We start from the raw sequence: 115,343 nt of genomic DNA, 5'->3' as shown, positions 1-115,343 counted from the left end.
GAAAAAAGTGATATGGATGCTAAGAATATTGATTGCAATGTTATAGCTGTTACAACTACGCCTTTTGATAAGTTCCCAGTACCCTCAAGAGCCAATAGGCTTCGTTGGATTGAAGAGTCGGAAAATTATAAATACATTGGTCTTAAGGTATCAAAGAATTCATTAAATGAATCGAATTTAGTTGATTTGCTGGCAAAATCCATGATGACTAGTTCGAAGATATTTGAAAACAAGAAGTTATTTTCTCTTTTAGGTTTGACTCCAGAGTGTATTGTCAACTTTAAAAGTAAAATGTCTCTTTTCTGTGGTTTCGATTCTTATTCTGAATTTTGCAAAGAGTTTAAGCAGAAGAATGTAAGCTTATATCATTACTCTGATGGCGATAATAATTTTTTAAGAGAGGTTTATAGTGCTTATCAAGATTACAGTGATTTGATTAAAGATACATATTATAGACCTAATGGTGCGGAATTTATTGGTTTTAGTCTTTCATCACACAACCTTCCTGTGAGTAGTTTAATTTATTTGATTGATCTAGGGGTTGTAAGTGTACAAAAAGTTTCATTTTTAGATTCAGATTCTAAACTTATCAGCTTATCTGATCTGAGTTCTGGCCAGAAATGTATGATTTTAACCCTTCTTAATATATCTGGCGCGATTCGAGATGGGTCGATTATTTGTATTGATGAGCCCGAGCTTAGCTTGCATCCTAAGTGGCAAATGAGATACATGAAGGTCTTAATTGAATTCTTTAAAGACTTTAAGAAGTGTCATTTTATTATTGCTACCCATTCACCATTGATAATTTCAGAGCTATCAAGCGAAAATTGTTTTGTTTTGAATATTGATGAGGGCGTCTCTAAAAAATCTACTGATTATCAACATATGTCTTCAGATTTCCAACTTGTTGAGGTGTTTGGGATGGCTGGAAACAATAATGAATACCTAAATAGAATTGTAGTTACTCTTTTGTCAAAATTGAGTAGGTACGGAAGTCTTGATAAAGATGATCAAAAAAAACTAAAGAAATTGAGGGATGTCTCTGAACAGTTAGATGAACAGGATGATGTTAAGGTATTAATAAATCTTCTTTTTGAATCATGGAAGAAGGTGTCGAAATAATGCTTGAGAAAGTAACTTATACAGATGAAGAAGATCTTTTTATAAAACAGAAAATATTATCCGATGACTTTTCATCTAATTCTTGGTCTGACTTAGATATCAGTGGTTTAAAAAATAAAATTAAAAAACACTACATTAAAAAGCAAAAATATATATGTCCATTTTGTAGGCGTGAGAATAGGTCAAATCATGGAAGGAGTTGGGACATAGAGCATATTATACCTAGGGCTAAAGTTCCTAATTTTATGTTTGAACCACTGAATTTATGTGTAACATGTATTGAATGTAATGGTTCAAAATCTGATAAAATTGTAACAAATAGTAATGCAAAAATACATTATCCTATTGAGAGTAGATTTTACCATATAATTCATCCTCATTTTGATACTTATGAAGATAAAATATTGGTGATAAAAGAAGGATTCTATTATATAGCTCTTACTGAAAAAGGAGAGAAAACAATAGATTTATATAGGTTGAATAGGTTTTATATATTTAGTGATCTTGATGATAGAGATACTTATGATTATAAAATTCACTCTTTGTCTAGTGCTTTACTTGGAACTGAAGATATATCCGAGAAGGCTGCAATACTTCGGGAATTGGCTTTTTTGGCAACTAAGGGGGCACAGAATTTAAATTATGAAATTGTAGGTGAATAAAGTAAAAAATAATCCCTGTAATAGAAAAATTAGGGTTAGATTTAAATGAAAATTAATAATTTAGAGTCAGATAAAAAAATAGGACAGCTTTTAATCTGACCCAAACACCCCCAAGAATCCCAACATTCCACATCAAACCGGAGACAAAATGGATTTAGTCTTACCATCCTCAAAATATATCCCAAGCTATAACGAGTACATCAAAGAGTTGGGTGATGAAGTTCGTTATCCTTTTCTTATGGGTTTTGATCATCAAGATTTTGATGCACTTTTAGCGAAGTTGTCTGATTTTTCCTTGGGTATAAATCTGCCTGACGGTTTTGTGCCAAGTACAACCTTGTGGCTTGTTGAAGGCGATCAGTTACTTGGTGTGACGAATTTACGTCATTACCTTAATAGCGATATAGAAGAATGTGGTGGCCATATTGGATTAGGTATTCGTCCGTCTTATCGAGGCAAAGGTTTGGGTAAGTTGTTAATGAAGCTGTCGATAGAAAAGCTTAATGCTATGGACGTAAGTGTTGTTCATATTCACTGCTATAAAGATAACTCCGCATCGGCCAATACGATTATTGCTAATGGCGGCGAGTTAAGTTCTGAGCTGATTTTGGATGGTAAAGTGGTTCAACGGTATCGAGTCAGTTAAATGGAATCAGGTGCAAATAAGACCTAATTTTCATCTGGTCCAAACGGCACTTCAACTCAAGCTTTTCACATTAAACCAAAGACAAAAACAGCGTTAGGCTTACATCCTCAAAACATATCTCAAGCTATAACGAGTCCATCAAAGCGTTAGCTGATGAACTCGTTTCCTCCCTCTAGTCCCTCTCCATTTTATATAATCTCATTGACTTTCTTCTGTTCTTTATATAGAACGTTCTTTATATAGAACAAATTTGAGAGGTATGATGAATAAACCCATTCTCGGCTCCTTGGGTCGAAATATACAAAAGTTACGTATGGCAAAGGCGCTGTCTTTGTCTCAGCTGGCGTTAGATGCGGGACTGGCGAAGTCGAACTTGTCTCGTATTGAGCAGGGCGATGGCAATCCGACTTTAGAAACGATTTGGCGGTTGGCGGTGCAGCTGGATGTGCCGTTTGGAGATTTGGTTGCCAGTGTGGAATCCCCTTTGGGAGAAAACGGTGTGCAGGTTAGGCTGATTGATCAAGGCGACGACAACCCGAGGGTGGATGTGTATTGGATGTCTTGTGCGCCCAATACCATTAAGCAATCTGAGCCGCATATTGCTGGCACGACAGAAGCCATCACCTTAATCAGTGGGAAATTGCTGGCGGGTGAAAATGATGACTTGCGCTATTTAGACATTGGTAAAACGCATACGTTTGCCGCCGATGTGCCGCATCGTTATCAAACAGACGATTCATGGGCGACCTTAATGATGGTCATTACCTACGCTAAACAGGAATACGCTAAACAGGAGTTGCAACCATGAATACAACAACTCAAACCCTTGCAGGAGCGCCTTGGAAACAAGGCGTTAAAGACGCGATTCCGCTGCTTGGCGGTTACATTCCGGTGGCGATTTCATTTGGTCTTATTTCGGTTCAGTCTGGTTTTAGCGTACTAGAGACCATTCTGATTTCTACGTTTATTTACGCTGGCGCATCACAGTTTTTGTTTGTTGCCATGGCGGCTTCTGGCGCACCGCTCTGGTTAGTGGTCATCATGACCTTGTTGATTAATGCAAGGCACGTCGTTTATGGTCCAAATCTCTCACCCTTTTTAAATCAAGATAAGAAGTGGTTGCCATTGATGCATGGTTTAACGGATCAAATTTTTGCGCTTGCCCATGCCCGTTTGCCTCAGTTGCCTGGGCAAGCAAGGCTAGGCTGGTACACGGGGGCGGCGGTGTTAGCTTGGTTAAGCTGGATCGCGGGGACCGCACTGGGTGCTATTGCGGGTGGAGAGTTAACGCAACGTTGGCCGTTGATTAATGATGTTCTGCCTTTTGCACTGCCGGCGCTTTTTTTCGTTTTGATTATTCCGCGTTGTAATAATCGCTTATGGTCTCTGACCATTGCGTTATCGGCTGTTACCGCTGTTATTTTGAAAATGTCAGGGTACCCAAATGTTGCCATTCCATTAGCGGCGATGAGCGGTGCAGTGCTATTTTTCGCGCTAAAAAACCAACCTATTGTGGGAGAACATTAAGGTATGGATACATCTATGTGGCTGGCACTTGTCAGCATTGCCATTGGTACGTATTTGATTCGTTTGTTGCCGTATATGTGGATGAAGCGAAGCTTGGCAAAAAGACAAACGGAAGACGGAGTTGGCTCAATGCCGACTTGGTTAACCATATTGGGGCCCACCATGATCGCTGCTATGTTTGGTACTTCTTTGGTTCCGGCTCATTCTGATGTTGTGTCTTGGTTTGCCACTGGGGTCGGGATATTGGTCACCTTCGGCGTTTGGACTCGCACCCGATCGATGGGGTTGCCCATTTTATGTGGGGTCGTGGCATTTGGTGTTATAAGGTTGCTTTTGCCAGTGAGTCTAGTTTGATGTGGCTATATGACGTGCCCAAATCATTTCCCGCTCTGGATATGAATAGTAACTTGCTTCTACACCCTGTACATTAGGTACTCGACCTATTCATTTTTTAAGGTCCTTATTGGCTATTCATAAAGCCTACTGTGTTTTCCCTGCAATGTTGGCGTTCAAATAGGAGTGCTCAATGCAAGCTAAGTTTACCGTTCAAATTGATTCCTTTCAAAAAATTAGCAAGATTCCAAATGCGTGGTCTGTTAACGATTACAAAGCGCTTCTGACGCTGATGGATTTCGATGATGATGTCGACGCCATGGATGCGGCAGAGTTAAGAGAGATGTGCGTGATGTCGCTCAATGATCTTGAACCTGCGGATGCGGCAAAGGCTGTGTTAACGCATTTATTCCCTGAGTTAGCAACAGGCAAAATAGATCAAATCAGCCACGATATGCTGGATGATCGTTCGTGGGAAGAGTACCCGGATTGCTTGTTTCATGAGCGTTTCTTTAGTGCTTATGCCTTGTTGCGCGAAGCCTTTAATGGCACCTTCGCGAAGCCTACGGGTGTTGAGTTGGCCATTACGGTTGCTGCAGACCATGATGAAGATATGGCGATTTTTGATGAGTCGTTACATTCTTCTATTGTACGTTTATTGGCGAATGGGCAGGGCGATGATGCGTTAATCAATCGTTTATACGAAGATCAAATCAAAGGCACGCACTTCCCAGAAGCACCGGGCCTTGTATGGCAGTTAAAGCAAGTGGCGGACGAAGGCACAACTCGCCAGTTTAGCTTGGTTAGCTCCTATTTTTGGATGGAGAACTTCGAGCAGGTGGAAAGTTTTGAAGCTGAATCTCATGCGGATGAAGAAGAATAGCTTAGTGGTGTGACTTTAATCAGGCTACTAAGCCAGCAAAAAGCGGATCAAATGATTCGCTTTTTTCGTTTTCGAGGTTGGCAAACATGCCGTATTTCGATTTAATCCCGTTCTGTTTATGAATGAAAGCACTTAATCACGAGGCTCAAAATGACCAATTCACCGATACAAATAGTTTGTCAAAGCTGCACGACCAAAAACCGTGTACCGAAAGACAAGCTGGGCAATAAGCCTCTTTGTGGCAAGTGTAAGAATCCTGTTCTTTCTACCAGTCCTGTCAAAGGCAGTGATCAAAATTTTAGACGTTATATTACAGACAATGATTTACCTGTGATTGTCGATTTTTGGGCGTCATGGTGTGGACCGTGTCAGCAATTCGCGCCTGTTTTTGAACAGGTAGCCAGTGAGATGTCGACAAAAGCGTGTTTTGTGAAGCTAGATACAGAGCAGAACCAAACGACGGCAAGCGGCTTTAATATTCGTTCCATTCCGACTCTGATGATATTTCATCATGGCAAAGAAGTGGCTCGTTTATCCGGTGCGCTACCGAAAGTACAATTCAAACAGTGGTTAGAGCAAAATTTGCCTGCTGTTTGAGTAGGGAGATTCTTGCTTTGCATTAAGTAATCCATTGGATTACAATTTTCTTTATGCAGAATACTATTACCGAATTACCAGAATACATCAAACGGGCGGATTCTTTGCTTTCTGAATCTGAACGTAAGGCTGTAATAGATTACCTTTCTGAACATCCAAAAGCTGGGGATGTTATGGATGGAACTGGTGGCATTCGTAAGCTTAGATGGAGTCGTGGCAATACAGGGAAGAGTGGTGGTGTTAGGGTGATTTATTATTACCACGACGAGAGAATTCCCCTTTATCTTTTAACTATGTTTGGGAAAAGTGAAAGGGCAAATTTATCTAAAACGGATAGAAATTCTCTTGCTAAATTAGTTGGCATACTTGTTTCAACTGCTTTGGAGAAAAATTATGACTAACGCGTATGAAAGTATTGCTCAAGGGCTTCAAGAAGCAATTGACCTAAACAACGGCAAAGATATTGCGGCTAAAACACACCGTTTAGAATCTGTTGATGTTGCAGAGTTACGTCGCAACCTTGGCTTAACTCAGATGGAATTTGCTTCGAAGTTCTGTATTAGTGTATCGACTTTACGGCATTGGGAAAGAGGCGATCGTACACCGCATGGGCCAGCATTAGCGTTATTGAATGTAGTGGCAAAAGAGCCACAAGCTGTGATGCGGGCGCTTGCTTAACACAGCATTCTGTTTATCTTTTTTTGCCTATCTATTTTGATAGTATTTTTTGATACCCTCAGTTTCAAGCATGAACTTCAAATCTCAAAATACATTTCTACAAACTTCTCGTATAACGCTTCTTCGGTTTCGCGTCTGTCTGGGTCGGGTTTAACACAATCGATCGGGCAAACGGCGACGCAAGTGGGTTGGTCGTAGTGACCAACACACTCTGTGCATTTGTCTGGATCGATGACATAAATTTTGGCGCCCATGGTGATGGCCTCGTTCGGGCATTCTGGCTCACACATGTCGCAGTTTATGCATCGGTCGTTGATGAGTAATGCCATGTCGTCGCCTTTATGCAGTTGCGCTAGTGTGCGGTTGGCGAGTGGTTTGTCCTTCCGCTAGATTTCTTAGCAAGATGCCCATAGACGCATCGATGTCTTGTGGACAGGGTAGTAACACTACGTGACCGCTGCCTTTGGCCACGTCGATAGGGTGGCCGTGTTTATCGTTCAGCTCGCTTAATTGAAAGGTGATATTGCCTTTGGGTGTCATCAATTCCAAAGAGTCGCCCACACTGAAGCGGTTCTTCACCTCGATGGTGAGTGAGTCCTTGTTGGTGGCGATGACTTCACCAACAAACTGTTGTTGTTCACTAATGGAGTTGCCTGTTTCGTAGTTTTGCAAATCCACATGACGGTGGCGTTGTAAGAAGCCGTCTGTATAGCCTCGGTTGGCGAGGTTTTCTAAGCTGCTCATCAAGCCTTTATCAAAGTGCTTCCCTGCCACGGCGTCATTAATGGCTTGGCGGTAGATTTGTGCGGTTCTGGCGCAATAGTAAAACGATTTAGTGCGGCCTTCGATTTTTAATGAATGTATGCCCATTTTGACCAGACGTTCGACGTGCTGAATAGCGCGCAAGTCTTTCGAGTTCATGATGTAGGTGCCGTGTTCGTCTTCAAACGCGGGCATGTATTCGTCTGGACGGCCGCGTTCTTGCAGTAAAAAGAGCTGATCGCTTGGCTCTTGAATTTGCACCGAAGCGCTACTGTTGGCGATGATCTGACCTGTTTCGTCTTGTGTTGCTTGGTGAGCATTGTATTCCCAGCGGCACGCATTGGTGCAAGCGCCTTGGTTTGGGTCGCGTTTGTTCATGTAGCCCGATAACAGGCAGCGACCAGAGTAAGCCATGCACAACGCGCCATGAACGAAGACTTCCAACTCCATATCTGGGACTTTTAAGCGAATTTCTTCAATTTCATCTAGCGATAATTCGCGCGATAAAATCACGCGGGAAATGCCTTGTTGTTGCCAAAATTTCACGGTCGCCCAATTGACTGCATTGGCTTGTACCGAGAGGTGAATGGGTTGATCGGGGAAGGCTTCTCGCACCATCATAATGAGCCCTGGATCGGACATAATGAGGGCGTCTGGTTTGAGGTCAATCACTGGTGCCAAGTCTTGCAAATAGGTTTTCAGTTTTGCGTTGTGGGGTGCGATATTGCTGACCACATAGAGCTTTTTGCCCAGCTCATGTGCTTCATTAATGCCAATGCCAAGCTTTTCCAAATCAAACTCGTTATTGCGTACTCTTAATGAGTAGCGTGGCTGTCCTGCGTAGACCGCATCTGCGCCATAGGCGAAGGCATAACGCAGGTTTTTTAATGACCCCGCTGGAGACAATAATTCTGGTTTAGCGTTTTTTTCTTGAGACATGTGGTTCACCGATTGATCAAAACGGGCGGAGTTTACCTGCGTGTTGATTGAACTCAAGCGATCACATTAAGATTGGTTGGCTAAGTGAGCTGCGTTTGATTTAGGTCAAATATCGCGACAAATACAAAAAAAAAGCAGAGCCAATGCTGGCCCTGCTTTTAAGCGATTTTTCATTGGTCGCTATACGGACATAGTCGATTATGCGTCCGCTGATGCTACGCTATGAGATTTAATGTAACTTAAAATGGTGTCTTTTAACTGTAAACGGTGTTTTTTGAGCTGCTCTTCTTCCAGTGTCGTAGACGGAACAATTTCTTGCTCCATCTTTTCTACGTTGTGAGTAAGCTCATGATATTCTTCATAGAGTTTTTTAAAATGAGTATCGTGCAGTTTAAGATCTTGAATGGCGCTTTTGTGTTCTGGAAATTCGTTGATCAAGCTGTGGTTTTCAATTGGCATAAAATGCCTCCTTTCTATGATTGGCTTACTTTGGATTCAGCGTACCTTAGTTTGATCTAGTGTCTCTTGATGTTGGTCAGGTATTGTTTCTTTTACACTTATATTAGTGGAGGGGATTGCTGAGAATTCAATGGTAAAGGGGCGAGGTTTCTATTCTCAGACCAAAAAGCCACGAATTCGTGGCTTTTGTTCTTTTATAGGACCGTCTATTTGTGGGCTAAGGTTAAAATGCTAAAAGTTTAATTCCACTCTTGGTTGACTGTTGCGGGATAGATCTACCTCGGGTGAGCACAGGAAGACACGAGAAGAATCTATCCCTTCACTGACCAAAAAGTCTTTTAGGTTCTCTGCCCTTTGTTGGGCGAGACGAATGGCGAAAGCTCGGGTGTCGTCGTCTAGTACAGAGGAAGGTTCCTCTTGTCCCACGTCTTGGTAGCTGGCCACACCACATGCCTTAAGTTGGCTGTCTTTTTTGTCCATCATAAGTGCCGTAAGTTGGGATAAAAAATCCGTGTTTGCGTCGCTAAGCTCACTTTGTGTGGCATCGAACATGAGTGGCTCGACACGGATTCTAAGCAGCTGTTCACCCGCAAATTGCGCGATACTGATTACATTGGCGTAGGGCACGAACGTTTGCATAAGATAGCTTGTTGAGGCGCTGTATAGGGCTTTTTTAAGGGGCAAGAATAAGAAGTCCTGCCAGCCAAACGATGGATTATCAATATCGCCACTGAGCGGAATATCTAGGTCAATGTTGTTGTTGCTGTCTTTTAAAATGCCTACGGCAATGTTTAGTGGTACCGCGCCCGCTTTGACCACGGAATTGCTTTCTTGACGTCCACCTAAGTCGAGCTCCCTTAATAAAATGCGCGATTGACCGTTCAAAATACCGTCGTCAATGTCCAATGTAAGGTCTAAATCCAGTTGCCCTGAGTCTATTTGGTAACCTAATACATTAGATATATAAGGCGAATAGGGCGGTAATTCCGCTTCGCGCAAAATGATATTCGTGTTTAATGTGAGTTTTTCTGCCAGCGGCCATATCATGGTATCGGCTTTTAATTTGGTGTACTTACCATGACTTGCCATCACAGTAAAAAGAGTCTCTTGATCTTTATCCTGAGTATTCAGGTCCCGAATAGAGAGGGCTTCAATATTAAGAGTGCGTTGCAGTGTGGCTGGAATACTTTCATCTTGGAGGTAAATACTGGAATCGCCAGTGGTGTCCAGTGCCTTCAAAATCACATAATAGGGCACTTCTAAAGATGACTCAGCAGCGAGTGGTTGTTCAGAACGGGTGGATTGCTCGGCATCAACTTGTTCCGCTGAGGCGTCGGCCTCTTGGAGTATGAGGTTGTCCAGCTGTTGGTTTTCGTTTAGCAGCAGGTTGGCTTTGAGTGTATCTAAAGTGATTTGCTCGATCTTGGCACCTTCCTGAGTCGCGTTCAGTTGTCCTATCGTTATGTGACCTATGTGGCCAAGTGGAGGCAATGATGAGCCATCAACTAGGGTAAGTACTTCAGAGAAGATTAAGTTCTCCATATCAAACTGCGCCAATGACACAGTAAAGTCTTGCGCCTGTTGACGGAAAGACAGGTCATTAATGCTCGCCTTATTCCATGAGGCTAAGCGTTTTTCTTCTGACAGCTTGATGTCGAATCGTTCAGTGGAGACTTCAACCTCTGACCCATTAACGAGAAGGGGCTGCTGTGCATTTTGATCAATATTAAGGGCGCTTGCGGTGACATGGATGTCTTTAAACGACAGGGCTTTCTCATCGCTTAATACCGCTTCAAAATCGTCCAATCGCAAGACAAATTGCGAGTTTTGCACTGAAACAGTATCGATATTTTGCTGTACGGCCAGGTTACTGGATAGGGTGAAATCTTGGTAACGGACGCGATTTCCGGCTTGATTTAAACGTAATGCTTGGCTTTGCAAGTGTGTTGTTGCTGACGCGGCTAAAGAATTGTCCTGATTTACGCTCACAGTAAGATCATCAAGAGACAGATTACCCCGCTGATTTTCTAGGTCAAACTCAGCAGAGGACACTGCTAAGGCATCGACATTAAGTTGCGTCTCTTGCGTGTTGACGTTTAGCCCTAAATCTCCCTGCTCTAGGGTAACAGGAGAGGAAAAGACCAGCTTATCAAAAGCAGCCGTGGTTGGGGTATCATGGCTTGCGTTTTCTGCGGCGGGTTGAGTAAACGTAAAACCTTGAGTGTCTACCTGGCTAAGAAACGCTGCGCTTATGGTGCCATCTGAATCTAATGACGCAGAAAGGTTTTCCAATGCCGCATCGAACCTTGTATTTTCAATAGTAGCATCATTGAAATCTGCCACCATGTTGGTTAGCAGTAGCTGAGTTTTGCTGACATCTAATTCCGTAAAGCTTTCATCGCGCTGCAAGACAACGGGCAAACTAAAGGTCAGTAGTTCAAACGCCAACTGATTGTCGCCTCGGGATATTTGTGTTTGCTGTGCGTCCAGCGTCACCTCGCCACCAACGGATGTGGTTTCTTCTTTGTTGAGTTCAAGAGTTGTCGTTGAGTTAAGTGCTTTGCTGTCAACTCGTATATCGTCAAATATAACCAAAAGATCATTCAAACTCAGCTGTGTGCTGCGGACATTGATGGCAGATTGCTCTTTACTGTGCTGTGACTTGAACGGCAATGACAGGGAAAATTGGTCAAATGTTACCTGATTATTTTGTTGAACAAGGTTTGTTTGCGCGGACTCAAGACTGATATCGCCCTCAGCAGAGAAGGTATTGTCAGTGCGGTAGTTAAGCTGACTACTATTCATTTGCACTTTAGTGTCTGCTGTTGCAATACGAATGTTGTCATCAAGGCTTACGTCGAGCTGTGTCGTTTGCATTGAGAGTTCAAGATCAGTTAATGAAAACTGCATCAGGTCGCTGGCTAAATGTGATTGGGCTAAATTCGTACGACCTGATATAGAAAACATCCCGTCACCGGCATTAAATGGCGCGGGTAAAAAGTGGCGCACGCTGTCGATTGAGACTTGCGCTTCCTCTAACTCAAAACGACCATTGGCTTGAGTGGGGGAATAATCAAACTGGCTGTTAAATGCCAGTGTTGCCTCGTTGATTCCGCCAGAAAAAGCCATCTGCCCTTGCCAATCAAGGCCTTGCCCTACTATTTTTTCAAGTGAGATTTGATCGATCTTTAAGATGTCAGTTTTTGCCGGACGTGATAAATCCGTTTGACGAGACAAATCCATTTGGCTGTCTGACAAAGAAAAAGAGGGCAGTTTAATAGACCACGCTGTGGGCTGGTTTTGTGATTTCGCTTCGTCAGGTTCGCTTTCTTGAGGGCGGTCTTGAATGTCTTGATTGACGTAGTTCGATGTATTGATGCCTGCAATAATCCACTCATTTTCGCGTTGAGTCGCATCGATTCTAAGACCTTCAATATTGGCTTCAGTAACATGAAGGCGTTTGCTGAATAAAGGCCAAAATGCTATCTCAACGGTCGCCTTCTGGAGAGAAAAAGTCTGTTGTTCGGTATCACGAAAAACGAGGTTGCTTACCTCTATCCTCGGGGGAAAAAAATCCACAGATAAGCGGCCGATCTTAGCTTCGTTGCCCTGTTGCTCAACAAACTGCTTTAATGCATATTTGGCAACAAAGGGCGTTGCGATCCACAGCATGACAATGAGTGCCGTGATGATGGCAAAGGGGTAAAAAACAAAAAAACGAAAATGTCGTCGAGTCATCATACTGTGCTTTTAATAAACCTTTTGTGAGGTGATTTTTCATTTTGTCAATTATCGTGGTGTACTGTCGTCTTCAGATCGTATCGGCATACGCATCAAATAGGTACTGACGCATAGCCCAATGACCACAAGCCCAATGGTCGCCCAAAAGCGAGAAACAATCAAAATTGAGATGGCCATTCCGAGCCACATAAAAATGATAGCGCGATTTCTGGCACGTCGTGGAATACCATCTGCGGATTGCCAGTCGCGTACAATAGGGCCAAAGTATTTGTGTTCGATCAGCCAAGTATGGAATCGCTCAGAGGATTTGGAGAAGCACCAAGCGGCTAATAGCACCAAGGGAGTAGTCGGTAAAAGAGGTAGAAAAGCGCCAATAATGCCGGTAATTAGAGACAACCAGCCTAGTATTAACAGTAAAAGTCGCTTTCCTTGCATTGGCACACTCTCATAAGTTGTCGCTAGCGAAGAATCAATTGAAATCTATTAATAACGCAAAATGAGCCGAGAAACAGCTCATTTTAGTCATCAAATGCTACATGGCATCAAAAACGGATGCCATGCTGTCTTCTTCTTTGTTTGCCGCGAGAGGCCAGCCTCCTAAACGTCTCCAGCGATTCACCATATCGCAAAACAATTCAGCGGTTTTTTCTGTATCGTATTTGGCTGAATGCGCTTCAGAATTACTAAACGGGATAGATGCTGCTTCACAGGCCTTCGCAAGAACGGTTTGTCCATATACCAGACCCGCTAAGCTGGCGGTATCAAAACTGGAAAAAGGGTGAAACGGGTTGCGTTTAATCCCAGCTCGTTCAATAGCCGCATTTAAGAAGCCATGATCGAATGCCGCATTATGACCCACCAAAATAGCTCGCTTACACCCCACGGATTTCAATTCCTTTCTCACCTTAGAAAACATTTGAGCCAAGGCTTCGCTTTCAGCAATGTCTTGTCTACCCGGTGCAAATGGGTTGATTCCAGTAAACTCAAGCGCCGATTTTTCAAGGTTTGCCCCTTCAAACGGCTTAATTAAAAATGCCAGTGTTTCGTGTATATACAGCTCACCATTTTCATCCATTCGCAGGATGCTGGCGGCGACTTCTAACAATGCATCGGTTTTTTGATTAAAGCCTGCGGTTTCTACGTCGATAACAACGGGTAAGTAGCCGCGGAATCGATCTTTGATTTCATGGTTTGACAAAAGAAGGTCCTTAATTCTGCCGATTGATCAACAGTGATGGTATACAATAGGATCAGATGATAACACAATTGATAATGTCTGAACGAGATGTCTAAATGGGAAAGCCCCAACTACTTCTAATTCGTGCTGCACTCTTGCTAACGGCTTGTTCGCCTTTCATGCATGCAAACGCAATACTTCATTACCAATCCGGTATTACGGATTCTGAATGGCTGTTGTCTGGCGACATTTTTTCCTGCAGTTTAACGCACCCTGTTCCCCATTACGGTGAAGGTCATTTCATTAAAGAAGCGGGCGAGCCGATGAAGTTTATTTTGCAGCCGCAAAATGAAAAACTCGGTCCTGGGCAGGTTTATATCATCTCTCAAGCGCCAAGTTGGTCGCCGGGTGTAAAGCCTGAAACCTTGGAGATTTTGACTTACCCTGGATACGGTTTGACCGTTGAAGTTGGCGGGATGGTCGCAGAGCGCATGTTGTCAAGCCTTGATCGAGGACGTCATCCTATTGTAGCTGGCACCGCATGGGAAAACAGCCGTGAAACCGTCGAAGTGGGTTTGTCTAATATTAATTTTGCCCCTGCTTACAATGAGTTTCGCCGCTGTCTTTCAAGTTTATTGCCGGTAAATTACGATCAAATTGCCAGAACCGCAGCCTTATTTCCTACCAATGGGGTGGATTTAACAGATCGAATTAAATCTCGTTTGGATCTTGTTGCTTTGTATGTGTCCTCGGATCCCAGCGTTGGTTACATTTATATCGATGGACACACAGATATCATTGGCTCGCGTCGAGATAACCGCGAATTATCCAAACTGCGTGCTGAAAGAGTCACTACCTATCTACTACAAAAAGGGGTGCCTGCAGATAAGATTATTTCTCGCTATCACGGTGAGCGTTACCCCACTGTGAGTAATAATTCCGTGGCAGGTAGAGAGCGCAACCGTAGGGTGACCATTCGATTAGAACGATCAGAAGGTAACTAGGTGAGAGGGACGTAAACTGACCAAAGCACCTGAGAGTAATTTATGGTTTTTTGTGCTGTTTTCCGCTGAGTTATCAAGCAAAGATGGGCATTTTACTTGCTAAGCAAGAATCGAGATCTTACACTAATGGCCCCTTTTTAAATTTTTTGCGCCGCCATGTACTGGTTTGAAAGCACTGGTGAGGGAGCGCGAGCCCGTTGAGGAGAATAGATATAATGTCGGACGTGAAGAAGGTAGTGTTAGCCTATTCTGGTGGCCTGGATACTTCCGTAATCGCGAAGTGGCTTCAAGAAGAATACAACTGTGAAGTCGTCACTTTCACCGCAGACTTAGGTCAAGGTGAAGAAGTTGAACCCGCTCGTGCTAAAGCCAAAGCGTTAGGTATCAAGGAAATCTACATTGAAGATTTGCGTGAAGAGTTTGTCCGCGACTTCGTTTTCCCTATGTTCCGCGCCAATACTATTTATGAAGGCGAGTACTTGCTAGGTACGTCGATTGCACGTCCTTTGATCGCGAAACGTTTGATCGAGATTGCTAACGAAACGGGTGCTGATGCGATTTCCCATGGCGCGACCGGTAAAGGTAACGACCAAGTTCGTTTTGAATTGGGCGCTTATGCGTTGAAACCAGGCGTGAAAGTGATTGCCCCTTGGCGTGAATGGGACCTAACGTCCCGCGAAACGCTAATGGCCTACTGTGAAAAACACCAAATCCCGGTAGACTTTTCAACCAAGAAGAAAAAGTCTCCCTATTCAATGGACGCTAACTTATTGCACATCTCTTTCGAAGGTGACCAGTTAGAAAATCCATGGACAGAGCCAGAAGATGACATGTGGCGTTGGTCTGTGTCTCCTGAAGACGCGCCAAATGAAGCAACTTACATCGAAATTGGCTACGAAAAAGGCGACCCAGTGTCTATTAATGGCGAAGCCATGTCGCCTGCTACTATCTTGGAAACCTTGAACAAGATTGGTGGTGCTAACGGTATTGGTCGTGTCGACATCGTTGAAAACCGTTTTGTAGGCATGAAAGCACGTGGTTGTTATGAAACACCTGGCGGCACCATCATGATGCGAGCGCACCGTGCTATCGAGTCTATTACCCTAGACCGTGAAGCCATGCATTTGAAAGATGAAATGATGCCTCGCTACGCTAAGTTGATTTACAACGGCTTCTGGTGGTCAGAAGAGCGCCGTATGATGCAGGCGCTTATCGACACATCACAAAAATACGTGAGCGGTACTGTACGTTTGAAACTGTACAAAGGCAACGTGACAGTGGTCGGACGTCAGTCTGAAAACAGCTTGTTCGATAGCTCTATTGCGACATTCGAAGACGATGCTGGTGCTTACGATCAAAAAGACGCGGCTGGTTTTATCAAGCTGAACGCGCTTCGTATGCGTATTGCGGCGCAAAAAGGCCGTGGTTTTCTAGACAACAACAAGTAATGGCTTGTTGATCTAGAAAAATAGCATTATAGAAAAATAAGCTTTCAAAAAACGCTCCGTTCTTGCAGAATTGGAGCGTTTTTTATTTTTGTACACTTGGTCAGTATTTTTAAGCCAACCTTTGCTGAAGGTGCTGATCCTGAAGGAAGAAAATTATGACAATTTATAATGTGGGCTCCATCAACCTTGACCATTTGTATCAGTTGGCACATTTTGTTCGACCTGGTGAGACCATGTCATCAGACAGTTACCAATGTTTGCTGGGTGGCAAAGGCGCAAATCAATCTGTCGCGCTGGCTAAAGCCGGTGCCGATGTTAAGCATGTGGGGGCGATTCATCATTCAGACCAAGCGATTTTGGATCAATTGGAAGCACTGGGTGTGGACACAGGCTTAATTTCCCGTACAGAAGTACCGACGGGTCATGCGATTATTCAGCTGACCAGAGCGGCTGAAAATTCGATTATCTTGTACCAAGGGGCTAATCACGCGTTAACCGAAGAGCAAGTTGATCAAGCTTTGTCGCAAGCCAATGCTGGGGATTGGGTGTTATTGCAAAATGAAACCAACCTAATTGAATACACCATGCGTAAAGCGCAACAAAACAAGTTGAAAGTCGCGTTTAATCCTGCGCCAATGGACGCGGAATTAACCAAAAAAGTGCTCGGTTTTGTGGACTTATTGATCGTCAATGAAGTGGAAGCCATGGATCTTATCGGTACCACAGACATCGACAGTACCACAGCTGCATTGCCTAACGCCTATCCTGGGCTTGCCGTGCTGATGACACTGGGTAAAGAGGGGGTTCGTTATTTTGACGGCGATCTACGCCCCGGCACAGAGAGTTTATTCGTTAAAGCCTTCTCTGTTGAAGCGGTGGATACCACAGCAGCAGGGGATACCTTTATTGGTTTTTGTCTCTCTTCACTCATGAAGGGGGAGGACATGGTTCAGGCTATTACCCGTGCTTGTGCGGCATCGGCTATTTGTGTTACTCGATTGGGGGCGGCATCGGCCATTCCAACACAACAAGAAGTCAGCGAATTTCTTGCAAAACATGCATAGAAACCTTTGTGAAGGTTTCCTAAGTCACAAAAGGAAAAATGATATGGCTCGTAAAATTATTATTGATACGGATCCTGGCATAGACGATGCTATGGCGATCTTTTTTGCCTTTCAAGCACCGCAGCTTGAGGTATTAGGTTTAACTACGACCTTTGGTAATGTCAGCGTAGATTTGGCCACACAGAACGCCATTACTCTGACTGAAATTGCTAAAGTTAATGTGCCTGTAGCCAAAGGGGTTGCGGTGCCGAGCAAGATAGCGCCGCGTCCACATCCAGATTTTGTCCACGGCAAAGACGGTTTTGGCAACATTGATTGGCCAGCACCACAAGGTAAAGCGATCGACAAAAGTGCAGCGCAGTTTATCGTCGACACTGTGCGTGAATTTCCCGGTGAAGTGACTATTATTGCGCTGGGGCCACTAGGGAACTTGGCAAAAGCCCTTGAGCTTGATCCAGAAGTGGCCAGCCTAGTAGACGAAGTGGTTTTGATGGGTGGCACAGCGATTGAATACGGTAACGTGTCCCCTGTCGCAGAAGCCAATATCATGAACGATCCACACGCAGCGGACATTGTCTTCACTGCACCTTGGCAAGTGACCATGATAGGTTTGGACGTAACCCATCAGGTGTTGTTGGACAATACTGTGTTGGAACGTATTAAAAAAGCCAATCCAGTTGAGGGCAGTTTCTTATACGATTGCGCTCAGCACTACATTCATTTCTACAGCAGCCGTTTCGATATGGATGGCTGTTATTTCCATGATGCATCCACCATTGCCTATGTGATGGATCCTAGTATTTTTGGTGTAGAGCTTGGCGCTGTGCGTGTTGCCTGTGAAGGCATTGGTATCGGTCAAACGATTTTTGCGCCACAAGGCATGACTTTTCCCGAGCCGCATTGGAACGATGTGCCCATGACACAAGTTTGTATGGAAGTGGACAGCGAAAAATTATTAGCCTTGTTTGAGACAACTCTGTCTTAAATCGTTAGAATGGCGTAATCAAACTTGAAGGCATGGCAAGTAACGTCCATGCCTTTTTTATTTATAAAGAGAAACCTATGAAAATATTAGTCAGAAACCTTGCTCGCCATACCACGGAAGACAAATTGAGAAGCTTGTTTGCCGTACACGGAACATTACAGTCTTGTACTATCGTAATGGACAAAGAAACCGGCGAATCAAAAGGTTTTGCCTTTGTTGAAATGCCCAAAGTTGGCGAAGCCAAAGCGGCTATGAAAACCCTGAATGGGTCTGAAGTAGACGGAATGAAAATTCGCGTTAAGAAAGCTGAAGAAGCCGCAGCAAAAGCAGACTCTGGTTCTGCCGTTGACACCGACAGCGAATAACAGCGCTCTGCCGCATCCCTAGCGAGCACTTAGAAGCTAGGAATGGGCTTCAGCAAAGGCCTTAATTAAGTTACGGTCTTTGTCCGAAATAGAGTGGTAGGTGAGCTTAATATAATGGTTGTTATGTTCATTAAAAATATCAGATTGCGGGTCGCACAATACTTTTATCGTGGCTGGTACACCATCGTGCATGGCTTTTAATTCTAACTTTACCAGTTTAGAGCCTTGTATGCCGTTAGGCGCTTCCACTTCAATCATTTGCGTTGATATGTGGGTGCAATGAATGGGCATAGACACACCATTCGTCAAATACAAGGTGCCTGTCCAAAAACAACGGACGTAGGGAGAATGTGAAATAGACACGTTAATTACCCTTAGAATGAAAAATTCAGATAGTGAATAACACGTTTGCTACTTCATTATAGTGCAATTGAGTAGGTAAGGGATAGCGAGAAGCCGGTGACCTAAATCAAGATGTTGCTGTGATCTCAGCAACACCTTGATGGCACTTGTAGATTTAGCCTTGTTGCCTAATAGTGTCTCCTAATGCGTTAATTAAGCTGTCTATCTCGGCGTGTTCTGTCGTAAACGGCGGTGCCAACTGAATGGTATCTGCGCCGTAGCGAACGTAATATCCCTTTTCCCACATGGCCATGGCAATTTGGAACGGCCGTTTTGCTGGTTCGCCATCAATCGGGGCTATGGTGATGCCCGCCGCGAAACCGTAATTGCGAATATCCGTAATGATTGGACTGGCGTCTTTTAGTTGATGCACGCTGTTTTCCCACGCTGAGCTCATATGGCTGACGCGCTCAATCAAACCTTGCTTTTTGATTTCATCCAGAGACGCCAGTGCGGCCGCACAGGCAATCGGATGCGCAGAATAGGTATAACCATGTGGCACCTCTAACATATAGTCAGGGCCGCCATTGTCCATAAATGTCTCGTAGATTTCCTGTTTAAAGGCCACCGCCCCCATTGGAATCACCCCGTTGGTAACCTGCTTTGCCATGGTAATCACGTCAGGCGTTACGCCAAAGGCTTCTGCCCCGGTTTTGGCGCCCATACGGCCAAACGCGGTAATCACTTCATCAAAGATGAGTAAGATATTGTGTTGATCACAAATCTCACGCAAACGCTTCAAATACCCTTTAGGTGGCACTATCACCCCCGCTGAGCCTGACATGGGCTCCACAATGACAGCCGCAATATTGGAGGCATCGTGCATCATAATCAGATTCAGTAGATCTTCAGCGCGTTCTTTACCGTGTTCTGCCATACCCTTAGAAAACTCACTTCCTGGCACTTGGGTGTGAGGTAAGTGGTAAGACTCTAAGCCTTGGCCATAAAGTGTGCGGTTGGCGGGAATCCCCCCCACGCTGAAACCGGAAATCCCTGCGCCATGATAGCCTTTAGCGCGACCAATAAACTTAGTCTTGGTGCCCATGCCTTTTTTTCGCCAATAAGCGCGAGCAATTTTTAACGCCGTATCAACCGACTCTGAGCCTGAACCCGTGAAGAAAATACGATTTAAACCTGCAGGCATAAATTCGGTAATTTGCTCTGCCAACAAGAAGGATTTCTCATGACCAAACTGAAAAGCAGGCGAATAGTCCAGCGTTTTAACTTGCTGCGCTACCGCTTCGTTAATGGCGGGAACACTGTGACCCAAACCGCACGTCCACAGGCCAGACAAACCATCAAAAATCTTCCGGCCGTCAGAGTCCGTGTAATAATGACCCGCCGCCGACGTAATGATACGAGGGTCCTGCTTAAACTGGCGATTGCCCGTATACGCCATCCAGTGAGCATCAAGTTGGGCTTGGGTTAAATGGTGACTCATGGCATCCTCTCTACAAAATGAAATTCAATAGAGCAAGCATGCCGAGTGGTAAAGGTTTAATAAATTCGAGGTTCTTTAAACTTAGTTTAGTGATTGGTTAACTATTTTAGATCAGTCTGAGGTTTTGTCTTTGAATTCACATAAATCTTCAATAATGCAGGCGTTGCACTTGGGTTTACGAGCAACACAGATATAGCGGCCATGAAGTATCATCCAGTGATGGGCGTCTAGCAGAAACTCTTTTGGGACGAATTTAAGCAGTTTCATTTCCACTTCTAAGACGTTTTTTCCAGGGGCGACCTTGGTGCGGTTACTGAAACGAAAAATGTGGGTGTCGACGGCCATGGCGACTTGACGAAAAGCGGTGTTCAGTACCACATTGGCGGTTTTTCGACCAACACCCGGAAGGGCTTCGAGTTCTTCACGAGTCTCAGGGACAATGCTGTTGTGTTTTTCGATGAGGATTTGGCAGGTTTTTATCGCATTTTCGGCTTTCGCGTTAAACAAGCCAATGGTTTTGATGTAACTTTTTAAACCATCGACCCCCAGTGCCAGCATTTTTTCCGGTGTGTTTGCCACAGGAAATAACTTGCGCGTGGCTTTGTTCACACTCACGTCCGTGGCTTGAGCGGAAAATAAGACGGCAATCAAAAGTTCAAAGGGCGAGCTGTATTCCAATTCTGTGACGGGATGTGGGTTTTCAGCACGTAGGCGGGAAAAAATCTCGTAGCGTTTGTCTTTGTTCACGTTTGACTGCCTTTATGCCTGTTAACATTCTCTCCCCCTTAGCAGGGGGAGGAGCTTATAACTTGTAGCGTTAACTAACTTGCCCAGTAACACGAACCCGTTTTGACGCACTTGGGCCGTCTTGGATTTTTTGCTTAGCGACGCGTTTTTTCTCAGCTTCATCGAAGTAGTTTTTACCCGCAATCAAGAGCCCCAGGCCAATAAAGGCCCCAGGCGGCAATACAGCAAATAACACGTTGGGGTAATTGTCAAACACCACCCATTTCCAGTTAACCGCCATGTCACCGAACAACAATTGCATATCCGTAAAGAGCGTGCCTTGGCCGACCAGTTCACGCATGGCACCGAGTGCCACCAAAATCACCATGAATCCCAACCCCATCATAAAGGCATCAACCGCAGAAGGCAGCACAGGGTTACGGCTGGCAAACGCATCCGCACGACCTAAGATCGCGCAGTTGGTTACGATCAACGGAATAAAGATTCCCAGAATCTGATACAGCTCATAGGTGAAAGCCTGCATTACGAGCTCGATACAGGTGGTAAATGAGGCGATAATCATCACAAAAGCGGGTAAACGGACCGCATCGGCCACGTAATTGCGGATCAAAGAGACCGCAATGTTAGAGCCCATCAACACCACCATGGTCGCTAAGCCGAGCCCTAGCGCATTCACCACAGTGCTGGTGACCGCGAGTAGTGGGCATAAGCCAAGTAGCTGAACAAGGGCAGGGTTATTTTTCCACAGGCCGTTATAAATAATATCTGTGTATTGCGCGCTTGGCGTATTGTCTTTTGTGGCGTCGATGACGTCTGTGTCTGTATTGGTATTCATTGACGAGTCCTAATAGGCTAACAGCGTGTCTTTGTGTTGTTCAAAATACAGTAAGGTATTTTTTACGGCATTAACGACCGCGCGAGGTGTGATGGTGGCTCCCGTAAATTGATCAAACTCTCCACCATCCTTCTTTACGCCCCAGCCTTTAATGTCCGGATTTGACAGAGAGGTATTGGCAAAGCTTAAAATCCAATCGCCTTTTTTCAGATCAACCTTATCACCTAGCCCTGGTGTTTCTTTGTGGCTAATCACTCGGCTACCCGTGACCACACCGTTTTTATCAATGGCAACCAGCATATCCAAATTACCGTTATAGCCACGTGGTGCTATGGTCTCAAAAATAATTCCTGTGACTTCTCCGTTTTTGCGTGCGATATGTATCTTAATATCGTCGTTGCTGCCCAGTAGGGGATCGGCCGCGAGCATAGCGGAGTCACTGGTTAAGTCATTGTCGTATAAATCGGCCGGTAAGATTTCGTTAAATGCCGCAATTTGTGCCGCCAAGATATTTTCTTGAATTTTATTCCCTGTTAATTGCTGAGTGACTGCAATCAGCCCGGCAGTAAGTACCGCAAAAAGCGCCAAGCCAACACTGTTTCGACGAATAGAGGCGAGCAATTCCATCAGTTATCCTCCCCTATTTTTAAGCCTGTTTTAGCTTTTTGGTGGCCGTAGGTTCTAGGTTGTGAGTAGTAATCAATCAAGGGGGCGGCAAAATTCATTAATAAAACCGCAAACGCCACACCGTCAGGGTAACCGCCCCACGCTCTGATAATGTAAATCAAGATACCAATACCGGCCCCGTAAATCAGCTTGCCACGGTTACTGGTACAAGACGACACAGGATCGGTTGCGATGAAGAAAGCACCAAACATAGCGGCACCTGTAGTCAGGTGAAAGAATGGGCTGGCCGCGTTGGCTGAGTCTACGCCATAAAAGAAACCAGACATCACCAGTAATGCGCCTAACAAGGCGACCGGAGTGTGCCAAGTGATGATGCGCAACCAAAGTAAACCTAAGCCACCCACGAGATAGGCTAAGTTTACCCACAGCCAACTGTTTAGATTAGCGGCGTGCAAAGCGGGAACCGTGTTAAATGCTTCCTCTGCGGTTAAGAGATCTTTAGTTTTAAAGCCGTCCAACGGGGTGGCCATCGTATAAGCATCGATTAAGGCGTGGCTTTCGACGACCGGTAAAAATTGAAAAATAGCCTGTAGGCTTTGAGTAAACGTCAAGGTGTCTTGTGCAGACACCAGAGACTGAACCCCTAACCATTGGCTCATAGGAACAGGGAAGGACACCAGAACGATGGCATAACCGACCATGGCAGGGTTAAAGGGATTATTGCCCAGCCCGCCATAAATTTGCTTAGCAAAAATGATCGCAAAAGCGACCGCCGTGACAGTGACCCACCAAGGAACGATCGGAGGTAATGCCACGCCGAGCAATACCGCGGTGAGGAGGGCGCTATAATCTTTTAGAAAAAATGCCACCGCTCGGCGACGTAAAGACAATATAGCCGCTTCACACAATAACGCCGTGATGCAGGCAATCATTACATTGATTAACGTGCCCCAACCAAATAACCAAGTCTGTACCACTATGCCAGGAATGGTCGCTAAAATGACCATCTGCATCACCCAAGCTGTGCGGCGTCCTGCACGTTGTGTGTGGGGGGAGGTGATCCTCAATAATGCCATTTAACGATTCTCTTGCGTGTTGGTTTGCGAATGAATAAGCGTTGCTAACAAAGCTTCGGCTCTCTGTAAACGTTGTTCTGTTGCGGCAATGTCTTGATTAATCTTGTCCGCGTCTTCTGGCGCGCTTTCTAAACGCTTATTCAGTTTGTTTATTTGCGCTTTAGCCAAAGCCACAGCGATTTTTTCCTTTTTGATCTGATTGGCTAAATCCATTTCTGGCTCCGCTTTGGCTTGGCTTTTGGCAACCGTATCCGTAGTGTCTTCTGCTTCTAGAACGGCCAATTTTTCTTGTGCTTCTATCAGTTTTTTAGGCCATTCGGATGCTTCTATTTCGCTTTCATTTTTGCCTTGTTCTTTCAAAAGCTGGATGTTTTTCTCGGCTTTTTTCACTCCAGCTTTGGCGATGGCAAGGTCAATCTTACGTTTCTTAGTCATATCAGCATCAACACTACTTGGCGCCGCCTGGGCTGTTGTTTCTGTCTTTGGTATCGTGGTTGCTGGATTGACTAAGGCGTTTTCCAGTTCGTCTGCTCGCTGTTGCGCTTCTTTTAGCTGTTGGCGAATCGCCTCGATCTCAGGTGCTTGAATCTCTTCTGCTTTCTTCAAGGCTTTTTCGACCTTTTTCACCGCCGCTTTGGCAATGGCAAGGTCTATCTTTGCTTTTTTAATGTCGTCATTCACGGGCGCAGGAGCAGGCTTAGGCACCTTTGCTTCAGCCGCAGTTGGCGCCGCTTCAGCTGTTTTGGCGAGCTGCTCTTCAAGTAAGGCGACGGCTTTTTCTTGTTCAGTCACTTGCAGCTGTAGATTGCTGATTTCCTCAAGATGCTCGTTTTCTTGCGCTTCAAGCAGCTGTTTTTGTAGCTTTTTTAATTTGGATTTACCAATGGCAAGATCCACTTTGAGTTTTTTCGATTCATCAGTCGCTGCTGGTGCAGCGGCAACCGTTGGAGCGGCTTTAGCCGGTGCCGCTTTTTTCTTTTCCGCGGCTTTGCTTGGCGTCGCTTTTTGGCGAGCAAGGCGCTTGGCTTCTTTTTCAGCGGCTTCGGCATCTTGTCGGGCTTTACGCGCTTCAAAGCGTTGCTTAGCCAAATCAGATTTCACGGTCGCTTCACGGGCTTCGCGGATGCTGCTCTTGGAATGACGGTAATACTGCACTAAGGGAATACTACTTGGGCACACATAAGAACAGGCGCCACATTCGATGCAGTCAAACAGATTATGGTGTTCGGCTTTTTCGAACTCCTGGCTTTTACTGAACCACAACAATTGTTGTGGTAATAAGCTCGCAGGACAGGCTTGTTCGCACATGCCACAGCGAATGCAGGCTTGCTCAGGTGCCGGTGGCGGAAGTTCTTTTTTGCTGGCGGCCAAGATACAATTACTGGTTTTGACAATAGGAACCGCAGCGGAATTTAAAGTGAAACCCATCATGGGGCCGCCCATGATTAAGCGGCTGAGTTTTTTGGGTTCAGAATCTGCGTACTCCAACAAATGCGAAACCGGTGTGCCAAGTAACACTTCGACGTTCTGAGGGGCTTTTAAGGCATCGCCTGTTAATGTGGTAAAACGCGAAATTAAGGGTTTACCAAAAGTAATGGCGTCGTAAACCGCCACACAGGTGCCGACGTTATGGCATAAAATACCAATGTCTGCTGGGTGCTGACCGCTTGGAACTTCTTTGCCTGTGAGCAGTTGAATAAGTTGTTTTTCACCGCCAGAGGGGTATTTGGTTGGCACTACAGCCACTTGAACTTTACTGTCACGTTGCTTGATCATTGATGTTAAGGCATCAATTGCAGCTGGCTTGTTATCTTCTATGCCAATAACGACTTTATCTGCTTCAACAAGATGTTGAAGTATTTCAATGCCCAAAATTAATTCTAGGGCTTTTTCTCGCATCAGCATGTCATCAGCGGTGATGTAGGGTTCGCATTCGGCCGCGTTAATAATGAAATGAGACAAGGGCTTTTTATGGGCTCCCTGTAGCTTAACTTGCGTGGGAAAGCCCGCACCGCCCATGCCGACAATGCCCATTTCAGACAAATACGCTAATACATCCGTTTTGCTGAGTGTTTGCCAGTCGTTTAATGGCTCAAGTGTCGTCCACGTATCCTGTCCATCGGGGGCTAATATAATACAGAGATCACTCAACCCTGAAGGATGGGCAATAAGGCGTTCTTCAATAGCCGAAATGGTGCCAGAGGTAGAAGCGTGTAAAAAACTGCTCAAAAAACCATTGTTAATGGCGATGGTTTCACCTTTCAATACTTTGTCGCCTACTTTGACTAAAGGGCGAGAGCTTTGGCCTATGTGTTGCCCAAGCGGTAAAATAAGCTCACTAGGCAGGCTGGGTCGACCCAAAGGTAAGCGCAATGACTGTGCTTTGTTTTCTTCTGGATGGATACCACCATGGAAAGAATAAATCTTGGTTGCTTGCATTAGTGTGCAACCTCCGTTTGACGGTCTGTGGCAATAATATTTAAAGAGGTAGCGGCAATACCTTGAGGTTTGTCCCAAGACCAAGTTTTCGCTGTCACACCGATTTCCACCATATCAATACAATCTACAGGACAAGGATCAACACAAAGGTCACACCCAGTGCACTCGTCGGCAATGACGGTATGCATTTGTTTGGCGGCACCTAAAATCGCATCAACAGGGCACGCTTGGATACATTTAGTACAACCTATGCACTCGTCTTCACGAATGACCGCAACGCGTTTTGCCGTTTCAGTGCCGTGATCGCCATCTAAAGGAATGGCTTCGACATCGAGCAAGTCAGCTAATGCTTGAATCGTGGCTTGTCCACCTGGTGGGCAGTGGTTAATGGCTTCACCGTTCGCAATGGCTTCTGCGTAAGGGCGACAGCCTGGGTGACCACATTGACCGCATTGGGTTTGTGGCAACAGCGCATCGATTTGATCGACAATCGGGTCACCTTCCACACGGAAGCGTACATTGGCGTAACCCAAAAGCGCACCAAACACGAGTGATAAGGCGACTAAGATGCCAATGGCAAGTAACACCGTGAACATATTGCCTCCTAAATTTGCACTAGGGCAGTGAAGCCCATAAAGGCGAGAGCCATTAGACCTGCGGTGATCATGCCAATAGCCGACCCTTTAAATACAACGGGGACGTCAGCCACGTTAATGCGCTCGCGCATGGCTGAAAACAGCACCAGAACAAAAGAAAAACCGACGGCCGCACCAAAGCCATAAAGAATGGATTCAACAAAACCGTTTTGTTTGCTGATGTTTTGCAGTGCTACGCCCAATACTGCACAGTTTGTTGTGATCAGTGGTAAAAATATCCCCAACACTCGGTACAGCAGCGGACTGGTTTTACGCACCACCATTTCAGTAAACTGGACCACAACGGCGATCACCAAAATGAAAGAAATAGTTTGCAAGTACTCCAGCCCAAAAGGCTGCAATATGAAGTTATAAGTGAGATAACTGCACAGGCTAGATAGGGTCAAAACAAAGGTCGTGGCCATGGCCATACCAATAGAGGTTTCTAGCTTTCCAGACACGCCCATAAAAGGGCAAAGGCCTAAAAACTGTACCAAAACGAAGTTATTCACCAAGATGGTACTGACCAGTATCAAGAGATATTCAGTCATTCTATGTCCAAAAAATAAGTGTAAAAAGCGCTCCCTCGCCATATTGGAATGAAGGGCTTCTTGGATTAAACAGGTTGTTTTGCAATCATTTGCTCAGAAGTATCTTTGTGCGTAACTATACCAATCTGCTTATAACTAACAAGACTAAAGATTGTGTATATTTAGTCTTATTTAGTATATAGATAATAGGTTATTCTTATATAGACTTGGATTATGTATTTGCAAAATTACCAATGCTTAACTTATCAATAATATCATTCGTGACGAGGCTGGTTACTGTCAGTAAAGGCAGTAACCAGTCGTTGTCGTAGAAGATATTGGTCAAGTTTCACGTTTGTAGCGCGGTTTTAGATTACCCGTTGCCCAGGTTTCGCCCCTGCATGAGGTTCTAGTAGGTAAATTTCTTCACCACCAGGGCCAGCCGCTAGTACCATGCCTTCTGACATACCAAACTTCATTTTGCGTGGTGCAAGGTTAGCAACCATCACCGTGTGTTTGCCTTCTAAGTCTTCTGGCTTATAAGCGGACTTAATACCAGAGAACACAGTACGAGTTTCGCCGCCGATATCTAAGGTCAATTTTAATAGCTTATTGGCTTTTTCAACGTGCTCGGCTTTGACGATCAAGGCGATACGCAAATCTACTTTCGCGAAGTCATCAAAATTGATTTCCGCTTCGATTGGCTCTTTGCTTAGTTCGGTTTCTGCTTGAGTCGGTTGCGCCGCTTCTTTAGCAGCTGCTTCCGCTGCGGCTTCTATTTTGCCTTCTTCGATAATGGCATCAATTTGCGTTTGCTCGATACGACCCATCAGCGGTTTGAAGGTATTCACCGTGCCACCAAACAGCAATTCGCTGCGGTTGTCCCAAGTTAGCTCTTTGCCAAGGAAAGCTTCAGCGTCGGCCACCATATTTGGCATAACTGGCTTCAAGTATGTCGCCAAAATAGCGAACATGTTTAAGGCTACAGTACAAACGTCTTGGACTTTCGATAACGTCGCTTCGTCTTTTGCCAACACCCAAGGTGCTTGCACGGCAATGTATTCGTTTGCCACATCAGCAAGACGCATCACTTCGCGAATCGCTTTACCGTATTCACGGCTTTCAAAGTGCTCAGCAATCACTTCACCGGCATCGATGAAAGATTGAATCATTTCCGCTTCGCTCACTTCGCTGGCTAATTGACCGTCGAATTTCTTGCTGATGAAGCTCGCTGTGCGGCTAGCAATGTTAACCACTTTACCAACCACGTCAGAGTTTACGCGCTGCAAGAAATCACCTAGATTAAGGTCGATATCGTCAACACGAGAGTTCAGTTTTGCAGCGTAGTAGTAACGCAAGTATTGTGGGTCCAAATGCTTCAAGTATGTACGGGCTTTAATAAAGGTACCGCGTGATTTAGACATTTTTTCACCATCAACCGTAACGTAACCGTGTGCGTTGACCGCTGTCGGTGTGCGGTAGCCAGCACAGTCCAGCATCGCAGGCCAGAACAAAGCGTGGAAATTGATAATGTCTTTACCGATGAAATGGTATAGCTCAGCATCAGAATCTTTACCCCAGTAATCGTCAAACTCTAAACCTTCCGTACGATCACACAGGTTTTTAAAGCTCGCCATGTAACCAATTGGTGCGTCTAGCCAAACGTAAAAATATTTGCCTGGTGCATCTGGAATTTCAAAACCGAAGTAAGGCGCATCGCGGCTGATGTCCCATTCTTTAAGGCCAGAATCCAACCATTCAGATAGTTTGTTAGCCACTTGGTCTTGCAAAGTTCCGCTGCGCGTCCATTTTGCTAGGAAGTCTTGGAAGTCTGGCAATTTGAAGAAATAATGCTCAGAGTCTTTTTCAATTGGTGTCGCACCAGAGTAAACAGAGCGAGGATTGATCATTTCCATTGGCGTGTAAGTCGCAGAACAGACTTCACAGTTGTCGCCGTATTGGTCTTCTGCTTTACACTTAGGGCAGGTTCCCTTGATGAAACGATCCGCAAGGAACATTTCTTTCTCTGGGTCATAGGCTTGCACGATAGAGCGAACAGCGATTTTGCCATTGTCACGAAGGGCCGTGTAAATGCTGTTTGAGAATTCACGGTTTTCGTCAGAATGCGTAGAGTAGTAGTTGTCGTAACCAATCAGGAAGTCATTAAAGTCAGCCATGTGTTCTTGGCGAACACCCTCGATCAACTCTTCTGAGGTGATGCCATTTTGCGCGGCTTTGATCATAATCGCCGTGCCGTGTGCGTCATCTGCACATACCGCTGTACAAAGATGGCCGCGCATTTTTTGAAAACGCACCCAGATGTCGGTTTGGATGTGTTCCAGCATATGCCCTAAATGGATAGAGCCATTAGCATAAGGAAGGGCGCTGGTGACTAAAATTTTGCGTTGCGTTTGTGCCATTTTTGATAAGCCTGCTGGATTAAAAAAGGTCGGGTATTCTAGCAATAAATAGGCGCCGATGACGAATAATTAACGGGCTATAAATGCGGATACAATAAAGAAAGCGCCATTATAAGACCCCGTTTGTGCCGTGCAAGTCCTAGACTTGCTTTTCGAGCGTTTGCCCCCACACTAAGGGCATAAAACAAATGTACTGAATACCCCCTTACACTTTGCCCTCATTTAGGAGCGTTACATGCTAAGCGATGTCCAATTACAGGCGACATTAGAAACCCTTATCGATGACAATACCGACCAAGCATTTGGCCCTGTCTGGCAAGTTGTTGCCGATGACAATCGTGTCCACGTCACCTTGACCCTAGGTTATCCAGCTCAGCAACAACAAACGTTACTAGAAACCAAAATAAAAGCGCTTATGGCAGATGAGCGCAGCTTGGTCTTAGACATTGAATGCCAAGTAACAAGTCACGCCACGCAGGGCAACATTGCTGGGCTAAAAGGCGTGAAAAATATCATCGCCGTGGCGTCTGGTAAAGGTGGCGTAGGCAAATCCACCACCACGGTAAACTTAGCGTTAGCCATGGCGAAAGAGGGCGCGCGCGTTGGCATTTTGGATGCCGACATCTACGGCCCAAGCCAAGGTATGTTGCTCGGCTTCGCCGAAGGCACTCGTCCTCAAGTACGTGAAGACAAATTCTTTGTGCCACCAAGTGCGTTTGGCGTGCAAGTCATGTCTATGGCGTTTTTGACTACCAAAGACACGCCTGTCGCTTGGCGTGGCCCAATGGTGACTGGCGCCTTGATGCAGATCTTGACGCAAACCGATTGGAACGATCTCGATTACTTATTCATCGACATGCCGCCGGGCACTGGCGACATTCAACTTACCCTAGCGCAAAAAGTGCCAGTGGCAGGTTCCGTCATAGTGACCACGCCGCAAGACATCGCCTTACTGGATGCTCGTCGCGGAATCGAAATGTTCAACAAGGTGAAAATCCCTGTATTGGGTGTGGTTGAAAACATGTCGACGCACATTTGCTCCAACTGCGGTCACCACGAAGCCATCTTTGGCGACGAAGGCGGCGCGAGCCTAGCGAAAGAATATAACGTCAATGTATTGGGCAAACTGCCATTAAGCCTAGCGATCCGTGAACAGAGCGATGCTGGCAGACCAATCGTGGTAAATGCACCAGAAAGTGATACTGCAGGCATTTATCAGTCGATTGCACGCAAGCTTGGTGCTACCCTTGCATCCCAACAAGGCTCTGAACAAGGTGAGCAATTTGCCATGCCGACCATCAGCATGAGCGACGACTAAAAAACACCGGCATCAGAGCGATTAAATAGAAAATTGAGGAAAAGTAATGCGTTTGTGTGACCGAGATATCATTAAAGCCCTAGACGAAGGTTCTATCGTTATCGAACCTCGCCCCGACAACAGCGTCATCAGCGGCGTATCTGTTGATTTGCGATTGGGCAATTCGTTTCGCGTCTTTCAAGGTCATCCAGCGCCTTACCTTGATCTAAGTAGCTCTAAAGCCGACTTAAGTAAAGTCATCGAATCCGTCATGAGCGAAGAAATCATCGTCGAAGACGGCAAACCCTTCTTCATTCATCCGGGTGAATTAGTACTTGGCGTGACCAAAGAATCTGTCACTCTTCCTGACAACCTAGTCGGCTGGCTCGATGGGCGTTCTTCCTTAGCACGTCTTGGCTTAATGGTTCACGTAACTGCACACCGCATCGACCCAGGTTGGAGCGGCGGCATAGTGTTAGAATTCCTTAACGGTGGCAAACTGCCCATCGCCCTAAGCCCAGGTATGACCATCGGCGCCATCAACTTCGAAACCATGTCGGGCTCGGCGGATCGTCCTTATAACAAACGGGATAACGCTAAGTATAAAGACCAAACCTCCGCGGTTGGCAGCCGGATCTCCGGCGAGAATTAGTTTTTAATTGCAAATTGGTTCTTCTTACGTTCAATAGGAAAGAGGCCTCGGCCTCTTTTTTTGTGTCTAATTTGCCTCTCTCACTTCAAGTGGAAGACAGGCTGTTCTTTATTCCTTCCCTTTGGAAGATAAAAGAAGAAGGGACTAATCCCACGGCCAGCGGGTCGGAATAAAGCTCAGGAATAAAAAGTGTTTGACTGGAACCCAATTTGCTCACTTCCCCACCAATGGTTATTATCCACCCCATCCAAAATCACGAAGTGTCCCAAATCTATGCGTTTGTTAAAGTCGTCTACTCACCCAAGCATCGAATCCCTAGATCAATCTTCCTTTTTACGTCTTGCTGCCCGTGGGATTATTTTGAAAGGTGAAGATATTTTGATGTTGTATACCCAGCGTTACGACGATTACACCTTGCCGGGTGGTGGCATTGATGAAGGGGAAAATCAGGTGGAAGGTTTGATCCGTGAGTTGACGGAGGAGACGGGGGCGCGGAATATTCGTAATGTCGAGGCGTTCGGTTTGTATGAGGAGTTTCGACCTTGGAACAGAGATGGTTTCGAGGTCATGCAGATGAAGTCTTACTGTTATACCTGCGAAATTAATGATCAGTTAGGCGAGACGAGTTTAGAAGATTATGAAGTTAGAAACGGTATGAAGCCGGTGTGGATTAATGTTCACGATGCGATTAAGCATAATCTAAATACTATTAAAAATAGCGATAAAAAAGGTATGTCGATTGAGCGAGAAACCTTTTTATTATGCATGATTCGAGATGAGCTTCTGGTAATGTCGGACTGATTGCCGTTGTGGCTAAGATGTTTGTTTACTTCGGAGTTGGGTGTGTTTATGAAAAAGTTTCTATACTTGTTGGTGTTTATTTTATTACAGGGGTGCTCAAGTATTATGCCGAATTTAGGTGTTTCTAATGGGAAGTTAGCGGCTTGTCCTAGCTCGCCAAATTGCGTGAGCAGTCAGGCACCGGTCAGTGATAAGTATTACATTGAGCCTATTGTGTTGAAAGGTTCCAATGTGTTTGCCCATGATAAAGTGTTGGCGGTACTGGAGTCTTCGAAACGCACTAAGGTTGTGGTGAATGAAGAGAATTATATCCACGCTGAATTTACGTCTTTGGTGTTTCGTTTTGTGGACGATGTGGAGTTTTTGTTTTCGCAAGAGCGAGATGGAGAAGTGAGCATCGACATTCGTTCTGCCTCTCGTGTTGGGCATTCCGACTTTGGCGTGAATCGAAAACGTATGGCAGACATTCGCGGCAAACTTAATAAGTAGTCTTGTTGGTTATTGATTTGAAGACGCTCTATATTTTATAGAGCGTCTTTTTGATTGGGTTGCTTGGTTTTTACGGTTACTGAGTTTGTGCATGTTTGACTTCGTATTCGATGTTTTGTCGTAAATCGGTTGGCAAGTGCAATGCATCTCCTAGTCGGTCTAGGTAGCGGCGTTCTTCGTCAGTATCGATATCAACTGCGAGTAAGGACACGAGATAGATTTCTGTGGCCTGTTCTTCATTCTCAGATAGACGTGCGATGGAGATTGGGTCACTGGTTGCTTGCAATTGTTCCACTAGGAACTGTTGTTCTTCAGTACCAATGCCAAGGTCTTTGATTTGCTGTTCGATTCGAGTACGTTCGGCCGCATCAATATGACCATCCGCCTTGGCTGCACTGATCATGGCTCGGATCAGAATAAGGCGCATATCTTCACCTTGTGCGGTTGTTTTTTCCTCGGCTAAGTCGAAAATGCTCCCTGTTGGGACGGGCGGTAGGACGTTTGAACGATCTGCATGAATGCCCTGATTTGGTATTCCTGTGCCGTTTTGTGCTGAGGTTTGATTATCTTTATGGGCACGCCAGGCTTTGTAAGCGATTCCGCCTACTGCGGCCATTCCACCATATTTAATAGCTTTACCCCCCATTTTTCGGGCTTTTTTGTTAGTTAATAACATAGCAGCTAATCCGCCAGCGGCAGCACCACCTAATAGTCCACCGGGCATGAAGCCTGATTTGGCCGTGTTGACGGCTTTATCAATTCCTGTGCCAGCACTGCCCATAATACTGTTCAGTAGTGAGTTAATATTCACAATCCGGAACCTCTCATTAATGTGTCAATTAATCATTAAGACCCAAGAAACACTGTAGAGTTCACTAAGCTTAAGTGTCAGTTATGACGTTGGACCAATTAAGTAAAAATAACTGGATTATGATCTGCGCAAAAAAATGCTGGTTACCACTTTTTATAGTGCTGCGCTCTGATGTGGATCGCTTTTGCAGTGTTTAATGCTGACTTTTCGCATTTTTTGCAATTTTTTGATCATTAAGAAAGAAAAAAGATTCCAATCTAGGCCTTCAGACATTAAGGTATTAAGTTAGGGTCTATTGAGGCTCGATAATTCAAATACCAATCCCCCCAAAAAGGATAGAACAATGTCAAATACCTTAGTTGTTGGTCTTGATGGCAGCCCAGCCGGAGAAAGAGCGCTTGCTTATACTAAGCGCTTAGCTGGTTTAATTGGCGATTGTAAAATCGAAGTTGTTTTTGTGATTGAGTGGTCTCCTTACTCATTCCAAACTCCAGAAGAAAACGCAAGCAGACAGAAGGCCCGTAGTGCTGCTATTAAAGCGGCTAACGAGCGTATTATTGATCCTGCTATCAATGCATTGACCAGTGAAGGTTTTCAAGCGGAAGGTCGAGTATTACACGGTAAAGTGGCTCATCTTTTAAATTCCGTTGCGCTGGAAACAAATGCAGAGCAAATCATTGTGGCGCGCTCTACAGAAAGCGGCTTAAGTGCTCGTGTTTTTGGCAGTGTGACAGCGAATCTGGTTATGTCCTCTACTGTTCCTGTGACGGTCGTTAATTAAGGAGAAATTTCATGAATCGACTACGATATTGGGCAGCGATGCCAGCAATGCTGCTGATGTTATTACAGACAAGTTTGGCTCATGCTGAGAGCCTAGATCAAAAGGTTAATGCGATTTTTGCTTCTTCTACAGGCTGGTTCGTTAACCTTATTTTCGCCCCTTTGCCAGGGACTAGTTTTCCTTGGATTGTTCTTTGGTTAGTAGTGGGTGCGAGTGTTTTTACTTTGTATTTTGGTTTTGTTCAGTTCCGTGCGGTGAGACATTCGATTTCTTTGGTTAAGGGTGATTACTCTGATCCGAAAGATGCGGGTGAAGTTAGTCACTTTCAGGCGTTAACAACCGCGCTATCTGGTACCGTCGGTCTGGGTAATATTGCCGGTGTTGCTGTTGCTGTGGGTATTGGTGGTGCAGGCGCGACTTTTTGGATGATCCTTGCGGGTTTGCTGGGTATGGCGTCTAAATTCACCGAATGTACACTAGGTGTTAAATACCGTAACGAATACAAAGATGGTACGGTCTCTGGTGGCCCTATGTATTACATTTCCAAAGGTTTTGCTGAACGTGGCTTGCCAGGCGGAAAGTTTCTAGCGGCTCTTTTTGCAGTGTTTTGTATTTTGGGTGCATTTGGTGGCGGTAACATGTTCCAGTCTAACCAAGCACACGCGCAAATCAGTAGCGTTATGGGAAGTTACCCTGGTTGGATAACAGGAGTTATTTTCGCACTGATCGTATTCATGGTGATCGTTGGTGGTATCAAATCCATTGCGCGAGTGACTGAAAAGGTAGTGCCTTTAATGGCGTTCCTTTACGTTGGTGCGGCGCTGGTGATTTTGATAATAAATGCCGATAAAATTTTCTGGGCATTTGGGCAAATTTTTGAAGGTGCTTTTACAGGTCTTGGTGTCGCTGGCGGTTTAGTTGGTGCCTTGATTCAAGGTTTCAAACGCGCCGCTTTTTCTAACGAAGCGGGTGTGGGTTCTGCGGCCATTGCTCACTCAGCGGTAAAAACCAATGAGCCTGTTACAGAAGGTTTGGTGTCTTTGCTTGAGCCCTTTATTGATACAGTTGTTATCTGTACGATGACAGCGCTTGTTATCATTATCACTGGCCAGTTATTGGTTGATGCGAACACGGGTCTTTATGTTATTGAAGCGGGACGTATCGTAACAGCAGACGGCAGTTCTGGCGTAGCATTAACATCAGCAGCTTTTGGCTCAGCGATTAGTTGGTTCCCGTACCTGTTGGTAGTTGCGGTTATTTTGTTTGCTTTCTCAACGATGATCAGTTGGTCTTACTATGGTTTAAAAGCGTGGACTTACTTATTTGGTGAAGGAAAAAATGCCGAATTAGCGTTTAAGCTTTTGTTTTGTGGATTTGTTGTGGTTGGTGCCGCTGCAGATTTAGGTCCTGTTATCGACTTCTCTGACGCGGCAATTTTTGCCATGGCGGTTGTGAACATTACTGGTCTGTACTTCCTAATGCCAATTGTAAAACGTGAAATGAATTCTTACTTTAAGCGCTTAAAAAGCGGTGAGATTAAGAAGTTTAAATAATCGTTGTTAAGCGATGGTGGCCCTTAGATTTTCTGAGGGCCACTTTTTTTGTTATCCTATTATGTCTTTTTTATTTTCCTACAAAAGTCTTATTTTCTTTGTTCACGAAACCTTCTTTTTCCTTATCTTCTAATGCTCCTTAGTAAATTTTCGAACTCTTGAGTTATCTTTAATTTTCATATCTCATCTTCGTTGCTCAAACTCTTTGGTTTAAGTATATGCGACCATTAACGTGATGCTTATGTCTGTTTCTTGTTTCCAGTTCAGTGGTTCGTGGATCGGTTTGCAGAAGGGAATTGGTGAACAAGTTGTGGGTCCATTTTGATCGTCTTCACCTAATACACAGGCGTTTTGAGTTGATTCCGTGAGAGGCAAATAAACTTGTGGAGTGGACTGCACTGCATGGCGTCTATTGGTGAAAGAAGTTGTTTTATTAAGAAGGGAGTTGGCTGTGCGTATTTTGTTATGAGGAGGGTGCCGCCTACTGATGATATTCAGTAAGCGGCAGTATGTCTAAATAAGGATTGGAAGCCTTACTTTTGAGCTGCAGTTAGTGTTTTGCCTTTTGATTCCCAGAATTCGATAGCGCCTGGGTGTACTTTGTTAACAATACCATTTAAAGCGCTGTCTACAGTCATAGCACGAGCAGCACTAGATACAGATCTCATGAAAGTTAGGCCAGCGTCAGAGTAAACTTCGCCTATCATTTGTGAAATCATTTCTGTTTTCATGTGACGGCCAGTAACCCAAAGTGCTGAATCTTGTACCGTTACTACGTCGTAATCAACATTCGGATAAGTTCCCGCTGGAATGGTGACTTGTGCGTAGTATGGGTGATCGGTAAATAAAGTACCTTTTTTTGCCGCTTCGTATACTTGTAGAAGTCTTACTTTGTTGCTGGTTGCAGCTTGAATAACCGAGGCATTTGGGAATCCAGCAAAGACCCACAAAGCGTCAATCTGACGGTCACCTAAAGCAGATGCGCCTTGGTTATAACCGATGTATTGTGGTTTGATTTGATCCCAAAGTCCTACGCCTTCAAAAAAGCGTTGAGCAGAGGCGGCCGCGCCAGAGCCAGCAGGCCCTACAGCAATATTTTTACCAGCTAGTTGGCTAACATCAGTTATTCCACCACCATCAAGCACAATTAGATGTGCTGGTGCACCATATAGATAAGAGATTGGTTGAACGTTGCGGTAACGACGAGTGTCATTCGTAAGCTTGCCTTCAGAACCTAAGAAAAGGTCGCCTGAGTAGACAATACCGAAGTCGGCATCACGAGAATTTACGCGACGAAGGTTTTCAACTGACCCAGCAGAAGCCATGTTTGATACATCTACGCCTTCTATTGAGCGTGACAACAAAGTTGAGATGCCGTTAGAGAAAAACTGAAATGTCCCGCCATCTGGCCCACCAGAAAAAGCAAGGCGCTCTACTGATGCGCTAGCAACGGATGAAAAAGTAAGAGTCATTGCTGCTACTGTTGCGGCAGCGAATGTGGCTGTTTTTTTCAAGTTTAATGTTATTGACATTGATATTTCCTCATTATTGTAATTATCTTATTTTGGTTGTATCAAGTTTTGCTTCAGCAAAACATTTCAATCATTCAGGTTCTTATAATAAGAACCTGAACTTTTTCACCGCGAAAGTCGCGTTGTTCAGTGAGAGCCAACAAGGTTAGTGCAACACCTGAAGGCTCTGTAATACGTTCTTAATCTGGTTGCGTGACGCCTACCGACTGGTCTGCTAGTTTCGCTGCGTCGCGCTGCATCCAGTACACCAAGCCTGCTAATGCTAAGCCTACGACGTCAGTCATTATGCCTGGCCAGTACAGCAATAAAGATGCAATACCCAGAATGCCCCACTCTAACCATGTCGTTTTGCGACGAGCATAGCCTATAGCGAACGAACAGAACACAATCGTTCCCATAATAGCGGAGAAGTAGGCTACAAGAATGTCAGTGAGTGACCCATCCAGCAGCATGGCAGGAACGAAAGCGAAAAGTAGCGGCATTATGTACAGCATTTTGGCAAATTTAAACGCTGTCCAACCCGTTTTCCACGGATCTGATCCTGCGATAGCGGCTCCCGCGTAGGCGGCAACACAGACAGGCGGGGTAATGTTTGAATCTTGCGATAACCAGTACACAATCATGTGTGCCGCGATTACAGTCACTCCCAAATCGCCTAATGCTGGGACAGCTAGAACGGCAACAATTAAGTAAGCCGCGGTCACAGGTACGCCCATGCCCAATACTAACGATGCGATCGCCACTAGAACAAGCGCAATGAATAGGTTTCCGCCTGCCATAGAGATGATGAGATCTGAGAATTTAAGCCCCATTCCTGTTAAAGAAATAGTCCCAACGATAACGCCGATAACCCCCATCGTTGCACCAACAATGAGTGTGTTTCGTGCGCCTATTTGGATTGCATCCCATATCTCACGTGGTCCCATGCGGGTTTCTTTTTTGACCCAGCTTACAGCCACACACGACAGCGTTGCCCAGAAAGCCGCGTTTCCTGCAGAGCGGCCACTTAGGAGTAACACTGTGATGATGACCAATGGTAGGGCGAAGTACCAACCTGATTTAAATACCTCCTTCCAATGGGGAAGAACTTCACCAGGAGTGCCAATCAGGTTGTGTTTTTTGGCTTCAAAGTGAACCATCATAAAGATGGATAGAAAATAAATGAAAGCCGGCCCGATGGAAAGAATCATGATAGTGGAATAAGGAGTGCCCGTTAACTCCGCCATTAAGAAGCCGCCTGCACCCATGATAGGAGGTAAGAACATGCCGCCAATGGACGCAGCAGGTTCAATGGCACCCGCAACATGAGGTTTGAAACCAGCTCGTTTCATCATAGGGATTGTAAAGGCCCCAGAAGATACTGTATTCGCGATGGCACTTCCAGAAACAGAACCGAAAAGAGCTGAAGAGATAACCGCTACTTTTGCTGGGCCGCCAGCCGAGTGGCCTGCTAATGCAAGGGGGAGTTCTATAAAGAACTTACCCGCACCAGATTTTTGTAAAAAAGCGCCAAAGAAAATAAACAAAATAACATAGGTGGCCAGAACGCTGGCCATGACACCGAACACCCCATTGGTAGTGAGGAATAGAGAGGTCGCTAAGCGCTCAATGGTAAAACCGCGATGGGCGAACAGATCAGGTAAGTAAGGTCCAAACAAGCCAAACGCTATCATCGCAATGCCGATAAAGGTAATGGACCAGCCGAGTACGCGACGACACACTTCAAGAGAAAGAATAAGGCCGACGATACTAACCAGATAATCCAACTCATGTTCTGCACCCGCACGGTAATTTAACTGCTCAAACTGACTTAACCAATACACAATCGAAGCTGTAACCATTAAGCAAAGTAGTATGTCACTGGCTGTTGGGTTGTTAGTGAATGTTTTTTGCATCCACTGATCCAAAAAGACCAACACAGCCGCAAAAGGTAGGGTCAAAAGTAAGATCCAGCCGAGCGATCCAAAATCTTCTTGGTAAGCAACGCCGATACCATCATAGCCCGCGGTTTCTTTGAACATCATGACCTGTTGATACAAGGCGTAGGGTGATTCAAAAACATAAAAGGAGCTGACTAAAATAGACAGGAAAAAGCCCGTTAAGATCGAAAGAGCAATGGATATTCGACGTGATCCTGCTGGATAAAGCAAAAAGACAAGGGCAAACGTAATCAGTACGTAGACACCTAGATGGTACTGAGTGCTTAAGGCTTGAAAACCGGCACCATAGAAATAAATTAAAACCATAGCGGTGGATAGGGAGGCGACAATCCATTTCCAAATGCCTTTGAGATTGCGTACGGATTTTTCGTCCTTTTCCATCAGTTCTTTTAACTTAGCCCGCTCTTCAGGGCTGAGCGAGTCAAGTGACTTATCTGTATCAGACATTTTATTATTATCCTCTGGTGTGAGTTAACACTGTCGTATTTTATGATTATTGTGACAACACAGTTTCGTTCGCTTTATCCAGATAGACTGATTACCGCATTTACAACTGCGCCATTTATCTCTGAGTGTAGCAGACTTCATGCCAACGCAAGTTTTAATTTAAAAAGTCTTTTAAATCAGTGTTTTAATATTAATCGATATAGTTTGATAGAGAATTCCTCTACATAAAAAGCGGAAACGCACCCATCATTTTCATGATATGGGTGTGTTTCCGCCTATTTTTGTTAACTGTATAAGTTTCGTCATTATGCTGGAATAATACAAAATTATTACGCGTCTATTTGAAATCCCTTGGGTAGAAAACCTTCTAACAAGGTAATGCCCTGAAAGTTTTGTGACAGTCTTTGCTTCTGTTGCTCTAGTTTAATGACAGGAGCTCGGCTTTCATCGACAGAGCCGTTATGTTCACTAATGAGCTTTTTACCAGTGGCATTGATTTGGTTGTCATCAATGAGGCGTGTATTAATAGAAAATTCACCGATTGATTGTATGCAATTGTTGCGACTGAAGCGGGCGAAGCCATTAAAAGTAAAGTGTTCTTCTACATAATTATTGCTGAGTTCAATGAGGGCATCCATCACTTTAAAAATAAGTTCATTAACGTTATTTTTCTTAAGGATCAGCGTAGATTCTATGCCGTGAAGTTCAGTGAAATCGGGTGATTGATGTTCATCAGGGCAAGTAAAAAGGATATCAACTAGGATTTGCCCATTGTGCCTATGGGTCACATCCACACATTCAATTCTGGTTTGATCAAATCTCAATAAATCAAAAATGGCTTGTACGCTTTGGGCGCAAAATACATCGGTATCTTTGTCGTTTGAAGAATCAAACATGCCATAACATTGAGCCATAAGAGGTAAGTCATGGTGGCAATTGAAGGGGGTGCTGATTTTTTTCGACTTGGCTGAACGGAAAGTTAATAACTCACGAATTTCATGTTCACGGGCTTTTTGAATCGCTAAAAACACGGTTTGGATAATTTCTGAGGTGGGAAGATTGGGTTCCACACGCCATTTACGGCCATATACAATTTTACTAGCTCGATCTGGAATGTTCTTTTGGTAGTTCTCTCGACCGATAATCCCGACTTGAATGAAAATGCCTTGACCATCTTCTGCGCAAAAAATAGGGTAATGTTTAGAGAAACAGATATTTTTTAAAATAGATTCCACGCTTTCAAGGGAGTGGTTATAACCAAAAAAATGTTGTGGAACACACGATTGGCCATTGGGTAGACTGACTTTAGGTGCCGAAATAAGGCAGTATTCGCCAAGCGTCTCGTGAGCGGACATGTTCATTTCTGTTAGTAGGTTCAAAGCGCTTTGTTTCATAGTGGCATCTAACTCAAAATAAAAAAACGTCATCAATCGTTGAAAGGCTCAGTGACTAATTGTAGAACTAGTCTCAAGGGGCCAACTAACCAATTACGTCAAGCTATAGTAAGTGGATCACTTTAAGGAATGATGACGTTAATTCGCTTTTTCACTAATGAGTGCTGTTTGGTTTAATGCCTCTCGTGAATGTCGTTATTTTGCTTCTTCTCCTATAATATTAGCTAACATGGATTTTATGAATAGGCCTGCGGATATATGAAAAATAAACAGTTGCCCATTGACCTTGCGGATGTTTTGGAACTCATGCTGGATGCAGTGTGCGTGGTCGATCGTGCCGGGGATTTTGTCTTTGTCAGTGCGGCATTTGAAGACATGTTTGGTTATGCACCGGATGAGGTGGTGGGCACTCCAATGGTTAATATGGTTCACCCAGAAGACCGTTATCCGACTCTTAGTGTGGTGGAAAGTATGATAAGCGGTCAAATGTTACCGCGCTTTGAAAACCGCTGGATTAGAAAAGATGGTGAAGTCGTGCATGTGCTTTGGTCTGCACGCTGGTCAGAGTCGCATCAAGTGAGGATTGCCGTTGCCCATGACATCACTGAGCGCAAAGTAATGGAGGCGGCTTTGTTGTATGCCGCCGGTCACGATGATTTGACTGGGCTGCCAAACCGAACACTGTTATTGGATCGTCTACAGACTTCAATGACCTTGGCAGAGCGGGAACAGGAAGCGCTCTCGGTGTTATTTATCGATATTGATGGCTTCAAAGAAATTAATGATATTTATGGTCACGCCGTTGGTGACGAGATGTTGCAAAAAATTGCCAGCCGCCTAGATGCCAGCGTACGAAAATCAGATACCGTAGGGCGCTTAGGTGGCGATGAGTTTCTCATTGTTCTCAACAAAACTCGATCTGTCGGTGGTGCTTTATCCGTTGCAGAAAAAATACGCTCTAAGCTCGCCTTGCCTTTTGTGATTAATGATACATCAATGCAGGTTTACGTAAGTATTGGTATTGCCTGTTTTCCAAGCAATGCTAAAGATGTACTGGATTTGGTGCAGGTTGCAGATCATGCTATGTATCAGGCTAAGAACACTGGGGGGAATAAAGTGGTGGTGGCTAATGCTTCGAATACAGTTATTACCTAAACCTTGATAAGCCTATTTTTATTGCAGTATTTTTTTTCGTTGTCTCATGCGTTAATTTCTTGGTAACAAGCCTTCTATTAGACCCGTGATTTATGATTTACTCTCTTCTATCGGTACTCCGTTTTTACTATTAAACTATTGGGTAACCATCGACAAGGTCAGTGTGACCTTGGTGTTGCTCGTAATCATGTATATATAAGGAACAATAATGGCGGCTTTTGGTAGCGTGTTCATGCCTAAGATGGCATTGGCAACATTTGAAAACGGTAATTGGAGTGAAGCGAACATGGTTGCTTCAGACAGTATCCAATTACACCCAGGTGCTCATGTTTTGCATTATTCCAGTACCTGTTTTGAGGGCTTAAAAGCTTTCCGCCACGCTGACGGTAGTATTCACGTGTTCCGCATGGATCAAAATATTAAACGCCTTGCGCAAAGCAGTCGTTTGTTGTCTTTGCCTGCTATCGATGAGGCGAATGTGGCTAAGATGATTATTGAGGCGGTCGCAGAGTTCGCTTCTGATGTGCCTGAGCCACCAGGGTCAATGTACATTCGTCCTACTCATGTCGGTACTGAGGCGGCTATTGGTAAAGCGGCAGCGCCTACATCGTCATCTATGTTGTACGTATTATTGTCCCCAGTGGGCGACTATTTTACGGGTGGTGCAAAGGCATTACGTTTATTGCTTGATGAAACCGGCATGCGTTGTGCACCTCATATGGGGATGATCAAGAGTGGAGGCAATTACGCGAGTGCGTTAGGCCCCATTTCTAGAGCAAGAGACGATGTGCAAGCCGACCAAATTTTGTTTTGCCCAAATGGCGACGTTCAAGAAACTGGGGCGGCAAACTTTTTGCTAATCGATGGTAATGAGATCATTACTAAGGGCCTAGATACGACCTTTTTACACGGCGTAACTCGCTCTTCCATTTTGACCTTAGCGGCTGATTTAGGCATGACAGTGACCGAGCGCGATCTAACGGTTGCTGAGTTGCTAGAACGTGCGGCGAAGCCCGAAGTTGAAGCTGTGTTGTCTGGAACCGCTGCGGTTCTAACTTCAGTGGGGACTTTTATCCATAACGGCAAAGAGTACAAAGTGGGCACTGGTGAACCTGGTCCCGCTGCGCTGAAGTTACGCCAAGCCTTGAATGACATTCAATGGGGCAGAGCTGAAGACAAATACAACTGGCTAACGAAAGTCGTGTAATCGCTGAATACACCACATAAATAATAAAAACGGGCTAACCCATTTGGAGGAGCCCGTTTTTTTGTACTTGATAAATTACTGTTAAGGTTTTTTTAATTAAAAGCTAAGTCGTAAAGAAGCAAACATGGCGTTTTGATTGTTGCCTGCGATTTCAGCAGTGTCGTAGTTCGCTGCAATCGAAAAGTTCCTTGTTGCATAATATCTTAAAGTGGCGGCAAAACTGGTATCGGTATCACTGAAAACATCGTCGTATTTCACTTTACCTTCCAATTCAACACGGTCGGTTAACGTACTTCTGATCCCTAATGTTACTCGAAAGCCGGTTTCATCGGTTCTACCAAAATCCACTTTGACGAATTGCAAAGCGCCATACAGCGTTGATTGACTACCTGCAGGAGTAAAGACCCCAGCACCCACGGCCATCACATCGGTGCCACCGTACTCTGTTGATTCAAAGGCGACAAAAGGGCCTCCAGAGGTTTCAAAAGCACCTGAAAGAGAGGTGTAATCATCGTTGTTGGGGTTTGAATTGTCTGGGTCTATGCTGCCAAAGCCGTAATCTATATAGGTAAAGGTATCAGCTTGAGCCGCTATTGGTAGGGAAACAGCCGCAGCGACTAAGCCGGAAATCAATAACTTTTTCATCGTTCTATCCTTTCATAAGGTGGTTGAAAATCCATTGAAGACAAAGTTTTTTACGCTAATCTATTGGTACTATTTTCTGCCTTTCTATCGGCTTGCTCTGATAAAAGTTGAGCTTTTATGATGTCTGTTTTTTCATCTGATCTTTCCACATAGTGGGCTACATAGGTTCGAAAACAGATCCTAGGCTGGGGACGAACAGTTTGTTGTACATGCGGCTGGCGTAATCGTCCGTCATAGAGGCCATGTAATCACAGATAATCCTTTGTCCCGTTTCGCCTTTGTCTTGGCTTTTTTTCCATTCAATGGCGATTTCTTTTGGTAATAGGCGAGCTGGGTCAGCACTGAAGGCTTCAAACATTTCCAGCAGCATTTGTTGGCCTTTATAGACCAGCATTTGTACTTCTGGACGTTGGATGATGTGTTGCATTTCAAATTGTTTTAGCAATGCTAGGGCTTGGCGTTGGCCTTCGGGGAGTCCGACTTGAAAGCGCAGTAAAGGGTGTTCGAAGGCGTTATTTTCGACGACTTGGCAAGAGGTGATGAACCAGCTCACGAGGTTGCCGATGGCTTCTTTACGCAAGTGGCTCTGGCGGCTGAAAAGTTGTGTACGAATGCTGTTTAGATTTTCTGCTAAAAAAGGAGATGCTAACGCCGCCAGTTTTGGCTCCAGGTGTTCTAACCACATATCCTTGGTGACCATACCCAGTACGATAGCGTCTTCTAGATCATGAACCCCATAGGCAATGTCGTCTGCTAAATCCATGATGCTGGTATCAAAACTGGCATGCTTGGATTTTGCATGATGGCCTTTTTCCACCGGTCCTACCGCTTGCAACAGCGCTTTGTCTGTCTCGCTAAAGGGTTCGATGATCCAGTCTAATAAGTCTTGTTCTTCTTGATAAACACACTTTGGCGGTGACCAGTCAGACGCCTTAAATTGACGGAAGTTGGTTGGTTTTTTAGGGTAGCTTCCCACCACGTCTGCATGTAACACGGGGTATTTTAAAATCCCAAGCAGCGTGCGTCGGGTAACATCCATGCCGTAGATAGGCGAGTAAGAGCCTCGTTTACCCAGTATCCGCAGCGATTGAGCGTTTCCCTCAAATCCTCCATAGTCTTGCATCATGTAATTTAGCGCAACTTCCCCCCCGTGGCCAAAAGGTGGGTGACCAATGTCATGACTCAAACAAATGGTCTCTATTAACGCATCGTCCGCTAACCAAGATTGAAAACTGGCATCAGGGGCTGAGCTGTGTCTTAGCTGATGAACAATGCCATCACCAATTTGTGCCACTTCTAAAGAATGAGTCAGACGAGTTCGGCTGTAGTCATTTTGTCGAATGGACAGTATTTGAGTTTTGGACTGTAAACGCCGGAACGCCGCGCTGTGAATGATTCTAGCGCGGTCGCGTTGATAGGGTGTCCGATAATCATTTTGTCGGGGAGCCTGATGGCCAGATTGTCTCTCATGCCATGAAACCATTTCTTCTTGTGCGTTTTTCATGCGATCAGTCCATAAAACGAATAAATTTGAGTCTTTCACGAAAACACGATGTAGGTCAATGTTCATGCAAAAGGGCTTCGGCATAATGCGATTTACTATAAGGAAACTTTATGCTGAATACACAACATCTCATCACGTTTAAAGCGTTAGTTGAAACGGGCAGCTTTACCAAAACAGCCAAACTGTTAGGACTGACTCAGCCAGCCGTTAGCCAGCACATCCAAAAATTGGAGCGATGCTTGGGGGAGTCCTTGCTGGTAAGGCATGGGCGTATAACCGATATGACACCAGCAGGGGAGGTCTTGTGGCAACATATCAGAGAATTGGAACTCTGTTACGAGCACTTTATTGATTCTTGGGAAGCGTACTTGGCCGCTCGTTCTGCGAAAGTGTTAGACACTGTTTTACCAGAGCGGCAAGAGCATTCTTAAAGCTAGGCTTGAGCGGCTGGTATCAGGTTGCCAATGTGTAAACCACATTCTTTGTTGTCAGACTCTTCCCACCACCAGCGACCTTCACGTTCATGCTGGTTTGGTAAAATTGGACGAGTGCAGGGTTCGCAGCCAATGCTGGTAAATCCTTTTAGGTGCAGTTCATTGTAGGGAACATCAAACATTTTGATGTAATTCCAAACGTCTTCAGAAGACCAGTTAGCCAGCGGGTTGAATTTAAACAAATCTTTTGTCTCTGTGCTGAAGGCGCTGTCTTTTTCAGCAAAGGCCAATACGTTACGGGTGCCAGGGCTTTGGTCTTTACGTTGTCCTGTTACCCAAGCATCAAGGGTGTCCAATTTGCGTTTTAGAGGTTGCACTTTACGGATGCCACAGCATTCCTTATGGCCGTCTTCGAAAAAGCTAAATAAGCCTTTTTCGCGGGTGAAGTTCTCTAGTGTTTCTCTATCAGGGGAAAGAATATCGATGTTGATCTTATAATGTTTGCGTACTTGTTCAATGAAACGATAAGTCTCCGCATGCAAACGCCCAGTGTCTAACGAAAACACCTTTAGGTCTTTTTTGGCTTTGATGGCCATATCAATCAGCACCACGTCTTCGGCACCACTGAAGGAGATGGCGATGTTGTCGAATTCTTTCATCGCGCTATGGAGGATTTTTTGCGCTTCGTCTTCTTTGTTGTTGGCAATAAAAGAGGCTAAATCAAAAGCAGGCATAAGTTCAATTACCGTGTTTGAGGTTAAATTAGCTGTACCATAACAATTTGCAGCAACGAAAGAAAAGAAGAAACAACACTAACCTTATAATATGAAAAACGGTTTAGCGTAAGTGTCTGGCTAATGTCTGATAAAGGCCATACAAGATACCTGCCGTGACTCCCCAGATACGAATATCCTGATAATCAATTTCAAAGAATCCAAGGGACAAGGGGTTGAGTTTATTCTTTTTGAAACGGTAGTTTTGTGGTGTCAATAAGAAGCGCAAAGGCACCCAATGCACGGATTTGACCTCTTCTTCACACAAACTCAGCTCACTACGGCGAGTCATCTCTGCGACGATGGGCTTGATACAGTAGCCCGATGTTGTGCAGTATTCTCCTAGTTCTCCCAACAAGTCAAAACAGTCAGGCGATAACCCAACTTCTTCTAAGGTTTCTCGCAGTGCAGTGTATTGGATGCTCGAATCTTCAGGATCATGCTTACCACCAGGGAAAGCAATTTGCCCTGGGTGGTTACGCATGTGTAACGCTCGCTGGGTAAGCAGAACGTAAAGCTCCCCATTTTCTGGTTGTCGCCAAATGGGAATTAACACCGCCGCCGATCGATATTTCAGATTACAGCTGCTTGGCAAGGAAATCTCATCGGGGTTATGTATTTGTTGCGCATAGGGTTCACTATCTAATGCCGCCCGTATTTCATCCAGGCTCAAGTCAATAGGGGGAGCATTTAAAAACGCCTCTATGTCAGACATAATTCGGCCTACTTCAAAAAGACTTGCTCTAGAGTATGGGTTAATTTGCCCACTTTGGTAAAGGTTTCTTGGTATTCTTGCTCACATTGTGAGTCAGCCACCAAGCCACCGCCCGCCCAACAATGCAGTTTTCCATGATCAGCTACTAGGGTGCGAATGGTAATGCTGGAATCCATTTGACCATTAGCGCTGAAGTAAACAATAGCACCGCAGTACACTGAACGCTCGTGGGGTTCCAGTTCATCAATGATTTGCATGGCGCGTATTTTCGGTGCCCCAGTGATAGAGCCACCAGGAAAGCTATGATGAAACACACGAATGGCCTGATCGGCTTGGTCAATTCTGCCCTCTACCGTAGAGACAAGATGGTGTACGTTAGCAAAGCTTTCCAGGGCAAACAGTTTGGGAACCTTAATGCTTCCGGTTAAACAGGTGCGGCCCAGATCGTTACGCAATAGATCAACTATCATGAGATTTTCGGCACGATCTTTTGTTGATGACACCAGCCAGTCGGCGTTGGCTTGGTCTTCTTCAGGCGTTTTCCCGCGTGCGACTGTGCCTTTTATGGGTTTGGACTCGACTCGACCTTGATCGCACAATAAAAAACGTTCTGGTGAGTGGCTGAGTACGCTTTGATTATCGGACAATTCCATATAAGCGGCGAAGGGGGTAGGGCAAGCCTCTCGCAGTGTTTGATAGGCACTAAAAGTGTCGCCTTGATAGGTACTAGTAAAGCGCTGCGCTAAATTGACTTGATAGCAGTCACCCGATTGAATGTACTCTTGAACTTGAGCAAACTTATTGGCGTAATCTTCGGCCGTCATGTTTGATAGAAAGGGGGTTTGTAACGAAAACGTGTTGACCTGGTTTAATTCTTGTTTGACCAATACGTCGTCACAGGCGCTGGTAAAACGATTGATCAGATCCGCCACACAGTCTGAGTCGCACCAAGGTGAAAGCACCAACTGGGTGGTTTTTTGTTGATGAGAGGTCACCACCGCCCAAGCGTATAAACCGACATTGAGACTGTCTAAAAGAATATCATGCTCGACTGTGTCAGGCAGTTGCTCCACAAAATGGCCGCTTTCATAGCCGTAGTAGCCTAATAGACCACCGACAAAAGGTACGTTTTTTGGCGCAGACTTTGCCCAAGGTTCTTGGCAAATAGCGCTCATCAGTTCATTCAGAAGAGTCAAAGGGTTGTCGGTATGGCTTAGTTCATAAAGTGGCTTTGTATACCAAGTTATCGGCTCTTTTTGTTGGTCCGGATGAACGCATGCCAGCGGGTTAGCCACTAAGATATCATACTGTGTATCAGGAAAATGTTGATGATTGCTGTCCAGTAACGCTGGAAAAGGCAAGTCTCTTACCGCAGAAAAAAAAGACAGCAATGACGCCTGATAAGGGAGAGAGATCTGTTTGATTTCTGACATTTTTCGATTAATACCTAGTAATATACAGTCGTGTTATGAAGTACCATGTCGTCAAGCATGCTGCTGTTTCTGCTGAATGCTGGCGGTTTGCTAAGCGTGATTGAGCGCAATATTGTATGCTTTTAATAAGGGTCCTCACAGGTTAATTACAAGTGTCTGACATTTTTTTTCTTTCTTTACCTAGTGCGCGTATCGCGTATCGTCTCTATGAAAACCCCTCTGTACAGAGTGACAGAGCCTGTTTGCTCTTGCATGGCGCGGGTGTCGCGGGGGAAATAACCTATTCGTCTATGTTACCGTACTTTACTCAGTGGCGATGGATGTTGGTGCCCGATCTTAAGGGGATGGGAGAGTCGTTTCACCATCACGGTGAAGAAGCGGCTTTATCTATTGATGAATTAACCGAAGAGATGATGGCGCTTCTTGCCCACTTAGCATGGGACGATTTTGATCTTGTGGCCTATTCGTTGGGCGGTCTAGTGGCTCTCAATATGAATTATCAACGTCGCTTACAAGCTCAATGTCCTGTGAAAATGGCGTTGTTGGAGCCCGCATCCTTGGATCGTGAAGACTTATCGACCTTAATGGAGGTCCGCCAACGATATCGTCACGCGTCTCAATTGATTCGTGAAACAGGCGATGTGGAGCTTGGCGTCGCGAGCTTTATGGATGGAGTGTCGCCTAATCGGCGTAAGCATCCCGTCGCAGAAGCCACCACGCAATCTCGGCTTGCCCATCGACCCTTTGGGTTTGCTTACGCACTCGATGCGGTGACCGATCATGTAGCGAAAATGGCCAGTCAGTCTGATCTGCGTCAGAGGGTGATAGAGGCCAGCGACCAGGTACTTTTGTTTTCAGGGGAGTTGAGTCATGACGGCTTAACGCAGCACTATGAGGTGTTAAGCGAGAAAAACGCGGGTTGGCAGCATAAAATCATGAAAGCCTGCGATCATTCTTTGCCTTTTCAAAAGCCCAGACAAATCGCGATACATATTAACAAATGGTTCGATACGGTTTAACCTAACTTCCGTTCAACCAGTTAGACATCATGGGCAGGATGCCCATTTTCTGAACACACGAAACAAGGAGGTTTTCAATGAGTCATCAAGGTGGCTTTTCTTTACTGGAGCTATTATGCGCGCTTGCGGTACTGAGTATTCTTGCTCACGCTGGTGGTGCGCATTTTTTGCGCGTGAGCCAAGACACTCAAGTTAAAAATGCGCTTCAGCAGCAAGTAAAACACTTAACCGATGCACTGGCACAAGCTCGTCAATTGGCTGTATTAAGCGGTCGACCAAGTTTTTTATGTGGGGGTGATGAGTGCAATGGGCGTTGGTCGGAGGGTTTTTGGCTTTATCAAATCGATTCCGCAACAGGCGTAGAGAAAACCTTCTATCGTCGAACCTTCGAAAAGAATATTGAAGTGTCTTGGCGCGGCTTTCCAACGCAAAAAAGCCACATAGAGTTTCAGTCTAATGGTTTATCTGGCTATCAAAATGGCACCTTCATTTTTTGTTCTAATGCGTGGCAGGCGAACATTGTTCTGAATCAGAGCGGCCGTTTTTACGTTACCGACCCTCAACGAAAAGGGGAGGTGTCATGCCAATAAAGCGAGATACCGTTTCGATTACGCTAAGTCGAGAACAGTCACAACGGGGCTGGATTATGCTTGAAGTAATAGTGTGTCTCGCTTTGTTTGCAGTCGTGTTAAAGGTGGTACAACACCAAAGTGAAACGCAATGGCGTACAATTCAACACGCTGAAACCTACCGTAAAAATCAGGAAAACAGACAGAAACAAGACGCCATGAAGCAATTAGTGGGCCCTGTGTCTTGGTTAACAGATCCCCACTCTGCCACACCTAGCGAATATCCTGACTGTCAACTGTGCACGGGTGACCAACTTAGACAATGGTTTTACGCCGCCCAGCAAAAGGAAACGAGTGACCACAAGGGTGTGGGGGAAGAGCCATGATGATAAGACGACAGGCAAAAGGCAGTCTCTTGGTCGAGCTGCTGGTGGTGTGTGCCTTAATTGCATTGTTTTTACCTTTCGTCGTCAGTACTTTAGCGCGAATGCAAGAACGTCATTTATTGGGTCAAACTTATCAAGATCATCAGGCGATCAGAGCCGCAATAGACGCGCATTTTCGTGCGCAATGGGGACGTTTGGTACCCGCCAATTGCCGTATTGAGGACAGTCTGTTTTTGACGATTGAATCAGGAGGTTCGCCACCGCCGAGACTCGCTTCACGCGTGTTAGATGATCGATCAGATTGGATAAGGGGTACCGATTATGGTTTGTGTCGTGGCACCGTGTCAGTGCAGGAAAACCCATTTGAAACATCCTTTTCTTGCCATTGGAAAGCCGGTGATAGCGTGCGTTTTTCATCTTGTGACGCGACTTTTCAGGGACAGATAATAAGTGCATCAACCCAAAAAAGTACGGTTCAGTTATCCACTGGCAGCGAGGTAGAGAAGGCCATTGGACAGTCCGGCATAATAGAAAGCCAAGATGGGTTTTATTGGTATGTATCCAAAGGAAAAGAGGGAAGGAATGCGTTTTGGCGAACGCCTGAAGAAAGTGGCAACGCGTTAGAATTATGGGATGGCATCGAGCGCCTGTCGGTTTTTCCTTTATTAGACACAAACCAAGATGGCAAAGCGGAGGCGTTAGATACTCGTTATGGAAGCTTTGCTTTACATGTTCTGCGCGGGGTGTGGGTAGAATATCAATATCAACTGAATGATTGTAAGTCTCAACGTCATACGCAATTTCAGAGAGAATATCTGTCGATGCGAGGCGATGTGTGGCGTTATGCGTCACCTTGTCAGGGGGTTGGCAATCACATCATTGTTTTAAAATAGTGTCACCAAAAGGGATGTGGTGAAAATGATCAGTATGAAATTTTTTGATCAAAAGGGTTGGGTGTCTTTGCCGATTATTGCACTTTTACTGGCGCTTTCTACCTTATCAGTGAATTATCAGCAAAGATGGCAAGCCGCTTTTCAATGGCGAGCTCAGTTAGACGAGGTGGCGCAGGAGCAAAAAATTCGGATAGACTTTTTTAATAGCATGGCGGTCAATCCCGATTTCTCCTCAGCTAAGAACAGCGATTGCTTGGGCTTCTGTGATCTAATGTCCCATCACCCGCAAAAAGAATGGCAAAAAAATGGCCAAGCAATCCAGTATCGATGGGAACATTATCAATCTGTGGCGAATGAATCCGCTGCGACGAATCACTTTTATCGCCTTTGTGCGACACAAAACCAGCATCAATATCAATGCTGGTGGTGGCAAGAAAATCGCTTGCTGTCGAGCGGTTGGGTTACGGCTTCTGACTAAAGCTTTCTAGATGTTCTTGGCAGCAAAAAGCGCGTTTTTCTGTATCGTAGACAGCGTGGGATTTGGGGGTAAAGGTTTTACATTCTTCACACCGCACCATGCTTTCTTGTGTGTTGTCTTTTTCATCTGCCGAGTGTTTTTTATTTTTATTCGGTGATTGACCCTGCTTGAAAAGCATGAATTGGCGGTATAACCACCAGCCAATAAAGAAAATTGCAATAAAAACGATCAAACGTACGATCATATACTTTACCTAGGTTAGGTTATTCCAGACAATAACCCGCATATTCTAACAGAGTTCATGAGATAGCAACTGTATGACATTACGAATTGCAATGGCCCAGCTGGATATGCTGGTCGGCGACATCACAAGAAACACCCAACTGGTTATCGATACGGCCTGTAAAGCCCGTGATGAGGAAAAAGCCGATGTGGTGGTGTTTCCCGAGTTAACCCTTACGGGCTATCCACCAGAAGACTTATTATTGCGCCCCAGTTTGGATACCCGAATTGAGTCGGCGTTGGCGAAAATCTTGTCTGACGTTCGCGATATTTACGTGGTTGTTGGTTATCCACGTCGCATTGATGGTGAGCTATTTAACTGTGCTGGCGTGTTTTATCAAGGCCAATTGCTGGTGGAATATGCCAAGCAAAAACTACCGAACTTCCTCGTGTTCGACGATAAACGCTACTTCAGCGAAGGCCGCGAAGCGGGCCTAGTGGATATCAAAGGCGTTAAAGTGGGCCTAAGTATCTGTGAAGACATCTGGCACCCAGAGCCCACCGCACAAGCAAAAGCGGCTGGCGCAGAATTGATTCTGAACCTAAACGCCTCGCCCTATCACATCGAAAAAATGGGTGAGCGTGAAGCCTTGTTGCATCAGCGTGCCACCGAAGTCAGTTTGCCGATTGTGTACGTGAACTACATGGGCGCGCAGGATGAACTTGTGTATGAAGGCGGCTCGTTTGTGGTCAACGCCAAAGGCGAGAAAATCATGCAAGCGCCTTGGTTTGAAGCGGGTTTATACAGCATCGATATGATTGTGGATGAGAGCCAGCCGAATAAAGTTGAGCCAGTCGCGGGTGTCATCGCACCAGCCTTGGGAGTGGAAGCCAGCGTGTATCAAGCCATGGTGCTTGGTCTACGTGACTACATCACCAAAAATCGTTTTAAAGGCATTGTGCTGGGATTGAGCGGCGGTATTGACTCCGCCTTGTCTTTGGCCGTGGCGGTTGATGCGATCGGTGCCGAGCGTGTTCAAGCCGTGATGATGCCGTACACCTATACCTCGTCTATCAGCTTGCACGACGCCGAAGAAGAGGCCAACTTGCTGGGCGTGAAATACAGCGTCTTGCCGATTGAGTCTATGGTTTCCGCCTTTACCGAGGTGCTCGCACCAGAATTCGAAGGCTACGGCAAAGACACCACAGAAGAAAACTTACAAGCCCGTACCCGTGGCGTGACCTTAATGGCGATTTCCAACAAGAAAGGCTACATGGTCTTAACCACAGGCAACAAGAGCGAAATGGCCGTAGGCTATGCCACCCTTTATGGCGACATGGTGGGCGGTTATTCTGTCTTAAAAGACGTCTTCAAAACCTTGGTTTTCAAACTTTGTCGCTACCGCAATACCTTGGGCTACGTGATCCCGGAGCGTGTGATTACACGTCCACCCTCGGCTGAACTGGCACCCGATCAAAAAGACGAAGATTCCTTGCCAAGCTATGACATTCTGGATGACATCTTACGCATGTACATCGAAGAAGATCAAAGTGCCGAAGCTATCCTTGCTACGAATAAATTCGACCGCGAAACCGTGTATCGCGTACTTCGCCTTGTCGACGTGAACGAATACAAACGTCGTCAATCACCAACCGGTGTTCGCATCACTGCTCGTGGCTTTGGACGAGATCGTCGTTACCCGATAACCAATGGCTGGCACATCGGCGAGTAGAGCGCTTTTAAAATCGTGTTCACAGAGCTCAGTCCCTTCCCCTTATGTCTTCTAAGGGGAAGATACAAGGTTAAGATGAGCTTGTTTCTTTGGTTTCATTCAAAAGCTTGGTAATTCAGATCCACCGTGACGACCTGAATGGACCAAAGACAGTCATTCTCGGCGATTTTAATACAATGTGCGTTGGGATAAGCCGGACCGCTGGTGGAATCACTCAGACGTAGTTGCTGAGCTCGGCGAAATGGGATTCAAGAGCCAGTATCATCGAGTTTTCCGGGAAGAACAGGGCAATGAGACCAGACCAACATTTTTCTTGCAGCGGAACCGAGAGAAGGTCTACCACATTGATTATGTGTTCACCTCATCAGATTTCGCTGAAGAATGTGATTTGAGGGTGGGTTACCACGATGAATGGATTTTAATTAGTGATCATGTTCCGCTGACGTTGAGCATATAGTTGGAATGGTTTCATTTTCTCTCTTGGCTATCTAGTCCACTGATAAATGAATCGAGGTCATAATCAGCCATGCCACTTTTTTTATCTTCAACGTGATGTTAGGTTGCGGCGATGGTTGAGTGCTACGTTAAAATCAGAAATACATGTAGACAAGCTGGGCGCATTTTGACAGTATCGACCGATTTTTAACCAAAATCATTCTATATAACCCTTCGTGTTTAAAGCAAATAATTGGATTTATTTGATATTTCGTATGAAAAAGTTTTCAAAGTTACATCGCCAAATTTTTGCTATCACCACGACGTTAGCTTTGATAACCATCGTTATTATCAGTGTCAGCATTGCCTCTCTTTTGTATACACAGGGTATAGATAACGCTGAATCAGTACTTCGTAATAAAAATAGATCTGTCACAACGCTGATAGATGGCTATGTTGCGCCTTTACGCAAAGCCGTTGAATACACAGGTAGCTCTGCTTCAGGTGTTGATCACAGTCGCTTTCGTGAGCAAGAAACACAAGAAAAAATTCTGAGTCTGTTTGAAGTGTTGCAAAACACGATACCTAACATACATTACATTTTTTCTGGTTATGAAAATGGGGGTTTGCTGATTAATGATTACACCCCACCCGTAGGGTTCAATGCTGTCATTCGTCCTTGGTATCAGGCAGCGATAACGTCTCATCCATTGATATCTGATGGCATTCCTTATCAGGACATTAACTCTAAAAAGTGGTTGGTGTCGTTTGGAAAAACACTGTTAGATGCTGATAACAATATTGTTGGTGTTATTTCCATTGATGCGGGAATGGATGCCATTGTTAAGGCGCTGGCCATTCGTGATGAAAAGTATCCGACTATATACAACTTTGTCATGGATACTGAGGGTAAAATACTTATTCATCCTAATGAAACTCTGCCTGATACACTGCATCAAGAAATATTCTCTCATATACCAGAGAGAATGAATGCTTCAGGCAATCTTTCTTACAACGATGGAGACCAAAAAAAGCTGGCTCACTTTAATCGTATTGATGAGTTGGGCTGGATCGTGGTGACCGAAGTTGATTTAGCTGATATTCGTCAACCAATTATAGAAAGCATCACATCAACGTTATTGATAATAGTCATAGGATCTCTTTTTACGACGTGGTTAATGAGTTTCGTATTAAGTAGGCATCTGATTTTACCTCTGAAAAAATTACAAAACAGGGTGCAAGAGATTACTGAAGGGAAAGACGAACTAGACAAATATGTTTTTCCTAATAATGAAATAGGTCAGATTTCGGAGGCCATTGAAAAGCTCACTGAAAAAGCATTAATTCAGAAAAACATTGAACTGAAAGACACCAATGCCCTGCTGAGTACTATTTCTCACACTGATCAGCTAACGTCGATTGCGAATCGTCGCAAAATGATGGAAGTGCTTCATGCGGAAGTCAGCCGTTTTCAGCGAAAACATCGCCCTTTTAGCGCACTTATGTTTGATATAGACCATTTTAAGCGAGTGAATGATACGTTTGGGCACGAAGTGGGCGATCAGGTTCTTATCGAACTTGCTCAAGTCGTCAAAGCGACGGTTCGTAATACGGATACATTAGGGCGATGGGGTGGTGAAGAGTTTGTCATCGTGTGTCCAAATACCGATCAAAGAATGGCACTAAATATTGCTGAGGACGTGTTTTCCGCAATTCGCTCGCATACTTTTCCCTTGCAGATCAAGGTCACCGTTAGCCTCGGCCTATCAGAGTTTTCTGCCGAACATTCTTCAGAGAGCATTTTGGTAGAAATAGACCAAAAAATGTATCGTGCTAAGCAAGCTGGTCGAAATCAGATTCAGACGTAATTCTTTTAGATTCCTTCGCAAGAGTCGCCCATCTAATCAAAAAGACTAAGTTTCATATCCCCGGCGTCAAAATCCAATGTAATAACCCCTTAATCCCTTACATACTGATGGCATGGTCACCAGTATTCGATTGGAAAATTTCTTTTGAATTACGCTTATAAAGATCGCTGAGAGAGGTTTTTTTTCGCAGATGATGGCCAAGCTCAATCACGAAGCGTTGAATACGGATCATAGTTTGGAGAATTTCACGTTGTTTTAGCGGGTATGTGCCATGCGTAACTTGCGTTTGTAAACTATTGGCCTGTGGCCTCATTGTTATGAAGTGTGCATAGCGTCTCTTAACACAGTGTATATTCTTTAACAGAAAGACATTATTTAGAGACGCAACAGTAATTTATTATTAGTGGTTATTTCTGCCCCAACATTTTTAACAGTGTTCCGTCTTTTAAGACATATTGATGAAGTAGTGCAGCGGTAGCATGCAGCAAGATCAACGACATCATGATATTCATGGCAATCTCGTGTACATCTCCCATGAAGTGGATACCGAGATACCAAGCGATTGCGCCAAAAACGGGTACTAAAAACATGAGTAAATATAAAAATTCATGGACAATGTGAGAAACTCGGTCAAATTGAGTTTTTGATGTCGTTTTGACTTTTTTTGATAAGAATCGAGCGATAATGCGCATTATAACCAAGGTAATAATGGCTAGGCCAACGTACACATGCAGTGACGAAACAAAGCCGTAACCTTCGTTGCTATTGTCTAAATGCTGGCGAAAAGCGCGTCCCATTCCTTCGCTAATGAAATAGTTGAAAATAATCAAAGCGGCGATGGCCCAGTGCAGTAATATTTGGGCGATGTTGTAAGTCCTCTCTTGATTTGGCATTTTCTCTCTCCATGGTTAACCGATTAATGTGATTGCGCTTCAATTTACCTAGCCATGTTAGATGATCAATATTAAGACTTTCTTAACAGACACCCAGTTATAGGCTTATTTGCTCTATTTATGGTTCTCTCTCCTAAAATGCGCGCAGGATTTCCTATATACTGTGTTTCACCTTATGGCTGATAACGTAAGCAGCTTGGGCCTTTTCCCACCAAAAATGACTTTTAATAGGTAAAATCGACGCTTTATGTTTAACACTTCTTCTACTCGTTTAAATAAATACATAAGCGAAAGTGGTATCTGCTCTCGAAGGGACGCTGACCGCTTTATTGAACAAGGTAATGTGTTCATAAATGGCAAGCGTGCCTCGGTGGGTGACCAAGTGGTAGCCGGTGACACTGTGCGGGTAAATGGGCAGGTGATAGAGCCGCAAGATGCGGACGATTTTGTGTTTATAGTATTAAACAAACCTGTTGGCATCGTGAGTACCACAGAGAGTTCTGAGCGCAATAACATTGTTGATTTTGTCAGTCACGGTGTGCGTATCTTCCCGATTGGTCGTTTAGATAAAGATTCTCAGGGGTTGATCTTTTTGACCAACAACGGAGACCTGGTTAATAAAGTATTGCGCGCGGGCAACAATCATGAGAAAGAATATGTGGTGACGGTCAACAAACCCGTTACCGATGATTTTATTGCGGGTTTGGCGGGTGGTGTGCCTATTTTGGGGACCATGACCAAGAAGTGCCCTGTGACAAAAGTGGCGGCCAATGTTTTTAACATCACCTTGGTGCAAGGTTTGAATCGACAAATTCGTCGTATGTGTGAGCATTTTGGCTACGAGGTAGTAAAGCTTGAACGTACCCGTATTATGAATGTGAGCTTGAAAGGTTTGCCTGTGGGCGATTGGCGTGATTTAACGCAAAAAGAGCTCGCCGTATTGCTTAAATCCATTGAGGACTCTTCCTCTGAAGCGAATCCTGCAACGAAAAAATCGTCTAATCCGCGAAAAAATACACGCGCCAACACAACGGCAAAGCCCTCGAAAAAACCACTGCCAAAGTCATCGTCCACCGCCAATACTAAACATCCGAAAAGCAAAGATAAGCGGCCTTTTGCTGATGGTAAAAATCCAATTGGCAATAGCAAACGTCCGACCGGCAACAGCAAGCGTCCAGCGGGAAAACCCAGTGCCACGGGCCAGCGTCCTGTAAAAGGCAAAGGCCCTCAAAAAAGCAAGAGGCCCTAACGTTTTTCTGTTTGATGGCTGAAAATGTGTCATATTGCTGTGATACATTTTAATTTGGTTTTTTGGATGTATATAAAGCCACTGTGCAGGAATATATGAGTCAAGCATCCTTACATGACAACATCACGGCCTGTGATCAATGTGATACCCTACATTCTTTGGCGGCGTCCGAGCGTGGTCAGCGTTTACGTTGTGCCCAATGTGGGTGTGTCGTTGTGAACGTACATGAACAGGGCGCTGGGCGTCTTGTGGTAGCCAGCTGTTCAGCGCTTTTTATGTTGGTGTTTGCGTCGGCTTTTCCTTTCCTGAGTTTTTCCAGTAGTGGTGCGTCACGCAGTGTTACGTTATTTGATCTAGTGGAAGTGCTGATCCAACAGGATTTTTTGGTGCTGGGGATTCTGATCAGTTTGGCATTGTTTGTCTTTCCTGTTGTTTATCTGGTGTCTGTGGTCTTTTTGGTGACGTCTTTTCGTTACGCTATTCTGAAACCGTTTTTTCAAAGCTATTTTATTCGTTGGATCGTTGCCCTTCAGCCGTGGTTGATGCTGGATGTTTTTCTGATTGGTGCTTTGGTGGCGCTGATAAAAATGGACAGCTTTTCAGAGGTGAGGTTTGATCTGTCGTTTTTTGCTTTCTGTGTATACGCGGTGCTCTTGTTAAAAACCGTTAGTTTGATAGACAGGCGTTGGTTATGGCGTCAAGTGTCTTTAGGTCAAGTGCCTGTAGATCAAGTGCCTTCAAACCAAATGTTGTCGGATAAGGTGTCGTTTAACAGTGGGCAAACGGCTCGCCAGTTAGGTTTTGTTGGTTGTCATTTCTGTGGCCTAGTATTGAATGGAGCGGAGCGTCGTTGTGTCCGTTGTGGTCACTCTGTTCATAGCCGACGTCCTCACAGTTTGTCTAGCACGATAGCCTTACTTGTTGCCGCGGCGGTGATGTTTCTTCCTGCTAATTTTTTTCCTATCATGCAGACGACGTTTTTAGGCAGCAGTGAATCTTCCACCTTGGTAGGAGGGGTGCTATTGCTGTGGTCTCTTGGGTCATATCCAGTGGCGATGGTGATTTTTTTGGCCAGTGTGGTAATACCCATCGCAAAGATTTTGTCGTTGAGCTGGCTGTGTTGGCAATACTATTACCCGACAGAGCGCGAAACTCGGCAAAAAATCCGTTTGTATCGAATCACTGAATTGGTCGGGCGTTGGTCGATGATCGATATTTTTGTCGTGGCGGTGTTGACTGTGTTGGTACAGCTAGGGGAATTGGTGTCTATTTCTCCGGGTCCGGCGGCTTTGCCTTTTGCAGCAACGGTCGTTTTTACCATGCTGGCAGCCATGACATTTGATCCACGCTTATTGTGGGACAAGACTGCGAATTCCTCTTATTTAGACTCAGCGGAGAAACCTTATGACGAAGCGTGTCACTAACGTTGAGCGCCTCAAGCGGGTACATTTTAACTCCATTTGGTTGGTACCACTCATCGCCATTTTGGTGGCGAGCTGGATGTTGTATCAAAACTGGGCTAGCCAAGGTCCTGTTATTACATTAATAGCGCCTAATGCAGAGGGGTTGGAAGCGGGTCAGACAAAACTAAAGGCTCGCAATGTGGATGTGGGAAGAGTGATTGATATTCGTTTGAGTGAAGATTATGAGAAAGCCGTCGTGCAAGTGCGGATGAATCAAGGAACGCAAAAAATGCTGCGGGAAGGTACCCAGTTTTGGGTGGTAAAACCTCGAATTGGCAGAGAAGGCGTGAGTGGTTTAGGCACCTTATTGTCTGGTGCTTATATTGATATGGCGCCGAGTGATGAAGGGCAAGAGATTCGGCAGTTTACGCTGTTGAGCCAGCCGCCACTATCCACCAAAAACGAAGGTCTACGTGTGTTTTTGCACAGTGAAAACAGCGCTAAATTAAATGTTGGCACTGTCGTGCATTTTCGTGGGTACGATGTGGGCTATGTAGAAGAGGTCGGATTCGATACCGCGTCTGGCGAAATCACCTATCGTGTTGTTGTTACACCGCCCTATGATGCTTTGATAAACGACTCAACACAGTTTTGGATCACGCCGGGCTTGTCTTTTAAAAGTTCGGTGCAAGGGTTCGAGGTTAAGCTAGACTCATTGGAAACCTTGTTATCCGGTGGTATCTCTTTTGGTTCTGGAGAAAGCCGAACGCCTGGGCGCCCGATAACAGATTTAACCTCCTTTCGTTTATTTGCCTCAAAAGATGAAGCTGATAACCATGTGTTTAGCAATACGATTGAGTACGTTTTTTTATTTGATGCCAATGTCAGTGGGCTTGCGGCAGGGGCCGATGTGGAGTTTCGTGGTGTGAGAGTGGGCACTGTGTTAGAGGTGCCTTTTACGGGAATTCCATTAGAGGCATTAGCGTCTTATCAGAGACCGGTTATCCCTGTGCTGGCTCGTATTGAGCCCCAGCGCTTAGATTCGTCTGCTACATCGGAGCAGGAGGTGATTAACCAGTGGCGGGAAAGAGTCCCTGGTTTTATCAAACAAGGGCTAAGAGCGAGACTGGAGATTGGGAACTATCTAAACGCAGCAAAAGTGATTAGCTTGGATTTTATTGATAATCCTCCTAGCCATTCCTTAATAACAGTGGCGGGCTATCAAGTGTTTCCAACCAGCGCTACGACGCTGGCAGGAATTGAAAATCAGATTTCACAGGTTCTTGACACTCTTGTGCAGGTGCCATTAAAGGAAACCTTTGAGCAGCTTAATCAAACGATGGGTAGCGCAGATGAAACCTTACGACAGTTGCAACTAATGAGTGAGGCTGTGAAGCAATTATTGGATCAATCCGAAACGCAGGCCCTTCCTGAAACATTGTCTGATGCCATTACTGAGCTGAATCGTACGCTGGCAACCTATCAGGCCAGTGGTCAGATAGGGCGTCCAGTCCGAGAGAATATGGTGCTATTAAACCGTACTCTAAACGAACTGCAACCACTGCTGCGCCAATTGCGAGAAAATCCTAACACGTTAATTTTTGACAGTAAGCCGCAAACAGATGTTCAGCCAAGAGCGGCCCAATAAGGCAGATATTAGTAAGATAAAATACACGAGGGATACATGCATAGAATGAGTTTACGCTTGTTTGTTTGGGGCGTTATCGCCTGGTTGATGGTGGGGTGCGCGACACCGGTTTCACCAAGTAAAGAGTACCTACTGACCGATGAAGCTCTGTCCACCGTGAGAGTGCAGTCAACGAACCCCGTGTTTATACAACTGATGCCGGTGAGTATGGCAAATTATCTTGTAGGCAATGAAATGGTGCTAGTGACTCGACAAGGTCAGGTGCATCGCTCAAAAAACAATCTATGGGCTGAGCCCTTATCTTCTCAATTAGGTCGATTGATTCAGCAGCGATTGGAATCCGCACTGCCGGATATTACCTGGGTAAATACGCAGGCTTTTTTTCCTCAAGATGCCTATGAGCTGCATGTTGAAATAGATACTTTTTTTGCGGATTTAGAAGGGGTAACCATGATTTCAGGGCGCTGGTACATGGCCACGAAAACGGGCGAGTTGCTGCTTGCTGATACCTTTAACGCTACTAATAACATGCAATCTGATGGTTATCAAAGTATGGTCAAAGCCTTATCTCAAAGCTGGTCAGAACAAGTAATAACCAACTTAACTCAGGAAATAGCTCGCTATTTTCAGTAATAACGCATTATTTAGTGCGTTTTAATCATATGGATCAGTATGGTTATTACTGAGATATTGTAAGCACAGCAGTGTGCTCTTCAACAAATGCGTTTAAGCAGGTAACGACATGCATGGGGTGGCTCAAATGCAGGCAGTGCCCGCTTGCTTCGATAATCTCAAGCATTGCGTTAGGTAGATTTTGTTGAGTGTATTGGCCAATAGAGGTAGCGACTAAGACATCGTTTGCGCTTTGCAGAACTAAGTTTGGCGTCGTCACTTGTGGTAGCAAATGACGGTAGTCCGACAAGAAGGTCGCCGAAGCAAAAGGTTTTGAATAAATGACGTCATTGGAGCAAAAGGTGGTCAGTATTTCATTTAGCACTGTTCCCTCGCTTTTGGATTGCGACTCAGGGTGAAGTATGCTTTCTTTTGCGATAAGAGGCGCTAAGTAATTTCCCCAGCCGATAAAGTCTTTGCGCATGAGGTCAATTAATTTTTCCAATGTGCTTTTTTCAAAGCCGCCTTGGTATTGCGCATCAATATTTAAAAAGCAAGGGGAAGGGCAAATGGCCACCATATTGGAAAACAACTCGGGGCGTTGCTGTGCCACTATCCAACCTATGGTGCAGCTTACCGAGTGACCAACAAAGATGCTCTGCGTCAACGACAGAGCATCACAGATTTCAATAATGTCTAACGCGTATCCTTCAAGACCAGAATAACGCGCTTCTTTGTAAGCTGAGAAGTCTGAATTGCCACAACCGACATAATCAAACTGGATAACACGGTACTTTTCTTCGAGCAAGGGAACCATAAAGCGCCACACAGACTGGTTACAGCCAAAACCGTGGGCTAGGATAATGGTTTGTTCGCCAGAACCTGATATTTTGACGTTGTTTCTAGTTACTACATCGATTGGCATTTTACAGGTTCCCTTACGATCATGGGGGTTATTCTTGCACATCCATGTATTTGTTTGCCCAAACACGGTTTTCTTCCAAAGTAGAATAGCGTGTCGACAGTTCTGAGGCATTCAACGTCCCTTCGGCAATACCTCTTTGCTCTCGTAAACAATCATAAGTGGCTTTAATGGCTGCAAAATAGGCCGCATGCCCATTCACTACGATACGCACGCCATTTTCTGCTAAGCGTTTACGATCGCGAAGTTCTGGGTTGTCGTAAGCCACCAACATGATAGGGATTGAGATGTGTTGACTGATTTCTTCCAAGTGCGCGAAATCTCTGATGCCCACCATACAAATACCATCTACGCCAACCGATTGATAGGCTTTAACGCGCTGAATCGTTTCTTCTATGGTCAGCTGACCTGCATTGGTACGGGCAATAATGCTCATCACGGGGTCAATGCGGGCTTCTATTGCGGCTTTGAGTTTTCCCACTGCTTCTTCAACAGGAATTAAATCCGTTGACTTATGGCCGTATTTTGCAGGCAATAGAGTGTCTTCAATGGTTAATGCCGCTACGCCTGCTCGTTCAAGTTCAACAATGGTGCGCATGACATTGAGGGCATTTCCGTATCCATGATCCGCATCGGCAATGATGGGTAAGCGCGCAACACGGCCAATGCGGGTCGCTTGTTCCGTGAATTCGCTTAATGTGATCAGGGCAAAATCGGGTGCGGCTAAAACTTGTAAAGACGCTACTGAGCCTCCTAGTATGCCCACTTCAAACCCTAAATCAGCTGCTATGCGAGCAGACATGGGGTCGAAAGTAGACGCCGTATAATAACATTGCCCACTTGCCAGTAATGCTCGAAAATCATTACGCAAATCGTGCTGAGAAGGTGTTGCCATAAGGTTGCTCCAAACGATGTTATTAAATTACATAAAAATCAGATGGCCCAAATTATACCTATGTTCAGGAAATGCTTCATCTGCAATCATCTAGCTTTCCTTGTTTTGCCTTCTTTTGTAACTATATTACAAGAAAATATTTTTTTCATGAGTTGGGAACTTATTTGTAATTAAGTAAGTGACAGTGGTCTTGTTGAAGAATATTATGTCGCAGTGAATTTCGGAGCTTGACTTCGAGCTATTCTTCCAACCACTCTTTTTGTAAGGTTACCCAATGAATGTTTGGTATCTCATCTGCTTTCTATCAGCGTTAGCTATTTTTATTGCTTTTACAAATCAGTTTGTGCTGAAAATGCAGACAACCATAGCCATAACAACAGGATCGGTTGTGATCTCTTTGTTGCTTATTGTTGCAGTGAAAATGTTAGGCGATGAAACAGCGTTGTTTATTACGCAGATAGTCGCGAGTATTAATTTTAATCAACTCCTTTTAGAGGGGATGTTGGGTTTTCTCCTGTTTGCGGGTGCCTTGGAAATAGACCTTAATGCATTGAAAAAACAGCGTTGGGAAATTACCACATTAGTGCTTTTTTCGACGTTGGTCTCCACTTTTATAATCGGTTACGTCAGTTACTATTTATTCATGTTGTTAAATTTCCCCATACCTTTTATCTACTGCTTGCTCTTTGGTGCTCTCATCAGTCCGAACGATCCAATTGCGGTGTTGGCAATCATTAAGCAAATGGGGGCGCCTGAAGGCATTGCCGTACAGATTGAGGGTGAGTCGCTTTTTAACGATGGCGTTGGATTGGTCATCTTTACGACCATTTTTGCGGTGGCATTTCATGGTACGGAGGCGACTTTTCATGACGTCGCCGAATTGTTTTTAGTGGATGCAATTGGTGGGATAGCTTATGGTTTAGTGATTGCTGTCGTTGGGCATTTTATCATTATCAACTGTAAGGATATGAATATTCGTTTATTGGTAACGCTGACTATTCCATCGGCGGGGTTTGCTCTAGCGAATATTTGGGAGATCTCTGGTGCCTTGGCTATGGTGACAAGCGGTATATTGCTTGGAAACATTACTCGCGCCAAGGCGTCTGAGCGCAACGGCCCCCATGGTACGCGTTACGTGAAAGATTTCTGGCACGCCACAGACAGTTTTTTGAATGCTTTATTATTCCTCATTATTGGTATGTTGATTGTGACGATTCCGATAACGTGGGAGATCATTGGGTTGGGTATCATTATGATACCGGTTGTTTTATTGGCTCGTTTTATCAGCGTAAGTACGCCATACCTTGTTTTTAGACGTTTTAAAGAGTACGACAAGCATTCGGTTAAAATTTTAACATGGGGTGGTTTGAGGGGAGGGTTGGCGCTTGCTATGGCGGCGGCGATTCCATCTGATAGTGTCAATGTTGGCGGTTTCGACCTTCATGATGTCATGGTGGTGATCACTTATGTGGTGGTCATTTTCTCTATCATTATTCAAGGTTCTACCATTTCACCATGGATTCAGCAAAGTACCTTGGCTTCTGAGGAGAAACAACGCGAATTAGATCTTTAGTTCTTCGTTAAAATGAAAACGGGGATATTTCAATGATCCCCGTTTAGTTTTAAATGTGCGTTAATTTAAACATTGCTGGGTGCGCAGTAAGCGGCTAGCCAAGCTGGGCAAGCTGTTCGTAGGTATTGCGCAGCCAGACTTTCATGCGCTGACGTTCAGCAATATTCATGATGCCTTTGTCGTTGGCGACGGCCCAAAAACTGCTGTTATTAAAGTCAATTTTTTGCGTTAGCTTACTCTGTAATTTGGGTAGCTCAATTAGGAGTGCGCCACGTTCTTCCGCTTTTTTATAGGTGTCTGATTTCTTAAAGCGGGAAAAATCACTGCCTCGCCCTAAATTTTGTACGACGATAAAATCCACCGATTCTTGGGGGTAGCGTTCAAGCAGGGCATCCAATAAGGTGACAGAGTCAGCACCATCGTCCATTACATGCCATAGGCACACTTGATAACCAAGATCATCAAGCAGTCCGAAAACGTCCGTTTCCTCAATCCATTGGCCTAAAGGTTCAGCGGCTTGAGCCGCAAGATCAATAATTAGGTCACGTTCTGGGTATTCTTCCACCGCAGCCAGCATGCCATCCAAGCTGTCTTCTTCGCCGATGACGATGGGGGAAGAGAACTCACTGTAAAAGCGTGAAAAGGTGCCATGAGAGGAGTCGCAATCAAAACCTAAAAAAGGCTGATCTTTATCAATGTAATATTGCGCCAATACTCGCGCTGTCATCGACTTACCAACACCGCCTTTCTCTCCACCAACAAAATGTACCTTACCCATTTAGATTTCCTCATCAAAGTCTGTATTTCATCCCTTGTCTAATGTATCAATATTTCATTTAAATGCATGGTATTTTTACGAATAAACACAGTGTTGATAGGGTAATAGCAAAAAACAGGGTGATTTTTGATGAAAAGTAGACACAATGTCAACGTGGTAGAAAAAGCGTCGTTGTAACGGATAAGAAGAAAATTATGTTGGGGCGAAAAAATGAAAGAGAAAGCTGAGCTGGAAGAAAGAGCAAAAGGTCGTCTCACGACAAGAACGGTGGCTATGCCAGGAGACACTAACCCTTCCGGTGATATATTTGGAGGGTGGGTAGTATCCCAAATGGACATTGCGGCAGGCATATGTGCAGGTCAACGCGCTCAGTCTAGGGTAGTGACGGTGGCATTGGATGGTATGAGTTTTATTCGACCAGTCAAAGTAGGGGATATTTTAGGGGTGTATACCCGAGTAGAATCCGTGGGTCGTACCTCTATGAATATTTTGGTGGAGGCTTGGGTTCGTCGTGGGCGTATTGGTCAGCGTGAAAAAGTGACCGAAGGAATGTTTAAGTTTGTTGCCATTGATGAAACCGGTCGCTCAACACCGATTCCAAAAGAAGAGGATCTTCCGGATTATGTATTGCACGGATTTGATGAATAACGCCTTCTGAAAGGCAAAAAAAAAGCGCTTACCGTAGTAAGCGCCTTTTTATTGTTGGTACCAGTAGGCGGACTCGAACCGCCACACCCGAAGGCAACGGATTTTGAATCCGTCGTGTCTACCAATTCCACCACACTGGCCTTGAAAAAGGTGAAGCGTATTCTATGGTTTTTTACATAAGAGTCAATCAATTAACACAAAATAAATGCGTATTTTTTAATGAATGGAGGTCATGACCTCATCGGCCCATACCATGGCGTCCAAAAATGCCCTGTTCAGGGCCGTTCTTTCATCGGCGGTCATGGCATCGATGCTGCACCAGTTTTGATCTTCACAGCTTAGTGTGTGTGTGAGATACGCCCCGAGCTCACCCAATTGGGTCATAATGGCGTCGAGCAAATCTTTCTCTAAAGCAATCTCATTGAGTACGACGGTTTTTTCCAAATGAAAAACAGCGTCTATGCCAGATAATAATCCCACCATAAAGGCTGAGTCTGCCCGTTTAGAGTGTGTATTTTCAGCCAGCAGTTGGCAGCAACGTCCGCGTGTTAATAGCACTTTTAAAAGCGACTGCGGTTGGTCGGTTGAGGAGGTGAGTGTAATCAGTAGGGCCCATTTTTTTAACTGTGCTAATCCAAGAAAGACAATGGCTTCTTTTATTGATGTCACGGTTTTAGCAATACCACAGACGGGGCTGTTAAGAATACGCAGCAGTTGGTAAGACAGCTTAGGGTTTTTAGTCACCAGGCGAGTAACTTCTTCAATGCTGATGTCTTGATCCTGCAGGGCATTGACGAGCGCAATAGCACCGCTGGTGGTTGAATCAATTTTTTTGCCTTTTATCAATTCAGGGCGTTGCAAAAAGTAACCTTGAAATAAGTCAAATCCAAGTTGTTTGCAGAGTTCAAACATGGCTGAATCTTCGACCTTTTCGGCCAATATGATAAGGCCTTCTGATTTCAGTTCATTGATTTCTTTTATGTAATCACTGGGCGGTGTGAGAAGGACGTCTATTTTAACAATTGAGACGTAAGGTAATAATGCTTGGTAATCGCTGTCAAACTGATAGTCGTCTAAAACAAACCGGTACCCTGCTGATCGCCATTTTTTGACGGCGTCAAGAAACTCAGCAGTAATTTTTTGGTTCTCAAGAATTTCGATATAGACGGTGTCTGGATCGATTGGGAAGAAAGCGTCCGACAGCATGAGTTCGGTTGTCATGTTGATAAAGAAAGGCTTTCTTAACTGGGATTCTAAATGGGTAATGCCAATGCACAAATTGACCAGTACCTGACTGGTGGCAACTTGACCATCGGAGATGTTTGCATGGAGGGCATCCTTTCCGCGGAATAATAGCTCATACCCAAAAATATCTTTTGTTCTTTTGAGTATGGGTTGCTGAGCCATCATAAGATCATTTAATACCGCTGGAAATTCGATCATTGTGTCTCTCTGTGTGAATCGTTCTTGTTTTTAAACGCTATCGTTTAGTTTGATGGAGCAGACATAAAAGCATAATAGGTGGGTTTTATTCAATGTTTCTTATATTAACCTTTCTAAAAATCCGTTTAAAAGATTGATGCTAAAGAAAAAAGGTTGACAGTATTGTTGGAGACTCCTAAAATCCTCGCCAGTTTTTAGGGGCTATAGCTCAGCTGGGAGAGCGCTTGCATGGCATGCAAGAGGTCAGCGGTTCGATCCCGCTTAGCTCCACCACTTATTGCTAAATAAGTGGTCTATAAAAACATCACCCAGGACACACTGTCCACTTACGCTACGCGTTTTGTGGGGCTATAGCTCAGCTGGGAGAGCGCTTGCATGGCATGCAAGAGGTCAGCGGTTCGATCCCGCTTAGCTCCACCAATTTCCTTTATTATTTATCAAATTCTGTTCTTCTTTTTTATCTCTTCCGAGGTTAGGCTTGTTTTCATTTGAATAAGCCTAGGATTCGTGCATGTTTCAACTTTACACAAGTAACCGTCTAGAGGATTTGGCCGTGTTGCTTGCGAAGATTTTGGCTGTTTCGCCGCCAGAAAATCCGTTTGATGATGAGCATATATTGGTACAAAACCCCGGTATGGCGCAGTGGCTGAAGATGTTCTTGGCTGAGTCGCACTCCATTGCCGCAGGTTTGGTGTTTCCTCTGCCTTCTACCTTTGTTTGGCAAACCTTTGCGCAAACGTTAGACGATATTCCGGCGCAAAGTGAATTTAATAAGCCTTTCTTGGTATGGCGTTTAATGCGTTTGCTGGACGCACGCTTACACGAACCCGAATTCCAAGCGCTGAGTTGGTATTTGGAAGAAGACGATACACAAATTCGACGCTTCCAGTTATGCAGCAGCATTGCCGATATTTATGACCAATATCTGGTGTATCGCCCTGATTGGATTAAGAGTTGGGAGGGTGGCGAAGCGCAAGACCCCAAGCTGAAAGCCATCTTTGAGCAGCAACCTTGGCAGGCTATTTTATGGCGTGATCTGGTGGCTGATGTCAGTCAACAAGGAACTTCCTTGTATCATCGGGGGAATCTTATTGAGGCCTTGCATGACAAGACTCAATCCTCTGCGCGACCGGTCGGCGTTCCTGAGCGAATCTTTATTTTTGGCGTGTCTTCCTTGCCGCCAAATACGCTGGAATCTCTTCGTGTGTTGGCCGCTTCTGGCTGGATTGATGTGCATCTGTTTTTGCAGAACCCTTGTCGTTTTTATTGGGGTGATGTGGTCGATAAACATTATTTGGGCCGAGAAATAAAACGCCAAACCCTCAAGCCAGGTTTGAGTACGGATACCTTGCATCTTGATGCTAATCCGCTGTTGGCAAGTTGGGGGCGTTTGGGTCGAGACTACATTGCTCAGCTGCAAGAGATGGCCGATAACGAGCTGGAAGTGTTCGAAGATTATCGTAGTGAGCAATCGACTGGGTTACTGCAATGGGTTCAGCAAGATGTATTGACCCTAGAAAACCATGGTTCGAAACAAGAAAGAGACGCCAGTATCGCTAATGCGGAATATCGTCACGCTATCGCAGTGGGTGATCAAAGTATTCGTGTTCATCGTTGTCATAGCCCATTGCGGGAAGTGGAAGTCTTGCATGATCAGCTGTTGCAAATGTTCGAGAGCGATCCGAGCTTAACGCCAAAAGACATCATCGTCATGTTACCGGACGTCAACACCTACAGCCCGTTTGTGAAGGCGATTTTTGGGGGTGAAAAAAAGAGCGGTGCTGTTAAAGGCAGTGCTCAGGGCAGAAAACAGATTCCCTTTGCCTTGATTGACCAATCTGGCGGCATGGAAAACCCGATTGTCGATGCCTATTTGTATTTGCTTGGTTTGGGCGAAAGTCGTTTCACCTTGTCAGAATTGATCAGCGTATTAGAAGTGCCTGCGGTGTTGGCGCGTTTTGAATTAACCGCCGACGAGTTAGCGCGTATTCGCCAATGGTCTACAGAAGTTGGCATTCGTTGGGGGTTGGATGGCAACACGGCTCAACAGCATGACTTGCCCATACAAGAATCCCATACTTGGCTGAATGGCGTGCGCCGCATGTTGTTGGGTTATGCCATGGGACACGATCATATTTGGCAAGACACATTAAGTTATGGCGATGTAGAAGGGTTAGAAGCCTCGGTGGCGGGGAAATTGGCGGAATTTTTGGTTGCCATTAACGATGCACAAGCCAAGTTAATGGAATCCCTTGCGCCGAAAGAATGGATTTCGACCTTGTATTACTTAGCGGAACGCTTCTTTTTGGTGGACGAAGACGATGCCTTTCAGGTGCTGCTGAGTAAGCAGCTTGATGCGTTAACGCTGCAGTGGCAGCAAGCGCATTTTGATGCGCCATTGGATCAGCAAGTAATCCGTCAGTTGCTCTCGCCATTGTTGCAAGAGTCCCAAGGCGGACAGCGTTTCCTAGCGGGGCGAGTCAACTTTTGCACCTTGATGCCCATGCGCTCGGTGCCGTTTAAAGTCATTTGTGTGTTGGGCTTAAACGAGGGGGATTATCCTCGAAGCGTCGCACCAATGGGCTTTGATTTGATGGTCGGGCAATATCGCAGCGGCGATCGAAGCCGACGAGAAGACGACAAATACTTGTTTCTCGAAGCCTTAATGTCGGCGCGAGATTGTTTCTATATCAGTTATGTGGGTCGCAGTATTCAAGATAACAGCGAAAAGAATGCGTCTATTTTAGTCAGTGAGTTGTTGGAATACATCGGGCAGAGTTGTGTGTTTGACGGCGACCAAACATTGGCGCCAGACGAGGCGCAGAAAGCCTTGTTAGAGCGACTGATTCTTGAGCATCCGTTGCAGCCTTTTAATGCCGCTTATTACGTTCAATCGCAACAATCGGCCGTTCAGTTTGATACACGCTTATACAGCTATGACGATCAATGGTTACCGGCGTTATTAAGTGTTCCGGTGGACAATGAGCCACAAGCGTTTCTTCCACTGGATGGTTTAGAGCAGCCAAGATTGGAGCTGGCTCTTGATGAGTTGTCGCGTTTTATTGGACATCCGGCGCGTTACTTTACTCAGCGCAGATTAAAAGCCTATTTGAGCTTGCCAGAAGAGGAAGAAAAAGAGGACGAGCCATTCGCATTAGATGGCTTGGCGGGCTATCAATTGCGTGAAGGCTTGCTACAAGCCATGCTAAAAGACGATGAAGATTCGTTTGTTGAGCGTTTGTCCTTAACGGGGGCCTTGCCTTACGGCGCGTTAGGGCGTTTGTCTTTGCAGCAGAGTCGTGGTCAATGTCGTCAGTTGTTGTCTGTGTTACAGGGCTATGCGTTGGAGGAATGTGCGCCTATTGAAGTAAATTTAACCCTTGGCAGTCTTGTTTTGCAGGCGTGGTTGGATTTACCAACGGCGACGACGCGTTTGTCTTATCGCATTGGGGACTTATCCGCTCATCAAAAAATGCAGGCGTGGATTGAGCATTTGGCATTGTGCGCCCAAGGTACGCCAAAACAGCATCACCTTATTAATCTGACCAAAACCGGCAAGTTGCTTCAGCACAGTTTTATTATCATTCCACCAAACGATGCCCAAGAACATTTAAACAACATGCTTGCTTTGTTGCAGCAAGGCTTGTGTCAGCCGATTGCTTTGCCAGCCAAAAGCGCAGATGCATGGTGCAAAAGCTATTGTTCGAGCAAAACGCAAGAAGACGCGGATATTGCTTGGGAGCAAGCATTGAAACTGTATCAAGACAACAGTAGCGCCTTTACTCGCAGTGAAGTGGACGATGCTTATTGGCAGCGCTATTTCCCTGATTTAAATCGCCAAAAAGCGCAGTTTGTCGCCTTGTGTGAGCAAATCTGGTTGCCCATGCATCGTCATTTGGAGGTGATGGAATGAGTCTTTCTAACGACCTAGTTTCTGTTAATGCAGAAGCCTTGAACATGATTCCTGAGCCGCTAAACGCCTTAAACTTCCCATTGTTTGGCAAACGCCTAATCGAAGCCAGCGCGGGTACAGGGAAAACTTACACCATTGCGAACTTGTATTTGCGCTTGCTGGTGCCGACTGGGCAGCCTTTATCTGGAAATAGTAGAGATTTAGATAAACCGCTAACGGTGGATCAAATCTTGGTGGTGACTTTTACCGAAGCCGCTACCGCCGAACTAAAAGCACGGATTCGTGGACGCATACGTGCCGCGCGAAAAGCCTTATTACAAGGCGAAAGCAGCGATGTGTTTCTGGCGGATTGGATGGCGCAAATGTCAGCCGAGCAAAGTGCAGGCGCCATAGAAAAGCTACTGTATGCCGAAAAGCAAATGGACGAAGCCGCGGTGTTTACCATTCATGGCTTTTGTCAGCGTATGCTGAGTCAAAACGCTTTTGAAAGCCGCATGTTGTTCCAACAAACCATTGAGACTGACGAGTTAGCCCCATTGTCTATGGCGGTGAAAGACGTTTGGCGCAGTGTGTTTTATCCGATGGACGACACCAAAGCCGCCTTGATTCAGCCGATTTGGTCGAATCCAGATGCTTTGTTGAAAGACTTATATTTATTGAATAACCAGCCTGACGCCAAAATTGCCGTGCCAGATTACGATTGGGAAAGTGCGCTAAGTCAGGCTCAACAAACCATGGCAGCGGTTCGTGCCATGTGGCTCGCTCAGTCGCAAGATATTATTGATGCCCTTGAGCGCAGTGGCATTAAACGCACTTTTTGGCGCAAAGATCCGTCGAAAGACATTCAAGCCATGACGCAATGGGCGAACTCGACGCGTTTTGAACTAGATAAAAGCCTTGAGAAATTTGATAGCAATGAACACGCAAGTCGATTGAGCAAAGGCGGCGATTTGCCGGCTCACGAATTTTTTGGCTTGGTGCAGTCTTTGCGTGAAAGCTTTCCCAATGCGGGGCGATTAAAAGCGGTGTTGCTAACTCAGCTTTGGCAGCAAACCCAAGAACGCATGAAACGCTGGAAGCGCAGCACGCAATCGCTGACCTTTACCGATTTGCTAACTTCTCTTGATGTGGCGCTAACGAAAGACGAAGCGGGCAAATTAGCCGAACGCATTCGTCATCTTTATCCGATTGCTTTGATCGACGAATTTCAAGATACGGATGCGGTGCAGTATCGGATTTTCTCCACCATTTATGCACCAGCGACTGTTGATCAAAATACCTTAGGCTTGATCATGATTGGTGATCCAAAGCAGGCGATTTATGCTTTTCGTGGCGCGGACATTTACACCTATTTGGCAGCAAAAAAACGTGTCGACAGCGTGTATTCTTTGGCAACCAATTACCGTTCTTCTGCGGCAATGATTCAGTCGGTGAATGGGCTTTTTACTACGCAAGCGGAACCCTTTCGCGTCACCGGGATTCCCTTTGTTGAAGTACAAGACCGTGGCGTGGCGGGTGGTTTTTCTCGACAGGGTCAAACGCAAGCCGCATTGCAGTTTTTGTATCAACGCAGTGACGAGCCAGTTTCCGCCAAAGAATATCGTCAAACCATGGCGGAGTCCTGCGCGGCGCATCTTCATGAGTTGTTGCTAGAAGGGCAGCAAGGCTCTGCGCTTATTGATGGCAAAGGCGTGCGACCAAAAGATGTTGCCTTATTGGTGACTAACTTTAGCCAAGCGAATGCCTTGAAAGATGCATTGCGTCAGCGCGGCATCGCCAGTGTGTATTTGAGTGACAAAGGTTCGGTGTTTGAAACGGTCGAGGCACGAGAATTATTGATCGTGCTGACGGCGATCTTATCCAATGGACAAGAAAGTAAACTGCGTTCGGCCTTGGCGACCAGCTTGGTCGATTGGTCACTGGAAGACTTGGATACGTTAAATCACGATGACGTGGTGTATGAGAAATGGGGGCAAGCGTTCCGAGATTATTTGGAACTCTGGGACAAGCAAGGTTTGTTGCCCATGTTACGTGAGTTTATGCAGGACGTTGCCTTGGCGGCGAATATGCTCAGTCATACTGGTGGCGAACGTCGCTTGACCGATTTTCTGCATTTGACCGAAAAACTACAGCAGAAGTCTCTTGAGTTGGATTCCAAAGAAGGCGTTTTACGTTATCTCAGGTTGGCGATTCAAAACCCCAATGGCAACAGTGACGAGCAAAAGATTCGCCTTGAAACCGATGCAGAATTGGTGCGGATTGTTACCATTCACAAAAGTAAGGGCTTGGAATATCCAATAGTTTATTTGCCTTTCGCGTTTACGCCATATCATGATCAGGACAGTTCCGCTTTGTATCATGATGCGCAGCAGCAACTGTGGATTGCCATTGATCCTGATGAAGCGCAAACCGAGCAGCACAAAGAAGAGCTGTACGCGGCAGAAATTCGTTTGGCTTATGTGGCGTTAACCCGCTCCAAAGAGGCCTGTTTTATTGGTTCTATGGAAGTGGGCAAAAAGTCTAATAAGACGCGTGGTGCCATGTCGGATGTTCATCTTAGTGGTGTTGGTGCTTTGATTGGCGAAGGCGAGTCGCTTGAGGCTGGCGATTTGTATCCAAGTATCGAACGTCTTTGTGAGCGTTATCAAGACGGTCAAATGCAGTTATTGGATTTGCCTGAAGAACCACAGCGTTTACCACGATTCAAAATGGCGGCTTTTAATAAGGTGCAGGACGAATTGATCGAACCTCATGCACGAAATTTTACTGGTCGTGTGGAACGTGATTGGTGGGTCGGCAGTTATTCCTCGCTGGTGGTGGAAGACAAAGAACATCACGATGAAAGTGTGCCCGGTTTGGATGAGATGACGCGTTTTGTCGATCCTTTGCTGGACAATATGGAAGTGCCTGAGTCGCCATTGGAACCACAACAAAAGGAACCACAACAAAATCGTTTCAGCTTTCCCAAAGGCGCAAAGCCTGGGACGTTCTTGCATGACACGCTGGAAGGCAAAGCGCTGCATGATGTGTCTGCTAATCCAAGCTTTAAAGATTTATTAAAAACCAGTCACCATAAGCTGATGGCCGATTTCTATCAGCGTCAGGGTTTCGATGACTGGCAAGACGTATTGAGCGAATGGTTGCCTGATATCGTTAACACCGAGTTAATGGCGGGGATGAGTCTGGGGAGTTTGGCGCCGTCTGCTTGTCGCAAAGAGATGGAATTTTTTATTCCGGTGACGGGCATGAACGCCTTGCAGCTGGATCGTATTTCTCGTGAGCATGATGTGGTGTCGAGAGTCGCACCGATGATTCAGGATCGTCCATTAAAAGGCATGTTAAAAGGCTTTATCGATTTACTGTTCGAATACCAAGGTCGTTATTACGTGCTGGATTATAAGTCGAATTACTTGGGTGACGACTTTGCCGATTACGAGCCAGACAAGCTAGTTCACGCCATCGCCGAGCACAGATACGACTTGCAATATCAACTTTATACCTTGGCTTTGCATCGCTTGTTGAAGCAGCGTTTGCCAAATTATGATTACGACAAACATGTTGGCGGCGTGGTGTATTTGTTCCTGCGCGGCATGCAGCCAGAACAGCAAACAGGCATTTTCCAAAGCCGTTTAAGTCTTGAGCATTTAACCGCTTTAGACAAACTGTTTAGTGGAGAAAGAGATAAGCCAGAAAATAACGAGGCGGTGCAATATGGACTTTTCTAATCAGCTAGGTTTGCTCGACTCTCTCAATGAAAAAACGCTTGAGGAAAATTCTCCGGTAGTAACATCATTCAGTTTGTCAGATTGGCAGGCCAAAGGCGTATTGCGAGCGATTGATTGCCAGTGGATTGAGCAATTGGCTCAACACGTCAAAGAAGGCAATCCTGACCAAGGTCATAGTGCTGTTCATATCGCCGGTGCTTTGTGCAGCGCTTATCTTGGTGCAGGTCATATTTGCATTGATCTGGCGACCATTTGGCAAAGACCACCAGAAGGCATTGACCTAGACGAGTTACGAACGGCGTTAGGCAATAGCGGCGTGAAGAGTGTTGCTGCTTGGTGTGAAGCCTTACAGGCGAGTCGTTTGGTTTCGTTAGCAGAGAGCGTCACTGAGCGTCCGATGGTATTGGCTGGCACGCGTTTGTATTTGTATCGTTATTTCCAATATGAGCAACAGGTACTGAATTATCTCGAAGGGCAATTTTCTGTTGCGCCTTTTGCTGTGGATGCCGGTTTATTAGCGCAACTTTTTCCTAATCAAGCTGAAGAGGTGGATTGGCAAAAAGTCGCCGTCGCCAACGCGGCGAGCTTGCCTTTCTCGGTGGTCAGCGGTGGCCCAGGAACCGGGAAGACAACAACGGTAACTAGGTTGTTGGCTTTGCTGGTGGCTCAGTCAATGGCGGAAGGCAAAGTGCTGCGTATTGAACTTGCTGCGCCAACAGGCAAAGCGGCGGCGCGGCTGACGGAATCTATTTCAAAAGCCAAAGCGGATTTACCATTAAGTGATGAGGTTAAGCTCGCCATTCCAGAGCAAGCCAGTACTTTGCATCGCTTATTAGGCAGTGAATTTGGGCGTAGCCGTTTTAAACATAACAAAGAAAACCCTCTGCATCTGGATGTGTTGCTGGTGGATGAAGTGTCCATGGTGGATTTGCCGATGATGGCGAAATTGATCGATGCGATGCCGCCCCATGGACGATTGATCTTACTTGGAGACAAAGACCAGCTTGCTTCTGTGGAGGCGGGCAGTGTGCTTGGGGATTTATCTTATGGCATTGATAATGTCTATTTCCAACCAGAGTGGGCTGATCGGCTTGCCAATTTGACTGGAGAAAACCTTGCGCAATTTGGTAACCCGTCGGCTCCGCCAATTAGCCGAGCGCTTACTTTGTTACGCACCAGTTATCGCTTTGACGCTAATAGTGGCATCGGACACTTGGCAAAAGCCATGAACGCAGGCGACAGTCAGGCTGTTTTGCGTTGTCTGCAGTCTAATTACGCTGATGTTGAGTGGCGAGCACCAGAAGAAGGGCAAACCAAAGCCGATATCGCGACCTTGGCCAAAGGTTATGACGACTACTGGGAAGCGGTGCGTCAGAATTTTGATATTGCCAAGCTTTATGAGGTGTTTTCACGTTATCAGATTTTGACGGCGGTTCGCCAAGGTGAATTTGGTGTCGAGAAGGTGAATGCTCAGCTGGAACAGTATTTCTATCAACGTGGGCGAGTAAAAGATCCCCATGTTTGGTATCCGGGAAAAGCGGTGATGTTAACGAGAAACGATGCGGCATTAGGCTTGTTTAACGGTGATATTGGCCTTTGTATGCCCGATGAGTTTCAGCGTCTTCGTGTGTGGTTTATGCAGCCTGATGGCTCTTTTACCGGCTTGTTACCGAGTCGTTTGAGTGAGTTCGAAGTGGTCTTTGCGATGACGGTACATAAGTCCCAAGGTTCTGAATTTGATCAAGTTGCCTTGTTATTACCCATGACGCCATCGCCAGTATTAACCAAAGAATTGCTTTATACGGGCATTACTCGAGCGAAGAAGATGTTTACCTTGTGGGGATCAAGCGGATTGATTCGGGCAGCGACCAGCACTCGTATTCAGCGTTATTCTGGTCTTGTCGACGAGCTTTGGCATTGATATTTTACTATTCGGCATTACTTTGAATAAGATATTGATAATGCGAGCAAATAATTCATCGGCGTGATTCTTGCTGTGGTTTTTTTGTGGTAGGGTAAGCGGCATTTAAACATTGTGTAAAGTAGGAAAGAGTAGCAACAATGGCAAAAGAAATTGTTTTAACCGGTGTCACTACCACAGGAACGCCTCACTTAGGTAACTATGTGGGAGCAATTCGTCCAGCGATCGAAGCGAGCCGTCAAGAAAATACGGAATCGTACTTCTTCCTTGCGGACTATCATGCGTTGATCAAATGTCAGGATCCAGAACGTGTGAAACAGTCTCGTTTAGAAATTGCGGCGACCTGGCTAGCGTGTGGCTTAGATACTGATAAAGCAACTTTCTACCGTCAATCTGATATTCCAGAAATTGCAGAATTGAATTGGCTACTGACTTGTGTAACCGCTAAAGGTTTGATGAACCGCGCCCATGCTTATAAAGGCGCTGTCGATGAAAATCTTGCGAACGGCCAAGATCCAGATTTTGGTATTACTATGGGCTTGTTCTGTTACCCAGTATTAATGGCGGCAGATATTTTGGCGTTTAACGCGCACAAAGTGCCGGTTGGTCGTGACCAAATACAGCATATCGAAATGGCGCGAGACATTGCGGGTCGTTTTAATCATTTATTTGGTGAGCATTTTGTATTACCTGAAGCCGTTGTTGGTGAAGAAGGCTCTATTCTTAAAGGCTTAGACGGCCGTAAAATGAGCAAAAGTTACAACAATACGATTCCATTATTTGATACTGAAAAAAAGCTACAAAAAGGTATCAATAAAATTAAAACAAACTTGTTAGAGCCAGGTGAAGTGAAAGATCCTGAAGACTCTGTCGTGTTTGATATTTATAAAGCGTTCGCGACACCTGAGCAAACCGCGCAAATGCGTCAAAGCTTTGCCGATGGCATAGCATGGGGTGAGGCGAAGAAGGAACTTTTTGCTCTGATTAATGGTCAACTATCTGAGCCACGTGAAAAGTATCTTGAGTTAATGGCGAACCCAGTTCACGTGGAAGAAATACTGCAAGCAGGCGCCGAAAAAGCGCGAGCGCGAGCAAGAAACATGATTTCAGACCTACGCAGTGCCGTTGGTCTAGTCAATTTTAAATAATAGGAGATAACCAGTGAAAACATCTGTATATGCCATCTTGATGGCGTTTGTTTTAGCGATTGGTGCAGGCGCTTACAGCGCTGACGTACATGCTAAAAAATTGGGTGGCGGTAAGAGCTTTGGTAAAAGCTTTTCTGTTGCGAAACCTAAAGCGGCGCCTGCGACTCCTACCAGTACAGCGGCTGCGGCGGGCACCAAAAAGCCAGGGCTATTGGGCGGTCTAGGCGGTGGTCTGCTTGGCGGTCTATTGGCTGGTGGTATTTTTGCAGCTCTATTAGGCAGCGGTGCGTTTGATGGTATCTCATTCGGAGATATCTTGCTGTTTGCTCTGATTGGCTTCTTGGTTTACAAGTTCTTTATTGCTCCGAAGCGCCGTGCAGCAGCAGAAGCGGCTCAGCAAGCTGGCACAAACGGTATGTTCCGTGAAATGCCTGAATCGACTCGCGACAGTGTTCAGCCTTCACCAATGGCGGGAATGAGTGGTTTCGGTGCAACGCCAGACATTCAATTACCACCTGGTTTTAATGAGCAAGCCTTTGTGGCAGAAGCGAAAAATCATTACATCACTTTGCAAAAAGCATGGGATGAGAATAATTTTGACGAAATCTTAGACTACGTTAGTCCAGAGCTATACAACTTGCTGGTGGCAGAGCGTGCACAGTACGGAAATGACAAAGCTCGTACAGAAGTCGTTTCCTTGATGGTGGATTTGGTCCGTGGTGAGTTTATTGGTTCGACAGCTTCTATTTCTTTGCAGTTTTCTGGTTGGATCAAAGAAGGCGATGAAACGTCAGAAACCAATGAAATTTGGCACCTTGAGAAAAATATGTCTGATGCCAAGGCAAATTGGACTATTGTTGGTATTCAGCAAGATAACTAATTGTTACGAAACTATGCTCGTAGAACCATCGTAGTGAGGTTAATCTAGACAAACCTTGCGATGAGTTCTACAGTATTTAAAATTAAATTGAAAACGGATGTGAGCCATGTCTGAATTAGCACCTGTTAAAGAAAATGGGAAAGCCTTAGCGGATACAAAAAAAGGCGAGTTGTTGCAGTATCTGACTTTTAAGCTGATCGACGAAACCTATGGTATCAACGTCATGCAAATAAAAGAGGTGCTTCGTTATAGCGAAATCGCCCCTGTTCCTGGTGCCCCGTCCTATGTGTTAGGCATTGTGAATTTGCGTGGTAATGTGGTGACCGTGGTGGACACTCGTGTCCGTTTTAGTTTGCCAGAATGCACTATTACCGACGAGACTCGCATTATCATTATTGAACATGATGGCGAGCAAGTGGGTTTGTTGGTCGATGCGGTACAAGAAGTATTCTACTTGTATCAAGGTGAGATCGAGCAAAGCCCAAGTGTGGGTAATGATGAAGCCTTGATGTTTATTCAAGGTGTATATCAAAAAGACGAAGAGCTAGTGATTCTGCTGGAGCTTGATCGTATGTTTGAACGCAATGATGCCCTTGGCATTGAAGCAATGAGTTAAGCAAACACACTAAGTGCACTTCAATATACGTAAAAAAAAGCCATGCTTAGCATGGCTTTTTTGTTTTCAGGTCTGTTTTGTTTTTACGTCAGGCTATTGCTGTTTGTTACCTTTCCCAATAAGCCTCTTCTAGGCTGTCTTCTCGTTCTGGCAAACCTCGTGATAAGCGGGACGCGTTTTGTGCCAGTATTTCGTAACTTACGCGGTTAGAATATTTACAAATTTGAGCAAAAGAAGAATAGGTTAAAAAGGGCGCGAGATGTTTGCTGGACTTAGGTAAGGTTTCCTTATGGAAGTGGTTTGCTGAGATGTCGTGAAGCAAAGCGGACAAGGCGCCGTCGCCTGCGCCATTGGTGTTGCGAATTTTTTCAGGTCCTCCCATGTAAGGATCAATATGCGAAAACACTTTGACAGGCTGCTTACACGCGCTCTTTAGCATGGGGCGGCTGAACTCCCAGCGATTAAAATCAGCCAGACTGCCTGATTTTATTGGGTGCGTGGTTTCTCGTTTAAATTCATCGTCGGTATAACCACACAGATACATGCCATCTGGCCCAGCCGTGAGCAGCACAAGATCAACATAGTCTAAAATGACACTCGCAGCTTGTAATGGATCGGATAGTCCGGTTAAGGCCTCAGCCTCTAACTCGTTCATCGCCAACACGTTGACGTCGTTTTTAATAAGGGCAAGCAACTCATCTTGATATTCTTCTACAAGATGTTTGGTGCCTAACGTCAATACAGTTGGTACATGGTGTTGATGAGCGTACTTCAACGCCTTTATCATAGCCGGTTTTATGGGTTTACCCTGGTGCCGCAACGGATAGGCGCAGGTGACGAGTGCGGCGGCACCTGCAACAATGTGTTCTGGGATATGTTCGGTGTTAAGTTCGTCCATGTCACCCGGTGCAATCGCAAAGGTGCGCTCACCGTCAGGTGTGATTAAGGTGATACCACGGCCGATATCACCGGGAACACCTTGTAGGTGATTCATATCGACTTTGCTGCTGGTATGGCAGATATAATGATAAGCTGGAGAGCCTAGGGTGATATTCGCAGACATCACGCCAAGCAAGACAGATTTATCATCGGCTAACACTGAATAGTTATGAATGGTGTTGCCAATGGTGCCGCCCGCAAAATGATCGGAAATACACTGATTGGCGGTCAGCTCTTGATAAATCGCGGATGCTGTGTCCGAATCGACTAGGTTTGATAATCCTTTTTGGATATTAAACGTCTCTAAAAATTGATCAGATACATTAGCAACCACATCAACAATGGTTTCATCTAAGCCAACAATATAGGTGTCTTTGTCAGGTCTCACTTCGGATGTAGGCAAAGTCGGTTTGGGTTGAGATACAGGAAAGTAGTGTTTGAGTTTGCGTTGACCGGGAAACTTCATATTGGGGCTCGTGGCTAAGATAATTGGGTGAGTTTAGCAAAGAATTGACCGGTCGGGCAGGATCAACAAGCAGAAAGTAAGGTAAAAATGAACGAATCAGAATTAGATCGCTACAGTCGTCAGTTATTACTGCCCAATTTTGATATCCAAGGACAATTAAATCTGGCTCACGCTCGCGTGCTGATCATTGGCTTGGGTGGTCTTGGAAACATTGCAGCCACGTATTTGGCAACGTCTGGCGTGGGGACGTTGATTTTAGCTGACGGTGATCAGTTGGAGTCTAGCAATTTGCCGCGTCAGGTGCTTTATGACGAAAGTCAGCTTGGATTAGACAAGGTGATCGCAGCAGCGCAGCAAATAGCGAAAAAAAATGCCGCAGTGAAGGTTCAAACCATAGCGCAAAAACTGTCAGGTGAGGCTTTGTTGGACGCGGTGAGTAATGCTGATGTGGTGTTGGATTGCACCGATAATTTTACCGCTAGACAAGCGATCAATCGCGCGTGTCTGTCACAAAAGACACCTCTGATTAGTGCGGCAGCGATTCGGTGGGAAGGGCAGTTGGTGAGCTTCTTGTACGATAAAGAGTCTGCGCCTTGCTATGAATGCTTATATCCCGCTTTGTCAGATCAACAGTTAAGTTGCAATGAAAGCGGTATCATCGCACCTATCGTGGGGTTGTTAGGCGTGTACCAAGCGCTTGAAGCCATTAAGCTGGTGAGTGGTTGCGGCACAGTGCGCCACGGCGCTCTCAAGGTGTTTGATGGCTTCGAAGGACACTGGCGTGAGATGCGTTTAACGCGCGACCCTGAGTGCCTAGCCTGTTGTTAGAATAATTTACGCGAACGAATAGAGACGGGTGCTTGAAAACTGATAGAAAGTCCCTATTTTAATCATTAGTATTTTTCTCTAAGAGTATTGATCGATAGTCGTTAATATAGCGAACAAGATTTTGGTTTGTCACAGTATTTGTGTCAGACACCCTTTATTTTCAGGAGCAACAGCATGAGCGATGTGAAACACGCAAAATTAATGATTCTAGGTTCTGGTCCAGCGGGCTATACAGCGGCCGTTTATGCGGCGCGAGCCAACCTGAATCCTGTGATGATTACCGGCATGCAAATGGGTGGTCAATTAACCACCACCACAGAAGTGGATAACTGGCCAGGGGATGATCAGGGCGTTCAAGGTCCAGAACTAATGGAGCGTATGCGTAAGCATGCTGAGCGTTTTGAAACCGAAATTATTTTTGATCATGTCAACAAAGTAGATTTACAAAATCGTCCTTTCCGTTTAGAAGGTGATAGCGGTGTTTACACCTGTGATGCTTTGATTATTTCGACTGGCGCCAGTGCACAGTACCTAGGCCTAGAAAGTGAATCTAAGTTTATGGGACAAGGTGTATCAGCGTGTGCCACATGCGATGGTTTCTTTTACCGAAATCAAGACGTTGCTGTCGTAGGTGGCGGTAACACAGCCGTTGAAGAAGCACTGTATTTGGCGAACATTGCAAAAACTGTTACGGTTATTCACCGCCGCGACAAATTCCGTTCAGAAAAAATACTCGCAGACAAATTGATGGAAAAAGCCAAAACTGGCAATGTGAAAATTGAGTGGTACTCAGAGCTGGACGAAGTATTAGGCGATGATGCGGGTGTAACTGGCGTTCGCATTAAGAATAACGAGACTGGCGAGAAAAAAGACATCGCGGTTTCTGGTTTGTTTATTGCGATTGGGCATAAGCCAAACACGGACATTTTTAAAGGCCAGCTAGAAATGAAAGACGGCTACTTGACAGTGCAATCTGGCACCCAAGGGAACGCCACTCAGACTAGTATTGAAGGCGTGTTTGCAGCTGGAGACGTCTCAGACCATATTTACCGTCAGGCGATTACATCAGCCGGAACAGGCTGTATGGCTGCTTTGGACGCAGAGCGTTACCTAGACTCACTAGAGTAAGCGTATTTAGTGTGAAATCTCAAAATAAAAAAACCGATCCTAGGATCGGTTTTTTTATGCTTAAAGCAAATCGCGTTAACGAATTACTGCGCGTTGTAAGCTTCAATGCCTTCAACAATGGCTTTTCTTGCTTCGTCAGCGTTAGCCCAACCTTCTACTTTTACCCATTTGCCTTTTTCAAGGGTTTTGTAGTTTTCAAAGAAGTGTTCGATTTGATCACGTAGCAACTGTGGAATGTCGTTTACGTCTTGGATATGCCCGTACTCTTTGCTCAATTTTTCGTGCGGTACAGCGACTAATTTTGCGTCCATGCCCGCTTCGTCAGACATGTTCAATACACCAACAGGACGGCAGCGAATAACAGAGCCAGGAACCACTGGGTAAGGTGTGATAACCAATACATCTACTGGGTCACCGTCGTCAGCTAAAGTGTTATTTACATAACCGTAGTTAGCAGGGTAGAACATAGGTGCTGTCATAAAACGATCTACAACAAGGGCGTCCATGTCTTTGTCAACTTCGTATTTAACCGGGTTGGCTTGCGCAGGGATTTCAATGATCACGTTGATATCATTTGGTGCATCTTTACCTGCTGGTATATTACTATAGCTCATTATTTTTCTTCCAGTGTGTTAAGTATGACGATCATTATAAAAGCTAGATAGCTTCTATGCTAGTTGTGGGATGGCTCCATTCGTAATATTCTCTTATATAAGGCAATAAAAAACGGCGAAATTCACCCTAAAACGAGTTAACTTATTGCTTTCTTTCTGAATTTAGCTAGTCTTACACTGTGATCAAATTATAATCGCGAGGGTAGTAATGACAAAATCTGAGCTGATAGAGCTGCTAATCGATCAGCAATCTCATTTGCCGGTTAAAGATGTGGAGCTTGCCATTAAGTCTATGTTAGACCATATGTCTGCTTCTTTAGCGAATGGAGAGCGTATCGAAATTAGAGGTTTTGGTAGCTTTTCTCTGCATTACCGAGCACCTCGTATAGGACGAAATCCAAAAACAGGTGAATCCGTAGAGTTAAGCGCAAAATATGTTCCACATTTTAAGCCTGGGAAAGAGCTCAGAGAGTTGGTGAATTTGCCGGACAATGAGCCAAATGACTTGAGTTAGTTAATACAGTGTTTTGTATTCTTATTTATCACGGCTTAGCGCCGTAAACGCACTCTTTGAATAGGTTTTTTATGTTTTCGTGGCTGAAAAGAGTTATTTCTATTGTTTTGGTCGTATTGTTCTTGGCAATAGGTGTGTTTTTTTCTATCCGAAATCCTCAGTTAATGTCCCTTGACCTTGTCTTTTGGAAAGGTCCTGAGCTCAGTGTGGCCTTGTATATCATAACGGCTTTTACGGTTGGAGCTTGTGTTGCTTTATTGGTTAGCTCGGTTGCTTACTTGCGCAGTAACCGACAAATACGAGTATTGACTCGTAAATACGATAAAGTAAGAGATGAAGTAGATGCCTTGCGCAAAGCGTCCATTACTCAAGAACTCTCTACTAGAAAGGAGTAATGGAGTTGGCAGAAATTGGGCTATTTTTGGTTCTTTTTGTCGCGCTTTTCATTGGCTGGGCAATGGGACGAAAAAACTCTGTTAAAAAAAATAAACAAGTCAAAAAAAGTGTTCCCGCCGATTATTTTCGTGGCTTAAATCATCTATTGAACGACCAACACTCAGAAGCCATTGATGCTTTTGTGGATTCACTTGAAGTAAATTCCGATACCTTTGATATTCACCTGACTTTGGGGAACCTGTTTCGCAAGAAAGGCGAAATACAAAAAGCCATTAATATTCACCAAAGCTTGCTTGCTAGACCGGAAATATCTCAACGAGAAATGCGCATGGTGCAGCTAGAGCTTGCGAGTGATTTCATGTCTGCAGGTCTATTAGACCGGGCAGGGCGCTTGCTGCTAAACATGGCAACCACATCACAAAAAAGCGAGTTTCACAGTAAGGTACTTACTCTGCTGGTAGATCTTTATGAGTTTGAGCAGAGTTGGGATAAAGCCATTCAGATAGGTAATGAGTTAATAAAAGAAGCGCCAACTAAAAAAGAGATCAAGCGCCTTGCTCACTTCCATTGTGAAATGGCGGAAGAATTCAAAAAAAAAGAACAATGGAAACTGGTATTTCAACATTTTAAACAAGCGCTTGATGTCGACTCCAGTTGTATTCGTGCCAGTATCGGCGCAGCGGATGTGCTAAACGTACAAGGTCGTTATCGAGACGCTATCAAAGAGTTAAAGCATGCAGCGGAACAAGATCCCGAGTTCATTTCTATTGTTATTCCCAAGCTAAAAGCCTGCTACCAAAAAATATGGGGTAGTGGAGGCTACATTAAATTTTTGCAGGAACAGAACCAGAAAAAGCCTTCGGCAGCCTTAATCATGGCATTGGTTCATCATTACATGGAAACAGACAAAGACTACGCTGAAATGTTTTTGGTCGAGCAATTAAGAACCCACCCAACTATTAAGGGTTTTAAAGAGCTGATAAGTTTGCAGCTGGCGGATTCCCAAGGATACAATCAGCAGCATTTGGTGGTCCTTCATGAGCTTATTGACCAACTTGTACAAGCAAAACCCAAATATCAATGTCGTCAATGTGGCTTTCCCGGTCATCAACTTCACTGGCAATGCCCAAGCTGTAAAAATTGGGGTGTTGTAAAACCTATTCACGGTCTAGAAGGCGAATAGTATTGATCGAGTAATAACTGAGGTTCACGATCAGGTATTAAAACCTCAATACTGTAAGACACCTATCATAATACATAGTCAAAAACTGAAAAAAGAGGACACTGAATGAGCTGCCAATCCCCTATTGTGGTTGCCCTAGATTACCCAACCATGGCGCAATCGATTGAGATGGCGAAACGATTAGACCCAAACCAGTGCCGAGTAAAAGTAGGAAAAGAGCTTTACACCACGGCGGGTCCGGCTATTTTGGACTCGCTGCACGCGTTAGGATTTGAGGTATTTTTGGATCTTAAATTTCATGATATCCCCAATACGGTGGCAAATGCCGTGAGTGTCGCGGCGAAAGCCGGTGTCTGGATGGTGAATGTTCACGCTTCTGGTGGTCGTCGCATGATGGAGGCATCCGCCAACGCGCTGCAACAATTGCCAAACAACAATACTTTGCTCATTGCGGTGACAGTTCTGACCAGCATGGACCAATCTGATTTAGTAGAAGTTGGTATTGATGCAACACCTGAGCAGCATGTGAAGCGCCTTGCCGCCTTGGCGAAGTCATCTGGTATGGATGGTGTAGTGTGTTCTGCACAAGAGTCTAAGATGCTGTCGACAGAACTAGGCAAAGACTTTGTGTTGGTAACCCCTGGGATACGTCCTACCGGTTCAGACCAAGGTGATCAAAAGCGCATAATGACGCCTACTGACGCCATGGCGGCTGGCAGTCACTACCTCGTTATGGGGCGTCCTATTACTCAAGCCGCTGATCCGATTGCAGTGCTGACTCAGGCGAATGCCGATTTAGGCATACTTATATAGAATACTAGGTCAAAGCCATGAACAGATTCTTTAAAAAAGAATCTTGAAGTCTAATAAAAAAGCTTTTACTCTAAAACCACTTACTGCTTTGGCGATAATGCGAAAACAGTAAGTGGTTTTTTGTTGGCAAGATGCCATCTTTTTGAAAAAAGAATCTGAAAAGGATAATTCAATGATGAACATTTCTCGTACTCTTCGTGTTGTTATTTCTCGTACTCTTCTTATCGTGTCTTTGGCCTTTGTGCCGTTTTCGTTATTCGCGGCAACTCCCCTCGACATTAATACTGCGACAGCGGCCGAGTTTGCTGCGGTCATGTCTGGTGTGGGTGAAAAGAAAGCTGAGGCCATCGTGGCTTTTAGAGAAGCCAATGGCAATTTTGAATCCATTGAACAGCTCGCTCAAGTCAAAGGCATTGGTGATGTATTATTGACACGCAACAAGCCTTTGTTGCGTGTGTCAGTGGAAGAAGAAACCTCTTTAAATTAATCAGTAGCAAACACAAGACAGCAATCAAACTACTCGCTTGATTGCTGTCTTGATAAGGTTTCCATGGCTTGGTGCTGCGTTAAAAATATCGACCCGCTTAACTGTTCCATAAAGCTCGACTTGATGAGTTTGTCCATCACAGGGCCCTTGATTTCCGATAAATGCAAGGTGATGCCCGCGGATTGCAATCGTTCATCTATGGTTTCTAGGCTGTCTAAAGCACTGGCGTCAATCATGTTAATCGCGGTACACATAAGAATAAGATGTTCGATGTCTTTGTGTTGGCTGACTAAGGAGAGAATGTAATCTTCCAGTACTCTTGCGTTGGCGAAGAACAGATTTTCATCAATACGGACTGTAATAATCTGAGGATCCGTTTCGACATCAAACCGTTTTACGTTACGAAAGTTTTGTGTTCCTGGCAAACGACCCACCACTGCAATATGTGGATGGCTGGTATGCCAGAGAAAAAACAACAATGACAAGGTCACGCCAAGAATAATCCCCGTTTCCATACTAACCAACAGCACGGCTAAAAACGTCGCCAACAAGGCAAAGGCTTCTTTTTTCGAGAATCGGTATAGACGTAGAAAATCGTTAAAATCCACCAGCTGCAAGATAGAAATCGTGATACTGACCGCCAACACCGCTTTAGGTAAATAATAAAATAGGGGGGTAAAAAACAGTAAGGTTAGCAACATAAACAGGGCGGTCAAAATACCTGTCATGGGGGTTTTAGCGCCGGCACTAACATTCACTACAGAGCGAGAAAAACCACCCGTTACCGGAAAAGAAGCGCTTAATGCGGCCCCTAAGTTGGCCAACCCAAGCCCAACAAGTTCTTGGTTGGGATTGATGTCTTCTTTTCGTTTGGCGGCAAACGACTGCGCAACAGAAACAGAACCGACAAACCCCACTACACTGATCAAAAACGCTCCGGGTAGCAGGGCTATCATAGTGTCTAAATTCATACCTGTCATATCGATTGTCGGCAAGTGACTGGCAACGTGCCCCACGATGCTAATGCCCATTTGGTCTAAGGAGAAAAAAGCCACACAGGCCGTTGAAACTATGACCACCAACACGGGCCCCGCCTTGCCAAACAGTTCGGCTAGATGTAGAGGTAAGCGGCACCGAATGAGAGCGGGCGTTAAATAACGTTTTAATAAAAGAATAGCCGCGATGGACAGGACACTTAATATTGCCGTCGGTAAGCTTATACTCTCGATGTCTAGCATCATGCTTTGGGCCTGTTCGATTAAGTTATTACCTGTCGCTTCTACCCCAATAAAATGTTTAAACTGCCCAACGGCAATAAGAATCGCCGAGGCGCTGATAAACCCAGAAATCACAGGATGGCTTAACAGATTGGACAAAAACCCCATTTTTAGTAGGCTCATTAGTACCAGGAACACTCCCGACAGGAATGCCAACATGATGGCAATGGCTGCGTAGTTTTCACTGCCTGGTAGAGCAAATGGCATAGCCACGGTGGCGGTCATCATGGACGTAATTGCAACAGGCCCCACCGCCAACGTTCGACTAGTGCCAAACAGGGAGTATAAAATCGAAGGCACTATGCCAGCGTATAGACCTACCACAGCCGGTAGCCCCGCCAGCAAGGCGTATCCCATGCTTTGAGGAATCAATAAAATGGTCGCGATCAAGCTGGCGACTGTGTCGGTGCGCATATCGGCTTTTGAATAGCTTTTAAGCCAAATCAATGCGGGAAGGTATTTTTCCAATCGGGTCATTTGCCTGACTTAGGTTAGTCGATGAGTAAATAGTAATAAACATATCACGTAATGCTATATAGGATAGGATGATTAATAAAGCGCAAATCTTGATGTTTTCAGTATTCTGATCCCCAAAGTGCAATCCCTGCGTAAAAGGGGGAAATACCAGACGTTTATCGCAAAATTTGCTAATCTAGCCTGTCAATTGTAAAGCTTAGGGAAAAAACTGTGTCGCAAGAGTTTCAAGTTGTTTCATCTTACTCACCCGCGGGCGATCAGCCAAAAGCCATTGAAAAACTCGTTCGTGGTGTAGAAGCGGGTTTGGCTCATCAAACCTTACTCGGTGTAACGGGGTCAGGAAAAACCTACACCATCGCCAATGTCATCTCGCAAGTTAAACGTCCCACCATAGTTATGGCGCATAACAAAACCTTGGCTGCGCAACTGTATGGTGAGTTTAAAGAATTTTTTCCTCACAACGCCGTCGAATATTTTGTTTCCTATTACGATTATTATCAGCCAGAAGCTTATGTGGCGGCATCGGATACTTTCATTGAAAAAGACGCCTCGGTGAATGAGCACATTGAGCAAATGCGTTTGTCAGCGACCAAGGCCTTGCTGGAGCGAGAAGACGTTATTATTGTCGCGACCGTATCCGCTATTTATGGTTTGGGTGACCCGCAGTCATATCTGAAAATGATGTTGCACCTTGATCGTGGCGAGCGTATTGATCAAAGAGCCGTCCTACGTCGTCTGGCTGAACTGCAATACACGCGTAACGACTTGGTTTTGGAGCGTGGTAACTTTCGGGTGCGTGGCGACGTGATCGAAGTCTTTCCTGCCGATTCGGAAGACACCGCCATTCGCATCGAGCTGTTTGATGACGAAGTCGAAAACTTGTCCATGATAGAGCCATTGACCAATAAAACCTTACGCAAAGTGCCTAGGGTGACGATTTACCCTAAAACCCACTACGTGACCCCGAAAGATACCGTGGTTAACGCCATTGAGCGCATAAAGGTCGAACTGGATCAGCGACTTGAGCAGCTTAAATCTCTCAATAAGCTGGTTGAAATGCAGCGTCTGGAGCAGCGCACTCGGTATGATTTAGAAATGATGCAAGAGTTAGGCTACTGCTCAGGTATCGAAAACTACTCGCGCTATTTGTCGGGCCGAGACGAGGGCGCGCCGCCACCGACGTTATTTGATTATCTCCCAGCCAATGCCTTGTTAGTCATTGACGAGTCCCACGTGACTGTGTCGCAAATTGGCGCCATGTATAAAGGCGATAGATCGCGCAAAGAAAACCTAGTGGAATACGGTTTCCGCTTGCCATCTGCCCTAGATAATCGTCCGATGCGATTTGAAGAGTGGGAGCAGATTAAACCACAAACGATTTTTGTCTCCGCCACACCAGGTAAATACGAAGCAGAGCATCAAGATTGGGTGGTCGAACAGATTGTTCGTCCGACAGGCTTGATAGATCCTATTCTAGAAGTCCGACCTGTAGCGACGCAAGTTGACGATTTGTTATCTGAAATCAATCTGCGAACGCCAATTGGCGAGCGAGTCTTGGTAACCACCTTGACTAAGCGCATGGCGGAAGATTTAAGTGACTACCTCAGTGACCACGGCGTACGTGTGCGTTATTTACACTCAGACATAGACACTGTTGAGCGAGTGGAAATCATTCGTGATTTACGTTTGGGTGAATTTGATGTTCTGGTTGGTATTAACTTGTTGCGAGAAGGTTTAGATATTCCAGAAGTGAGTCTAGTGGCGATTCTTGATGCTGACAAAGAAGGGTTCTTGCGCTCGGAAAAATCGTTGATTCAGACCATAGGTCGTGCTGCGCGTAACGTGAATGGTAAAGCGATTTTATACGCCGATCGTATAACGGGTTCTATGGAGCGAGCCATTAGTGAAACGGACCGCCGTCGTGAAAAGCAACAAGCCTATAACGAAGAGCATGGTATCACGCCAGTGGGCATCACTAAATCCGTTGAAGACATCATGGAAGGCGCCTACAACCCAGGTGCGGGCAAACGCGGGAATAAAACGAAGAAAGTCGCCGAGACCGCAAAAGATTATCAAGTGGAAAGTATGGAAGACGTGGCTCAAGTTCGTAAAGCCATCATTCAACTGCAAAAAGACATGATGTTAGCCTCGGAAGAACTCAAATTCGAACTGGCAGCGGGCTACCGTGACCAAATCCGTCAGCTGCAAAGAAAGTTAAAAGACGTGGGCGAATCTTAAAAAATACAAAATAAGGAAGTGAGCAGACATGGCGATTACCTTAAGAAACTACAACATCATCCGTGTTATCGATAACGGTGTCATAGTCAACTGCACGGTAATTGAAATGTGCTATGACTACGCCCTGGTGAGGTTCAAAGACAAGAAATACAAGGTACCCTACAGCCTGATAGATGAAGTAATAGGCCACGAATTGCTCGTGCCGTTAGACGAATAAACAGTTTTAAAACAAAGACTTCAAAAAATGTTGAGAAGGGCTTGCCAAATGCAAACCTCTGCGTATAATGGCAAACACTTTTTAGGACTATAGCTCAGTTGGTTAGAGCGCATCCTTGACATGGATGAGGTCAGCAGTTCGAATCTGCTTAGTCCTACCACTCTTTTTAAAGTAAAATTATACTTACCTCTTTAGTTACTTAGAAAGTGTAAGTTACGAAAGCCGAACCCAGTGTTCGGCTTTTTTGTATCTGAATTTGGACCAAAAAGGGACCAGATTGATACTACTTTGATCCCATCTTTGTATTTTCACTGTTTTTTAGTGACCTTTTCCCCTTAAACTGCTTTAGTTGTTTTCGTTTTCAATAGGCACTAAGACTCTATAATAGCTCTAAGCAATAAGTTGCTGGGAGTTAAGTAATTGAGAGGTGATTTCATGGCTAACTTTGTTATGTATGCAGCGATTATGTTGATTGCAGGTATTGGAATACCAATAATGGCTACGTTGAACGGTGGTCTTGGTACGCGACTTCAAAGCCCTGCCTTGGCTGCGGCCATTTTACTATTTGTTGGGATGGTCTTAGCAGTTACTTATCTTTTGGTGACAGAGGGCGTGCCTAAAACGCTATATCCCCCGAACACACCGGTTTACCTCTATTTAGGCGGCTTTTTTGTATTGTTCTATATTTTAACGATCACTTGGGTTGCTCCGCGTTTTGGTGTTTCTAACGCTATCGCGTTTGTTTTGCTAGGTCAGTTAATCGCGATGAGTCTTATTGATCATTTTGGACTTTTCGGGGCCCATAAATTTACGCTTAATCTACAGCGGCTTGCAGGTCTTGGTTTGATGGTTTTAGGTGTCTTTTTAGTACTAAATAAAGTACCTCAGATCAATAGCTCTGGCTCTTGATCTAGTTAGGGGCCTAATTTGTTGATGCACTCACTGAGTTTGCTTGTGCACAAAATAACTCATAGATATCTTTCATGTGACAATATTGTTCTTGTTTCATAAATTCCATTTTACTAGTAAGCGTTAAACTGATTAATAGTAATCTGCGAACTCACCAATCGTGCATGCATGTATTTGTTTTTTAAAGAAAATGACTTAAGTAGGTAAACTGGATGAGCATAGAAAAAGAAGATTTCGAATTGGAGTGCGATACAGAAAGAGGTTGTGAAGCGATTGATATTATTATCAAACCGCGAGAGAAAGATCTTGGTGAGTTCATGGTGCGGCGAACGTTGCCAACGAGTCAGCGTAAAACTGTTGGACCATGGATTTTCTTTGATCATATGGGGCCAGCTAATTTTCCAGCGGGTTCAGGTGTCAATGTTCGTCCACATCCGCACATCAATTTAGCAACGGTCACTTATCTGTTTGACGGTGAAATTTTACACAGAGATTCAATTGGTAGTTATGCCACAATCACGCCAGGTGATATTAATTTAATGGTGGCTGGTAAAGGCATTACTCACTCAGAGCGAGAGCGTCCTGAGGTGAAAAATGTACCGCACACTTTACATGGTTTGCAGTTGTGGTTGGCCCTACCTGAAGAAGACGAAGAAATCGAGCCCGCTTTTTACCATTACCCTTCGGCTAGTATTCCTTCTGTGACGGTTGAAGGTGTTCCGCTTAGAGTTCTTATGGGCACAGCTTATGGGGTCACTTCTCCAGTAAAAACCTATGCTGAGACTTTGTATGTAGAAGCGCACATGCAAGTAGGGCAGAGTTTATCCTTGCCAAATGCTGAAGAGCGCGCGATTTACGTGGCAAAGGGAAGCCTAAAAATCAAAGACACTGTGATACCTGAATTTTCCATGGTTATCCTATCAGCTGCTGATGACGTGGTGATTGACGCTATAGCGGATTCGAGAATCGCTCTGATCGGTGGTGAAAAAATAGGCAAGCGTTTTATTGAGTGGAATTTTATTTCCAGTCGTAAAGAACGCGTTGAGCAAGCCAAACGAGATTGGCAGGCTGGGGATTTTCCAAAAGTTATTGACGATGAAGATGAATTTATCCCGCTACCTTAAACACTATGTTTAACCATTCTATTGAGGGAACGCAATGACTATTCATTTAGAAAAAAGTGAGAGTGGTCGTTATAGACAAACGATTCGTATTGATCAACACAGTATTTTTTCCGATGCCGCCGTTGTCTTAGGTGGGGATGACAGCGCGCCAGATCCTCATGATTTGTATGATGCTTCATTAGCGGCATGCAAAGCGATGACTTTGCTGATGTACGCCCAGCGTAAAAAAATAGCGTTAACGAGTGTTGATATCGATATTGAGCGAGACAATAGTCGCGAGAGCAAAGGTATTTACGTGCTTAATGTCAGTCTTACATTAAACGGTGATTTAACCGATGAGCAACGCCAAAGCTTAGGCGCTATTGCGGACAAATGTCCTATTCATAAACTGATGACATCGGTTAGTACTGAAGTTAATACCGTAGTCTTGTAGTGAAGCATTATGTGAGATGGTTTTTATTACTTCTCTCCTCGATATCAAGCAATAAGAGGAGAGGAATATGTTTTATTCAAATAATTGCTGAGAATCAAGCGCGTTGAATGAGCACTCTATCAAAGAAACTTGTTACCCCATTATAATCGCTTAGCGGCAAAATATCAGCCACATACTGATCTGGTCGAACGATGATGATGCAGCCGTTTTTCTTGTCGATTCGTCGTTTGTCATAGAACGAGTTCTCTTCACAAAGAGCGCTGTAGACTTTTTCATAATCCTTTAACCCGTGGCAGCCTTTTGATGGCTGTAAAAGCGAATGAATATCGGCTACTTCTATTTTCCGATGAGGTACTTGGAAGACAGCTTGCACATTGATTATGGCATCGATATCTGCATCTTTTGGTGTAAAACGCTGGATAGGGGATGACGGATTGTGTTGTAAAAACTCGCATAGCGCTTTAACTTTGCAAGTATCGCTCATGAAGTTTTGCTCTCCTGCGAAGGCGAGAATGTGCCAACGACCATCGGCTTTCATACTATGCCCAAGGTGCATAGGTTTGGCATCAGCTTGGCGCGTTACTTTGGCAGAATGAAAACGCATACCAATGGTTTGTCCTGTTGCTAAACATTGATGTTGTCCAGACGATACCAAGTCTGACTGCGGATAGTGAATGGCGGTACCGGCGGTGAAGCGACCAAATTGAACAAAGTATTGCTGAAAAGCGGTTGGATCAACACCATCCGGATTGGTTGCAGATTTAGGTTTGGCGCTGAACATTTTCGAAAACTCGCGATCGAAATCGATTAATTGCTGAGCCACAGTTTGTCTTTCGAAAGAATAAGACTGCAGTAATTCTGCATTTGCTCTTTCTGTTAGCACATGGGCAAGTTTCCAGCCCAAATTCCATGTGTCATTGACCGAAGTATTCAGCCCTTGTCCCGCTTTTGGGCTGTGAGTGTGACAAGCGTCGCCAGCTAAAAATACATGAGGTGATCGACCATCTTCGGCGTCATCAAATGCGGTAGTAAGCCGTTGACCGATTTCATACACGCTCCACCAAGCGATTTCTTTCACCTCGATGGTGTACGGATGCATGATGCGGTTTGCTGCAGCAATAAGGTAATCGGTTGTGATTGATTGCTTGTTGAGTCGTTCATTGTTTTTTAGTTTGTCCAGCTCTATATACAAGCGCACCATGTAACCGCCTTCGCGCGGAATGATCAGCATGTTGCCTTCATTACTGGAATGAATCGCTGATTTTAGGCGAATATCAGGAAAGTCGGTTACTGCCAATACATCCATAACGCCCCATCCTTGACTGATAGAATCGCCGACCAATTTACGGCCAATGGATTTACGTACTGTACTCCTAGCACCGTCACACCCAACCACATATTTGGCTTTAACGGTTTCCATTACGCCAAGGTGTTGAGAGTCTAAGCGTTCAAACGTCAGTGTCACCGGGTAGTCGGTGACTGTTGGATCGACTTCAAGGTTGAGTAGTTGGCGGGAGTAATGAGGAACGACTTTCCTTGGCCCGTGGCGCATCACCTCAAGAAATGCATCATGCACTCTGGCTTGGTTGATGATGACATGAGGCATTTCAGATAAGTCATCTTCCACGTCTTGAATTTTGCTACTGCGTGCAATCTGCTCTGGTTGTTCAGTATTAGGTTTCCAAAAAGCGGTTTCGTTTACCCAATAGGCTTCTTGCTTAATTTGATCTGCGAAGTCATAGGCTTCAAACATTTCCATGGTACGACAAGCAATACCATCTGCTTGACCTACTAATAAACGATCGTCTTTTTGTTCGACGATACAAGTTGATATGGATGCAAATTTTGACAATTGTGCAGCGAGGTTTAGCCCCGCTGGACCGCACCCTACTATCATTACATCGACTTCTTGTGGCAATGGGTGTTTTAAAGGTGGAGCGATGACTCGGTCTGCAGGATCTGTAATTTTAGGATCGCCTGGATGAAAGCCCTCTTGATAAAATTGCATGGTTTATCCTCTTATTATTGTCTATGGCTTGTTAGGAATTAAAAGACTTGTTGTCTGGAATAGAAATGACTTTAATGTAATCTAGGTATAAGTAAAAATAGATTTTTAAATTAAGACTAATAGAAAACGTATAGATGAATCCTAACCTATTGAAGCAATTAGCCATCGTGGTGAAGCAAGGCTCTCTTAGTCGAGCTTGCGAACAGCTGTATATAACTCAGCCAACGTTGACACGGAGTATCCAGCAGCTAGAAATCAAAGTTGGCGCGCCAGTACTAATACGAACGCGTTACGGCGTACAACCAACCGAAATTGGTGCAAGGTTAGCGCAAATTGGTGAAAGGATTTTGGCCGAAACAGAGCAGGGCGAAGAAGTTATCCGACAATTTCATAGCGGCTATCACAATGAATTTGTCATTGGTATTGATCCGCTTTGGGAGTTCGCCACGGTCGAGAAAATGACAGCACACTTTATGCAAGAAAAGCGCTATGTCTTTCATTTTAGGACTGGGTCAGCGGCCGCGCAAATAGAGCTACTACAAAAGGGTGAACTCGACTTTTTATTAGCGCCAGCACACCTTTCCGTTAAACAAGGAACGTTAGATAGGCAATTGTTGTTTCGAGATCGCTCTGGCGTTTTTGTCGGAAAAAGATCGGTTCTTAGAGGGGCTAATAAGACTATTTCTCAAGAAGTTTTGGAGAAGCAAAATTGGATAGTAGCAGGCGCAAACGCAGGGTTTCTTGATCGGCCTAGCGAAATTATCGGACTTAAAGCTGCCAGCATGGCCTTTACAGGAAGCATCCGCTCAGTTTTATATCTTTTAAATACCTCCGATGTATTGGTTCGTTTACCGGCTCGTCTAGCCTTGATGACTGGAGAGGTTGAGCTTGATCAAATGATTCAAGTACCAGGACCGCTCGGGGCAAGACGAGACATCGCACTTTGGTCAAGAATCGAAAATCTAGAACGCCCTGAGTACAGTAAGGTACATGATTTGATTCGAGTTTTTATGCAAACATTGGATGAGTCTGTGTCGACGCAAGGTTTAGATCTATAAACGAATTAAAAGCAGCTCGTTGACCATAAGATCTACAAAGGTATCTGTAAATAAATACCTCCGTTATATGGTTATGTAAGGTTAATTTCAAAGTATTTATGTCTGATATTCTTTTTGCTTTCTATCCGAAAACTGTACCCTTTCATAGATCATTTTTTAACGTTTTGATTATCATAACAGTTGTGCTGTAAAGATGAGTTTCTATGATATTTCAAGTGCGGTATTCAGTGTTTGTTTGGGATAAGGATGACGTTGCTACACCTCATTTAATCTATAAATGTAAATGGAAAGCCTTTCATTATTGATCTAAACTAGATGCAAATGTGTAAAAAAATGATACCACTTGATGTTTTTTAGAAGGGGCTACTTATGAGGGTAAATTACGCGCGTTGCATTGGTATTGCTGTTGCTTTAATGCTTAATACCGCTCATGCGACTACATTAACTTTTGGTATTGTCCCTCAACAATCGGCAAAAAAACTGGCACAACTCTGGACGCCTATTTGTAACTATTTGAGTGAAAAGACAGACACAACAATTACATTTAGTACGGCAAAAGATATACCGACTTTTGAAAAACGATTACTCGCAGGGCAATACGATATTGCCTATATGAACCCTTATCATTATACGGTTTTTCATGAAAAACCTGGCTATCAAGCCATTGCTCATCAAAAAGACGCCAACATAAAAGGCATTGTAGTGGTGGCAAAAGACAGTGAAATTACATCATTAAGTCAGTTGAATGGAAAATCACTCGCTTTTCCATCGCCAGCCGCATTCGCGGCAAGTGTGTTGCCACGAGCAAAAATGAAAAGTGATGGCATAGAAGTCGATCCAAAGTACGTATCGTCACACGATTCCGTTTATCTGAATGTATCGAAAGGCTTATTTTCTGCCGGCGGCGGGGTTCTAAGAACGTTTAATAACACCAATCCAGAAGTCAAAGAGAAACTACGAGTGCTGTGGACGACACCAGGTTACACACCGCATGCGATTGCTACGCACCCAGCTGTAGATGAAAAAACGCGTAAAAAAATACAGCAGGCGTTGATTGATATGAGTTCAGATCCAGAAGGTATAGCTTTATTAAAAACGATCAACTTCAACGGATTACAAGCGGCTGATAACAGTGATTGGGATGATGTAAGAGCGCTGAACATTACCCTACTTGATCATTTAATACGATAAGAAGTAACGAAAACGTATAGGAGTGCAATTTGTCACTAAGAACAAAAACCATTTTAGGGATTGCGCTTATTGAAGCATTATTGCTTGTCTTACTTATTAGTATGACCCTCAACTATCTGCGCTCAACCAACTACGACAGTTTGGAAAAAAGAGCGCGAACAACGGTAGCCTTGTTTTCAACCACAACAAAAGACGCCATTTTATCCTATGACCTTGCCTCGTTAGAGTCTTTTGTCAATGAAGTATTAAAAAACCCAGATTTAAGTTACGCCAGAGTGCTTGGCCCTAACAATGAAGTTTTTGCCGAGGGGGGAAACATCGAAGCACTTAATAGAGTATTCCAGCAAGATACTAAGGTTGAGCTTGTCCAAGACGGTGTGTTTGATGTAGCCGCTGATATTCAAGAGTTCGGTGTGTTGTATGGCCGAGTTGAAATAGGTATAGAAACCGACAGTATCACACGAGTGATCGCCGAGGCAGAAAAGCGAAGTTTCTCAATTGCCGGGATTGAGATGATCTTGGTAGCTTTGTTCTCCTTTGCATTAGGGACTTATCTCACCCGACAATTAAAAGTATTAGTATCGGCCACAAAAGACATTGCCGACGGCAAACTGGACATTACGATACCGGTAAAAGGCACCGACGAACTGGCTGCCGTTTCGGTCGCCTTTAATGCCATGATAGAACACCTAAAAGAAGCCAGCGAACGCAGAGATTTATTTGAGTTAAAGCTCCAAGAGTTAAACCAGTCTTTAGAAGACCGAGTCGAACAAAGAACGAAAATTATCAACGACAAAAATAATAAGCTTGAACAAGTCAATAAACAGATAAAAGAAACACAAGCCAAATTACTGCAATCTGACAAGATGGCATCGGTGGGGGTTCTCGCCGCTGGAGTCGCTCATGAGATAAACAATCCTATGAGTTTTGTCATCAGCAACATGAAAACGCTCGACGATTATTTTAGAGATATTCAACAGTTAATTGCTGCGTATGAACAAATAACCCATTCGGATTTGACGAATCTTCAAACGCAACTCGAAGTAATAGAAAAACTGAAAAAAGACATCGATTTAGAGTCGATACTGAACGATCTACCTGTTCTTATTACCGACACGATAGAAGGGACGGGGCGCGTAAAAGACATCGTAAAAGGACTAAAAGAAGTTTCTTATAATGACGACCGTAATGCCTACACGCTGTGCAACATAAATGAGTGTATTACCAACACCTTGAAGGTCGCTGATAACGAGCTAAAATATCACTGTAAAGTTGTTACTGACCTAAGAGATATCCCCGATATCTACTGTGCTCAAAATCAAATCAAGCAAGTGCTGTTAAACTTAATAATCAATGCCAGTCATGCGATTAAAGACAAGGGTAAGATTGAAATAAGAAGCCAAGCAACGAATAATCACATTAAAATTCAGATTAAAGACAATGGTTGCGGCATTTCTAAAGAGCAGATGAGTAAGATATTTGACCCCTTCTATACCACCAAGCCTGTGGGAGAGGGTACAGGTTTAGGCTTGTCTATTTCCTATGGCATCATCAAAGAACACAACGGAGACATAACGCTTAACAGCCAGGTAGGCAAAGGCACTATCTTCACCATTTTACTCCCACTGAATACAGAAAGAGCAAAAGAGGTTTGAATTATTTGCTCTAACGTTAAAGTATATCTTCTTGAGTGATGGCAGAAAGAGTCCCCTTATCGTTTCGTAATGTCAGTTGTTGTCAGTATAAAATCCATTTCCCCCTCGTATTAGTGCTATAGTGGTTTGTCTCCGCAATGATCCATGCCTGCCATGATCAACTAGCGTTTACCGCTAAGAATTTCTTTCAGACCACTTCATAACTTTTATCCATCAATAGATGACGTAAGCATTTCAATATCATTTTAAACACCAGTTTGTCAGCGTTTTGATCGCGCGTTTATGAACTCAAACACGTTTTATTTTTTTAAAGGAAACAGTATGAGTCAATTAACTTTCGGCGTAATCGGTACGTCCAGAAAAACAGATGAGCGACGTTATCCGATTCATCCAGAACACTTAGCGCGCATTCCTGAGTACCTGCGTCATCGCTTAATTTTTGAAGAAGGCTACGGCGCCGCGTTTAATATTTCTGATGACGAGATTGCGGCACAAACGGGCGGCATCGCTACACGACATGAAATTCTGGCCGATATTGGCGCGGTAATTATTGCCAAACCGGTATTGGCCGATTTAGAAGAATTACGTGAAGGCGGCATTTTGTGGGGTTACGTTCATTGTGTTCAGCAACGTGAAATTACCCAAGCCGCTCTGGATCGTAAGCTTACCCTGATTGCTTTCGAAGACATGTTTGTCTGGTCACCAGCGGGACAAGTTGGTCGTCATACTTTTTATAAGAACAACGAAATGGCTGGTTATTGCGCGGTGATTCATGCTTTGCAGCTAAAAGGTATTGATGGGCATTATGGCAACCAACGTAAGGTCATCATTTTTAGCTTTGGCGCAGTGAGTCGCGGTGCGATCTATGCCCTTAAAGCCCACGGATTTCGTGACATCACCATCTGCATACAGCGACCAGACCATGAAGTACGTGAAGAAGTACTCGATTGTCATTATGTAAAAGTACGCGAAGGTCAAAAGGGTGAAGCGCGCATGGTGGTGGTTGAACACGATGGCTCGATCCGTCCCTTGACGGAATTGATCGGCGAAACGGATATCATAGTAAATGGGACTTTCCAAGAGACAGACCATCCGACCAATTTTATTATCGAATCTGAAGCCGAGTCGTTGAAACCGAATTGTTTGATTATCGATGTGAGCTGTGACGAAGGAATGGGCTTTTTCTTTGCCAAGCCGACCAGCTTCCAAGAGCCGATGTTTCAGTACAATACCATCGACTATTATGCCGTCGATCACACGCCAAGCTACCTGTGGGAAAGCGCCACTCGCTCGATTTCTGCGGCCTTAATTGTCTACTTAGAGAACGTCTTAGAAGGTCGCGAGCATTGGCAACAAAACGAAACTATTCGCCGCGCGATAAACATCGACGAAGGTGTGATTAAGAATCCTTTGATTCTGTCGTTTCAACACCGGGAAATTACACCGCCTTATGCCGCGTTAATGGCATAAATTAGGTAGAGCAAAAAAACAAAATAGCCAAACTTCCAGAGCGAGATTGAAGCTTGGCTATGATGGTTTTTACTGTTGTTTTATGGCTAAACGGGAGCGTCTGTTATAGCTTCTGATTTACTTTTTCCATCAAGGCATCCACTTCTTTATGGCGGCCACTATCGGCGATAGGACGAGTGGGTCTAGGAGCGGCTTGTTGGGCTTTTTCTAGATGTTGCTTGGCGCCTTCATAGTTACCGTCATCGTATAAAAACTCAGCAAGGAAATAGTTAGTGTCGATGCTGGTTGGGTTCAGTTTGTAAGATTGCACCAGTAGCTCTTTGGCTTTTTTGTCACTACCAAAGCCAATCGGCCAACCTGGAACTTTATGATAAAGCACGCCTAAGCTTGTCATCGCGGAACCCGATAATGCGCTAGGGTTAATGGTAATAGCGTCTTCGAAGGACTTCTTCGCCGCTTTCGCTAAAGATAGTGCGCCCAATCCGCCTTTTGCACCCGCCGTGCTCGATTGAATAATACCAAGCCAAATTAGATCGTCTGGATTGTTAGGTTCAGCATTCACTAATTCTTGTGCCTTGATCGCAAGATCGTTAAACGCGGCTTCTTTGGCGTCATCGCCTTCTATTTGGTAATTAATTTGCGCCCAGCGCTGTTGAATCTCTAACAAGCTAGAGGTGCCAGCGGCCCAAGTAGAGGAAACTAAGCCGAGAGTGAGTAGGCTAGCAGTGATAAATAATTTCATGATAATGCCTCTTGTGCAGTGTGCTCGACGTCTTTTTCATGACGCAGAAAGCGTTTAATAATAGGAAGTTTTTTAAATAGAGCCTTGTCCACAAGATGTGGAAAAGCGCCGTTGATTTTGACAAAGAGCTTTTCAGGAAAACCGACAAACTGTCTGGCGTGACCTTTTTCAAGTTGTCGAATAAGGGCGTTAGCAACGCTTTCTGGCGAATCTACGTTATTGCCTAAGGCTTTGTTCATTGCCATAGCTTGATCGCTGTTAATGCTGGTGGCGGTTGCTCGTGGCGCAAAGTAAGCAACATGAACATTGGTATCCACTAACTCACGGTACAAGGCTTCGGTAAAACCGCGTAGGCCAAATTTGCTGGCGCAATAAATCGATTGTCCGGCGAAACCTATGCTGCCAAATGCTGATCCAACGTTGACCAAGTACGATTGAGCTGCTTGCTGTTGATTGGCTTTTTGCAACACAGGCAGTAATGCCTGGGTGAGTAATATCGGTGCCAATAAATTGGCTTCTAAAGTGTCTACAATGACGGCTTGTTCAGTGTCTTCTAACAAGGAAAATTGCCCAACACCTGCGTTATTAATCAACATACTGATTGCGTTCAATTCCGCCACGCGGCAGATCTTTTCACGACCTTGTGTTGTGGTGATGTCCGCCACGAGTATCTTATGTTCGCCAGACAGCGAATCGCTTAGTTTTTGCAAGCGTGATTCATTTCGACCTTGCAGAATCAAACGCACACCTTTGTTGGCTAAGGCCTTTGCGATGGCTTGACCTATGCCGCCCGTCGCGCCAGTTAATAAACAGGTTTGTTGTTGCCATTGCATCATGCTTCTCCTATGCCGCGTCGGCTTGAGCTGTTGTACCGTCTAGCTCGCGGAAAATATTGGCATACAATTTGAAAAACATTTTTGCGCTATGAATGATCTGATCTTGTTCGTTTTTGTCGGTGATTTTGTTCATCAAGCCTTCAAAAAAGACGATGTGGTCCTGATCCAATGAGCCATGTGAACGTAAGTAGCTAAAGGCATTCGCCGGTAGGCCGAGTTTGTTTTTAATGTGTTCTGCAGCGTTATCTGCTAAGGCAATGCTAGTGCCTTCAAGCACGAAAACCATGCCAAAAAAACGCAATGGATTGATACGGTTAACCGCGTCGTAGGCGTACGCCACCATTAACTCTGTTGCGGATGCGGGTTGGCTTTTGCGTACGGTTTCTTTGTCCGCACCGCAGGCGGCGATGTCGTTTAATATCCATTCTTGATGACCCATTTCTTCTTCAATGTATTCGCCTACAGCTTCCCGTAGCCATTCCTTTTCTTCTGGCAAACGACTACCCACTGCCATCAATAATGGCACTGTGTGCTTGACGTGATGATAAGCCTGAGTCAAAAAATCAACGTAGTTTTCTAAGGTGATTTGGCCATGGAAACAGCGTTGGATAATAGGTGAGGTCACCAAGTATTGTCTTTCAGCTAGGGTTTCTTGTTGTAGACGTTGGTAAAGTGTCATAGTGATTCTCCAGATGCGGTGTTTAATCGTAAAAAAGTGTCTTGATATAAGGGTTCAATTTGGTCGGCAAAATACGCCAAAATCTTATCGCGAATCGGTTTTCCTGTGGCGGTGACCATGCCTGGAATAGTCATTAATGGTTGCTCGAGTGGAATCCAAGTGCCAACGCGTGCATAGTCAGGTAAGTGTTGATTCACCATGGAAACTACTTGTTGGATTTGCTCTTCGGTGATGTGTGTCGCCGCTGGGCTGAGTAACGCGCCGCAATACGGTTTGGCTTCACCAAATACTAATGTTTCGCGGAAATAACCCGTAGCCATGAGTTCGGCTTCTACCCATTCAGGTGACAAGTTGCGACCAAAAGAGTTAATGATGATGTTCTTCTCGCGACCATCAATGCTTAGAAAACCATTGGTTAAGCTAACTAAATCGCCAGTGCGCACTTCTTGTGGATAATAGCTTTCAGGCTGATTGAGATAACCAAGGAAAAGGTTGCCAGTGATCACTAATTCGCCTTGTTCAATATGCAGTTGATTATGAGGCAACACGGCACCGGCAGAGGCTTGATCTTCCTGCTCTGGCGTATTTAATGACACCACAGACGCGCATTCAGACAAGCCGTAACCTTGATAAACAGGCAAACCAAGAGCGTGCGCTTTTTGCACTAAACCAGCCGCGACTTTACCGCCGCCGACAGCGATAAATCTTAAGGACTGTGGTGGCTTCCAACCTTGCAGGCAGGCGCCAACTAGCAGTGAAAGCAACTCAGGTACCAAAATCAAACTGGTTGGTTGTTGCTGGCTTATCAGCGCGAGCAATTGTTGTGGCTGAGTCAAACGACTACCGCTAAAGCCACGTTCTTCTTGGCTTGCTAGAACGATGGTGCCGCCCACCAAAAGGGGTGAATAAACGCCCGCGATATTTTCTAACAAGGTCGCTAAAGGCAATAAACACAAATGACGAACGTCTTTTAGTGCCACAGCGTCTGCAAGAGAATGCGCGACATTTAGCTGCGATTCAGTACTCAAACAGACGCCTTTCGGGTTGCCTGTGGTGCCAGATGTAAAGGTGATCTTGTTGGTGCCAGTTGGAATCTGTGGCTTGTTTTGTACGGTTAAACGAGAGACATAAACACCTTCAAATGGGCTGTCTATTGCATCATTGTTAGTTGGGCTGTTACTGGTTTGTGTCAGCATTAATTCGATGCCGCTTTCATTAAGCAAATGTGCGGTTTGTTGAGGACTGAAAAAGCTCGGTACTGGCACGCAACAAAGTTTTGCTGCTTGGCAGGCTAGGTCAAACAAAACCCACTCAATGGTGTTGTCCATGGCGATGGCAACACGAGACACTTTCTGCGCCATTAGCCAGTTTTTACGAGCGGTCACGTCATCGGCTAATGCTTGATACGTTAGCTGTTTGTCTTGTTGTACTAGGGCGGTTTTATTTGCCCATTCTGGTGAAGAGAAATACCACATCATGCGTTCCTTAGCTGCTGCAATAAGTGTTGAAAATTCGCTTGAACAAGATCCATTAGGGCTTCGAGTTCAGGTTGTTGAAGGGCTAGAGCAACCGCTTTTTTCACATCCAAAAACATGACTTTAGGGTTGTTGTCGTAATAGCTGCCCCATTGGCTTCCGTCATTTTTTAGCAAGCTTGGATTGGCATCTGCTAAAAAAGTGAGTGGCAGTTTCAGCTTGCCAAGTAGCTGACGAACCTTGTCCGTTCCGGCAAAAACTAAATAGTTCACTTCGGAAAGATACAAGCCCATCACCACCGTCATTAATAATGGCAAGGTAAAACGCTGGTTCTGGCTATAAAGATTGCCCAGCTCTGCAACACTGGCACGTTCTGTCCAGATGCCATGTTTCTGTAAGCTCTCAGTAATCGACATAGGCAAATATTGCTCGACAAATAAAGGCTGAGTGCCACGACGAACGCCCAATACTGCTCTCAATCCTTGCGCTTTAACACCAAGCAGAATCGGCATAAACGTATTGATATCTGCTTGATATTTTTTGGCAAAGCCGTCCTTAATAAAAGTTTCTAAATCCCGTCGAGCACAACCGTCAGCATTCGCTGCAACAAACTTATAGGGCATAGTTGGGGTGGCGACAGTCGCTCGCACTTTGTTGGTTTGTAAGGAATCTGAATGCTGCATAATGGAATACACCTCAATTTGAATAGACTCAGATTAGAGGCTTAGCATTAAGAAAAACTTACGTTGAAATAGTATTTAATTAATAATAAAAAAATATTTTCTCATATGAATTTATGTCAATAAATCTATTAATATCATGTGCTTACTGTAATTTTTTGTGTTTTTCAGGACGCCTGTCAGCCTTAAGAAAAGTACTTTTCTTAAGGCGGCTTAAGAAAAAAGAATGAAAACTTAGCGGGTGAAACAAAGCCGCATATGCAAAATAGAAGAAGAGGGATGCTATGGGTATTTGATATGAGGATTTTTCATACATCTAAACAAAAAAAACCTATTTCGATTTAGTCGAGCACGACTTGGTTCGGTAGCGTACACTAGAATAACTTTATTTTACTCAATGGAAATGGAAAACCACATGCCTCTACTATCCCAAGAAGCCTTGACACTCAGAAACAACATTAAAATTTTAGGTTCGGGCTCTCAAACATTAGTGTTAGCCCATGGTTTCGGTTGTGATCAAAATATGTGGCGTTTTCTACTGCCTTCACTTGTTGAAAACTATACTGTCATTCTATTTGATTATGTAGGTTCTGGGCGTTCTGATCTAGCGGCCTTTGATCGAGATCGTTACGCTACCCTCGAAGGGTATGCTCAAGATGTTGTCGACATATGCGAAGGGTTTGACTTGCATGAAGTGCATTTTATTGGTCATTCTGTGAGCAGTATGATTGGAATGTTGGCCGCTTTAAAGGCACCTGAACGATTTGCCTCTCTCATTATGGTTTGTCCATCACCTTGTTTTTTAAATATACCTCCGGATTACAAAGGGGGATTTGATAAAGCGGACCTAGAAGAATTAATCGATTTGATGGATCAGAATTATATTGGGTGGGCGAACTATCTTGCACCACTGGTCATGGGGGAAATAGAGGACACAACATTAGTAGGTGAACTTGCAGACAGTTTTTGTTCAACGGACCCTATTATGGCTAAAACGTTTGCTAGGGCGACGTTTTTCTCCGATTACCGTCACCTTTTAACCGACTTACACTTACCTACCTTAATCCTTCAAAGTGAAACGGACTCATTAGCTTCGGTTGAAATCGGACAGTATATGCATCAAAAAATTGTGAACAGTGAGTTGCAATTGGTCGATACAAAAGGGCATTGTATTCATATGACGCACCCTGATGTGGTACTAAAACATTCGCATCGTTTTATTAGTAAGCGGGAATGACTATGCAGCAATCAGCGCAGATAGACTTAAATTATATTCCTTCTGGTTATATATTAACGAATAAGGATAGGGAAATCATTTTGGTCAATGATTATTTTGCTGATTTATTTGGTACACCCAGCGCCTACTTAATTCATCGCAGTATGTTTGATTTCTTTACGCCAGCCTCAAAGATTTTGTGCGATAGTTATGTATTTCCTTTGCTATATCATCACTCATCCCATGAAGAGATTCGCTTAACGTTTATCAATTCTGCAGGTGAGCGTATTCCCGTTATCGCTAATGCAAACCTGCATTCAGATTTAGATGAATGTATTTCCTGGAGTTTTTTTAACGCTTCACAACGAGATAAGTTATTTCAAGAACTCGTCGAATCTCGGCGTTTATTAGAACAGCAGTCTATTAAGCTAAAACAGCTTGCGACAACAGATTCCCTCACCGGCTTACCTAATCGAACATTGCTGACATCACGACTAAAGCAAAAAATGGTGCAGGCACTACAGGAACAGCAAACCTTTGCATTGGCGTTTCTTGATTTGGATAATTTTAAGCAAATAAACGATGAATTTGGTCATCATATTGGCGACAAAGTACTTGGATTTATTGCTGGTCGCATACTTCACTCAGTGAATGATATGGGGTTAGTCTCCCGCTTTGGCGGTGATGAATTTGTGTTTATTTTAGATGGCGACAAAGACTCTATTACTAAAACTTTAACAAATTTGCTGTCGCACATTGTGCAACCTATGACCATTGGCGCTATACAACTGCATATTTCTGGCAGCATTGGTGTGAGTTACTATCCTCAAGGATTAAACTCTGAACATTTAGAACCCGATCAACTCATTCGTCAATCTGACCAAGCCATGTATGGCGCTAAGCTAAAAGGTCGGAATGCTTTGAATGAATTTAATATCTATGAAGAAAGCCAAGAAATAAAGCGCAATCAATTGCATGACGATATTTTAACGGCTGCCGACCACCATCAGTTTGAGCTTTACTATCAGCCTAAAGTCAATATGCGTACTCATGAAATACTAGGAGTCGAAGCACTAATTCGTTGGAATCATCCAGAGAAAGGCCTGATTATGCCAAACGATTTTTTGCCATTTATTTCTAATCATCCACTTGAAATACACATTGGCCAATGGGTCATTGAAACGGCCATTAAGCAAATGAGTCACTGGATAGACCAAGATCATCCTATCGGTATTAGCGTCAATATCGCTGGCTATCATTTACAGAGTTCTGGCTTTATGGACAACTTGCTGGAAACGTTTCGCCGATATCCTAATGTTCCTTACAATCTACTAGAGTTAGAAATTCTTGAGACGTCTGCCATTGATGATCTACACCAAGTCGACTCGATCTTATCTGAGTGTAAAATGATTGGTGTGAAGATATCCCTAGACGATTTCGGTACGGGTTACTCGTCTTTGAGCCATTTGAAAAAGTTGACGGTGGACACACTGAAAATCGATCAAACATTTGTTCGCAATATGCTTGAAGATGAGAATGACTTGGCAATACTAACCGGAGTGATTGGTTTTGCTAATGCTTTTAAACGTAATGTCATCGCTGAGGGGGTAGAAACTCGAGCTCATATGGAAAACCTAATAGAGCTAGGCTGTGATTGGGGGCAAGGCTATTTTATTGCCAGACCCATGCCGGCTAAAAAATTACAAGAATGGATGACACAATGGCGTTTGAATCCTATCCTGTCAGCCGTCACGCATTAAACACAAGGTTAGGCGACGTTAATTTAGCCTTCTTAGAGGGGCAAAGGGTACACACCTTTAGGATAACTTGATCTAATGTGAAGAGTAGTGGCGAGCGGTTTCCTCTCTTACGTGTTTTTTCAGTTGCTTTATAAAGTGGGTTTCAATGTCATTTAAACTCACCGTTTCCGGAGTGACTAGGTAGATTTCTGTCATCGGAAAGTCGTTGTAGGGCGGCAAAGACCACAATAAACCTTGATCGACATAAGGTTGTGCGCTGTCTATAGTGAGTGCCCCAAACCCGATTCCGGTGAGAATAAGACGTCGTATTTCTTCGACATTAGAAGAAACAGCCACCAGCCTTCCCCAGAATTGATGCTCTTGCCGAAATTGTGCTATGGCGTCTAACCCTTCTCCTGGCTGGTCGCTTTCAAAAGAGATGTAAGCGCCGCCTTTTACGTCCTCCAATGTAAGATCGTTTTTGCCAAAGCAAGGATGATCTGGCCCACAGTAAAAGCCCATTTTTTCATAGCCAATAAAGTCAAAACGCAAACCGGTTTTCGCTATTTTTTTATTACTTAGCCCTATGTGCAATGTGCCTTCCGTCACGTGGCTGACGATGTCGGCACTTGGCTGAGTATTAATATTAAAGATCACGTTTGGGTATAGGGCATGGTAACTGGCTAAGGTTTTATCGAAGGCGGGGCATTGTAAGTGGCTGGCAATTTCTATCGTAATTTCACCTTGGATTGTGTCTTGCTGCTCAACGAAATGGTCGGCCATGTTGCTGATAACACGGCTAGCGGCTGAGGCATACTCGTACACTCTCATGCCTTGAAGTGTCAGAGCGAAAACCCCTTTTTTTCTCAAGATAAGACGTTTGTCAAAATGCTCTTCTAGCCTTTTTAAGGCATTACTCACACTGGGTTGGCTGAGTGACAGTTTGCGGGCGGCCGCACTGATACCGCCCTCATTAACTATGATCAAAAAGGTATAGAGCAGGTTCCAATCTAGGTTGCGTAATAGCTTATCTTTGGTGGACAGCATAGGGGGATCTCCTCGATATATCCTTATTGTTTCAGCATTATGTATAGCAGTGAGCTATGTATATCATATTTATTCATCATTATTACAATTATTGTTTTTTGGTGATACTCAATATCACTTCTAGCAAACTGCTATCTTGGGTATGCCAGATACTATTTTGTATAAGCAAAGGAACTCAGTATGAAAAACATGTTTTTGACCAGTGCCGTTCTCACCTGCCTCTCCATGACAGCGATGACCGCGGTTGCCAGTGATACGTTACGGATTGGAACAGAAGGTGCTTACCCTCCGTTCAATTACTACAAAGCGGATGGGCAACTAGCGGGTTTTGACATCGATATCGGCCGTGCCATTTGTGCAGAAATGCAGCGTGAATGTACCTTTGTTGCACAGGACTGGGACGGCATTATTCCGGCCTTGTTGGCCAATAAATACGATGTGGTGTTAGCGTCCATGTTCATAACAGAAGCGCGAAAAGAGCAAGTCGCCTTTACTGATCCTTACCAAGCGTCTGCGATGACCTTTGTGGCGGACAAATATGTCTCTCTAACCGACGTATCCCCTCAGGCGATGAAAGGTAAGATCATTGGTGCACAAGGATCGACCACACAGGCGGAGTTCTTACTAGCCAACTACCCAGACTCAGAAATACGCCTCTATCCGACCCAAGACGCGGTTAATTTAGATTTAGCCAGCGGTCGTATTGATGCCCAAGCCGGTGACATTATGCCAATGACAGACTGGTTAAATTCGGCTGAAGGTGCTTGCTGTGAGCGTGTTGGAGAATTGATTACTGACCCAGCCTATGTCGGCGAAGGGGTAGGGATTGCACTGCGTAAAGAAGACACGGCGTTACTGGCTGAGCTCAATGAGGCATTGGCCGCCATTATTGCGAATGGTACGTATCAAAAAATCAATGATGAATACTTTTCACTGAACCTTCTGACCTTGAAATAGGCCATTTAGAAAGGCATTGGCCGTGTTAACAATGCCTTTCTAAACCATTTCGTATCTTTTTATGTCTTTTGTGAAGAGTGATAAAAAAAATGACAACATTCTCAGAAGCGATGGTGTTCCTCAGTGTTGGCGATGTGGGATGGGGGGATGAGTTACTGGCGGGGTTGGGTATCACGTTACTGCTCGCGTTCACCGCACTGCCAGTCGGGTTATTTTTAGGAGCTTGTGTTGCAGCTTTGTCAGTGAGTAAGCAGCGCGTCGCAACCACGTTTGCCTTACTTTACACCACCATAATCAGAGGGCTACCAGAGCTACTCACACTGTTTATGATTTACCACGGTGTGGGATTGCTGATCAATCAGCTGTTGAAATGGTTGAGCCCCAATAATGGGTATTTTGAATTCAGCCCATTTTTGGCGGGCGTGGTTGCACTTGGTTTGGTGTTTAGCGGTTACGCCGCCGAAGTTCTCCGGGGGGCCTGGCAGTCGATTGATAAAGGCCAAAAGGAAGCGGGCTTTTCGTTAGCAATGGGGCGATTGCAAATATTTTGGCTGATCGAACGGCCGCAGATTATGCGCTTGGCGTTGCCAGGATTGGGGAATTTATGGATTAACCTAGTAAAGGATACGGCGCTGGTGTCGGTTATTGCCCTGAACGATCTCATGCGGATGACCAATATCGCGGTCGGGTCCACAAAGCAGCCTTTCTTGTTTTACCTAACGGTGTGCGTACTGTATTGGGCGGTGTGTATTATCTTCGAACGGGTACTGGGTTACATGGAAAAGCGGGCTAATCGTGGCATTCGCTCTCATCATTAATAAAGGAATTATAGGGAATCACTGTGCTGAATATTATTCAAAACTACGCGCCTGTATTGCTTGATGGTGCCATGCTCACGATGAAGATCACTTTTACCGCGGTGATCATTGCGGCGGTGTTTGCTTTGCCTTTGGCGATTTTAAGAACACGACAAGAGCGTTATTTTCGCTTGCCGGTACAGGTTTTTATCTCTTTTTTTCGAGGTACCCCCTTAATTGCCCAGCTTTTTTTGGTGTACTACGGATCGGGGCAGTTTCGGCCTTTTCTAATGGAGGTCGGTTTATGGGGCTTTTTCCGAGATCCCGTTAATTCGGCCTTGTTGGCCTTCACTTTGAATTCCTTAGCGTATCAAACGGAAATTTTGCGTGGCGCAATTCAATCTGTGAACGGCGGAGCCATTGAGGCAGGCAGAGCCATTGGGATGAAAGCCACCTTGCTTTATCGTCGCATTATCATGCCACTGGCTTATCGTCTTGCGTTTCCTGCTTTGGGTAATGAGTGCATTTTGATGCTCAAAGGCAGTGCTGTCGCCAGTGTGATCACTGTTATGGATCTGATGGGACAAACAAGACGAGTGTTTTCGCAAACGTTTGATATCTCAACGTATTTTGCGGCAGCATGTGTCTACTTACTCATAACGACGGGCTTTGTACTTCTCTGGCGACAATTAGAGCGTCATCTCATTCGAGTGCATTAATCAGCAAAACATTAATCAGCAATACGTTAACCAACAACATATTAACCACACAACGACCATTTACAGGGGTGTTTTCACTTCTGCAGGTTCGTTTGACTTAAAAAGGAAGACAATCATGAATACGTTAACATTGAACGCACCTTACTTGGTTTTCTTAGGCGATGCCAATGACCTTATTATGGCGAAAGTGGCAAAAGGCATTGCTCATTGGCGTCCAGAGAAATGTGTCGCGCAATTGCGATTGGCGGGAGCAAAAGCCGATCTGGGTTTGCCAGACATGTCAGTGCAAGAAGCGGCCGCCGCGGGAGCAAAAACCTTTGTAGTAGGCTTGGCACCTATCGGTGGCACCTTACCAAAAGAGTGGATTGGACTGTTAATAGAGGCCATGGAAGCTGGGTTAGACATCGCCAGTGGTTTACACATGAGACTGGTGGATATTCCTGAACTTGTGGCGGCCGCCGAGCGTACTGGACAGACCTTGTATGACGTTCGTATTCCAAAAGGCGAGATGGTGTGTGGTACAGGGTTGCCGCGTTCTGGCAAGCGCTTATTGAGTGTGGGCACCGATTGCTGCGTGGGTAAGATGTTTACCACCTTAGCGATTCATAAAGAAATGGCACAGCGAGGTATGAATGCGACCTTTAGAGCGACTGGTCAGACAGGTATTCTGATTGAAGGTAATGGGGTGCCGGTAGACGCTGTGGTATCGGATTTTATCGCTGGTATGGTTGAAGTTTTGTCACCTGATAACACCGCGGATCATTGGGATATTATTGAAGGTCAAGGGTCTTTGTTTCATCCGGCTTATGCGGGTGTCAGTCTGGGTTTGCTCCATGGAGCACAAGCCGATGTACTGATTGTTTGTCATGAAGCAGGTCGCGTGCAGATGGACTCTATGGATGGGTATTTGGTGCCAGAACTGGATAAAGTGATTGAAACCAATCTTGCCATGGGGGCCGTGACTAATCCAAATATTCGCCTAGGGGGAATTGCGTTAAACACCGTTAATTTGACCCATGAAGACGCCTTAAAAGAGATTGCCCGCGTAGAAGCCAAGTTTGGTGTGCCTGTGGTAGATCCAGTGCGTACGGGTGTGGCTTCCATCGTGGACAATTTGGAGACCTTATAATGCGATGCATGACGATTGATGTTGAAAAGTGGCCCTTACACGAACCCTTTGTCATTTCTCGTATGGTGCAATTAAACGGCGAGGTGATCGTCGTCACTATTGAGCAAGAAGGCGTTGTTGGGCGCGGTGAATGTGAACGCATGGATGTGTTCGAAGCCGATTATCCTGATGTCTTGAAGATGGTTGAAGGGGTGAAAAGCCTAGTGGAGTCGGGTATGAGTCGCGATGAATTGGCTGAGCATCTGCCTGCCGGTGCGGCCAGAAACGCAATCGACTGCGCACTTTTTGAATTAGATGCCAAGTTAGCGGGACAAGCTGCTTGGCAATTTGCCGGATTTCAAGCGCCGCCTAAAGAAGTGACAACCGTGTTTACCTTGTCGTTAGACACGCCAGACAATATGGCAAAAGCCGCAGCGGTGCAAAAGCATCGTCCTATTTTAAAGTTAAAATTGGGACGCGAAGACGATTTAGCACGTGTGCAAGCGATTCGTGCGGCGGCCCCAGACACACGTCTGGTGATAGACGCCAATACTGGCTGGAGCTTCGAACAGCTTGAAGCCTATTTGCCTCAACTTGCATTGTTGGGTGTGGAGATGATCGAACAACCTCTGGGGGCGGCGGAAGAGCATTTACTGGAGGGGCTCAACCCCGAGATTCCGCTGGTGGCCGATGAATCTTGTTTAGATCGTTCGTCTCTTGGGGCCTTAAAAGGGCGTTACCAAGCGATCAATATAAAGCTGGATAAAACAGGCGGCATGACGGAAGCTCTCGCGTTATTGAATGAGGCGCAGCAACAAGGCTTTGATATCATGGTGGGTTGCATGGTGGGCACCTCTTTGGCGATGGCTCCTGCTTTACTGCTGGCCCAACAGGCGCGTTGGGTGGATATTGATGGCCCGCTTTTATTGTCCAAAGATCGGCTTCC

Annotated in this window: 107 protein-coding genes and 4 tRNA genes (2 of these 111 only partly in view); 69 read left to right on the top strand and 42 right to left on the bottom strand. The window is 44.9% G+C overall.

The window, feature by feature from the left end:
- The 10 genes from EBI00_RS04585 to EBI00_RS04540 form a co-directional block, all read left to right on the top strand.
- Positions 1 to 1,122, top strand: partial view of an ATP-binding protein gene (locus EBI00_RS04585; RefSeq protein ID WP_123094737.1) — the 3' portion only. The gene continues 273 nt to the left of window position 1, outside the view; only the last 1,122 of its 1,395 coding nucleotides appear in the window; its start codon lies beyond the left edge, outside the window; it ends in the stop codon at positions 1,120 to 1,122.
- Positions 1,122 to 1,784, top strand: a complete 663-nt coding sequence (locus tag EBI00_RS04580; protein WP_123094736.1) for an HNH endonuclease signature motif containing protein — start codon at positions 1,122 to 1,124, stop codon at positions 1,782 to 1,784. The genes EBI00_RS04585 and EBI00_RS04580 overlap by 1 nt, the downstream gene beginning before the upstream one ends.
- A 148-nt stretch (positions 1,785 to 1,932) precedes the next feature.
- On the top strand, positions 1,933 to 2,430 hold the full coding sequence (locus tag EBI00_RS04575) for a GNAT family N-acetyltransferase (protein WP_123094735.1): 498 nt from the start codon (positions 1,933 to 1,935) through the stop codon (positions 2,428 to 2,430).
- A 262-nt stretch (positions 2,431 to 2,692) separates the two neighbouring features.
- Complete coding sequence (locus EBI00_RS04570; protein ID WP_123094734.1) at positions 2,693 to 3,238, top strand: helix-turn-helix domain-containing protein; 546 nt, start codon at positions 2,693 to 2,695, stop codon at positions 3,236 to 3,238.
- Positions 3,235 to 3,957, top strand: coding sequence for an AzlC family ABC transporter permease (locus EBI00_RS04565; protein ID WP_123094733.1), 723 nt, complete (start codon positions 3,235 to 3,237; stop codon positions 3,955 to 3,957). Before EBI00_RS04570 ends, EBI00_RS04565 begins: the two co-directional genes overlap by 4 nt.
- A gap of 3 nt (positions 3,958 to 3,960) precedes the next feature.
- Complete coding sequence (locus EBI00_RS04560; RefSeq protein ID WP_123094732.1) at positions 3,961 to 4,311, top strand: AzlD domain-containing protein; 351 nt, start codon at positions 3,961 to 3,963, stop codon at positions 4,309 to 4,311.
- A 172-nt stretch (positions 4,312 to 4,483) separates the two neighbouring features.
- Positions 4,484 to 5,173: a hypothetical protein gene (locus tag EBI00_RS04555; RefSeq protein WP_123094731.1), complete on the top strand. Its 690-nt coding sequence runs from the start codon at positions 4,484 to 4,486 to the stop codon at positions 5,171 to 5,173.
- A 150-nt stretch (positions 5,174 to 5,323) separates the two neighbouring features.
- A complete protein-coding gene (trxC, locus tag EBI00_RS04550; RefSeq protein ID WP_123094730.1) occupies positions 5,324 to 5,770 on the top strand; it encodes a thioredoxin TrxC in 447 nt (148 codons plus the stop codon).
- Between the two features lie 53 nt (positions 5,771 to 5,823).
- Positions 5,824 to 6,171: a type II toxin-antitoxin system RelE/ParE family toxin gene (locus tag EBI00_RS04545; protein ID WP_123094729.1), complete on the top strand. Its 348-nt coding sequence runs from the start codon at positions 5,824 to 5,826 to the stop codon at positions 6,169 to 6,171.
- Complete coding sequence (locus EBI00_RS04540) at positions 6,164 to 6,448, top strand: helix-turn-helix domain-containing protein (protein WP_123094728.1); 285 nt, start codon at positions 6,164 to 6,166, stop codon at positions 6,446 to 6,448. The genes EBI00_RS04545 and EBI00_RS04540 overlap by 8 nt, the downstream gene beginning before the upstream one ends.
- A gap of 77 nt (positions 6,449 to 6,525) precedes the next feature.
- Here the strand turns inward: EBI00_RS04540 and EBI00_RS04535 are convergent, their stop codons facing one another.
- The 6 genes from EBI00_RS04535 to rnt form a co-directional block, all read right to left on the bottom strand.
- Entirely contained in the window at positions 6,526 to 6,777 is a 252-nt protein-coding gene (locus tag EBI00_RS04535) for a YfhL family 4Fe-4S dicluster ferredoxin (protein ID WP_123094727.1), read from the bottom strand.
- Between the two features lie 10 nt (positions 6,778 to 6,787).
- Positions 6,788 to 8,149: a prephenate-dependent tRNA uridine(34) hydroxylase TrhP gene (gene trhP, locus EBI00_RS04530; protein ID WP_123094726.1), complete on the bottom strand. Its 1,362-nt coding sequence runs from the start codon at positions 8,147 to 8,149 to the stop codon at positions 6,788 to 6,790.
- 198 nt (positions 8,150 to 8,347) lie between these two features.
- Positions 8,348 to 8,608, bottom strand: a complete 261-nt coding sequence (locus EBI00_RS04525) for an HP1242/YdcH family protein (RefSeq protein ID WP_123094725.1) — start codon at positions 8,606 to 8,608, stop codon at positions 8,348 to 8,350.
- A gap of 231 nt (positions 8,609 to 8,839) precedes the next feature.
- Positions 8,840 to 12,349 (bottom strand): DUF748 domain-containing protein, encoded by a 3,510-nt coding sequence (locus tag EBI00_RS04520; protein WP_123094724.1) that lies wholly within the window; start codon positions 12,347 to 12,349, stop codon positions 8,840 to 8,842.
- A gap of 48 nt (positions 12,350 to 12,397) precedes the next feature.
- A complete protein-coding gene (locus EBI00_RS04515; protein WP_123094723.1) occupies positions 12,398 to 12,784 on the bottom strand; it encodes a YbaN family protein in 387 nt (128 codons plus the stop codon).
- A 97-nt stretch (positions 12,785 to 12,881) separates the two neighbouring features.
- Positions 12,882 to 13,547 carry a ribonuclease T gene (rnt, locus tag EBI00_RS04510; protein WP_123094722.1) on the bottom strand — a complete coding sequence of 222 codons (666 nt, stop codon included), beginning with the start codon at positions 13,545 to 13,547 and terminating at the stop codon, positions 12,882 to 12,884.
- 95 nt (positions 13,548 to 13,642) lie between these two features.
- Between rnt and EBI00_RS04505 the strand changes: the two genes are divergently transcribed.
- The 5 genes from EBI00_RS04505 (at position 13,643) to EBI00_RS04485 (ending at position 18,392) form a co-directional block, all read left to right on the top strand.
- A complete protein-coding gene (locus tag EBI00_RS04505) occupies positions 13,643 to 14,530 on the top strand; it encodes a flagellar protein MotY (protein ID WP_123094721.1) in 888 nt (295 codons plus the stop codon).
- Between the two features lie 215 nt (positions 14,531 to 14,745).
- Positions 14,746 to 15,978: an argininosuccinate synthase gene (locus EBI00_RS04500; protein ID WP_123094720.1), complete on the top strand. Its 1,233-nt coding sequence runs from the start codon at positions 14,746 to 14,748 to the stop codon at positions 15,976 to 15,978.
- Positions 15,979 to 16,133: 155 nt separating this feature from the next.
- Positions 16,134 to 17,042 (top strand): ribokinase, encoded by a 909-nt coding sequence (locus EBI00_RS04495; RefSeq protein ID WP_123094719.1) that lies wholly within the window; start codon positions 16,134 to 16,136, stop codon positions 17,040 to 17,042.
- Positions 17,043 to 17,085: 43 nt separating this feature from the next.
- Positions 17,086 to 18,027, top strand: a complete 942-nt coding sequence (locus tag EBI00_RS04490) for a nucleoside hydrolase (RefSeq protein ID WP_123094718.1) — start codon at positions 17,086 to 17,088, stop codon at positions 18,025 to 18,027.
- Positions 18,028 to 18,104: 77 nt separating this feature from the next.
- A complete protein-coding gene (locus EBI00_RS04485) occupies positions 18,105 to 18,392 on the top strand; it encodes an RNA recognition motif domain-containing protein (protein ID WP_123094717.1) in 288 nt (95 codons plus the stop codon).
- A 36-nt stretch (positions 18,393 to 18,428) separates the two neighbouring features.
- Here EBI00_RS04485 and EBI00_RS04480 read toward each other — a convergent pair whose 3' ends face one another.
- From EBI00_RS04480 to metG, 10 genes are all read right to left on the bottom strand, one after another.
- On the bottom strand, positions 18,429 to 18,755 hold the full coding sequence (locus EBI00_RS04480) for a hypothetical protein (protein ID WP_123094716.1): 327 nt from the start codon (positions 18,753 to 18,755) through the stop codon (positions 18,429 to 18,431).
- 154 nt (positions 18,756 to 18,909) lie between these two features.
- Positions 18,910 to 20,235: an omega-aminotransferase AptA gene (aptA, locus tag EBI00_RS04475; protein WP_123094715.1), complete on the bottom strand. Its 1,326-nt coding sequence runs from the start codon at positions 20,233 to 20,235 to the stop codon at positions 18,910 to 18,912.
- 111 nt (positions 20,236 to 20,346) lie between these two features.
- Positions 20,347 to 20,982 carry an endonuclease III gene (gene nth / locus EBI00_RS04470; protein ID WP_123094714.1) on the bottom strand — a complete coding sequence of 212 codons (636 nt, stop codon included), beginning with the start codon at positions 20,980 to 20,982 and terminating at the stop codon, positions 20,347 to 20,349.
- A 70-nt stretch (positions 20,983 to 21,052) separates the two neighbouring features.
- Positions 21,053 to 21,817: an electron transport complex subunit E gene (locus EBI00_RS04465; protein WP_123094713.1), complete on the bottom strand. Its 765-nt coding sequence runs from the start codon at positions 21,815 to 21,817 to the stop codon at positions 21,053 to 21,055.
- A 9-nt stretch (positions 21,818 to 21,826) separates the two neighbouring features.
- A complete protein-coding gene (gene rsxG / locus EBI00_RS04460; protein WP_123094712.1) occupies positions 21,827 to 22,444 on the bottom strand; it encodes an electron transport complex subunit RsxG in 618 nt (205 codons plus the stop codon).
- Positions 22,444 to 23,520, bottom strand: a complete 1,077-nt coding sequence (gene rsxD, locus EBI00_RS04455; RefSeq protein ID WP_123094711.1) for an electron transport complex subunit RsxD — start codon at positions 23,518 to 23,520, stop codon at positions 22,444 to 22,446. The genes rsxG and rsxD overlap by 1 nt, the downstream gene beginning before the upstream one ends.
- Entirely contained in the window at positions 23,521 to 25,959 is a 2,439-nt protein-coding gene (gene rsxC / locus EBI00_RS04450; RefSeq protein WP_123094710.1) for an electron transport complex subunit RsxC, read from the bottom strand. It abuts the gene before it with no gap.
- Positions 25,959 to 26,555, bottom strand: coding sequence for an electron transport complex subunit RsxB (rsxB, locus tag EBI00_RS04445; RefSeq protein WP_123094709.1), 597 nt, complete (start codon positions 26,553 to 26,555; stop codon positions 25,959 to 25,961). Before rsxB ends, rsxC begins: the two co-directional genes overlap by 1 nt.
- 8 nt (positions 26,556 to 26,563) lie before the next feature.
- Entirely contained in the window at positions 26,564 to 27,145 is a 582-nt protein-coding gene (gene rsxA, locus EBI00_RS04440; RefSeq protein WP_123094708.1) for an electron transport complex subunit RsxA, read from the bottom strand.
- Between the two features lie 347 nt (positions 27,146 to 27,492).
- The gene (gene metG, locus EBI00_RS04435; protein WP_123094707.1) at positions 27,493 to 29,544 is read right to left on the bottom strand and encodes a methionine--tRNA ligase; all 2,052 of its coding nucleotides are present in this window, start codon (positions 29,542 to 29,544) and stop codon (positions 27,493 to 27,495) included.
- A gap of 235 nt (positions 29,545 to 29,779) precedes the next feature.
- On the opposite strand from metG, the gene apbC reads away from it, so the two are divergent.
- From apbC to EBI00_RS04415, 4 genes are all read left to right on the top strand, one after another.
- On the top strand, positions 29,780 to 30,862 hold the full coding sequence (gene apbC, locus EBI00_RS04430; RefSeq protein ID WP_123094706.1) for an iron-sulfur cluster carrier protein ApbC: 1,083 nt from the start codon (positions 29,780 to 29,782) through the stop codon (positions 30,860 to 30,862).
- A gap of 46 nt (positions 30,863 to 30,908) precedes the next feature.
- Positions 30,909 to 31,493: a dCTP deaminase gene (gene dcd, locus EBI00_RS04425; RefSeq protein WP_123094705.1), complete on the top strand. Its 585-nt coding sequence runs from the start codon at positions 30,909 to 30,911 to the stop codon at positions 31,491 to 31,493.
- A 273-nt stretch (positions 31,494 to 31,766) separates the two neighbouring features.
- The gene (locus EBI00_RS04420) at positions 31,767 to 32,294 is read left to right on the top strand and encodes an NUDIX hydrolase (RefSeq protein ID WP_123094704.1); all 528 of its coding nucleotides are present in this window, start codon (positions 31,767 to 31,769) and stop codon (positions 32,292 to 32,294) included.
- A 48-nt stretch (positions 32,295 to 32,342) separates the two neighbouring features.
- Entirely contained in the window at positions 32,343 to 32,783 is a 441-nt protein-coding gene (locus tag EBI00_RS04415; RefSeq protein ID WP_123094703.1) for a DUF1499 domain-containing protein, read from the top strand.
- Positions 32,784 to 32,859: 76 nt separating this feature from the next.
- Here the strand turns inward: EBI00_RS04415 and EBI00_RS04410 are convergent, their stop codons facing one another.
- Positions 32,860 to 33,594 carry a tellurite resistance TerB family protein gene (locus EBI00_RS04410; protein ID WP_123094702.1) on the bottom strand — a complete coding sequence of 245 codons (735 nt, stop codon included), beginning with the start codon at positions 33,592 to 33,594 and terminating at the stop codon, positions 32,860 to 32,862.
- Positions 33,595 to 33,937: 343 nt separating this feature from the next.
- On the opposite strand from EBI00_RS04410, the gene EBI00_RS04405 reads away from it, so the two are divergent.
- Entirely contained in the window at positions 33,938 to 34,375 is a 438-nt protein-coding gene (locus EBI00_RS04405; protein WP_123094701.1) for a universal stress protein, read from the top strand.
- Between the two features lie 11 nt (positions 34,376 to 34,386).
- Positions 34,387 to 35,928 carry an alanine/glycine:cation symporter family protein gene (locus EBI00_RS04400; protein WP_241556947.1) on the top strand — a complete coding sequence of 514 codons (1,542 nt, stop codon included), beginning with the start codon at positions 34,387 to 34,389 and terminating at the stop codon, positions 35,926 to 35,928.
- 533 nt (positions 35,929 to 36,461) lie between these two features.
- Here the strand turns inward: EBI00_RS04400 and EBI00_RS04395 are convergent.
- The 3 genes from EBI00_RS04395 to EBI00_RS04385 form a co-directional block, all read right to left on the bottom strand.
- Positions 36,462 to 37,460, bottom strand: coding sequence for a TAXI family TRAP transporter solute-binding subunit (locus tag EBI00_RS04395; protein ID WP_123094700.1), 999 nt, complete (start codon positions 37,458 to 37,460; stop codon positions 36,462 to 36,464).
- A 179-nt stretch (positions 37,461 to 37,639) separates the two neighbouring features.
- Positions 37,640 to 39,847: a TRAP transporter permease gene (locus EBI00_RS04390; protein WP_123094699.1), complete on the bottom strand. Its 2,208-nt coding sequence runs from the start codon at positions 39,845 to 39,847 to the stop codon at positions 37,640 to 37,642.
- Positions 39,848 to 40,176: 329 nt separating this feature from the next.
- Positions 40,177 to 41,241 carry a hypothetical protein gene (locus EBI00_RS04385; RefSeq protein ID WP_148039069.1) on the bottom strand — a complete coding sequence of 355 codons (1,065 nt, stop codon included), beginning with the start codon at positions 41,239 to 41,241 and terminating at the stop codon, positions 40,177 to 40,179.
- Between the two features lie 258 nt (positions 41,242 to 41,499).
- Between EBI00_RS04385 and EBI00_RS04380 the strand changes: the two genes are divergently transcribed.
- Both EBI00_RS04380 and EBI00_RS04375 read left to right on the top strand, forming a co-directional pair.
- On the top strand, positions 41,500 to 42,396 hold the full coding sequence (locus tag EBI00_RS04380) for a diguanylate cyclase (protein WP_123094697.1): 897 nt from the start codon (positions 41,500 to 41,502) through the stop codon (positions 42,394 to 42,396).
- Between the two features lie 208 nt (positions 42,397 to 42,604).
- Positions 42,605 to 43,603 carry a branched-chain amino acid aminotransferase gene (locus tag EBI00_RS04375; RefSeq protein ID WP_123094696.1) on the top strand — a complete coding sequence of 333 codons (999 nt, stop codon included), beginning with the start codon at positions 42,605 to 42,607 and terminating at the stop codon, positions 43,601 to 43,603.
- 96 nt (positions 43,604 to 43,699) lie between these two features.
- Here EBI00_RS04375 and EBI00_RS04370 read toward each other — a convergent pair whose 3' ends face one another.
- Complete coding sequence (locus EBI00_RS04370) at positions 43,700 to 44,248, bottom strand: hypothetical protein (RefSeq protein ID WP_123094695.1); 549 nt, start codon at positions 44,246 to 44,248, stop codon at positions 43,700 to 43,702.
- A gap of 157 nt (positions 44,249 to 44,405) precedes the next feature.
- Positions 44,406 to 45,752: an anti-phage deoxyguanosine triphosphatase gene (locus EBI00_RS04365; protein ID WP_123094936.1), complete on the bottom strand. Its 1,347-nt coding sequence runs from the start codon at positions 45,750 to 45,752 to the stop codon at positions 44,406 to 44,408.
- 110 nt (positions 45,753 to 45,862) lie between these two features.
- Between EBI00_RS04365 and EBI00_RS04360 the strand changes: the two genes are divergently transcribed.
- Positions 45,863 to 46,183: a LysR family transcriptional regulator gene (locus EBI00_RS04360; protein ID WP_123094694.1), complete on the top strand. Its 321-nt coding sequence runs from the start codon at positions 45,863 to 45,865 to the stop codon at positions 46,181 to 46,183.
- A 2-nt stretch (positions 46,184 to 46,185) separates the two neighbouring features.
- Here EBI00_RS04360 and EBI00_RS04355 read toward each other — a convergent pair whose 3' ends face one another.
- The 3 genes from EBI00_RS04355 to pabB form a co-directional block, all read right to left on the bottom strand.
- Positions 46,186 to 46,920, bottom strand: a complete 735-nt coding sequence (locus tag EBI00_RS04355; protein WP_123094693.1) for a phosphoadenylyl-sulfate reductase — start codon at positions 46,918 to 46,920, stop codon at positions 46,186 to 46,188.
- Between the two features lie 103 nt (positions 46,921 to 47,023).
- Entirely contained in the window at positions 47,024 to 47,674 is a 651-nt protein-coding gene (locus tag EBI00_RS04350) for an NUDIX hydrolase (protein ID WP_123094692.1), read from the bottom strand.
- Positions 47,675 to 47,682: 8 nt separating this feature from the next.
- Positions 47,683 to 49,107 (bottom strand): aminodeoxychorismate synthase component I, encoded by a 1,425-nt coding sequence (gene pabB, locus EBI00_RS04345; protein ID WP_123094691.1) that lies wholly within the window; start codon positions 49,105 to 49,107, stop codon positions 47,683 to 47,685.
- Between the two features lie 152 nt (positions 49,108 to 49,259).
- Here pabB and EBI00_RS04340 point away from each other — a divergent pair, with 152 nt between their 5' ends.
- From EBI00_RS04340 to EBI00_RS04320, 5 genes are all read left to right on the top strand, one after another.
- Complete coding sequence (locus EBI00_RS04340) at positions 49,260 to 50,126, top strand: alpha/beta fold hydrolase (protein WP_123094690.1); 867 nt, start codon at positions 49,260 to 49,262, stop codon at positions 50,124 to 50,126.
- Between the two features lie 77 nt (positions 50,127 to 50,203).
- Positions 50,204 to 50,716 (top strand): GspH/FimT family pseudopilin, encoded by a 513-nt coding sequence (locus EBI00_RS04335; RefSeq protein WP_123094689.1) that lies wholly within the window; start codon positions 50,204 to 50,206, stop codon positions 50,714 to 50,716.
- The gene (locus EBI00_RS04330; RefSeq protein ID WP_123094688.1) at positions 50,707 to 51,081 is read left to right on the top strand and encodes a hypothetical protein; all 375 of its coding nucleotides are present in this window, start codon (positions 50,707 to 50,709) and stop codon (positions 51,079 to 51,081) included. The genes EBI00_RS04335 and EBI00_RS04330 overlap by 10 nt, the downstream gene beginning before the upstream one ends.
- A complete protein-coding gene (locus tag EBI00_RS04325; protein ID WP_123094687.1) occupies positions 51,078 to 51,974 on the top strand; it encodes a type II secretion system protein in 897 nt (298 codons plus the stop codon). Before EBI00_RS04330 ends, EBI00_RS04325 begins: the two co-directional genes overlap by 4 nt.
- A gap of 25 nt (positions 51,975 to 51,999) precedes the next feature.
- Positions 52,000 to 52,452 (top strand): hypothetical protein, encoded by a 453-nt coding sequence (locus tag EBI00_RS04320; protein WP_123094686.1) that lies wholly within the window; start codon positions 52,000 to 52,002, stop codon positions 52,450 to 52,452.
- Here EBI00_RS04320 and EBI00_RS04315 read toward each other — a convergent pair.
- Positions 52,436 to 52,696 (bottom strand): PP0621 family protein, encoded by a 261-nt coding sequence (locus EBI00_RS04315; RefSeq protein WP_123094685.1) that lies wholly within the window; start codon positions 52,694 to 52,696, stop codon positions 52,436 to 52,438. The two genes, EBI00_RS04320 and EBI00_RS04315, sit on opposite strands and share 17 nt — an antisense overlap.
- A gap of 73 nt (positions 52,697 to 52,769) precedes the next feature.
- Here EBI00_RS04315 and EBI00_RS04310 point away from each other — a divergent pair, with 73 nt between their 5' ends.
- Complete coding sequence (locus EBI00_RS04310) at positions 52,770 to 54,407, top strand: NAD+ synthase (RefSeq protein WP_123094684.1); 1,638 nt, start codon at positions 52,770 to 52,772, stop codon at positions 54,405 to 54,407.
- Between the two features lie 710 nt (positions 54,408 to 55,117).
- Positions 55,118 to 56,710: a sensor domain-containing diguanylate cyclase gene (locus tag EBI00_RS04300; protein ID WP_123094683.1), complete on the top strand. Its 1,593-nt coding sequence runs from the start codon at positions 55,118 to 55,120 to the stop codon at positions 56,708 to 56,710.
- Between the two features lie 407 nt (positions 56,711 to 57,117).
- Here the strand turns inward: EBI00_RS04300 and EBI00_RS04290 are convergent, their stop codons facing one another.
- Positions 57,118 to 57,603, bottom strand: a complete 486-nt coding sequence (locus EBI00_RS04290) for a cytochrome b (protein ID WP_123094681.1) — start codon at positions 57,601 to 57,603, stop codon at positions 57,118 to 57,120.
- A gap of 247 nt (positions 57,604 to 57,850) precedes the next feature.
- On the opposite strand from EBI00_RS04290, the gene rluF reads away from it, so the two are divergent.
- The 4 genes from rluF to EBI00_RS04270 all read left to right on the top strand — a co-directional run bounded on the left by rluF (position 57,851) and on the right by EBI00_RS04270 (position 62,536).
- Positions 57,851 to 58,852 carry a 23S rRNA pseudouridine(2604) synthase RluF gene (gene rluF / locus EBI00_RS04285; protein WP_123094680.1) on the top strand — a complete coding sequence of 334 codons (1,002 nt, stop codon included), beginning with the start codon at positions 57,851 to 57,853 and terminating at the stop codon, positions 58,850 to 58,852.
- Between the two features lie 95 nt (positions 58,853 to 58,947).
- Positions 58,948 to 60,276: a paraquat-inducible protein A gene (locus EBI00_RS04280; RefSeq protein WP_123094679.1), complete on the top strand. Its 1,329-nt coding sequence runs from the start codon at positions 58,948 to 58,950 to the stop codon at positions 60,274 to 60,276.
- Positions 60,257 to 61,903, top strand: coding sequence for an intermembrane transport protein PqiB (pqiB, locus tag EBI00_RS04275; protein ID WP_123094678.1), 1,647 nt, complete (start codon positions 60,257 to 60,259; stop codon positions 61,901 to 61,903). Before EBI00_RS04280 ends, pqiB begins: the two co-directional genes overlap by 20 nt.
- A gap of 45 nt (positions 61,904 to 61,948) precedes the next feature.
- Entirely contained in the window at positions 61,949 to 62,536 is a 588-nt protein-coding gene (locus EBI00_RS04270; protein WP_123094677.1) for a PqiC family protein, read from the top strand.
- Positions 62,537 to 62,582: 46 nt separating this feature from the next.
- Here EBI00_RS04270 and EBI00_RS04265 read toward each other — a convergent pair whose 3' ends face one another.
- Positions 62,583 to 63,440 (bottom strand): alpha/beta fold hydrolase, encoded by an 858-nt coding sequence (locus EBI00_RS04265; RefSeq protein ID WP_123094676.1) that lies wholly within the window; start codon positions 63,438 to 63,440, stop codon positions 62,583 to 62,585.
- A gap of 28 nt (positions 63,441 to 63,468) precedes the next feature.
- Complete coding sequence (locus EBI00_RS04260) at positions 63,469 to 64,332, bottom strand: isocitrate lyase/PEP mutase family protein (protein ID WP_123094675.1); 864 nt, start codon at positions 64,330 to 64,332, stop codon at positions 63,469 to 63,471.
- A 274-nt stretch (positions 64,333 to 64,606) separates the two neighbouring features.
- Between EBI00_RS04260 and EBI00_RS04255 the strand changes: the two genes are divergently transcribed.
- Entirely contained in the window at positions 64,607 to 65,905 is a 1,299-nt protein-coding gene (locus tag EBI00_RS04255) for a cation:proton antiporter (RefSeq protein ID WP_123094674.1), read from the top strand.
- Positions 65,906 to 65,999: 94 nt separating this feature from the next.
- On the opposite strand, the gene EBI00_RS04250 is transcribed toward EBI00_RS04255, so the two are convergent.
- Entirely contained in the window at positions 66,000 to 66,683 is a 684-nt protein-coding gene (locus EBI00_RS04250) for a P-loop NTPase family protein (RefSeq protein WP_123094673.1), read from the bottom strand.
- Between the two features lie 210 nt (positions 66,684 to 66,893).
- On the opposite strand from EBI00_RS04250, the gene EBI00_RS04245 reads away from it, so the two are divergent.
- Positions 66,894 to 67,331, top strand: coding sequence for an acyl-CoA thioesterase (locus EBI00_RS04245; protein ID WP_123094672.1), 438 nt, complete (start codon positions 66,894 to 66,896; stop codon positions 67,329 to 67,331).
- Between the two features lie 55 nt (positions 67,332 to 67,386).
- Here EBI00_RS04245 and EBI00_RS04240 read toward each other — a convergent pair.
- Both EBI00_RS04240 and EBI00_RS04235 read right to left on the bottom strand, forming a co-directional pair.
- Positions 67,387 to 67,471: transfer RNA gene (locus tag EBI00_RS04240), tRNA-Leu, on the bottom strand.
- Between the two features lie 76 nt (positions 67,472 to 67,547).
- The gene (locus EBI00_RS04235; RefSeq protein ID WP_123094671.1) at positions 67,548 to 68,774 is read right to left on the bottom strand and encodes an EAL and HDOD domain-containing protein; all 1,227 of its coding nucleotides are present in this window, start codon (positions 68,772 to 68,774) and stop codon (positions 67,548 to 67,550) included.
- 197 nt (positions 68,775 to 68,971) lie between these two features.
- On the opposite strand from EBI00_RS04235, the gene EBI00_RS04230 reads away from it, so the two are divergent.
- From EBI00_RS04230 to EBI00_RS04195, 8 genes are all read left to right on the top strand, one after another.
- Positions 68,972 to 69,047 (top strand) — tRNA-Ala (locus EBI00_RS04230).
- 71 nt (positions 69,048 to 69,118) lie between these two features.
- Positions 69,119 to 69,194: transfer RNA gene (locus EBI00_RS04225), tRNA-Ala, on the top strand.
- A gap of 91 nt (positions 69,195 to 69,285) precedes the next feature.
- Complete coding sequence (gene recC / locus EBI00_RS04220; protein WP_123094670.1) at positions 69,286 to 72,687, top strand: exodeoxyribonuclease V subunit gamma; 3,402 nt, start codon at positions 69,286 to 69,288, stop codon at positions 72,685 to 72,687.
- On the top strand, positions 72,684 to 76,412 hold the full coding sequence (gene recB / locus EBI00_RS04215) for an exodeoxyribonuclease V subunit beta (RefSeq protein ID WP_123094669.1): 3,729 nt from the start codon (positions 72,684 to 72,686) through the stop codon (positions 76,410 to 76,412). The genes recC and recB overlap by 4 nt, the downstream gene beginning before the upstream one ends.
- Positions 76,399 to 78,333, top strand: coding sequence for an exodeoxyribonuclease V subunit alpha (recD, locus tag EBI00_RS04210; RefSeq protein WP_123094668.1), 1,935 nt, complete (start codon positions 76,399 to 76,401; stop codon positions 78,331 to 78,333). The genes recB and recD overlap by 14 nt, the downstream gene beginning before the upstream one ends.
- A 140-nt stretch (positions 78,334 to 78,473) precedes the next feature.
- Positions 78,474 to 79,481 carry a tryptophan--tRNA ligase gene (locus EBI00_RS04205; protein WP_123094667.1) on the top strand — a complete coding sequence of 336 codons (1,008 nt, stop codon included), beginning with the start codon at positions 78,474 to 78,476 and terminating at the stop codon, positions 79,479 to 79,481.
- A gap of 13 nt (positions 79,482 to 79,494) precedes the next feature.
- Positions 79,495 to 80,361 (top strand): Tim44 domain-containing protein, encoded by an 867-nt coding sequence (locus EBI00_RS04200; protein WP_123094666.1) that lies wholly within the window; start codon positions 79,495 to 79,497, stop codon positions 80,359 to 80,361.
- 106 nt (positions 80,362 to 80,467) lie between these two features.
- The gene (locus tag EBI00_RS04195) at positions 80,468 to 80,977 is read left to right on the top strand and encodes a chemotaxis protein CheW (protein WP_206612550.1); all 510 of its coding nucleotides are present in this window, start codon (positions 80,468 to 80,470) and stop codon (positions 80,975 to 80,977) included.
- A 106-nt stretch (positions 80,978 to 81,083) separates the two neighbouring features.
- Here the strand turns inward: EBI00_RS04195 and EBI00_RS04190 are convergent, their stop codons facing one another.
- A complete protein-coding gene (locus EBI00_RS04190; protein ID WP_123094665.1) occupies positions 81,084 to 82,382 on the bottom strand; it encodes an inosine/guanosine kinase in 1,299 nt (432 codons plus the stop codon).
- Positions 82,383 to 82,469: 87 nt separating this feature from the next.
- On the opposite strand from EBI00_RS04190, the gene EBI00_RS04185 reads away from it, so the two are divergent.
- Positions 82,470 to 83,210: a HesA/MoeB/ThiF family protein gene (locus EBI00_RS04185; RefSeq protein WP_123094664.1), complete on the top strand. Its 741-nt coding sequence runs from the start codon at positions 82,470 to 82,472 to the stop codon at positions 83,208 to 83,210.
- Between the two features lie 174 nt (positions 83,211 to 83,384).
- A complete protein-coding gene (trxB, locus tag EBI00_RS04180; protein ID WP_123094663.1) occupies positions 83,385 to 84,338 on the top strand; it encodes a thioredoxin-disulfide reductase in 954 nt (317 codons plus the stop codon).
- A gap of 83 nt (positions 84,339 to 84,421) precedes the next feature.
- Here trxB and ppa read toward each other — a convergent pair whose 3' ends face one another.
- Positions 84,422 to 84,952, bottom strand: a complete 531-nt coding sequence (gene ppa / locus EBI00_RS04175; RefSeq protein WP_123094662.1) for an inorganic diphosphatase — start codon at positions 84,950 to 84,952, stop codon at positions 84,422 to 84,424.
- 208 nt (positions 84,953 to 85,160) lie between these two features.
- On the opposite strand from ppa, the gene ihfB reads away from it, so the two are divergent.
- From ihfB to EBI00_RS04150, 5 genes are all read left to right on the top strand, one after another.
- Entirely contained in the window at positions 85,161 to 85,466 is a 306-nt protein-coding gene (gene ihfB / locus EBI00_RS04170; RefSeq protein ID WP_123094661.1) for an integration host factor subunit beta, read from the top strand.
- Between the two features lie 71 nt (positions 85,467 to 85,537).
- The gene (locus EBI00_RS04165; RefSeq protein ID WP_123094660.1) at positions 85,538 to 85,861 is read left to right on the top strand and encodes a lipopolysaccharide assembly protein LapA domain-containing protein; all 324 of its coding nucleotides are present in this window, start codon (positions 85,538 to 85,540) and stop codon (positions 85,859 to 85,861) included.
- The gene (gene lapB, locus EBI00_RS04160; RefSeq protein WP_241556946.1) at positions 85,861 to 87,045 is read left to right on the top strand and encodes a lipopolysaccharide assembly protein LapB; all 1,185 of its coding nucleotides are present in this window, start codon (positions 85,861 to 85,863) and stop codon (positions 87,043 to 87,045) included. The genes EBI00_RS04165 and lapB overlap by 1 nt, the downstream gene beginning before the upstream one ends.
- Before the next feature lie 105 nt (positions 87,046 to 87,150).
- Positions 87,151 to 87,858 carry an orotidine-5'-phosphate decarboxylase gene (pyrF, locus tag EBI00_RS04155; protein WP_123094659.1) on the top strand — a complete coding sequence of 236 codons (708 nt, stop codon included), beginning with the start codon at positions 87,151 to 87,153 and terminating at the stop codon, positions 87,856 to 87,858.
- A gap of 172 nt (positions 87,859 to 88,030) precedes the next feature.
- On the top strand, positions 88,031 to 88,345 hold the full coding sequence (locus tag EBI00_RS04150; RefSeq protein WP_123094658.1) for a ComEA family DNA-binding protein: 315 nt from the start codon (positions 88,031 to 88,033) through the stop codon (positions 88,343 to 88,345).
- Between the two features lie 29 nt (positions 88,346 to 88,374).
- Here EBI00_RS04150 and EBI00_RS04145 read toward each other — a convergent pair whose 3' ends face one another.
- Positions 88,375 to 90,099, bottom strand: a complete 1,725-nt coding sequence (locus EBI00_RS04145) for a SulP family inorganic anion transporter (protein WP_123094657.1) — start codon at positions 90,097 to 90,099, stop codon at positions 88,375 to 88,377.
- A gap of 210 nt (positions 90,100 to 90,309) precedes the next feature.
- On the opposite strand from EBI00_RS04145, the gene uvrB reads away from it, so the two are divergent.
- The 6 genes from uvrB (at position 90,310) to EBI00_RS04115 (ending at position 95,020) form a co-directional block, all read left to right on the top strand.
- Positions 90,310 to 92,337 carry an excinuclease ABC subunit UvrB gene (uvrB, locus tag EBI00_RS04140; RefSeq protein ID WP_123094656.1) on the top strand — a complete coding sequence of 676 codons (2,028 nt, stop codon included), beginning with the start codon at positions 90,310 to 90,312 and terminating at the stop codon, positions 92,335 to 92,337.
- A gap of 28 nt (positions 92,338 to 92,365) precedes the next feature.
- Positions 92,366 to 92,554 carry a hypothetical protein gene (locus tag EBI00_RS04135; RefSeq protein ID WP_123094655.1) on the top strand — a complete coding sequence of 63 codons (189 nt, stop codon included), beginning with the start codon at positions 92,366 to 92,368 and terminating at the stop codon, positions 92,552 to 92,554.
- An 83-nt stretch (positions 92,555 to 92,637) separates the two neighbouring features.
- Positions 92,638 to 92,714, top strand: a tRNA-Val gene (locus tag EBI00_RS04130).
- Positions 92,715 to 92,989: 275 nt separating this feature from the next.
- Complete coding sequence (locus tag EBI00_RS04125; protein ID WP_123094654.1) at positions 92,990 to 93,463, top strand: DMT family transporter; 474 nt, start codon at positions 92,990 to 92,992, stop codon at positions 93,461 to 93,463.
- A 212-nt stretch (positions 93,464 to 93,675) separates the two neighbouring features.
- Complete coding sequence (locus tag EBI00_RS04120; RefSeq protein WP_123094653.1) at positions 93,676 to 94,587, top strand: pirin family protein; 912 nt, start codon at positions 93,676 to 93,678, stop codon at positions 94,585 to 94,587.
- Positions 94,588 to 94,621: 34 nt separating this feature from the next.
- The gene (locus EBI00_RS04115; protein ID WP_123094652.1) at positions 94,622 to 95,020 is read left to right on the top strand and encodes an OsmC family protein; all 399 of its coding nucleotides are present in this window, start codon (positions 94,622 to 94,624) and stop codon (positions 95,018 to 95,020) included.
- Between the two features lie 94 nt (positions 95,021 to 95,114).
- Here the strand turns inward: EBI00_RS04115 and EBI00_RS04110 are convergent, their stop codons facing one another.
- Positions 95,115 to 97,028 carry an FAD-binding monooxygenase gene (locus tag EBI00_RS04110; RefSeq protein WP_123094651.1) on the bottom strand — a complete coding sequence of 638 codons (1,914 nt, stop codon included), beginning with the start codon at positions 97,026 to 97,028 and terminating at the stop codon, positions 95,115 to 95,117.
- A gap of 134 nt (positions 97,029 to 97,162) precedes the next feature.
- Here EBI00_RS04110 and EBI00_RS04105 point away from each other — a divergent pair, with 134 nt between their 5' ends.
- The 4 genes from EBI00_RS04105 to EBI00_RS04090 all read left to right on the top strand — a co-directional run bounded on the left by EBI00_RS04105 (position 97,163) and on the right by EBI00_RS04090 (position 102,402).
- On the top strand, positions 97,163 to 98,086 hold the full coding sequence (locus EBI00_RS04105; protein WP_123094650.1) for a LysR family transcriptional regulator: 924 nt from the start codon (positions 97,163 to 97,165) through the stop codon (positions 98,084 to 98,086).
- A gap of 414 nt (positions 98,087 to 98,500) precedes the next feature.
- Positions 98,501 to 99,277, top strand: coding sequence for a phosphate/phosphite/phosphonate ABC transporter substrate-binding protein (locus EBI00_RS04100; RefSeq protein ID WP_123094933.1), 777 nt, complete (start codon positions 98,501 to 98,503; stop codon positions 99,275 to 99,277).
- 29 nt (positions 99,278 to 99,306) lie between these two features.
- Positions 99,307 to 100,932 (top strand): sensor histidine kinase, encoded by a 1,626-nt coding sequence (locus EBI00_RS04095; RefSeq protein WP_241556945.1) that lies wholly within the window; start codon positions 99,307 to 99,309, stop codon positions 100,930 to 100,932.
- Between the two features lie 321 nt (positions 100,933 to 101,253).
- Positions 101,254 to 102,402, top strand: a complete 1,149-nt coding sequence (locus EBI00_RS04090; RefSeq protein ID WP_123094649.1) for a N(5)-(carboxyethyl)ornithine synthase — start codon at positions 101,254 to 101,256, stop codon at positions 102,400 to 102,402.
- 103 nt (positions 102,403 to 102,505) lie between these two features.
- Here the strand turns inward: EBI00_RS04090 and EBI00_RS04085 are convergent, their stop codons facing one another.
- From EBI00_RS04085 to EBI00_RS04065, 5 genes are read right to left on the bottom strand one after another with little or no spacing between them, the layout of a single operon-like run.
- Entirely contained in the window at positions 102,506 to 103,144 is a 639-nt protein-coding gene (locus tag EBI00_RS04085; protein WP_123094648.1) for a tetratricopeptide repeat protein, read from the bottom strand.
- Positions 103,141 to 103,980, bottom strand: a complete 840-nt coding sequence (locus tag EBI00_RS04080) for an SDR family oxidoreductase (RefSeq protein WP_206612548.1) — start codon at positions 103,978 to 103,980, stop codon at positions 103,141 to 103,143. The genes EBI00_RS04085 and EBI00_RS04080 overlap by 4 nt, the downstream gene beginning before the upstream one ends.
- 7 nt (positions 103,981 to 103,987) lie before the next feature.
- Positions 103,988 to 104,659, bottom strand: coding sequence for an iron-containing redox enzyme family protein (locus tag EBI00_RS04075; RefSeq protein ID WP_123094646.1), 672 nt, complete (start codon positions 104,657 to 104,659; stop codon positions 103,988 to 103,990).
- The gene (locus EBI00_RS04070) at positions 104,656 to 106,137 is read right to left on the bottom strand and encodes an AMP-binding protein (protein ID WP_241556944.1); all 1,482 of its coding nucleotides are present in this window, start codon (positions 106,135 to 106,137) and stop codon (positions 104,656 to 104,658) included. Before EBI00_RS04070 ends, EBI00_RS04075 begins: the two co-directional genes overlap by 4 nt.
- Entirely contained in the window at positions 106,134 to 106,817 is a 684-nt protein-coding gene (locus tag EBI00_RS04065) for a thermostable hemolysin (protein ID WP_123094644.1), read from the bottom strand. The genes EBI00_RS04070 and EBI00_RS04065 overlap by 4 nt, the downstream gene beginning before the upstream one ends.
- 412 nt (positions 106,818 to 107,229) lie before the next feature.
- Between EBI00_RS04065 and EBI00_RS04060 the strand changes: the two genes are divergently transcribed.
- Both EBI00_RS04060 and EBI00_RS04055 read left to right on the top strand, forming a co-directional pair.
- Positions 107,230 to 108,051, top strand: coding sequence for an alpha/beta fold hydrolase (locus EBI00_RS04060; RefSeq protein ID WP_123094643.1), 822 nt, complete (start codon positions 107,230 to 107,232; stop codon positions 108,049 to 108,051).
- 2 nt (positions 108,052 to 108,053) lie between these two features.
- The gene (locus tag EBI00_RS04055; RefSeq protein ID WP_158600735.1) at positions 108,054 to 109,790 is read left to right on the top strand and encodes a putative bifunctional diguanylate cyclase/phosphodiesterase; all 1,737 of its coding nucleotides are present in this window, start codon (positions 108,054 to 108,056) and stop codon (positions 109,788 to 109,790) included.
- A 72-nt stretch (positions 109,791 to 109,862) separates the two neighbouring features.
- Here the strand turns inward: EBI00_RS04055 and EBI00_RS04050 are convergent, their stop codons facing one another.
- The gene (locus EBI00_RS04050) at positions 109,863 to 110,816 is read right to left on the bottom strand and encodes a LysR family transcriptional regulator (protein WP_123094641.1); all 954 of its coding nucleotides are present in this window, start codon (positions 110,814 to 110,816) and stop codon (positions 109,863 to 109,865) included.
- Positions 110,817 to 110,996: 180 nt separating this feature from the next.
- Here EBI00_RS04050 and EBI00_RS04045 point away from each other — a divergent pair, with 180 nt between their 5' ends.
- From EBI00_RS04045 to dgcA, 5 genes are all read left to right on the top strand, one after another.
- The gene (locus tag EBI00_RS04045) at positions 110,997 to 111,773 is read left to right on the top strand and encodes an ABC transporter substrate-binding protein (RefSeq protein WP_123094640.1); all 777 of its coding nucleotides are present in this window, start codon (positions 110,997 to 110,999) and stop codon (positions 111,771 to 111,773) included.
- A gap of 89 nt (positions 111,774 to 111,862) precedes the next feature.
- Complete coding sequence (locus EBI00_RS04040) at positions 111,863 to 112,591, top strand: ABC transporter permease (protein WP_241556943.1); 729 nt, start codon at positions 111,863 to 111,865, stop codon at positions 112,589 to 112,591.
- A gap of 23 nt (positions 112,592 to 112,614) precedes the next feature.
- Positions 112,615 to 113,289 (top strand): ABC transporter permease, encoded by a 675-nt coding sequence (locus EBI00_RS04035; RefSeq protein ID WP_123094639.1) that lies wholly within the window; start codon positions 112,615 to 112,617, stop codon positions 113,287 to 113,289.
- A 115-nt stretch (positions 113,290 to 113,404) separates the two neighbouring features.
- Complete coding sequence (gene dgcN, locus EBI00_RS04030) at positions 113,405 to 114,418, top strand: N-acetyltransferase DgcN (protein ID WP_123094638.1); 1,014 nt, start codon at positions 113,405 to 113,407, stop codon at positions 114,416 to 114,418.
- Positions 114,418 to 115,343, top strand: the 5' portion of a protein-coding gene (gene dgcA / locus EBI00_RS04025; protein WP_123094637.1) for an N-acetyl-D-Glu racemase DgcA. It continues 55 nt past the right edge of the window; only the first 926 of its 981 coding nucleotides appear in the window; the start codon lies at positions 114,418 to 114,420; its stop codon lies beyond the right edge, outside the window. The genes dgcN and dgcA overlap by 1 nt, the downstream gene beginning before the upstream one ends.

The sequence above is a fragment of the Marinomonas hwangdonensis genome (genome assembly GCF_003721245.1).
Lineage (GTDB): Bacteria > Pseudomonadota > Gammaproteobacteria > Pseudomonadales > Marinomonadaceae > Marinomonas > Marinomonas hwangdonensis.
Note: the sequence above shows the minus strand (reverse complement) of the source record. Positions and strands in the feature narration are given on the sequence as shown.

Coding starts and splice junctions, on each gene's coding strand:
- EBI00_RS04580 (WP_123094736.1), top strand. CDS start 1,122: ATGCTTGAGAAAGTAACTTATACAGATGAAGAAGATCTTTTTATAAAA.
- EBI00_RS04575 (WP_123094735.1), top strand. CDS start 1,933: ATGGATTTAGTCTTACCATCCTCAAAATATATCCCAAGCTATAACGAG.
- EBI00_RS04570 (WP_123094734.1), top strand. CDS start 2,693: ATGAATAAACCCATTCTCGGCTCCTTGGGTCGAAATATACAAAAGTTA.
- EBI00_RS04565 (WP_123094733.1), top strand. CDS start 3,235: ATGAATACAACAACTCAAACCCTTGCAGGAGCGCCTTGGAAACAAGGC.
- EBI00_RS04560 (WP_123094732.1), top strand. CDS start 3,961: ATGGATACATCTATGTGGCTGGCACTTGTCAGCATTGCCATTGGTACG.
- EBI00_RS04555 (WP_123094731.1), top strand. CDS start 4,484: ATGCAAGCTAAGTTTACCGTTCAAATTGATTCCTTTCAAAAAATTAGC.
- trxC (WP_123094730.1), top strand. CDS start 5,324: ATGACCAATTCACCGATACAAATAGTTTGTCAAAGCTGCACGACCAAA.
- EBI00_RS04545 (WP_123094729.1), top strand. CDS start 5,824: ATGCAGAATACTATTACCGAATTACCAGAATACATCAAACGGGCGGAT.
- EBI00_RS04540 (WP_123094728.1), top strand. CDS start 6,164: ATGACTAACGCGTATGAAAGTATTGCTCAAGGGCTTCAAGAAGCAATT.
- EBI00_RS04535 (WP_123094727.1), bottom strand. CDS start 6,777: ATGGCATTACTCATCAACGACCGATGCATAAACTGCGACATGTGTGAG.
- trhP (WP_123094726.1), bottom strand. CDS start 8,149: ATGTCTCAAGAAAAAAACGCTAAACCAGAATTATTGTCTCCAGCGGGG.
- EBI00_RS04525 (WP_123094725.1), bottom strand. CDS start 8,608: ATGCCAATTGAAAACCACAGCTTGATCAACGAATTTCCAGAACACAAA.
- EBI00_RS04520 (WP_123094724.1), bottom strand. CDS start 12,349: ATGATGACTCGACGACATTTTCGTTTTTTTGTTTTTTACCCCTTTGCC.
- EBI00_RS04515 (WP_123094723.1), bottom strand. CDS start 12,784: ATGCAAGGAAAGCGACTTTTACTGTTAATACTAGGCTGGTTGTCTCTA.
- EBI00_RS04505 (WP_123094721.1), top strand. CDS start 13,643: ATGGGAAAGCCCCAACTACTTCTAATTCGTGCTGCACTCTTGCTAACG.
- EBI00_RS04500 (WP_123094720.1), top strand. CDS start 14,746: ATGTCGGACGTGAAGAAGGTAGTGTTAGCCTATTCTGGTGGCCTGGAT.
- EBI00_RS04495 (WP_123094719.1), top strand. CDS start 16,134: ATGACAATTTATAATGTGGGCTCCATCAACCTTGACCATTTGTATCAG.
- EBI00_RS04490 (WP_123094718.1), top strand. CDS start 17,086: ATGGCTCGTAAAATTATTATTGATACGGATCCTGGCATAGACGATGCT.
- EBI00_RS04485 (WP_123094717.1), top strand. CDS start 18,105: ATGAAAATATTAGTCAGAAACCTTGCTCGCCATACCACGGAAGACAAA.
- aptA (WP_123094715.1), bottom strand. CDS start 20,235: ATGAGTCACCATTTAACCCAAGCCCAACTTGATGCTCACTGGATGGCG.
- EBI00_RS04465 (WP_123094713.1), bottom strand. CDS start 21,817: ATGAATACCAATACAGACACAGACGTCATCGACGCCACAAAAGACAAT.
- rsxG (WP_123094712.1), bottom strand. CDS start 22,444: ATGGAATTGCTCGCCTCTATTCGTCGAAACAGTGTTGGCTTGGCGCTT.
- rsxD (WP_123094711.1), bottom strand. CDS start 23,520: ATGGCATTATTGAGGATCACCTCCCCCCACACACAACGTGCAGGACGC.
- rsxC (WP_123094710.1), bottom strand. CDS start 25,959: ATGCAAGCAACCAAGATTTATTCTTTCCATGGTGGTATCCATCCAGAA.
- rsxB (WP_123094709.1), bottom strand. CDS start 26,555: ATGTTCACGGTGTTACTTGCCATTGGCATCTTAGTCGCCTTATCACTC.
- rsxA (WP_123094708.1), bottom strand. CDS start 27,145: ATGACTGAATATCTCTTGATACTGGTCAGTACCATCTTGGTGAATAAC.
- metG (WP_123094707.1), bottom strand. CDS start 29,544: ATGGCACAAACGCAACGCAAAATTTTAGTCACCAGCGCCCTTCCTTAT.
- apbC (WP_123094706.1), top strand. CDS start 29,780: ATGCTAAGCGATGTCCAATTACAGGCGACATTAGAAACCCTTATCGAT.
- dcd (WP_123094705.1), top strand. CDS start 30,909: ATGCGTTTGTGTGACCGAGATATCATTAAAGCCCTAGACGAAGGTTCT.
- EBI00_RS04420 (WP_123094704.1), top strand. CDS start 31,767: ATGCGTTTGTTAAAGTCGTCTACTCACCCAAGCATCGAATCCCTAGAT.
- EBI00_RS04415 (WP_123094703.1), top strand. CDS start 32,343: ATGAAAAAGTTTCTATACTTGTTGGTGTTTATTTTATTACAGGGGTGC.
- EBI00_RS04405 (WP_123094701.1), top strand. CDS start 33,938: ATGTCAAATACCTTAGTTGTTGGTCTTGATGGCAGCCCAGCCGGAGAA.
- EBI00_RS04400 (WP_241556947.1), top strand. CDS start 34,387: ATGAATCGACTACGATATTGGGCAGCGATGCCAGCAATGCTGCTGATG.
- EBI00_RS04395 (WP_123094700.1), bottom strand. CDS start 37,460: ATGTCAATAACATTAAACTTGAAAAAAACAGCCACATTCGCTGCCGCA.
- EBI00_RS04390 (WP_123094699.1), bottom strand. CDS start 39,847: ATGTCTGATACAGATAAGTCACTTGACTCGCTCAGCCCTGAAGAGCGG.
- EBI00_RS04385 (WP_148039069.1), bottom strand. CDS start 41,241: ATGAAACAAAGCGCTTTGAACCTACTAACAGAAATGAACATGTCCGCT.
- EBI00_RS04380 (WP_123094697.1), top strand. CDS start 41,500: ATGAAAAATAAACAGTTGCCCATTGACCTTGCGGATGTTTTGGAACTC.
- EBI00_RS04375 (WP_123094696.1), top strand. CDS start 42,605: ATGGCGGCTTTTGGTAGCGTGTTCATGCCTAAGATGGCATTGGCAACA.
- EBI00_RS04370 (WP_123094695.1), bottom strand. CDS start 44,248: ATGAAAAAGTTATTGATTTCCGGCTTAGTCGCTGCGGCTGTTTCCCTA.
- EBI00_RS04365 (WP_123094936.1), bottom strand. CDS start 45,752: ATGAAAAACGCACAAGAAGAAATGGTTTCATGGCATGAGAGACAATCT.
- EBI00_RS04360 (WP_123094694.1), top strand. CDS start 45,863: ATGCTGAATACACAACATCTCATCACGTTTAAAGCGTTAGTTGAAACG.
- EBI00_RS04355 (WP_123094693.1), bottom strand. CDS start 46,920: ATGCCTGCTTTTGATTTAGCCTCTTTTATTGCCAACAACAAAGAAGAC.
- EBI00_RS04350 (WP_123094692.1), bottom strand. CDS start 47,674: ATGTCTGACATAGAGGCGTTTTTAAATGCTCCCCCTATTGACTTGAGC.
- pabB (WP_123094691.1), bottom strand. CDS start 49,107: ATGTCAGAAATCAAACAGATCTCTCTCCCTTATCAGGCGTCATTGCTG.
- EBI00_RS04335 (WP_123094689.1), top strand. CDS start 50,204: ATGAGTCATCAAGGTGGCTTTTCTTTACTGGAGCTATTATGCGCGCTT.
- EBI00_RS04330 (WP_123094688.1), top strand. CDS start 50,707: ATGCCAATAAAGCGAGATACCGTTTCGATTACGCTAAGTCGAGAACAG.
- EBI00_RS04325 (WP_123094687.1), top strand. CDS start 51,078: ATGATGATAAGACGACAGGCAAAAGGCAGTCTCTTGGTCGAGCTGCTG.
- EBI00_RS04320 (WP_123094686.1), top strand. CDS start 52,000: ATGATCAGTATGAAATTTTTTGATCAAAAGGGTTGGGTGTCTTTGCCG.
- EBI00_RS04315 (WP_123094685.1), bottom strand. CDS start 52,696: ATGATCGTACGTTTGATCGTTTTTATTGCAATTTTCTTTATTGGCTGG.
- EBI00_RS04310 (WP_123094684.1), top strand. CDS start 52,770: ATGACATTACGAATTGCAATGGCCCAGCTGGATATGCTGGTCGGCGAC.
- EBI00_RS04300 (WP_123094683.1), top strand. CDS start 55,118: ATGAAAAAGTTTTCAAAGTTACATCGCCAAATTTTTGCTATCACCACG.
- EBI00_RS04290 (WP_123094681.1), bottom strand. CDS start 57,603: ATGCCAAATCAAGAGAGGACTTACAACATCGCCCAAATATTACTGCAC.
- rluF (WP_123094680.1), top strand. CDS start 57,851: ATGTTTAACACTTCTTCTACTCGTTTAAATAAATACATAAGCGAAAGT.
- EBI00_RS04280 (WP_123094679.1), top strand. CDS start 58,948: ATGAGTCAAGCATCCTTACATGACAACATCACGGCCTGTGATCAATGT.
- pqiB (WP_123094678.1), top strand. CDS start 60,257: ATGACGAAGCGTGTCACTAACGTTGAGCGCCTCAAGCGGGTACATTTT.
- EBI00_RS04270 (WP_123094677.1), top strand. CDS start 61,949: ATGAGTTTACGCTTGTTTGTTTGGGGCGTTATCGCCTGGTTGATGGTG.
- EBI00_RS04265 (WP_123094676.1), bottom strand. CDS start 63,440: ATGCCAATCGATGTAGTAACTAGAAACAACGTCAAAATATCAGGTTCT.
- EBI00_RS04260 (WP_123094675.1), bottom strand. CDS start 64,332: ATGGCAACACCTTCTCAGCACGATTTGCGTAATGATTTTCGAGCATTA.
- EBI00_RS04255 (WP_123094674.1), top strand. CDS start 64,607: ATGAATGTTTGGTATCTCATCTGCTTTCTATCAGCGTTAGCTATTTTT.
- EBI00_RS04250 (WP_123094673.1), bottom strand. CDS start 66,683: ATGGGTAAGGTACATTTTGTTGGTGGAGAGAAAGGCGGTGTTGGTAAG.
- EBI00_RS04245 (WP_123094672.1), top strand. CDS start 66,894: ATGAAAGAGAAAGCTGAGCTGGAAGAAAGAGCAAAAGGTCGTCTCACG.
- EBI00_RS04235 (WP_123094671.1), bottom strand. CDS start 68,774: ATGATCGAATTTCCAGCGGTATTAAATGATCTTATGATGGCTCAGCAA.
- recC (WP_123094670.1), top strand. CDS start 69,286: ATGTTTCAACTTTACACAAGTAACCGTCTAGAGGATTTGGCCGTGTTG.
- recB (WP_123094669.1), top strand. CDS start 72,684: ATGAGTCTTTCTAACGACCTAGTTTCTGTTAATGCAGAAGCCTTGAAC.
- recD (WP_123094668.1), top strand. CDS start 76,399: ATGGACTTTTCTAATCAGCTAGGTTTGCTCGACTCTCTCAATGAAAAA.
- EBI00_RS04205 (WP_123094667.1), top strand. CDS start 78,474: ATGGCAAAAGAAATTGTTTTAACCGGTGTCACTACCACAGGAACGCCT.
- EBI00_RS04195 (WP_206612550.1), top strand. CDS start 80,468: ATGTCTGAATTAGCACCTGTTAAAGAAAATGGGAAAGCCTTAGCGGAT.
- EBI00_RS04190 (WP_123094665.1), bottom strand. CDS start 82,382: ATGAAGTTTCCCGGTCAACGCAAACTCAAACACTACTTTCCTGTATCT.
- EBI00_RS04185 (WP_123094664.1), top strand. CDS start 82,470: ATGAACGAATCAGAATTAGATCGCTACAGTCGTCAGTTATTACTGCCC.
- trxB (WP_123094663.1), top strand. CDS start 83,385: ATGAGCGATGTGAAACACGCAAAATTAATGATTCTAGGTTCTGGTCCA.
- ppa (WP_123094662.1), bottom strand. CDS start 84,952: ATGAGCTATAGTAATATACCAGCAGGTAAAGATGCACCAAATGATATC.
- ihfB (WP_123094661.1), top strand. CDS start 85,161: ATGACAAAATCTGAGCTGATAGAGCTGCTAATCGATCAGCAATCTCAT.
- EBI00_RS04165 (WP_123094660.1), top strand. CDS start 85,538: ATGTTTTCGTGGCTGAAAAGAGTTATTTCTATTGTTTTGGTCGTATTG.
- lapB (WP_241556946.1), top strand. CDS start 85,861: ATGGAGTTGGCAGAAATTGGGCTATTTTTGGTTCTTTTTGTCGCGCTT.
- pyrF (WP_123094659.1), top strand. CDS start 87,151: ATGAGCTGCCAATCCCCTATTGTGGTTGCCCTAGATTACCCAACCATG.
- EBI00_RS04150 (WP_123094658.1), top strand. CDS start 88,031: ATGATGAACATTTCTCGTACTCTTCGTGTTGTTATTTCTCGTACTCTT.
- EBI00_RS04145 (WP_123094657.1), bottom strand. CDS start 90,099: ATGACCCGATTGGAAAAATACCTTCCCGCATTGATTTGGCTTAAAAGC.
- EBI00_RS04135 (WP_123094655.1), top strand. CDS start 92,366: ATGGCGATTACCTTAAGAAACTACAACATCATCCGTGTTATCGATAAC.
- EBI00_RS04125 (WP_123094654.1), top strand. CDS start 92,990: ATGGCTAACTTTGTTATGTATGCAGCGATTATGTTGATTGCAGGTATT.
- EBI00_RS04120 (WP_123094653.1), top strand. CDS start 93,676: ATGAGCATAGAAAAAGAAGATTTCGAATTGGAGTGCGATACAGAAAGA.
- EBI00_RS04115 (WP_123094652.1), top strand. CDS start 94,622: ATGACTATTCATTTAGAAAAAAGTGAGAGTGGTCGTTATAGACAAACG.
- EBI00_RS04110 (WP_123094651.1), bottom strand. CDS start 97,028: ATGCAATTTTATCAAGAGGGCTTTCATCCAGGCGATCCTAAAATTACA.
- EBI00_RS04105 (WP_123094650.1), top strand. CDS start 97,163: ATGAATCCTAACCTATTGAAGCAATTAGCCATCGTGGTGAAGCAAGGC.
- EBI00_RS04100 (WP_123094933.1), top strand. CDS start 98,501: ATGCTTAATACCGCTCATGCGACTACATTAACTTTTGGTATTGTCCCT.
- EBI00_RS04090 (WP_123094649.1), top strand. CDS start 101,254: ATGAGTCAATTAACTTTCGGCGTAATCGGTACGTCCAGAAAAACAGAT.
- EBI00_RS04085 (WP_123094648.1), bottom strand. CDS start 103,144: ATGAAATTATTTATCACTGCTAGCCTACTCACTCTCGGCTTAGTTTCC.
- EBI00_RS04080 (WP_206612548.1), bottom strand. CDS start 103,980: ATGATGCAATGGCAACAACAAACCTGTTTATTAACTGGCGCGACGGGC.
- EBI00_RS04075 (WP_123094646.1), bottom strand. CDS start 104,659: ATGACACTTTACCAACGTCTACAACAAGAAACCCTAGCTGAAAGACAA.
- EBI00_RS04070 (WP_241556944.1), bottom strand. CDS start 106,137: ATGATGTGGTATTTCTCTTCACCAGAATGGGCAAATAAAACCGCCCTA.
- EBI00_RS04065 (WP_123094644.1), bottom strand. CDS start 106,817: ATGCAGCATTCAGATTCCTTACAAACCAACAAAGTGCGAGCGACTGTC.
- EBI00_RS04060 (WP_123094643.1), top strand. CDS start 107,230: ATGCCTCTACTATCCCAAGAAGCCTTGACACTCAGAAACAACATTAAA.
- EBI00_RS04055 (WP_158600735.1), top strand. CDS start 108,054: ATGCAGCAATCAGCGCAGATAGACTTAAATTATATTCCTTCTGGTTAT.
- EBI00_RS04050 (WP_123094641.1), bottom strand. CDS start 110,816: ATGCTGTCCACCAAAGATAAGCTATTACGCAACCTAGATTGGAACCTG.
- EBI00_RS04045 (WP_123094640.1), top strand. CDS start 110,997: ATGAAAAACATGTTTTTGACCAGTGCCGTTCTCACCTGCCTCTCCATG.
- EBI00_RS04040 (WP_241556943.1), top strand. CDS start 111,863: ATGACAACATTCTCAGAAGCGATGGTGTTCCTCAGTGTTGGCGATGTG.
- dgcN (WP_123094638.1), top strand. CDS start 113,405: ATGAATACGTTAACATTGAACGCACCTTACTTGGTTTTCTTAGGCGAT.